Source organism: Paraburkholderia podalyriae (assembly GCF_014397785.1).
GTDB lineage: Bacteria > Pseudomonadota > Gammaproteobacteria > Burkholderiales > Burkholderiaceae > Paraburkholderia > Paraburkholderia podalyriae.
Genome location: NZ_VZQQ01000009.1, coordinates 1 through 115343, shown reverse-complemented (window position 1 = coordinate 115343; position 115343 = coordinate 1). Strand labels below are relative to the sequence as shown.

Below are 115343 nucleotides of genomic sequence, written 5' to 3'. Positions count from 1 at the left end.
TGCTGCTCGCCGCCCAGCACGTGGTGGACGGCAGCATGAGCGTCGGCGATCTGATTCTGGTGAACGCCTACCTGATCCAGATCTGCATGCCGTTGAACACGCTCGGCTTCGTGTTTCGCGAGACCAACGACGCCCTCGTCAACGTCGAGCGGATGTTCGTGATTCTGGCGGCGCGCGGCCGCGTCGGCGAGGATATCGACGCGCGCGACGCGCAGCCGCTGAAGGTCGGCGCGGGCCTGATCGAGTTCGAACATGTCGATTTCGGCTACGACACGGCGCGCCAGGTGCTGCGCGACGTCGAGTTTCGCGCGTACCCTGGCAAGACGCTAGCGGTGGTCGGCGGCAGCGGCTCGGGCAAGTCGACGCTCGTGAAGCTGCTGTTCCGGCTGTACCGGCCTGAGCGCGGCACGATCCGCATCGACGGGAAAGACATCAGCATGATCACGCAGCGCAGTCTGCGCGAGGCGATCGGCATCGTGCCGCAGGACACCGTGCTGTTCAATGAAACGATCGCCTACAACATTGCCTATGGACGTCCGTCGGCGACCCGCGCCGACGTCGTGCGCGCGGCGCGTGCCGCGCAGCTCGACGAGTTCATCGAGCGCTTGCCCGACCATTACGACACGCGCGTCGGCGAGCGCGGCGTGCGGCTGTCGGGCGGCGAGCGACAGCGCATCGCGATTGCGCGCGCGATTCTGAAGGACCCGCGCATCATCGTGTTCGACGAGGCGACGTCCGCGCTCGACACCCGCTCCGAGCGCGCGATCCAGACCGAACTGACGCGCCTCGCGCGGGGCCGCACGTCGATCGTGATCGCGCACCGGCTTTCGACGGTCGTCGACGCGGACTGGATTCTGGTGATGGAGCACGGCCAGGTGGTCGAGCAGGGCACGCATCGCGAGTTGCTCGCGCGCGAGGGCGTGTACGCGAAGATGTGGTCGCTGCAATGGCAGCAGGGCGAACTCGAACACGCGCAGCGGCGGCTGACCGCGCGATCGGTCAGCGTCAGCGCATTGACGGCGGGTGTCATCGATGCGCTGCACGACGAGATCGCCGAACGACGCGTGGTCGTCTACGCGGAACCGTCCGACAGCGAGCTGCGCGTGACCGGCGATCCGAGCGTGCTGCAGCCGCTGATCGCCGAACTGTGCCGCAACGAGATCGCGCAGGCGAGCCCGGGGCAGCGCATCGCGTTGCGCGCGCAGCGTCACGCCAATCACGTGTGGGTCAACGTGCTTGGCATGGGCGACAAGCCCGCCGAATTGTCGCAGGCGACGGCGCGGCAGATGGAAAGCGCGCTGGCGGCTGCCGGCGGCAGCTTTACGCTGACGCCACTGGATGGCCGGCTCGCCTATGTGGCGATGCTGCCGCTGCGGCCGGTCGCGGATGCGCAACAGGCGCTGGCGTCGTCGTCCGCCGCGCCGAATGCCGGCGACGCGGCTCCGCTCGACGGCCTTTTCGTCATCGCGATCGACGATCAGGAAGAAGCGCGCGACGCGCTCGAAGCGGTGCTGGGCACGAGCGGCGCGCGCGCGCGGCTATTCGCAGCGGGCGCCGAAGCGCTGCACTGGCTGCGCGCGACGGACACGGCGCAGTGGCCGCACGTGCTGCTCTGCGATCTGATGCTGGCCGACGAAGATGGCTACGACGTGCTGCGCCGGTTGCGCGAACTGGAAGGCCAGCGACCGTCACGAACGGGCAGGCCACTGCCCGCGATCGCGTTGACCGGCTACGCGGACGCACTCGACCAACCGCGCGCGCGCACCGCGGGCTTCGACGCGCATTTGCACAAGCCCGTGCCGCCCGCGGAACTGATCGCGGCAATCCGGCGGCTCGCGCATGCGCCGTCGCGCGCGGACACGGCGTTGCCGCGATAACGAAACGCGCGATTCCTGTGTCAGGTCGGCGCGTCGAACTTGCCCACCGTCGTCGTTGCGGACGCGTCGAAATTGCGCTCGGCCGCGCGCACGCGCTCGCGCATCGACAGGATCGACCGTGGGACCACCCGGCGTGCTCGCGCGGTCCACGCGAGCCCGGCCAGTAATTCGATGCCGTCGCGTATCAGCGTGCGTTCCCGCGCGAATACCCCGAGTGCGCGCAGCGTCGCGCTCAACGCTTCGCTCCACGGCAAACGCAGCCATGCCACCCACGCGGCGTTACGCGCGAGCAGGCGCCGCCGCAACGCGCTGTCGCGCACCGGCGACGGATGATGATGGAGCGTCAACTGCTCGCAATAGACGATCGCATGTCCCGACGCGAGCACGTCGAGCGAAACGAGTGCTTCCTCACCGCCGATGAAAAGACGCGGCTCATAGCCGCCGACCTCACGAAACAGCGCGGCGCGAAACACACACGCGCCCGCCATATAGCCGATCAAGGCGGGTCCGGGCAGACCGACGCGGCCGAGCGGGCTTGCGCGCATCAACGCACAGGTCGGGTCCGTCGTGTTGTCCGCGCCGACGGCGACACGCGCATTCAGCACGCCCACGCGCGGCCATGCATCGAGCAACTGGACCGCGTGTTCGAGCGAACCGGGGCCCCACCAGGTGTCGTCGTCGCAGAACGCGACATAGTCGGTCTCGACGCACGCGAGCGCGTGGTTGCGGCCCGCCGCGCCGAGATTGCCGTTGCATCGGACGATGCGAACGCTCGGGTAGCGCGCCTGGACGAGTGCGGCGGTGTTGTCGGTCGAGCCGTTGTCGGCGACGATGATCGGCGGCTTTTCGGGCAACGCGAGCAGACGTCCCAGCGTGGTGAGCAACCCGCTCGCACGGTTATACGTGAGGACGACGATCGAAATGCGAGGGTGGGCGGCTTCTGTTCGCATGGTGTGCAATCGCTTCAACGGTTGGACTGCGACGGCGCGACACGGCCGAGCTGCCAATAGCGTTCGGACGAAAAGAGACTTGCCTGTTCGTCGGGACCGAATGCGCGCAGTTGACTGCGATAGGTATCGAGTGCCGCGCGCTTCATGCGCTCCTGCTGTGGCGTGGCTGGCACGTCCAACGCATGCGGCGTGTCGGCGGCATACCCGCGTTTCGCGAGCTCGTACAGGCGCGCTTGCACGACGCCGGGCATGCGCCGGTAGGGCACGTCTTCATAGGCGATGAACGGCGTGGCTAAATGGCGCTGCATCAGTGCGAGACAGGCACTGGCGACGAGAACGTGATCCGAATGGAACAGGCCCAACGGCATCAGCACGAGCGTGGGCTTGGTGTCGGCAACGGTCTCGTTCAACGCGGTGATCAACGCGTCCACATCAGGCGACGCGCGGTATTGGGCGTCGCGAAACAACAAATGCACGGGCACCGCCGACAACAGTCCAAGCGCCTCGCGGTCTTCGGCCTGACGCGCGCGCATCGCTTCGAACGCGTCGGCGAAGCCGGACGCGCAGTCCCAATCGGTCGTCATGTTCTCGGCGGGCGGCGCGGTGAAGACCGTGCAAACGACTGTGCAGGGACGCGCGGCGATCAGAAGTCCACAGCTGAGGACCGCATCGTCGAGATGCGGTGAGATGACGAGCAGGCGCTGGTTCGATTCCATACCCGCGTTTAGCAAGCTGCGTTCCGCCGCCACGGCGCGCGAAGGGTCCGGCTCTGGCATGGCACTTGCTCGCTCGCTTTGCGGTTCAACTACCGCTTACCACGCGACCCATGAGCCCCCCTGTAAAACCGCCCGATCACGTCCACACGGTCGAGGTCCGCAAAGGTCAGGTAACCGAATCGATGTCCCGCGACGCGTTTCGCGAACGCTTCATGGCCCGCTTCTACGACCCGGCGTTTCGCGCGGAAGACGCATCGCTCGCGCGGCTCGAAGCGATTGCATGGGATGCCTATTCACAAGGCCGCAAAGCGCCGGTCACTGAAAAGGCCGGCCCGGGATTCGCCGACCCCGACTACGATCTGTCGGTCGAATGGCGCGCGGCGAGCGAGCGGGTCAAGGCGGCGCAGGCGCGGCAGCGCGATCCGGCGACGCGCTCGCGCGTGCTCGTGATCAACGCGTCGTCGCGCAACGACTACACGTGCCCCGGCGAAATGTCGAAGAGCTTCCGGCTGGCGAAGATCGCGCAGCATGCGCTCGAACGCCGGTCCTGCGACGTCGATTACCTCGACCTGTCGCGGCTGAACTCCGATCGCGATCTGCATATTCACCCGTGCAAAGGTTGTGTGTCGACCGCGATGCCGCTGTGCCACTGGCCGTGCAGCTGCTATCCGAATCATTCGCTCGGGCTCGTCAACGACTGGATGAACGACATCTATGAGCGCTTTGCCGCCTGTCACGGTGTGCTGATCGTGACGCCGGTCTATTGGTATCAGGTGTCCGCGCCGCTGAAGCTGATGATGGATCGCCTCGTCTGCGCCGACGGCGGCAATCCCGATCCCACCTCGACGCACGGTAAGAAACCGGACGAGGCGAAGCGTCTCGAACTCGCTGGCTGGGACTATCCGAAACATCTGGCGGGCAGAGCCTACGGCCTCGTCGTGCATGGCGACGTCGCCGGTATCGAGGACTCGCGCCGGGCGCTCGCCGACTGGCTCGACTGGATGGGCTTCGTCGAATCGGGCGCGAAGTCGCGGCTCGATCGGTTTATCGGCTATTACGAGCCTTATGCGACCAGCCATGAAGCGCTCGATCGCGACGAGGACGTGCAGCAGGAAGTGGCCAACGCGGCCGAAGCCGTCGCGACCTGCGTCGAGCAGATCCGTGGCGGGCGCAATGAACCGGATCACGGCCTCGGCACCCCGCGCGCCAAATGATCCGCAACTGATTGAACAAGGGCGAAACATGACGAACGACGAAGTGGCGAGCCCGCGCACGCAGCGGCGCCGCCTCGGAGGATGGCTGCCGGGCGACGAAGCGCATCTCGCGCGCTACCGGACCGCGCTGGCCGCGAAAGCGCGCGAACGTGCGCGCATGGCGCGGCGCACGCGCGCGGTGGAAGAACTCGCCGCGCTGATCGAAGGCGATCCGGTGCTGCGCATGGATATGACGCGGGCCATCGCGCAGGCACGCGAGGCCGGCTACGTGCTCGGCTATGCATCGATCGACGAACTGATGACGATCGTCGATTACCTGATGACCTACGCGCCGCCGTTCAGCGAATCCAATCTGATTCATTGTCCGCTGAACGCCGTGCTCGACTGGCTGATGTGCATGCCATCCGGCTATGCGCTGTTTCGCGATGCGGCGCTCAACGCGCAGTTCAAGCACGTGCTGAACTGCTGGTGCGCGTTCCTGGGCGGCCCGCATTCACGCGAGCATTTGAATACGTCGTCGCCCGACGGTTGGTTCAGCGCCGAAGCCGACAAACAGATCGGCCTCGCGCAATTCGTCTGCGATCCTGAACAACCGTATTGGGGCTTTACGTCGTGGAACGATTTCTTCATGCGACGCTTCCGTCCCGGCGTGCGGCCCGTCGACGAGCCGGAAAACGACAGGCTGCTCGTCAGCGCGTGCGAGGCGACGCCGTACAACGTGCAGCACGGCGTGAAGCTGCGCGACAGGTTCTGGATCAAGTCGCAGCCGTATTCGCTCGAAGACATGCTGAGCTCGCGCGAGCGTGAACTGGCGCGCCGCTTCGAGGGCGGCTCGGTGTATCAGGCGTTTCTGAGCGCGTTCAATTATCACCGCTGGCATGCGCCAGTGAGCGGCGTGATCTCGCACGCGTACGGCGTGGACGGCAGCTACTATTCGAACGCGGATAGCCAGGGCGAAGACCCGAGCGGGCTCAACGATTCGCAGGGCTACATCACGGCGCTCGCGGCGCGCGCGGTGATCGTGATCGAGTGCGACGATCCGGCGGTGGGGCAGGTGGCGTGCGTGTTCGTCGGCATGGCGGACGTGTCGTCGTGCATCATCGAGGCGCTGCCCGGGCAGCGCGTCAGAAAGGGCGATGAGCTGGGGTTTTTCCAGTATGGCGGGTCGACCTATTGCCTCGTATTCGAGCCGGGCGTGATAGACCGCTTCGTCGTGGAACCACCGTTCGACGACAAGTCGCCGCCGATCCACGTGAACGCGGCCGTGGCGAGGGTCGCGTCACGCAACGCGCCCCCGTCGCAAGATAACGGATAGACGCGTTGCACTCCGCCGGGCCGCGGATTCAACTGCGCAGCCGCGCGAAAACACTCAGCAGGTCTTCGAGAACCACCGGCTTTTTCAGGTGCGCGTCGAAGCCCGCGTCTTCGGCCGCGCTGATGTCCGATGGCTCGCCAAAGCCGCTGACCGCGATGCAGATCGCGGACTTCATCGCCGGCATGCCGCGCAGTTTGCCGATGAACTCCATACCGTCCATGCCCGGCATACCGATATCGGACAGGACGATATCGGGTGCGTGGCCGTTGATGATCGTCAGCGCTTCCTCGCCGCTAGTCGCGGTGCGCACTTCGGCGCCCTCGCTTTCCAGCAGCAGCTTGAAGGTCTCGACGGTCGCGGCGTCGTCGTCGACCATCAGGACCTGCATGCCTTTCAGCGACTCGGCGGTGACTTCCAGACCCGCGCTGGTGCGCGCGGTGAGCCGGTGGGTGGGCAGCGTCACCGTGAACGTCGCGCCGCGGCCGACGCCGTCCGACTCCGCGCGCACCGCGCCGCCGTGCAGGCTGACCAGATCGCGCACGAGCGCGAGGCCGATGCCGAGACCCCCGCGGCGCGCGGCGGGATCGCGGCTCTGCTGGAACATCTCGAAGATATGCGGCAGCAGCGACGGTTCGATGCCGGTGCCGGTATCGGCGACGCGCAACACGGCTTCGGCGTGATCGTTGAGCTGCAACGACACGTGGATCGAACCGCGCTGCGTGAACTTCAACGCATTGCTGATCAGATTCCAGACGATCTGCTCGATGCGCGTGAGGTCCGCGTGAACGATCACGGGCGCATCGGTCATCTCGACGCTGAGCGCGATGCCGCGCTGCGCGGCATCGTCCTGCACCGCGCTGCATACGCGCTGCACGATCTCGCGCATGTCGACCACGGTGCGCACGACCGACAGCTTGCCGGTGCGCACGCGCGAAATGTCGAGCAGATCGTCGATGATTTGCGCCTGGCCGATCACGGTGCGGCGGATCGTATCGGTCGCGCGCGACACGTTCAGGTTCTGCCGCGTTTCCGGCGCGCGCGCGATCAGCTCGGCGCTCGCCGAGATCAGGTTCAGCGGATGCTTGAGCTCGTGCGACACGACCGCGAGAAATTCGTCGCGGCGCCGCTGCGCGTCGCGCTGGCTTGCCGCGCGCAGCGACTCGACATGGGTGCCGCGTCCCGAGGTCGGTTCGTTCACATATTCGCCGAGATCGCGCGTGATCTTCGCAAAGCCGTTGATGCCCGGTTCGTCGAGACGGGACAGCACGCCGCTCGCGAAAAAGCGCGTGCCGTCCTTGCGCAGATGCCAGCACTCCTCTTCGGCACGGCCGTTCAGACGCGCTTCCGCGAACTCGCGTTGCGCGACGTTGGCGGCGCGATCCTCGTCGGTGTTCAGGATGTCGGCGAACTGGCCGATCATTTCGGCTTCGGAATAGCCGAAAATCCGTTCCGCGCCGGCGTTCCAGCTATTGATCACGCCGGTCTCGTCGAACGTGATGATCGCGTAGTCCTTGGTGCCCTCGGCGACGATGCGCATGCGCCGCTCGCCTTCGCGCAGCCGGTCTTCCGCCTGACGGCGATCGGTGATGTCGATGAACGACAGCACCGCGCCGTCGATGCGGTCTTCGGTCGTGCGGTAGGGCACGAAGCGCGCGAGATACCAGCGCCCGTCGCTGCTCTTCAGCTCGCGCTCGATCAGGCGCAGCGACTCGAACGCTTCGGCCGCGTCGTCGGCGAGGTTGTCGTATTCGAGCCGATGCGTGATGTCGAGCAACGAGCGCCCGATATCCGACGCAATGATGCTGAAGACGTCGGTTGCGCGCGGCGTATAGCGCTTGATGCAGATATTGCGGTCGACGAAGATCGTGCCGATGTCGTTCGCGGCGATCAGGTTGTGCAGATCGTCGTTGATCTTGCCGGTTTCCTCGACCTTCGACTTCAGCTCCGCGTTGACGGTGGTCAGCTCCTCGTTGATCGATTGCAGCTCTTCCTTGCTGGTCTCGAGTTCCTCTGTCGCCGAACGCAGTTCCTCGTTGATCGCCTGCAATTCCTCGTTCGATGCCTTCAATTCTTCCGTCGACGTTTCCGACTGCTCGATGGTCGACTGCAACTGCTCCTTGGTGCGTTGCAATTCGCGCTCGAGCTGGCCGATGATCGGGTCTTTCTGTGCATCGACCGACACCATTTCGGCGTTGCCCATGCTGTCCTCGACCTCGTCGAACAGCACCAGCACGAAGTCCGCGTTGGCTTCCGGATCGTGTACCGGCCGCGCGGTCATGTTGACGAAGTACGAACGGCCGTCGCGCTCGATGCGCACGCGGCGCGCTTCGACGCTGCGGTTCGTCTGCAAGGCCTGAAAGATCGCGGTACGCAGTTCGAGCCGCAGTTCCGGACGCACGACGGCCACGATGTTATGCGACGGTTCGCCGCCGGAATACTGCAGGAAACGCCCGGCGCGATCGGACAGATGAACGATTTCGGATTCGCGGCTCACCAGCACGCTGGGCGGCGCATATTGTTCGACGAGCCGCTGATGCAAGTCGCCGAACGAAAAGCGCCGGCGCCCCGGCGGCTGCACCGTGGTCACGACGGGGCGCGAGCCCGTGGTGCCGGAAATCGCGATCGGCACCGGCGTGTCGCCGCGCACCGCCACGTTGGCGCGATAGATGCGGTTGCGCTTGTCGACCACGGTGAACATCGAGCTCACGCTATCGGCCGACTCCGAACTGCCGAGGAACAGCACGCCGCCAGGCCGCAGCGCGAAGTGGAACAGCTTCAGGATTTCGATCTGCGCTTCGCGGTCGAGGTAGATCAGCAGGTTGCGGCAGCAGATCAGGTCGAGCCGCGAGAACGGCGGGTCGCTCAGCACATTATGGTGCGCGAACAGCATGTGTTCGCGTAGCTCCTTCTTGATGCGGAAATGCGTGGCATCTTTGGTGAAGAACTGGCGGATGCGCGCCGGCGTCAGGTCGGCGGAGATCGAGTCCGGGTACAGACCGGCGCGCGCGAATGAAATGGCGCGCTCGTCGATGTCGGTCGCGAATACCTGGAACGACACGTCGTCGGACGACTTCAGCGAGCGTTCCTGCAGCAGCATCGCCAGCGAATACGCTTCCTCGCCGGTCGCGCAGCCCACCGACCAGGCGCGGATACGGTCCTGTTCGCCGCAGGTTTCGAAGAGGGGCGGCAACACCTCGCGCTCGAGCACGTCGAACGCTTCCTTGTCACGGAAGAAATTGGTGACGCTGATCAGCATGTCCTGCAGCAGCGCCTGGGTTTCCTCGGGGTGCAGATGCAAATAGTCGCGATACGCCTGCAGGTCGGTAATGCCGTTGACTTGCAGCCGGCGTTCGATGCGGCGCAGCACCGTGGCCCGTTTGTAGTGCCGGAAGTCGTGCGCGGTGCGCGTGCGCAAAATCACCATGATTTCGCGCAACGCGCGCTCGGCCGACTCGTTGACCGTGACTTCCTCGGGCTCGTCCGGCTGTGCGGGCGGCAAATGGATTTCCCGCGCGGTGGACCACAGATCGAGCAGCCGTTGCGGCATCTCGGCCGCGCTCATCACGAAGTCGGCCATGCCGGTCGCCATCGCGCTGCGCGGCATGCTGTCGTATTCGGCCTCGTTCGGGTCCTGCACGAGCGTGATGCCACCCATTTCCTTGATCCGCGACAGCCCGACCGAGCCGTCGGAGCCCGCGCCCGACATCACGATGCCGATCGCGCGTTGGCGGTGCGCCTCCGCGAGCGTGCGGAAGAACAGATCGATGCCCGCGCGGCGTCCTTGCTCGGGCTGCTTCTGCGTGACGCGCAGATAGCCGTCGACCATGATCATCTCGAACGAGGGCGCGACCAGATAGACGTGGTCCGATTCGATCTGCGTCGGGCTCGTGACCTGCAGCACGGGCATGCTGGTGACTTTTTGCAGCAGCGAGGCCAGATTGCTTTCGTGATCCGGAGACAGATGAACGACCACCACGAAGGCCATCGACGTATGCGCGGGCAGCGCCTCGAAGAATTCCGTCAGCGCGTTAAGCCCCCCCGCCGATGCGCCGATACCGACGATCGGATAGAGTGCCTGGCTAGGCAGAGTCTGCCCTCGCTTTTTTGACATGGCTGCATGTCCCTTCTTGAAAAGAATAGTGTCCTGCGGTGGATTTTTATAGGGGAAACGAGTCCATTTCTTGCTAGCCCGCATCCCTATTATCCCGCATTGCACTCATTTTTCCATCAGCATGGACTGCAGCAGTTCGGCCGCGCGGCCCGCGCGCAGCGCGTTGTCCTGCTCGCGCTGTTGCGCGGCGGTATCTCCTGTCTTTGCGAAATGGTCGCTGCGCTCGCGACTGAACATTTCGCGCTCGCGCAGCGCGCGCAGCGCCTGGCGAAGCGAGTCCTCGGCTCCGACCGACAGGCCGTCGTCGAGCGACGCTGCCGAATACGCGTGACCGATATGGCAACGATAACGGATCACGCGCGATCCAGTGATGCGCCATAGCGTGCCGTTGCATTCGGGGCAGGTGAAAGTCGACGGCGTCGCGAGCTCCTTGATTGGATCGAACGGAGGGACGCCGTTCAGCCACGCGCTATGTTCGAGGACGATGCGATCAGTCGCCTCGCGCCGCACACGGTCGTTTTGCCCCGGCGCGCTAGCGTTGGCGCTGGTCAGTTTCACCAAACACCGCCCCATTTGATCGAGCGGCAGCACGTGATCGGCAAACGGCGACGCATGTCGCGGCATCTCACTCGCGAACGCGTCGACCGGGTCCTGCACGAGCGTCGCGCCGCCGCACGCCTGGATCGCTTCGAGGCCCGCGGCGCCGTCGTCGAGCAGGCCGGTCAGGATCACGCCAATCGCGCGCGGCCCGATCTGCGCGGCCGCGCTGCGAAAGAGGGGGTCGATCGCCGGACGTGCGAAATTTTCTTTCGCGCCGTGCACAAGCCGCAACTGCCCGTCGTCGACCACGAGATGCCGGTCCGGCGGCGCCACGTATATTCTGCCGGGCGCGTAACGTTCGCCGTCCTGGGCGTGCTTGGCGGGTAGCGGGCCGGCCTGGTTCAGAAGCGTGGGCAACATGCTGCCGTGCGCGCCGATGTGCAGCACGACGGCGATGCTGGCGGGTATATCGGCGGGAAGCTGCGAGGCGAGCGAACGCAGTGCATCGACCCCTCCCGAGGACGTGCCGATTACGATGAAGTCGCGCTGGGTCAAAGTGGTCTCCGGGGACGTGGGGAGAAACTTTGGTATCAATCAAAGAACCGAGCAAGTGACATGCCGACCCGTCGGCATGGCCACGGACGTCACCGCGCAAGCGGAGCCCCGGCTAGCGATCCGACAGTCGTGGGCTGGCTGCCCGTCGCCTGCGGCTGGCCGCTGGTGTCGCGCGCGAGCAGCGTGTCGTAGATCGTCAGATAGTCGTCGGTCATGCGCGCGGCCGTGAAGCGGCGCTCGAACTCGCGGCGGCATGCGCCCCGCTCGATATCCACGACGCGCCCAACCGCCTGTATCGCCTCATCCACGTTATCGACGATCAGGCCGCTTACGCCGTCCTCGAGCAATTCGGGCACCGCGCCGCGGCGAAACGCGATCACCGGCGTGCCGCACGCCATCGCCTCGATCATCACCATGCCGAACGGCTCGTCCCATTCGATCGGCAGCAGCAACGCGCGTGCGTTCGCGATCAATTGCCGGCGTGCGAGGCCGCCGACTTCGCCAAGGTATTCGGTGAACGCGGTCGAGCGGCGCAACAGCGGATCGATGCGCTCGCGGAAATAGTCGCGCTCGCCGGGATGCACCTTCGCGGCGATCTTCAACGGCAAGCCGCTGCGCCGGGCGATTTCGATCGCGAGATCGGGACGTTTCTCCGGCATCATGCGGCCGAGAAAGAGCAGGTAGGGACCGGCCATCGGTTGAAACGCGAACTCGTCGAGCGGCAGGCCGTGATGGACCGTGCCCTGCCAGTTCGCCCACGGCACCGGCTGGCGCTGACTCGCGGATATCGACACCACCGGCACGCGCGCGAATTCGCGAAACAGCGGGCCATGATCGTGCGGCAGCAGACGGCCGTGCAGCGTCGTCAGCGTGCGGCACGGCAGGCGCTCGGCCCACGCGAAATGCAGCGGCTCGCCGTGAAAATGAACGACGTCGAAATAGTCCGCGTCGCGAATCACCCGCGCGAGCTGCCTGAGATGATGCGTTTGCGTGTCCCATACCTGCGCATCGCGCCACAGACCGCGCGGACAGATCGGCACCAGCCGCGCGGCGGTGGTCGAATCGGCGCTCGCATAGAGCGTTACGTCATGGCCTCGCGCAACCAGTTCTTCGGTCAGATACGACACGACGCGTTCGGTCGCGCCGTATGCGAACGGCGGCACGCTTTCGTAAAGCGGAGCGATCTGGGCGATTCTCATCGGTCGTTGAAAGAGGAAAGGGGGTTGCGCGCAACGCGCCGCGCCGGACCACCAGCAGCAAGCGACGTACCGGCGCGCGACCGGCGGCGCGGTATGGGGTTTGCTCAACCGGGATGCCTGATCGATAGAAGGGACTGCCATGAACGACCGCGCAACGAAATCCGCTTCCGACGACACGAAGCCCTCCGCTCCACGCGACGCCGCGCGCACGCCCGACCCGCTCGCGCTGCTCGAAGCCGATCACCGCGCCGTGGAGAAACTGTTCGACGCCTTCGCCAAATCCCGCGGCGACGAGCGCGACACGCTCGAAGCCAAAGCCGCGCTGGCGCAGCGCGCGTGCGAAGAGCTGACGATGCACACGGTCATCGAGGAAGAGTTGCTGTACCCGGCCGCGCAACAGGCGCTGCCCGAGGACGACAAACTCGATGTCGATGAAGCCCTTGTCGAGCATTTTCTGGTGAAGACGCTGATCGCGAAGTTCGAGACGCTGAAGCCGGGCGACAAAGGCTTCGACGCGACGTTCAAGGTCATGTCCGAACTGGTGCGGCATCACGTCGAGGAAGAGGAAGGCGAACTCTTTCCGGCCTTGCGGCGCACCGGCTGCGATCTCAACGCGCTCGGTAACAAGATCGCGGCGCGCAAGCAAACGCTGCAAGGCAAGCTGGATCAGGCGGGCAGTCGCGCGGTCGGGGACAAGACCGGCACGGTTAAGCTGGAGCCTTAATGGCGCACGGCCATTGCGCACGGCTGTCGCGCTGATCTGTTTGAAGGGTCGCTGCGACAATCATGTCCATAAGTCGCCGGTTACGGACGAACGCACCCTATTACACGTCCATTAACATCGATTGCAGGAGGGCACAACAGGGCGGCCTGATTCAGGCAGGGAGAGACATGTCCAGGAGAAAGCTGAAACTGATCCAATACGCGCCGGCAGCGGTCCTCTCGCGCGACGACTTTTCTATTTTCGTCACCGCCCGACGCAGCGCCGACGGGCGATTCTATGCCGACCTGCTGGTGAGCCGTAAGGTGGATGGCCGCCGTCTGTTCCCGTTCGATGGCGCGCCCGAAGTCGGTCCGTTCAACAGCATCGAGGAAGCGCGGCTCGCCGCCGAGGAATACGGCGCGCGGATCGTCGCGGCCGACCTTGCCTGTCCCGAGGCGTGAGCCCGCGGTTTTCATAGCGCCCGGCGATCCGGCTGCGACGGCGACGACACGCCATCCGTCGCCTGTCAGGCCCGCGACTCCGCGCATCTAACCACACAAATGGCAGCACGCGCCGGCCGGAACAATGCTTGCTCGCCTGTCGCTCGCCGTCATCGGGGCACGGCGCGCGTTGCGCCGTACCGCGGCATCGCTCACCTTCACGGAGAAACCGTATGGACAAGGAACTCGAAGCCCGCATCCGCACGCGGGCATACCACATCTGGCAAAACGATCCGTCGCCCGAAGGCAGGGCCGCCGACCATTGGGAAGAAGCGCGCCGGCAGATCGAGGCGGAAGGCGCTGCCGCGCCGCAGGAGGCGACCGATCAGTCCGCGGATCGCGACCGCGGCTCGCGCATCGCGCCCGAACAGCAACTGCAGGAAATGCCGGGCGAGGACATCGAAGCGTCAAAGCAAGTCCAACACCAGCGCGCCGGATGACGCGCGCGCCGCGCTTTCACACCGACGCCGACGATGGCGTCGGTGCCACCGGCAGCGCGCGCTTGTGGCGCGTCGCCATGTAAAAGCGGCGAATCGTCGTCAATACTTCGTCGCTGACCGGCTTGCCTTCGAGGAAGTCGTCGATGTCCTGATAGCTGATGCCGTAACTGTCCTCGTCCGGCTTTTGCGGCGTCAGCGTTTCGAGGTCAGCGGTCGGCACCTTGTGGACGAGTTGCTCCGGCGCGCCGAGCGCGTGCCCGAGCGCGCGCACGCGGCGCTTCGTCAGACCCGCGAGCGGCAGGATATCCGCGCCGCCGTCGCCGTACTTCGTGAAGAAGCCCATCAGCGATTCGGCCGCGTGGTCGGTGCCGATCACCACGCCGACGCGCGCGCCCGCAATCGCGTATTGCGCGATCATGCGTTGGCGCGCCTTGATATTGCCGAGCACGAAGTCTTCCTGAAAGTCGTCGACGTACTGTACGTTGCCGCGTTTGAGCGAAGCCAGCATCGCGTCGGCCGGCTCCTTGATGTTGACTGTCAGCGTTTCGTCCGGACGGATGAACGCGAGCGCGGCCGCGGCGTCCTCTTCGTCGCGCTGGCTGCCGTACGGCAGACGCACCGCGACGAACCGTGCTTCGTAGCCGCCGTCGCGCAGGCGCTCGACGGCAAGCTGCGCGAGGCGTCCCGCGGTCGTCGAATCGACGCCGCCGCTGATACCGAGCACGTAGGTGCGCAAGCCTTGCGAGGCCAGGTAGTCGCCGAGGAACGCGACGCGCCGCTCGCGCTCTTGTGCCACGACGAAATTGCGCGCGACGCCGAGTTCGTCGATCACCGCCTGCTGCCAGGCGTTGGTGTCGAAGGAAGTATGGAGATTCATCGTGCGGTCTCTGAGTGGTCCCGCTCGATGCGCGGGAGTTGATTGAAGTAGTGCTCGATGCGCGATAGCGCATACAGCGCGGCTGCCGAACGCACGTCGTTGCGGTCGCCCGAAAAGCGCCGCGTGTCCGCGAACGTCAGGAACTCGCCGCCGCGCCGCCGGAACGACCACGCGAAGCATTGCGTGCCTGGGGGCGGACCGTCATCGGAGCCGCCATGGGCGCCGCCGTCGGCGAGCCCCGTGTTCGATACCGCGATGTCCGCGCAGCAGCCTTGCTGGCACAACGTACCTTCGGCCATTTCGCGCGCGACCGCTTCGCTGGTGAGCCCGGATTGCTCCATCGTGGTTTGCCGCACGCCGAGAAAGCCGGCCTTGCCCGACGGCGAGTAGCTGACGAAGCCGACGTCGAGACACGCGCCGCTGCCCGGCACACTCGCCAGATACGACGCGATCTGGCCGCCGGTGCACGATTCGGCGGTCGCGAGCTTCAGACCTCGCGAACTGAGGAACGACACGACCTGCATCGGAATGTTCATGTTTTCGCCCTTGTCGTGCGACGGATTCGGACCGGCGTTTCGTTCGTGCCAACGCTTTCGCGTCACAGGCAGCAAGTATCGGTCCGCATTCGCGCATCGCCACGAGTTGCTGCCGGCGGTATGCTCATTGCTGATACGTGGAAGAGCAGCGAACTCGCGCGGGTCCCGTCGCAATGGGGGGTGCGCGAACCGCCGCGCGTTCGCGAGGAGGCGGCGATGGACGATTTCGACGAAGCGCGCACATGGATGGTCGAGCGACAGATCGTGCAACGCGGCGTGCGCGACGATTACGTGATCGCGGCGATGCGGCGCGTGCCGCGCGAGGCATTCGTGCCGGCCGAGCTGCGCGAATTCGCGTATGACGATACGCCGCTGCCGATTGGCGGCGAGCAGTCGATCTCGCAGCCATACATCGTCGCGAAGATGCTCGCGGCCGCCGAATTGCAGCCCGGCGATCGCGTGCTCGACATCGGCACGGGCTCCGGCTATGCGGCCGCGCTCGCCGCGGAGATCGCGGGCCGGGTGGATTCGATCGAGCGCGACGCGAGCCTCGCCGAGAGCGCGCGCGAGCGCTTGCAGCGGCTCGGCTACGAGAACGTCGAGGTGCATGTCGGCGACGGCACCGCGGGTCTTGCCGCGCATGCGCCCTATAACGCGATCATCGCGGCGGCAGGCGGCCCGCATGTGCCGCAGGCGCTGCGCGCGCAGCTCGCGCTCGGCGGACGGCTGGTGATGCCGGTCGGCAGCAGTCTGAGCCGCCAGCGGCTCGTGAAGATCGTGCGGCGCGGCGAACACGACTATGACGAACATGCGTTCGCCGAAGTGCGCTTCGTGCCGCTCGTCGGCGACGATGGTTGGCCGGAGCCAGGCGGCGCGCCGCACGCGCAGTCGCGACCCGCGCCGACGCCGGCCGCGCCTAAGCCGGCCGCACCGAAGCTGGCCGCACTCGAAATCGCGATTCGCGACGCGGCCGAACCGTTGCCGGACATCGATTCCCCGGAATTCGCGACGTTTGTCGACCGCTTCGCCGGGCGGCGCGTCGTGCTGCTCGGCGAAGCCAGTCACGGCACGTCGGAGTTCTATCGCGCGCGTGCGGCGATCACCCGACGCCTGGTCGAGCGGCACGGCTTTTCGACGGTCGCGGTCGAGGCCGACTGGCCCGACGCGGCGATCATCGACCGGCATGTGCGCGATCGACCGATGCCCGCCGAGCGGTCTCGACCGTTTCGCCGCTTTCCGACCTGGATGTGGCGCAACACCGACTTCATGGCCTTCGTCGCGTGGCTGCGCTCGCACAATGCCGCGCACCGCGACAGCGAAACGCGCTTCTATGGGCTCGACATCTACAGCCTGTCCGAATCGATCGACGCGGTGCTGCGCTACCTCGACAGCGTCGATCCGGTCGCGGCGCGCATCGCTCGCGAACGCTATGGCTGCCTCAGTCCGTGGCAGAAAGACCCGGCCGTGTATGGACGCGCCGCGTTGAGCGGCGGCTACGCGCAGTGCGAAAAGCAGGTGGTCGCGCAGCTCGGCGACCTGCTGAAAAGCCGGCTCGACTACGCGCGGGAAGACGGCGAGCGCTTCCTGGACGCGGCGCAGAACGCGCGGCTCGTCGCAGTCGCCGAGCAGTACTATCGCGCGATGTATTACGGCGGGCCGCAAAGCTGGAATCTGCGCGACACGCACATGTTCGACACGCTGCGTCATGCGCTCGACAGCGGCGGGCCGCAAGCTCGTCTGGTCGTCTGGGCGCACAACTCGCACATCGGCGACGCGAGCGCCACGCAGATGGGCCGCGTGCAGGACGAGATCAATCTCGGCCAGCTGTGTCGCGCGCAGTTCGGCGACGCGGCGGCGCTGATCGGTTTCGGCACGCACAGCGGGACGGTCGCCGCGGCCAGCGACTGGGGTGGGCCGATGGAGGTGAAGACCGTGCTGCCGTCGCTCGAGGGCAGCGTCGAATTCAGCACGCATGGCACGGGCCTCGTGCGCTTCCTGCTCGATCTGCGGCCCGGGGTGCACGACGCGCTGCGCGAACGGCTGCGCGCGCCGCTGCTGGAGCGCTTCATCGGCGTCATCTATCGTCCGGAAACCGAGCGGTATAGCCACTACGCGGAAGCGTCGCTGGCCGAGCAGTTCGATGCGTACGTGTGGTTCGATCGCACGAGCGCGGTGAGCGCGCTGCCCGTTTGCGCCGACCAGAAGGACAGCGTGGCGGAGACTTTCCCCTTTGGCGTGTGAGGGCGCTCGGCCGCGCTGCTTGCGGCGAGGAACGCGCGATGAATGACGAACCGGTCTGGTTCCTGCTGATCGGCGCGCTCCTCACGTTCATGGCGGTGGCGCGCGGGCCGATCCGCCGCTTGCCGCTGACCGGCGCGATCATCTATCTGCTGGTCGGCTTGCTGATCGGGCCGGCCGTGTCCGGGCTCGTCGGCGTGGATCTGCTTGGCAATGCCGCGCTGCTCGCGACGTTGGCCGAAGTCGCGCTCGTCGTGTCGCTGTTTTCGATCGGCATGCATCTGCGCGTGCGGTTGCGCAATCCGCTTTGGTTGTTGCCGCTGCGGCTCGGCGGCCCCGCGATGCTCGTCACTATCGCGTTGATGTTCGGCTTCACCGCGCTGCTGACAGGACGGGCCGACGGCGCCGCGTTGTTCCTCGCGGCCGCGCTCGCGCCGACCGACCCGGTGCTCGCCAACGAGCTGCGCGTGACGCAAGCCGGCGACGACGAACCCGTGCGCTTCGCGTTGTCGGGCGAGGGCGGTCTCAACGATGGCGCCGCCTATCCGTTCGCGGTGCTGGGTCTGACGCTCGCCGGTGCGAGACTGTTCGGCTCCGGCAGCGGCGTGCATTTCGTCGGCTCAGTGGTGTGGGGCATCGTCAGTGCGCTTGTGATCGGCTGCGTATTCGCGATCGTGTTCGCACGGGTCATCTTCCTTCTGCGCACCCGGTACGGCGAAGCGATCGGTCTCGATGGGTTTCTCGCGCTAGGCCTGATGTCGACCTCATACGGTGCGGCGCTGTGGCTGCACGCGTATGCGTTCGTCGCGGTGTTCGTGGCGGGCGTCGCCGTACGTCACGAGGAATTGCGCGCGACGGGCGACAAGAACCCGTCGGAAGTGCTCGACGAGGTGCAGCACGGCGAACAGGCCGATGTCGCCAAGGACCCCGAAAAGGCGCACGCGGTCCTCGCCGAATCGATGATGGGCTTCACGCGTGAAATGGAGCGGCTCGCGGAGTTGTCGCTGATGCTGATCATCGGTTGCGTCGTGTCCGCGCATTGGCGCGCGATGCTCGAGCTGCGCGCCGTGTTACCCGCGGTGTTTCTGTTTTTCGTCGCGCGGCCACTGTCCGTCGTCGTCGCGATGATGGGTGCGCGCATCGACAACAGCCAGCGGTATCTGATGGCATGGATGGGGATTCGCGGTGTCGGCGCGTTTTACTACCTGATGTTAGGCCTCGAATACGCGCGCGGCGCGATGACGCCATTGCTGCCGGCCGTGCTCGATGCGATCGTGCTGTCGGTGCTGCTGCACGGCTCGACCGCGAACTATCTGTTGCGGCGGTATTTCGACCGGCGTCATTGAATCAAGCGATGTGCGCGACGGCGCGCGTCGGTGGTCGCGCGGCGCTGCGCTCGGCTCCTGTCTGCCCCTTGTATCGCAATGTATCCGCACAGCCCGCGGATACGCGCGCTTACCAAAACTGTCGATCCAGACACATGCGAGATACGTCGGCGCGTTCCAATACGTGCACCGCAAGTTCGAACCCGGATTTGCAGACGTGAATATCACTAGATCAACAGGAGTAGTCGACCATGACTCGCATCGAAAAAGTGCTGTACACCGGCAAAACCCATACGACCGGCGGCCGCGAAGGCGCCGCACGCAGCTCGGACGGTCGTCTCGACATCAAGCTGTCGTCGCCTGGCACCTCGGGCGTCGGAACGAACCCCGAGCAGTTGCTCGGCGCCGGCTGGTCGGCGTGTTTCATTGGCGCGCTCGGTTTGGCGGCGCGCTCGGTGCATGTGCCGTTGCCGGCCGATACGAGCGTCGATGCGGAAATCGATCTGGGCACCACCGATGGCGCTTACTTCCTTCAGGCGCGTTTGATCGTCAGTCTTCCCGGTGTCGAACGTGACGTGGCGCACGGGTTGATCGAGCGAGCGCATCTGACCTGCCCGTATTCGAAGGCGTTGCGCGGTAATGTGGATGTGCAGACGACGCTCGTTTGAGCGCCGCTGGAGGGTGGGTGGGGCCCGCGCCGAAGCATCGCGTGGCCCGCTACGCCGCAGGCGCAACCGACGCTCCCGCGATGTTGTGCCGCGCGAGCGATTGCGCGACAAAACCCGACCCCTTCATCTCTTCGACAAACGATCGCAGCGCGTGAGCCGCCGCTTCGCCGCGGTTTTTCGGCAGACCCATCGCCTGCCGGATCACCATGAAGCGCTCGTCCAATAGCCGCAGACCGGGCGTTTGCTTCGCATCGGCTTCGAGTTGCTGCTTCACGCCTGCCGCCACTTCCAGATGCTGCTCGATAAACGTCGGCACGACGCTCGGCGAGCTCGGCGCGCGCACGATTTGCGCGGATTTCAGCTCGCGCGTCAGAAACAGATCGTATGCACTGCCTTTGCCGACGACGACTCGGTTGTGCGCCTGATCCACATCCTGATTCGAGCGCACCGGCGAGTCGTCGCGCACCAGGTAGAAGCCTTCGATCAACACGTACGGCGCCGTGAACTCAATCGTCTCGCCGCGCGACGGATCGATCGCGAAGAAGCCGAAATCCGCGCGCTCGTCGCCGACGGCCTGCACCGATTTGCCGGCCGTATCGAAGACCACCAGCTCCAGTTCGACGCCCAGCTTCGCGGCGAACGCGCGCGCGAGATCGATCGATACGCCGAACGGCTCGCCGGAGTCGGCGTGACGATTGGCGAGGATTGGATTGCCGAGATTGATCGACGCGCGCAGCTTGCCGGTGGGCGTGAATGCGGCGACGACGGAGGGATCGATGGTCATAGAGGCTCTCGTGGCGATCGCGTTCGGGACGAAGCGCGGACTCAGCAGACTCTTCTGCAATGTCGGCGGGATGTCAAGACGCGTTTCGATGATCATGGTCGCGTCGATCGGTCGAATGGCCAGACGCCAAGGAATGACAAGAAGCGGCCCCGCGTCTGCGGGGCCGTGCTTGCGAGGCGAGGAACGCCACCTATCCATACCACGTCCCCCGGCCCTCTCACCCACCAACGCCACTTCAATCCCGCAACTTCACCGCCGTCATCCGCGGCATCAGCAGATGAATGATGCCCAACGCAACCAGATACGCGGACGCGCCGACAGTGAAGAGCGCCCAATACTGCCCGGTGCGCTGCAACGTCTCGCCGATCACACCGGAAAAGAAGAACGAGCCGACCATCCCCGCCACACCGCCGATGCCGACCACCGTACCGACCAGCCGCTTCGGAAATACGTCGCCGACCGTCGTGACGAGGTTCGCCGACCAGCCCTGGTGCGCCGCTGCCGCGAGACCCACGGCGAACACCGCGTACCACAGGCTCTGGAAATACGACAAGGTGGCGATCGGCACCACGCACAATGCACAGATGAGCATCGTGACCTTGCGCGCAAAATTCGGCTTGTTGGTACGTGCCATCAAACGCGACGACAGCCACCCGCCCGCGACGCTGCCGACCGACGCCATCGTATAGATAGCGATCAGCGGGAGGCCCATATGGCCGATGTCGATATGGCGCGATTCATTGAGCCACTTGGGCAGCCAGAACAGATAGAACCACCACACCGGATCGGTCAGCAGCTTGCCGAACACGAACGCCCACGTTTCACGATATTTGAGCACCGACAACCAGCTGACTTTCTGTTCGACGACTTCTTCGCGATCCGCATTGATGTAGTCGAGCTCTTCCTTCGTCACCGACGGATGCTGCGAAGGCTGCCGATAAACCAGCAGCCACACCGCCAGCCAGACGAAACCGGTCGCGCCGCCCGCGATGAACGTCGCGCGCCAGCCCCACATGAGCGCGGCGATCGGCACGAAGGCCGGTGCGACGATGCCCCCGATCGTCGCGCCCATGTTCCACAAGCCAGTCGCTAATGCGCGTTCCTTCTTCGGAAACCACGTGGCCGTAGTGCGGATCGCAACCGGAAAATTGGCCGCTTCGCTGAAGCCGAGCAAACCGCGCACGGCCGCAAAGCCAGGCACGGTCGATGCCACCGCGTGCAGCATCGCCGCGAGACTCCACATCGCCATTGCGCTGCCGTAGACCTTCTTCGTGCTGACGCGGTCCGCGATGCGGCCGAAGATCGCGAGACCCACCGCATAGGCGACCGTAAACACCATCACGGTCTGCGCGTACTGCACCTGGCTCCAGCCGATATCCTTTTGCAGCAGCGGCGCGAGCAGCCCGAGCATCTGGCGATCCATGTAGTTGATCGTCGTCGCGGCGAAGATCATCGCGCAGATGGTCCATCGGTATCGTCCGACGCCCGCACTTGCGGCGGCCGTCGTAGCTTCCATCGTTTTCATCGTGTCTCCCGAAGGTTTTTTGAAATGGTGGCGATATGGTCGTTCGATGCGGTCAATGCGCGGAGGCGGGCAATCCTTCGCGCCGGCTCATGCGGGTGAGGAACACGACCCCGGCGGCCACCACCGACATCACCGCGAGTCCAGTGAGGCCGCCCTCGATCGAGCCGGTCTTCTGTTCGAGCAAGCCGAAAGTCGCCGGCGCGACGAAGCCGCCGAGGTTGCCGATCGAGTTGATCAGCGCCAGCACGGCCGCGGAAATGCGCGCATCGAGGTATCCCTGCGGAATCGGCCAGAACAGCGCCGAGGCCGCCTTGAAGCCGATCGCCGCAAAGCAGATCGCGATGAACGAGAACACTGGGCCGCCCTGGCCGGCCGCATACATGCCGAGCGCGGCGATCAGCAGCACGCACGCGACCCACGCTTGCTGGAACTTGAAGCGCGCTGCGAGCATCGCGAACAGATACATCGCCACGATCGAGATCAGCCACGGAATCGAGTTGAACAGGCCGACCTGCAAATCGTTGAAATGGCCCATCTTGCGGATGATGCTGGGCAGCCAGAAGGTCGCGCCGTAGATGGTCAGCGACACCGCGAAGTAGATCAGGCAAAAGATCAGGATTTGCGGATCGCGCAGCAGCGCGCCCAGCGATGGCCTGACCGGATGTGCCGCGGTGCGCTGGCGTTGCTCTGCGTCGAGCGCATCGAGCACCGCGTCCTGCTCGGCGCGGGTGAGCCAGCCGGCGTCGCGCGGCTTCGAGTCGAGCCACAGCAAGACGAAGCCCGCCAGCACGACCGAGAACATGCCTTCTATCACGAACATCCACTGCCAGCCGCGCAGCCCCGCGCCTTCGATCAGCATCAGCCCGCCGGAGATCGGCCCGGACAGCACCGACGCGAGCGCCGAGCCGCTCAGGAAGATCGCCATCGCCTTGCCGCGCTCGCTGCTCGGCAGCCATTGCGTGAAGTAGTAGATGACGCCGGGAAAGAATCCCGCTTCGGCCGCGCCGAGCAGCAGCCGCATGACGTAGAACGACGTCTCGCCGCGCACGAACGCCATGCCGGCCGCGGCCAGCCCCCACGTGAGCATGATGCGCGCGAGCCACAACTTCGCGCCGAAGCGCTGCAGCAGGATGTTCGACGGCACTTCGAAGATCGCATAGCTGACGAAGAAGAGCCCCGCGCCGAGCCCGTACGCGGCCGCGCCGATGCCCAGATCGGCGCTCAGATGCTGGCGCACGAAGCCAATGTTCACGCGGTCGATGTAGTTGACGATGAACATCACGACGAACAGCGGCAGCACGCGCCACTTGATCTTGCGCACTGCGCTCGCGAGTACGCTGGCGTGCTCGGGCCGCGCCGTGTCGGCGGTGGGATGACTCATGGGGTTGTCTCCTTCGATGGCGACGCGCGTGGCGCGTCGCAGGGCTCGTCGGCGCGGATTAAAAGCGAGGATTGAAAGAGAGGATCAAAAGCGCGGATTCTTGCCGCTGAAGCCCGGCTCGTACTTGCGCATCTGTGTCAGGTCATCGCGATTGCGCACGCCGCACGACAGATACTGTGCATGCAGTTCGGCGAGCCGCTCGCGATCGAGCTCGACGCCTAGGCCCGGCATGGTGGGCACGCGCACCGAGCCGTTGTCGAACTTCACGCGGCCGCCCTTGATGACTTCTTCCTGCTGCCACGGGTAATGCGTGTCGCACGCATAGGTCAGGTTGGGGATGCTTGCCGCGACGTGCGTCATCGCCATCAGGCTAATGCCGAGGTGCGAGTTCGAGTGCATCGACATGCCGAGATCCCACAGCTTGCACATGCGCGCGAGCGTCTGCGTCGCGCGCAGGCCGCCCCAGTAGTGATGATCCGACAGTAACACCTTGACCGAACCCAGCTCGGCGCCGCGACGGAAATCTTCCATCGTCGTGATGACCATGTTGGTCGCTAGCGGCAGACGCGTGTGCCTGGCGAGTTCAGCCATTCCTTCAAGACCCGGGCACGGATCTTCGTAGTATTCGAGCAGCTCATCGAGTTCAGGGGCGGCCGCGATGCTCGTTTCGAGCGTCCAGTTGGCGTTCGGGTCGAGGCGCAGCGGCACGCCGGGGAACGCCTGATGCAGCGCGCGCATGCACGCGATTTCGTGTACCGGGTCGAATACGCCGCCCTTCAGCTTGATGCTCTGGAAGCCATACAGCTGGATCATCCGACGCGCCTGCGCGACGATCTGCGCGGGGCTCAGCCCTTCGCCCCAGGCATCGGGCGCATAGGGCTTGTCGATGTGCTCGGCGTATTTGAAGAACAGATAGGCGCTGTAGGGCACCGCGTCGCGCACTTTGCCGCCGAGCAGATCGACGATCGGCGCGCCGACGATCTGCCCTTGCAGGTCGAGCATCGCGACTTCGAGCGTGCTGATCACTTTCGGCGCGTTCTTTGCCGAGTGCGAGCCGGGCGCGAGTTCGAATTCGACCGCGCCCAGGCTCGCCTTGATCGCGGCCCGCACGCGCTCTTCCATGCGATTGAGGTCGAACGGCGACAGGCCGATCACCAGCGACTTCGCCTGCTCCAGCACGCGCAGCATCGGTTCGTCGCCATAAGTCTCGGAGAGGCCGACGCGGCCATCGCTCGTCTCCAGTTCGACGATGGCGCGCAGCGCCCAAGGTTCGTGGATCCCGGCGGCATTGAGCAGCGGGCCGTCGCGGAAGGCGATCGGAGTAATGCGCAGCTGCGTGATGGTGATATCGCGAGTCATGATGGCAATCGGCAAGGGAACAAGAGAATTTGATGAAGCGGATGGTAAAGCACTAATATATTAGTGCGTTAGTGGGGTAAATACCAAGCTGCACTTTTTGGGGAACCTGGCTCGCCGGCCCGCTGGAAGGGGCGGTCGTCGGCTATAGTGCTAGTGCATCAACGGACCGCCATGGCGGTCCCCGCCTGCTTCCATGCTTCAATTTCTGCCATGAAAAACCACGCTACCTCGCGGGCGGTGAGCCGGCTCGACCGCTCCCGCCACGCCGCGCCGCAAGTATTCGAACGACTGCGCGAAATGATCCTTTCGCTCGAACTGACACCGGGCACGGTGCTCTCGCGCACCGAGCTGGCGAGCCGCTACGGGCTGAGCCAGACGCCGGTGCGCGACGCGCTGATGAAGCTCGGGGAAGAAGGTCTCGTCGACATCTATCCGCAGCACGCGACGGTCGTTAGCCAGATCAACGTGACGTCCGCGCTACAGGCGCACTTCCTGCGTCGCTCGATCGAACTTGAAGTGGTGCGCACGCTCGCGGAGCAGCGCGACCCCGCGCTGATCGCCGAACTGCGCGCGACCATCGCGCGGCAAACGGAATTGCTCGACCTGAAGAACTACGAGCAGTTCTCGCTGCTCGATCAGGCGTTTCATCGACAGATGTACGAGGCGGCGGGCGTGCCCCAGCTCTGGGATCTGGTGCGTAGGCTGAGCGGCCATATCGACCGGCTGCGGCGCCTGCATCTGCCGGTAGAGGGCAAGACGATGGCGGTGGTGCGCGATCACACCGAGATCATCGATGCGATCGACAACGGCGATGTCGAAGCCGCGCAGGCGGCGCTACGCAAGCATCTGTCGGGGACGCTGAATCAGATCGATCAGATCAGGACGAGTCATCCGAATTTTTTGGCGGATGAGTGAAGGGCGCGAGAGTGACGACTTGCGCCCGCGTTTCACTTCAACCTTCGGTGATCGTTTCCCACGCGTCCGATCGGGCCGAGCGGAACACGGCATCGATCACTCGCATATTCGCGCGCGCATCTTCTAGCGGAATAGCCTGCGGGCCTCCACTCAAGATCGCCTGCGCGAAGGTGGTGGCTGCAACGCCATATTGATCGCATACCGGAAGCTCCAGCCAGCGATCGGTCGCGACACCATTGCTCGCGTTTTCACTCAGTAACAGGCGCGTCGGTTTATCGTTTGGTGCATTGAATGGAATCTCCACTTCGATCCGCCCCTTGGTACCGTGAAATTGCATCCGCTGGTAGGGATAGGTCTGAGTCGAGTAAAAGAAACTCGCCTGCACGCCATCGAAGTCCATCAACACGGAGCCGAGCCGGTCCACTTTGAATGCAGGGTCCTGCTCCACCAGCGCAACGACGCGCCGTGGTTCACGTCCGATAGCGAAGCGCGACGTTGTGATCGGATAACAGCCAATATCGAGCAGACCGCCACCGCCTAGCTCGCTCTGGTTGCGGATATTGTGTTCGTTCGTGTTGTGATAGGTGAAACCACCGGTCACTGCCCGCAATTCGCCAATCGAACCTTCGTCGATCAAGGAGCGCACCTTCAGCCATTGCGGATGCGTGCGGACCATGAAGGCTTCCTGGATGTATCGTCCGCTCTTGTTGCGCGCGGCGATCAGTCGTTCAACCTGTTGAGCGTTCAGACTGATCGGTTTTTCACATAGCACGTGCTTGCCCGCCTCAACGGATCTGATCGTCCATTCCACGTGCAGATGATTGGGCAGTGGAATATAGACCGCTTCGATTTCCGGGTCCGCGAGAAGCGCCTCGTAACTATCGTATGCGACAGCCAGACCATATTTGGCCGCAGCTTCCCGCGCCTTCTCCGTAGAGCGTGACGCGATGCCTTTTACTCGACACTTCGGCGCATTGTGCATTGGCACGACCACCTTGTCGTTGATTTTTGCGGCGCCCAAAATTCCCCAGACTATTTGATCTTTTGCCATGACGTCCCTTTCCGATTGCGTATCCGATGAGTCGAGCAGGTGAAGCGCCCGATCGCAACAGTTTAACCGTCGACTGCCGTGCGTAGCGTTGCTACGCCTCGGTCCGCCTGAGCAGATAGTCGAGGCCGCCCAGCCGATACCATCGGTATCCGAACGGCTCGAGCACGACCGAGTGGCAACCGTCATCGTCAGCCTCGCTGTGGTCGTCGGACAGAAGATTGATCAACGGCTCTCTACCCGGTTCGTTGGAGTTCAGGCGGAATTCGACGGTACCCACTTCGGCGCGGAAGTTATGCAGAAACAGCACGGAATTGTTACGCCAGTGATAGGCGAGTGCGAGGACATCGTTTCGCGAGGTGCGCAGCACTTCGAAGTCCCCCCAGCTGATTTCCGGCACTTCCCGGCGCATGCGAATCATCCGCTCGGTCCAGTTGAGAAACGAATCGGGATCGCGCCGCTGCTTCGCCACATTGACCCGCTCAAAGCCATAAGCACCGCCGGCTATCGCAGGAACCGGCGGGTTTGAATGGCTGGTGAAGCCGCCTTGCGACTCGGACGACCATTGCATCGGCGTGCGCGCACACTGGCGCTCGGGCCGGCGCAGGTCGTCGCCCATGCCGATCTCATCGCCGTACCGGAACACGGGCGTACCCGGCAAACTCAGCATCAGGCTATAGGCAAGTTCGAGACGGCGTCTGTCGCCCGACAGCATCGGCGCAAGTCTGCGGCGGATGCCGCGCCCATACAGCTGCATGTCGGGGTCGGGGGCGAACGCGGCGAACACTGCCGCGCGCTGTTCGGGCGTCAGGCGGCCCAGATCGAGTTCGTCGTGATTGCGCAGAAACACCCCCCATTGCGCACTCGGCGGCCGTGGTCTGGTCGCAAGGAGCGCGTCCTTCAGCGGCTTCGTGTCGCCCGTCGCGAGCGTGTAAAAGGTGTTCTGGTTGAGCCGGAAGTTAAACATCATCGGCAAGCGCTCGCCCTCGTCGCCGAAGTACTGAAGATCCGTTTTGGGCGGCACATTGGCTTCGGCCAGAATGATCGCGTCGCCCTCGCGCCACTGCAGAAACTCGCGAAAGGTTCGCAACATGTCATATTGCTCGACCGGTCGGCGCACCTTCGGTCCCTTCGTCGCGATGACGAAGGGCACCGCGTCCATGCGGAATCCGGAAACCCCAAGCTGGATCCAGAAGCCCATGATCTTCAGCAGTTCCGCCTGCACCTGCGGGTTGGACGTATTCAGGTCCGGTTGGAAATCGTAGAAGCGATGGAAGTACCAGCGTCTCGCCCGCTTGTCGAAACTCCAGGTCGACTTCTGCACGCCCGGAAACGCCACGCCGCGTTGCGCATCGGCGGGCTTGTCGTCCGACCAGACATACCAGTCGCGATATTTCGAAGTGGGATCGCTGCGTGCTTGCTGGAACCAGGGGTGCTGGTCGGACGTATGATTGACCACGAGGTCGATGATGACGCGCAAGCCCCGCTCGGCGCACGCGTGCGTGAATTCGGCAAAATCCCCGAGCGTGCCGTACTTCGGATCGACGTTGTAATAGTCGCAAACGTCGTAACCGTTATCGCGCCCGGGCGACGGGTGGAACGGCATCAGCCAGATCGTCGTCATGCCAAGCCCTTGCAGGTAATCGAGCCTGCGCATCAGACCCTGGAAGTCGCCGACGCCGTCGCCATTCGCGTCCATGAAGGTGCCTACCGACAGGCAATAAATGATCGCGTTCTTGTACCAGAGGTCATTGAGCATAGGGTCCGCGCGTGGCGCCAAAACAATCGATCGTGAAGAGGAATTGCAATGTCGGAGCTGGCGTGGTGGCAACGCGGCGTGATCTATCAGATCTATCCGCGTTCGTTTCAGGACAGTAACGGCGATGGCATCGGCGATCTGCGCGGCATCGGCACGCGCCTTGAATATGTCGCGGCGCTCGGCGCCGATGCGGTGTGGATCTCGCCGATCTGCCCGTCGCCCATGGCCGACTTTGGCTACGACGTTGCGGACTATTGCAACATCGATCCGATATTCGGCACTCTGGATGAGTTCAAGCAATTGATGGGCCACGCACATCGGCTCAGGCTCAAGGTACTGCTCGATTTCGTGCCCAATCATTCGTCGAACCGGCATCCGTGGTTCGAGCAAAGCCGCTCGTCACGGGACAATCCGAAACGGGACTGGTATCTGTGGCGCGATCCCGCGCCCGATGGCGGGCCGCCGAATAACTGGCTGAGCCGCATGGGCGGCTCGGCGTGGGAGTGGGACGAGGTGACGGGGCAGTATTACTATCACGCGTTTCTGCGGGAGCAGCCTGACCTGAACTGGAGAAGCCCCCAGCTACGCCGCGCGATGGATCACGTGCTGCGCTTCTGGCTCGATCTCGGCGTGGACGGCTTTCGCGTAGACGTGGTCTGGCTGCTAATCAAGGACGCGCAGTTTCGCGACAATCCGCCGAATCCCGCCTATCGGCCCGGCGAGCCGGACCATCATCGGCTATTGCAAAGTTACACCGAGGATCAGCCGGAAGTGCATGAAATCGTCCGCTCGATGCGAGCCACCCTGGACGAGTATGGCGAGCGCGTGCTGATCGGCGAAATCTACCTGACTGTCCCGCAACTGGTGAAGTATTACGGCGTGAACGGCGAAGGCGCGCACATGCCGTTCAATTTCCAGTTGCTCAACGCGAGATGGAACGCGAACGAAATCGCCGGCATGATCCGGGATTACGACATTGCGTTGCCCGAATACGCGTGGCCGAACTGGGTGCTGGGAAACCACGACAATCCGCGCGTTGCGTCGCGCGTCGGCGCGGCGCAGGCGCGTGTGGCCGCTGTTCTTCTGCTGACGCTCCGAGGGACGCCGACGCTTTACTACGGCGATGAAATCGGCATGACTGATGGCGATATCGCGCCGGACGAGGTTCAGGACCCGGCGGAACTCCGTCAACCGGGCATTTGCCAGGGGCGTGATCCCGAGCGCACGCCTATGCAATGGGATGGTTCGCTGCCGAATGCGGGCTTTACGGACGGCAAGCCGTGGCTGCCCATTGCGACGTCGACGAGCGTGCGCGAACAGGATGGCGACATGTCGAGCATGTTGTCGCTCTATCGGCGCCTGCTGGGCTTGCGCCGCAGCAACGCCGCGCTCGTGCGCGGCACGATCGAAAATGTCGTTGCTTACGGCGACGTGCTGACTTACGAGCGGCGATACGGCAATGAACGCCTTTTTATCGCGCTGAACATGGGCGTCGAAGAGGCTACTGTGCAATCGCGCCCGGGCCTGCTGTTGCTATCGACGGTGAGCACGCGCAGCGGCGAAAACTTTGTCCAGGGTGCCAATCTGCTTGCCGCCAGCGAGGCGGTCATCGTGGTCGTTTGAGCCACCATCGAACGTCGAAGCCGACTACGAAGCAGTCACAGGCGCAGCGCTAACGCTTTCCTCGATCGATGACACGGCACTGCGAATGCGTCTCGCGATGCGCGCGTCGAGCGCTGTGTACACGAGCATGCTCAGATCTGGCCGACCATCGACGGCGAACAGCGAATACTCCATTTCGATGGTCCCGAATGTTGGATGCAGCAGGCGCTTAACGTGCTGTCCTTCGCTGTGGCCGAATACCTGGTTTTCGCGCCACATGCGTTCGAAGTCGGGGCTGGCGCGGCACAGATCGTCAACCAGATCGCCCACTTCGGAAGCGAGCCCGGCGCGCGCAACGTCCGCACGGAACGTCCCCACGACGAAGCGCGCGACGCTCTCCCAATCGTGCTGTTTGGCACGGACGGCCGGGTCGCCGAACAGGAATCGCAGGATGTTGCGCTGGCCAGGCGGCAGCGCGCCATAGTCGGTGAGCACGACGGCCGCGGCGCGATTCCACGCGATGACGTCCCACGTCGCGGTCTTGATGATCGACGGGCTGGCATCGAGCGAATCGAGCACGCGCTGCAACCGCGGATCGACCCCGTGGGTGGAGCGATAGCGCACTTCCGGCGGTCGCCCGAGGCCCAACATGAACAGATGTTCGCGCTCGGTATTCGTCAGCATCAGCGCCGCGCAGATGCGCTCCAGCACCGCGGCGGAAGGTGCGCCGCCGCGACCCTGCTCGAGCCACGTGTACCAGGTCGAACTGATATTCGCGCGCTGGGCCACTTCTTCCCGGCGCAATCCGGGCGTACGCCGGCGGCCCGAGAAGCCGAAGCTAGCGGGATCGAGCCGCGTGCGGCGGCTGCGCAGAAAGTCCCCGAGGGTTTGGGCGGTGTTCACTGGAATGATTAACCTGTTAGTCGCTTTACCGGGATAAACTCACTACTTCAATAGAATAGTGAATGATCGCATAGTGCGTCGGTGACTCTCCTGGAGACTTGACTATGCGAATCTTTCTGACGGGCGCGACCGGGTTTATCGGCTCGGCTTTGGTGCCCGAACTTATCGAAGCCGGGCATCAGGTTATCGGCATGACCCGATCTGATTCGGGCGCGCAGGTGCTGAGCGCGGCGGGCGCGGACGTCCATCGCGGCACGCTCGAAGACACCGACAGCCTGCGCATCGGCGCCGCGAAGGCGGACGCCGTCATCCACCTCGCGTTCGATCACGATTTCTCGCACTTCGTGGAGAACTGCGAAAAGGACAAGCGTGCTATCGCAGCACTTGGCTCGGCGCTGGCCGGCTCGGACCGGCCGCTTCTCATCACGTCCGGCACGGGCGTCGGCAGCCGCGATCACGGGCAGCCGGCCACCGAGGACGTGTTCAATACCAGTCACCCGAACCCACGCATCGGCTCGGAGCTGGCCGGCAGCACACTGCTGGAGGCGGGCGTCAATTTATCGGTGATGCGCCTGCCGCAAGTGCATAACCCGTTCCGCCAAGGCCTCATCACGCCGCTAATCCAGATTGCGCGGGAGAAGGGCATGTGCGCCTATGTGGAGGAGGGACGTAACCGCTGGCCGGCAGGGCATCTGTCGGATGTCGTGCGGCTGTACCGGCTTGCGATCGAGAAGGGCGAACGCGGGGCGCGCTATCACGCGGTCGGTGAAGAAGGCGTTAGCGCTCGCGAGATTGCCGACGCGCTGGGGCGCGGCCTGAAGGTGCCGGTCGTGTCGATCGCGCGCGACGAAGCGCAGGCCTATTTCGGATGGATGGCGATGTTCGCCGCGCTCGACATGCCGGCATCGAGCGCGCTGACGCAGGCGCGTTTAGGCTGGCAACCGACAGGCCCGACGCTTCTCTCCGATCTGAACGAAGCGCGCTACGTTTAGCGAGTTCATAGATGTTTGAATACACCGATCGCCAGCCTGCGCAGTTCGTCGAACTGCGTGACGAGTTCGAGGCACAGAATGAAGGCCAGCATCGCCGAAGGCCCCGGGTAACGATCGATCCATCGCAGCACCGGAGTCGCGTAGCGCTTGCGGATCGCATCGCGCGTCATGACAACGGTAATCACGATTCCCACGGCGGCCCCCACCAGCAGATCGGTCGGGTAGTGAAAGCCGAGATAGGCGCGCGGAACGCAAATAAACAGCGCGGTATAGAGCATCGCCAGCACACCGATGCGCCGCCACACAAGGAAGATGCCGGTGGCGACCGCCATCCATAGCATCGCGTGATCGCTCGGGAAGGAACTCCAACCTGTCAGCACCGCGTCCTTGAGTTCGCCGCTGGCAAAGTGCAGATGTAGTTCAGTGCTGTAGACGGGGCGCTCTCTAAACGGCAACCAGTGAGTCAGCAGTCTTCCGGTGAAGAGCGCCACGAGGCCGCTGAGAATCGTCGCGACAACCATTTCTTGCCGCCATTCGCGGCACTCGTCTTGCTTGAACCACATCCACCACAGCACGGGAATGAGTACGAGGCCTTTGAAGGTGTACAGGTTTGTAACGGCTAGTATGGATTGGGTCGCGAAATGACCGAAGTGTATGTTGGACAGATATGTTTCGATGGACGAATCGAAGTTATTCATTGTTTTCTAAGAAGAAAATAGAACCGGTCGCAGACGAGGGCTAGCTTAATCCATTGGATGCGCGATATTTTCTGGTGCTTACTTTCACTGACAATTTTTACTGCGCAATTTCATCGCTAACTGACAGTGACTCGTTGTCCCGCGAGAGCGCGGCGAGGAATTGTAATTGGTATTTTCACGGAGACCGTCATGAAGCTGGTCGACTGGAACATTCAGTGGGGTTGTGGCGTCGACGGCCGCGTCGAGCTCGATCGGATCGTGCGGGAAGCACGCGCGTTGTGCGACTTCGACGTCCTGTGTCTGCAGGAAGTCACGCGAGGCTTCAACGAAGAACCGGCGGCCGGCGGACTGAAAGGCGCGCCATCGTCCGATCAGTTCGCCGAGCTTGCCGCTCTGCTGCCGGAGATGACCGTGCTCGATGCAATCGGCTCCGATCTGCCCTCTCTGGGCGCGAGCCGTCATCGGCGCCAGTTCGGCAATGCCATCGTGACGCGCTTACCGGTTCGTCAGGTGCTTCGCCATTCTCTGCCGTGGCCCGCCGACCCGGCCAAGCCGTCGATGCTGCGCGTCGCGCTCGAAGCGGTGCTCGAAGCCGACATCGGCCCGCTTCGTGTCATCAGCACACACCTCGAGTTCTATTCGGAGCAACAGCGGCTCGCACAAGTGACGAGACTGCGCGAACTGCATCAGGAAGCATGCGATCACGCGCGCTCTCCCGCGCGTGGTGAAAAGCCGGACAGCCCGTTTGCGGATACGGCGCGCCCGGTCAGCGCGATTCTCTGCGGAGACTTCAACAGCGCATTTGAAGACAGCGCCTATCGGCGGATGCTCGAACCGATCGGCGACGCTCCGGCGTTTATCGATGCGTGGGCCTGCGCGCACCCCGGTGACCCACGTGCCGCGACGGTCGGCCTGTACGACCACGAGCAATGGCCAGACGGACCGTTCGCGTGCGATTTCGTTTTCGTCACGCAAGAGCTGGGTACCCGCATTGCATCGTGCGATGTGGACCCGCGGAGCCGCTCGTCCGATCATCAGCCGATGTGGCTGGAACTGCGCTGAAAGGTCTCGGAATTACCGTTCCGTGATCGGCGCAGGAAAATCTGACCGCCGTCACTCCGTGCGAGTGCTTAAGCGTGTGTTAAGAGTTGCTCTGCGATGGTTACACCTATGTTCAAGCCATCAGAATAGTGAGCACCTCATATGAATAGCAACCAATCGCAAACTCGCACCAATATAGTCAGTAAAGTCCCGCAGGTCACGCTGGGCTTCTGGGTCATCAAGATCGCCGCCACGACGCTTGGCGAAACAGGCGGCGATTGGGTAACCATGTCGCTCAAACTGGGTTATCTGATCGGCTGCGCAATCTTTGCGGTTATTTTTATCGGGCTGGTCGCGGGCCAGATCAGGGCGGAGCGGTTCAATCCCGTGCTCTATTGGGCGACCATCGTCGCCACGACCACGCTCGGTACCACGATGGCCGATTTCTTCGATCGCTCCGTGGGAATCGGCTATCCGGGCGGTGTAGTCATTGTCTTCGCGCTTCTGCTTGCGAGCTTGGGCGTCTGGTACAAATCGGAAGGCACGGTGGCAGTGCAGAGCGTGACCACGCCCAAAGCCGAGTGGTTTTACTGGGTGACGATCCTCTTTTCCCAGACCCTGGGTACCGCGTTGGGCGATTGGGTGGCGGGATCGGACGAAGGTGGTCTGGGGCTTGGCTATGAGTATGGCGCTTTGATCTTCGGTGCGGGTCTGCTGATCGTCGGCGCATTTTATTACTGGTCGCGTCTGTCACGCACCGCGATTTTCTGGGCGGCGTTCATCCTGACGCGTCCGCTCGGTGCGACCTTGGGCGACTTGCTGGACAAACCCATTTCTCAAGGGGGGCTCGAGGTTAGCCGACTCTATGCGTCGTTGATTCTGGCTGCGTTCATGGGCTTCTGCGTGTTTTTGCTGCCGCAGCGCGCTGCCCGGCAAGCGATCCGGTAGGTGGCGTCAACGCGCGAACGCGAAGATCGATTTCCGCTTCGCGTTGCGCGCTTTCGCGGGCACGGGTGGGCTCACTGCGCACCCCCGGCGCGCATGGCCCGGTATTCCCGCTGCACGATCTCCATCAGCTCCGCCACCGAAGTCAGCGCGCTCGCTTGCTCGTAGGTCACGCGGCCTCGCTGCATCAGCATGATGCGATCCGCGATACCGAGCGTCTGCGCATAGTTGTGCATGATCATGATGATGGAGAGACCGCCTTTTTCCTTCAGGCGCATCAGAAGATCGATGATGAGCCCCGCCTCGCGCGCGCCCATCGCGGCGAGCGGCTCATCGAGCAACAGGATCTTCGCATTCGAATTCACGGCCCGCGCCACGGCGATGGCCTGGCGCTGGCCACCCGATAGACGCTCCACGGGCAAATCCACCGAAGGCACGTGCACGCCGATATCGTCGAGGCATTGCGCCGCGCGCTCGCGCATCCGCTTGTGGTCGAGCAGCCTGAACGGCCCGCGCCGCACGATTTCGCGGTTCAGGAACATGTTGTGATAAATGCTCAGCGAATTGGCGAGCGCGAGATCCTGATACACGCATTCGATGCCGAGCGAGCGCGCATGATCGACCGAGCGCAACAGCGTCTCCTCTGCGTCGATGTGGAGTGTGCCGCTCGTTTGCTGATGAAAGCCCGTGAGGATCTTGACAAGCGTGGACTTACCCGCGCCGTTGTCGCCGAGTATGCCGAGAATCTCGCCCTTGCCGAGGGTGAGCGACACGCCGTCGAGCGCGGTCACCGCGCCGAAGCGTTTGACGAGGTTGTCGCCGCGCAGCGCGAGCGGCGCGTTCGCCGCGTTGCCCGCGGGGGGCATGGCATTCGTGCCCGCGGAGGAGGTTTGGGATTGGTCCATCAGCGTCCACCCTTGCGGCGAATGCGTCCGACGTGGATGTTGAAGATCATCGCCGCCAGAATCGCGGCGCCGAGAATGATGTTGAACGTAAACGCGTTGATGCCGATCAGCGTAAAGCCGTCGTTGAGAATGCCGAGCACCGCCGCGCCGATCAGCCCACCCACGATGGTGCCCGAGCCGCCCGTGAGAGGCGTGCCGCCGATCACGGCGGCGGCCACGGCAAGGAACATGATCTGGTTGCCGCCCGCCTGCGGGTCGATGGAGGTGATGCGAAAGGCCTCAAGCATGCCGGTGAAGCCCGCCAGCACCGCGGCGAGGATGAAGTTGCCGAGGCGCAGCCGCCTCACATGGATGCCGGCCTCGCTCGCGCCGAGTGGATTCGCCCCTGCGGCCTGCGTATGCAGGCCCCAGCGCGTATGCCGCAACAGCACGTGCATCGCGAACGCGATCGCGAAAGTCCAGATGATCTCGCTGTAGCCCCACGCGCCCATGAACGCGGCGAAGGTGGGCGAGCCCGGCGTCGCGGCGGGCGTGCCGCGCGAGATGGTCAGCGTGATGCCGTTGATCAGAAAGAGCGTGCCGAGCGTCGTGACGAACGACGGCAGCCGCAGCCACACCGTCACCGCGCCGTTGACGAAGCCGACGAGCGCCGCGGCCACGAGCCCCGCGATCACGGCGAGCCACATGGGCGCGCCCGCGTCATTCGCAAACACCATCATGAATGGCGCGAACGCAAACACCATGCCCGCCGACAGGTCGATGTCGCCGCCGATCATCAACATGATTTCGCCGAACGCGATGATCGCCACCGGTGCGATGAACTGCGACAGGTTGACGAGGCTCGCGTTGGTGAACAGGAAATCGTGGTTCGCGAACTCGAAATAGGCGGCCAGCAGCACGGCCACGAGCAGGATGCGCAGCTCGGCCGCCCATTGCGATGCGAAGGAAACGCCCGCGCGCCGGGACGCGCGGACCGCTTTGCTGGTTTCGTTCGCGGTATTCATCAGGACTTGATTGCGCCGGTTCTCGGAACGATTTGCTCCTTGTCGGTCTTGCCTTCAAAGCGCGTCGAGGTATTCAGGTACGGCTCGACGTTATCCTTCGTCACGAATTTCAGGCCGGTGTTGATTTCGGCCGGGCCGACGAGGCCGCCGGAGCTGAGGAACACGAACGCCTGCATCACCGTATAGAAACCCTGGACGTAGGGCTGCTGATCGATGGTGAAGTCGAGGAAACCTTCGTGGATCAGCTGGATCGTGGTCGGCAGCAGGTCGAAGCCGCCGCCGTGCACGCCTTTGGACGGCAGGTTCGATTCCTTCATCACCTGCGCGACGCCTTGCGTGCTACCCGCATCCACGGCGAACATGCCCTTCAGGTCCTGGTGGCCCAGGTAGAACGACTTGATCTTCGACAATTCCTCGTTGACGGTTGCGCCCGTGGCCACGGTCTGGATGTCGATCTTCTTGCCGGACTTCTTGATGGCGTCGCTCGCACCGTCCAGACGCGGCTGGATGTTGAGCTGCCCCGGCGTGGCGATGAACAGCCCGACCATGCCGCTGTCGATCAGACTGACGATGCGCTCGCCCATCTGGTAGCCCGACAGATACAGGTCCTGGCCGATATACGCGAGGCGCGGATTCTTCTTGCCGCGCGGCGCGTCGGCGTTGTACGCGAACACCGGAATTCCGGCGTCGAGCGCGGCCAGGATGGGCTTGTCGAAAGCGCTCGGATCGACGATCGGCACCGCGATGGCGTCAGCCTTCGCGGCAATCGCCGAGTTCACGGCGCGGACCATTTCGCCCGCGTCCGAAGTGGCCGAGCCGGTCCACTGATAATCCATGTTGAGCAGCGAGCAGGCATCCTGAATGCCGTACTGCGTGGGCACGAAGAACGGGTTGGTGGTGACGTGATTGACGAACACGATCCTCCACTTCTTGTGCGACGGAAAAGCCGTCTGCGCTGCCTGCGCGGTGCCGATCAGACCGCCTGCGCCGCCTAGCGCGCCCATCAGCGAAAGCGCTGCGCCGAGTCCCGCGCCCTGCATCAGCCCCCGCCGCGCCGTGCTGAAACCGTTGCCGCTGTTTTGCTGATCGTCATCCCGTTGCTGTGCCATCTGATCCTCCGGTTCTTGTCTTCATTGGTCGATGTGGTCGACGTTGCGTCGATTGCGTGCAGATGCTGGACGGCACCGGGAGTTCGCGGGGCAGCGCGAGACTTTGGCGTGGGACGTGCAACCCCGATTCGGAAGCGCTCGATACGCGCCGTGCGGTACCGCAAAAATGTTAGTGCAGTGCGGTTGCGCCTCCTAATCCATGTATACCCGTAACTGTTCCGAAGATTGGGACGCCGGGTCCGGATGCGTGTTTACCACGAACGGCTGATCGCGCGGATGGGCGCGCGGCGCTCAAAGCTCCCCGCCCGCCAACACCGTCGCCACGTGCTCGCGCAACGTCGGCAGCACCGCGCCCTCGAACCAGGCATTGCGCTTGAACCACGCGATATTGCGCGGCGAAGGATGCGGCAGCGGCATCACATGCGGTCCAAACTCGGCCCACCTGACGAGCGTATCGGTCGAGGTAGTCCCGAATGCATCGCCCAGGCCAAAGCGCTGTGCATATTGTCCGACCAGCAGCGTCAATTTCACCGAACGCATATGCGCGAGCAATTCGCGATGCCAGCGGTTTGCGCACTCGGGCCGAGGCGGCAGGTCGCCGCTCCCGCCGCGACCCGGAAAACAGAAGCCGATCGGCACGATGGCGAATTTCGAAGCGTCGTAGAAGGTGGGGTCGTCGACGCCGAGCCAGGCGCGCAGACGCGCGCCGCTCGCATCGCTCCACGGCACCCCCGACGCATGCACGCGCGCGCCCGGCGCTTGCCCGATGATCAGAATGCGAGCCTGCGCGGACACCGCGAGCACGGGGCGGGGCGCGTGCGGCAGCATGGGTGCGCACAGCGTGCAGGAGCGGATGTCGTCGAGCAGCATGTCGAGCGACGCGCCGTTTTTCGACGTGCGTTTGGTGGTAACAGCCATAAAGCGGTTCGAGGTGACTGGCGCGCAGTCGTGTCGTGGGTCGGCTCAGTTCTGCGGCTGAGCCGGATAGATCAGCGTGCCGTCGGCTTGGGCCTCGGCGCCCGGCGTCATCGTGGCGGCGTTCGTGTGATGCGCGTCCATGATGTGCAGCACGGTTTCATCGTGCATCAGCAGATAGTCCGTAATGATACGCCGGTGGCAACGCCACCAGACCGCCTCCGAGCACATGATCGCGCAGCGCTGCCGATGACCGAGCGTCAGAAGTTGCGCCAGCCCGTCGCGAAACGCGTCCGTCATCGCATAGTCGGCATAGTTGCGAAAGGCCGGATGGGTCCAGTACGCGTTCGGCGATCGCGCATCGTCCTTGCGTTTGCCGCGGCGTCCACCCAGTGCGGCGAGATGCACGTAGTCGATATGTTCCCGCGCGAGCGAAGCGGGCAGCGTGTCGCGATTGAACTGCGGGTTGGTCCGCGAGCGCGGGATGCTGCGCACGTCGACGAGCAAGACGATCTGCTCGCCTTTCAGTAGACCGACGAATTCCTGCAACGGGCGCGTCGAGTGGCCGATCGTGAAAAAAGTGCGTTTCGTTTTCATGCGTGCATCATCGACGCTGATAGCGGCGGCGATCCCGACAGGTTGCAACGTGCGACGCAGTAACGTCGGCTGCGGCTCGTGTGTGTCGCACGTGTCATGCCTAGGCTTGCACCATGACCGGCGGCCGGACACAGCGACATCCCGCCGGAGCGGCAAGCCGCGCCAACAGGGCCGATCTCCGAGCGTTGACGTGACTGCGGCGTCGTTCCAGCGCCCGTGCGCCTACGCGAGACTCGAAGGCGCCGCCTTCAGCACGTCGACGTGCTTCGGAATCAGACCGAGATCGAGGAACGTATCGGCGATCTGTTGCTGCTCGCCGAGAATCGCGCGGGTAATCGGCTGCGTGCCGAACTGCTGACGCTGCACCGCCACGTCCACGACCTGCTTCGGCAGACCCCATAGCCGCGCGAGTTCGCTCGCGAGTTGATCCTTGTTCTGTTTGCCCCACTGATCCACCTTGTCGAGCTCTTCGATCACGATCCGGATCACGTCGGGATTATTCGCCGCATAGCGCTGCGACGAAAAATAGAACGCGCGATTGCCGACCACGCCACTTGCATCGGCAATCACGCGAGCGCCGAGCGATTGCTCCGCCGCGGCGAAGAACGGATCCCAGATGGCCCACGCGTCGATCGACGCCCGCTCGAACGCGGCGCGCGCATCGGCGGGCGCGAGAAAGACGAGCTTCACGTCGCCGTTTTGCAGGCCGTGCTGACGCAGCAACTTGACGAGAAAGTAGTGGACGTTGCTGCCTTTGTTCAGCGCGATCCGTTTGCCCTTCAGATCCGCGACCGAGTGGATCGTCGACGGCGACGGCACCAGCACGGCTTCCGACTGCGGCCGCTTGACGGTCGCCGCCACATAGGCCAAAGGCGCGCCGGCGGCCTGCGCGAAGATCGGCGGCGCTTCGCCGACGTCGCCGAAATCGATCGAGCCGACATTGAGCGCTTCGAGTTGCACCGGACCCGCGGCGAACTCGGCCCACGTCACCGATACGTTCAGCGGCGCGAGCCGTTTTTCGAGCGTACCGCGACCCTTCAGCAGATTCAGATAACCCTTTTGGTTGCCGATGCGCAGCGTGCGCGCACTGCCTTGCGCGAACGAAAGCGGTGCCGTCGCGACCGCTGCGGCGCCGAGCGAAAGTTTGAGGAAGGTGCGGCGGTCGTGGAGCGTGCTGGTAATGGACATGACGGGCGATACGATGAAGACGGCGGTGAAGAAGGCAGGATGTGCGGCGGCCGAAGCGCCGCCGCTTGCGTCGTGCGTTGTCGGTGCGTTATTCGTGCCCGGTGTCAGCGCTGGGGCGCGCCATCCCATGCCGGCAGCGTGGCGCCGTGATAGACGCTCAGGATCGCCGAAGCGACGTTGGCCTGCTGGTAGCTGTCCACGATCGCCTTCACCCACGGAGCGTTCGCGTCTTTCGCGTTGACCGCGATGAAGTTGCGATACGGGTTACCCGGCACTTTCTCCTGCGCGATGCGTTCCTGCGGAATCCTGATGCCCGCTTTGATCGCCCAGTCGGTATTGACGACGGCCGCGTCGAGGTCGCCGATCGCGCGGCCGACGATGCCCGCGTCGAGTTCCTTGATCTGGATGTGCTTCGGATTGTCCGCGATGTCGCGCGCGGTGGGCAGCAGACCGACGTCGAGGCGCAGCTTGATCAGTCCATTCGCCTGCAGCAGAAGCAGCGCGCGGCCTTCGTTGCTCGGATCGTTCGGCACGCCGATCGTCGCGTTCTGCGGCAGCGCCGCGACCGATTTCACGTTGCGCGAGTACAGACCGATCGGCTGCACGTAGGTATAGCCGACGGGCATGATCTGATAGTGGCGCGCCGCGATCTGCGCATCGAGATACGGCTTGTGCTGGAACGAGTTCGCATCGAGGTCGTGCTGCGCGAGCGCTTCGTTCGGCTGCGTGTAGTCGGAGAACGTCGTGACCTTGACGGTGATGCCCTGCCTGGCGGCATTGGCCGCGACCGCGCGCCACACGTCTTCGTCCTCGCCGGACATGATCCCGACTCGCACTGTCTGTCCCGCCGCGAGCGCCGGTTGCGCGCAGACGATGTCGCATGTAAGGAGAACGGACAACAGAGCGGCCCTGAGTGCTTTGGTCGTGGTCATGTTTTGACAGCTATCGGAGTGAAGGTCACGAGATCGTAGAGACGCACTCGTTAGCGCACAAATAATATCGAGCACTATCGTTATCGCGATTGAGCGCAAGCCACCGAACCCAGTGCAGCATTGCACTTCTGGGAATAAGCTCAGCGCGAATCGACGCCCGTCCTTGGGGCACCAATGCGTTGCCGCGGTCCGGTTCGCCGCGATTGAAGAATGTCCGCCCTGGCGAGGTTGGCGGACGCTCGATCTCGCGAAATCTGCGCGGGTGCGGATTTCGTTTTAGTTGCAGACGCTACAAGCGCATTAATCCTGCGGCAGCAACAGAGCCGAGAGCAGGCGGCGCAACTGTGCCAATTCGCTCGCTGTCAGCCTTTCAGTGAGAATGCGCTCGACCTGCTCGACTCGCGGACGCAAGGCCGCGAGTTGCTTCTTACCGGCACGGGTGAGAAACAGCACATAACTGCGCTTGTCGACAGGATCGTCGGCGCGCTCGATCAGGTCATTGCGCACCATGCGTGCAACAAGATCGGCTATCGTCGAACGATCCACATCGAGTTTGTCGCCGAGTTGCCGCTGACTGACGCCAGGCGTCTCATGCAAGACCTCGAGCGCTGCGTACTGCACGCTCGTGATCTCCGCGGAAACCTCGCTTAGCCACACTGCTGCATGGCGCTGTTGGGCACGGCGCACCAGGCTGCCAGTAAATTTGGGGGGCGCGCCGGCGTCTTCAGGTTTGATCGGCAATTTGGGAGTTTCGTGTTTTCGTTGTGGTTCAACGCGCGCGGAAGATGGGCCGGAAGAAGGCGTTCAACTCCGCGTACGCATTCAATGGAAGAACATGGGCCACGTATTGATCGGGACGTACCACGACGAGTGCGCCGTGTTGGCGATCGATGCCGCGCTCGTCGAAGATATCAGTCGTCGCGTCGCTCGTAAATGCCTTTTCGTAGTCGATCAGGCCGTGGCGACCCTTGCGCGGCAGCAGGAGGGCGGGGAGGTCCTGGAGACGGACTTCGCGATGCGGCTGTTGCAGCACCGCGCGCAGATCGAGAACGCTGTCCGCGTCGGCGTCCTTCGGCGTGACGAGCCGTAAAACCGAATCCGGCGACGTGTTCAGATGCTCGCACAGCGCATCTAGCGCACGGCGTGATGCGTCCGCGAAAGCGTACAGGCGCCAGCGGCCGTCCGCGCGCGCGGCGTGCCCGAGATGGAATGGTCTTGCATCCGCGAGGCGAACGACCGGCGACGAGTGAAACCGCGCGCCGATCGTAAAGCCTCTGGCGAGCGCCTGATGCGTCGCTTCACCGGTCAGCGTGGCCGGCCGGTAACGCGTTGCGACGCCAGCCGTGTAGCGGCCAGCGCGTACGAAATACGCCTGAAGCTCGGCGGGATCGACGCCGCCCGCCTCGGGGCGATCGGGGTCCTTCGGCGGAGCGGCCATCATCGCCGACCATTCCTTGTCGAAATCGATCAGTTCCTGCGCGATGGGCTGGCGCTCGTCCGAATACGTGCGCAACAGATCGGCGTCGCTACGCCCCTCGAGCACCGCGCCAAGTTTCCAGCCGAGATTGAAGCCGTCCTGCATCGACACGTTCATGCCCTGGCCCGCTTTGGCGCTATGCGTATGGCACGCATCGCCCGCAATGAACACGCGCGGTTCGCCTGAGGTGCCGTCGGCGGCAATGGCGTCGTCGAAGCGGTCGGTGAGGCGCTGGCCGACTTCATAGACCGAGAACCACGCCACTTCTTTCACGTCGAGCGTATACGGATGGAGGATTCGCTGCGCCGTCTCGATGATGCGATCGACCGTGATCTGTTTGATGCTGTCGCGGTTCTCCGCGGTGACATCGCCGAGGTCGACGTAGAAGCGAACGAGATATCCGCCTTCACGCGGAATGATGAGCAGGTTGCCCTTGCTCGCGGACTGAATCGCCGCTTTCAGCCGGATGTCCGGAAAGTCGCTGACGGCCAGCGCATCCATCACGCCCCACGCATGGTTCGCCGCATCACCGCGCAGCGTTTGTCCGATGGCGGTGCGTACACGGCTGCGCGCACCGTCGCAACCGACGACATAGCGCGCGCGCACGGTCACGTTCTGGTCGTGCCGGGCAGGATCGGTATGGCGCAGCGTGACCAGTAGCGGATATTCATCCGTATCGTCGCGCTGAAGGTCGACGAGTTCGAGGCCGTAGTCCGGTTCGATCCGTCGCGCGGAGCGGCGCATCGTGTCGAGCAGATATTCCTGAATGCGAGCCTGATTGACGATGACGTGCGGAAATTCCGAAAGACCCGTTTCGGTATCCTGAACTCGACCGGTACGACTGATCGCGCCGCGGTCATTCGCATCGGGTCGCCAGAATACCGTTTCGTTGACCCAATAGGCTTCTTGCAGCAGGCGATCACTGAGGCCGAACGCATTGAACATTTCGACGGTCCGGCACGCGACGCCATCGGCCTGTCCCATCTGCAACGGTCCGTCGCGACGCTCGACGATGCGCGTGCTAATCGACGGGAATTGCGACAGTTGCGCCGCCAGCACGAGTCCGGCCGGGCCGCTGCCGGCGATCAGCACGTCGACCGTCTCGGGCATCTGTGCAGCATGCGCATTGCCGATAGCTGGCTCGATCGTGGGATCGCCGACCCGGAAACCGTTGAGATGAAATTGCATGACGTCCTCCTCCGTTCAGTAGATATCTGCTGAACGCGAATATACTCCGTACCCCAACCATTTTGAAGTACTTCGCGGGAGGATGGATGTTTACCCTGGTTCGGAAGCGCTAGTGGATTGTCGGGAACGACGGTCGATGCGGGATCGACGCCGCGTCATGGTCCGAGACGCGGCGCAATCGCATGTCGTCGTTTCCTTCGCGAAGGTCTGATTCAATGGCCGTGCCAATGGCCCCCATGGCCACCCCAGTAGCCGCCAATGCCGATGCCGAGGTTCACCGACGGCGCAACGTAATACCCGGGAGCATAGCCATAGGCGGGCGCTGGCTCATAACCATAGCCATAGCTGGGCGGCGGGGCGACGACGCAGCCCGCGAGGCCGACTGCCACGATGATTGCAAAGAGTAGTCTCGTCATGATTGTTTTCCTCCAATCATCGAGGAGGCGCAAGATCCGGTCCAGGCGTCTTGCGCCACCACGTGGACAGTACCCATTCGTCGGCGGCGAAGTAAAGCGGCAGCTTCGCCGGATAGGCGAGGCTGTTACGGTACGCGATGCGATGAACCGCGGAATACCAGTGCGGAATCACGTAATAGCCGTTCATCAATACCCGGTCGAGCGCGTGAGTCGCATCGACGAGCTGCTCGCGCGTTTGGGCGCCCAGCACTTTGCGCAGGATCGCGTCGACGGCGGGCGACTTCACGCCGGCGACATTATCGGAGCCCGGCTCGTCCGCGTACTTGCTGCCGAAGCGCGACAGCTGCTCGGTGCCCGGCACCTGCACGTCGGGCAGGCGCACGGTCGTCATGTCGAAGTCGAACGCGTCGATGCGCTTTTGAATCAGCGCGAAATCGGCGGTACGAAAGATCATCGTGATGCCGAGCTTCTGCAGATTGCGTCCGAATACGGCGGCGACGGGCTCCATCGACACGCCGCCGCCCGCGTCGCCGAGCAGTTCGAAGACGAACGGCTGACCGTTCGCGTTGCGCAGCGCACCGTCGCGATAGGTCCAGCCTGCCTGCGCCAGCAGTTCGCGCGCCTTGATCAGATTGGCGCGCAGCGATCCCGGCGGGTCGGTGTCGGGCTGTTGCGGCATGTCGCCGAACACGGCCGGATCGAGCTCCTTGCGCAGCGGCTCCAGAATCGCCAGTTCGCCTTCGCTGGGTTGGCCCTTGGCCTGCAGGTCCGTATTGACGAAGAAGCTGTCCGTGCGTTTGTACTGATTGTAGAAAAGCTGCCGGTTGAGCCACTCGAAGTCGAACGCGAGATCGAGCGCCTCGCGCACGCGCACGTCCCGGAAGAGTGGTCGCCGCAGGTTGATGAAAAAGCCCTGCATGCCGGCGCCGTTGTGATGAGGAAACTCGCGCTTGATCAGCTCGCCGCTGTCGAAGCGCTTGCCGATATCGCGCCGCACCCAGCTTTGCGCGGTGTGTTCGACGAGTACGTCGTACTCACCCGCCTTGAATGCTTCGAGCTGCGCGACCGCGTCCGCGTACAGCTTGTAGTCGATGTGCGCGAAGTTGTGCGTGCCCACGCGTACGGGCAGCGACGCGCCCCAATAGTTCGGATTGCGCTTGTAGCTGATGGTTCGGCCATTGTCGTATCGGTCGATCAGATAATCGCCGCTGGCGATCGGCTTTTCGAACGCGAGCTGGTCGAAAGGAATGCGCGTCCCGTCCGGCCTGATGCCCCACTTGTGCGAAAACACCGGGATTCCGCCCGCGAGCAGGGGCATCTCGCGTGTCGCGACCTTGAAATCGAAACGGATCGTCAGCCGGTCGACCACCACCGCGCGCGCGATCTGCCCGAAGTACACCGCGAACTGCGGCAGCGCCTGCGGACTTTTCAGCGTATCGAACGAGAACTTGACGTCTGCTGCCGTGACCGGATCACCGTTCGAAAAACGCGCCTTCGGATTGATGTGGAAGGTTGTCGACAGGCCGTCTTTCGCCACGTCGATGTCGTCGGCGAGCAGACAATATGCGCTCGCTACTTCGTCGGCGCTGCCGGTCGTCAGGCTTTCGAACATCAGTCCCAATCCCGGTGCGGGATTGCCGCGCAGCGTAAACGGGTTGAATTTGTCGAAGCTCGTCAGCCGGTTCGGATTCGCGAGCACGAGCGTGCCGTCGCGGGGGGCGTCGGGGTTGACGTAGTCGAAGTGCTTGAAACCGGCTGGGTATTTGGGCTCGCCGTATTGGGCGATGGCGTAGAGCGCGCAAGCGGGATTGGCCCTCCACATGGCCGAGGCGCTCAGCACGAGCGCGACCAGCAAGCGCCGCCGGTTGGGCGAACGGATCGTCGTACGAGTCATAACTATGTCGCGGTATCCGCACGAGGGCATCCGCACCGCAGGCGATCGCGCTGTGCGCATCAGCCGCCCGCGCCCGTCACGCGCCACACCGTGTTGCCGACGTCGTCGGCAACCAGCAGGCCGCCGTCGCGATCTTGCGCGACGCCCACGGGTGCGCCATCCAACTCCTTCTGATCCGGCGATGCAAAACCCGTCACGACATCCTTCGGCGCGCCGACCGGCTTGCCGTTCTCGAACGTCACGTACGAGACCACGTAACCGCTCAACGGCGAGCGGTCCCAACTGCCGTGCTCGCCGATGAACGCGCCGCCGCGATACTGCGACGGCAGGTTGTTGCAGGTATAGAACGTCAGTCCTAGCGGTGCAACATGCGAGCCGATCGAGAAGTCAGGTGCAATCGCCTTCGCGACGAGGTCGGGACGCTGCGGTTGGGCGAGTGGATCGACGTGCTGGCCGTAGTAGCTATACGGCCAGACCTTCGATGACTGGCAGACCTACCGCGATGCGCTCGACGCGGTGCCGCGGCAGGCCGGTTATCCGCTGCACGTTGACTGGCCGCTACCGCCGTCCTGATCCAGATGCGCGGGTTCCTGGCTGCGGGTATCCCGTTCGCGCGGACTCAGGATTGTGTGGCCGAGTTCGTGGAAGTAGCCGTAGATATCATCGCGCACTGCCGCCCGCCAGCGCGCATCTTTCTTCGCCTCGGCTTCGGCATGCCGAAGCACTTCAGCGCGACTGAAGCCGAATTGCCGCTGCAGGTGCGCAGGTCTTCACCGACGAGAACGGACAGGGGCAGCCTGAACAATGCCGCGAGCGCACCGGAGTAATTCCACTTATGCTGTCGCCGGCTAATCATCGTCGCCAGCGCGTGTTTGAGTTGTAGCACGCTGATGTCCTTCGCGGTGTAGGCCCACATGAGTTCGGCGACCTGCGCCTGATTCCAGCCGGTCAGTTTCATCAGGTGCAGGATGTTCAGCCAGAGAGCCCACGCGGTGCGTCGTTATCGTCTCCATGTTTCATTGCAGTTATGCCCTGTCAAAAGAACAAACGTCCGCGCCGATAGCGGGCGTCACCTGTGCGCGGCATTAAGGGCGAATTGTTGTTATCGCACAGGAGTCGATACCGGCTTTAACCGGACTTGACCGATTTTCCACACCTGACTTTTCTTCGCAGCGAACCCTGACGCGGTGCACAGGCCTGTGTATCGCGTGCGATCTTCTCGATAGCGGCGAGCGCGGCAACGTTCCCGCCGCGTCGCGCGATCAGTTCGATGTGCATCAGCGCGCTATGCGCGGCGAGCGCATAGCGTTCGACTTCCCTGTCAGACTTCATTACCTTCATTGCCACCACCCTGCCACCACACCGCCGACCGACCGTCTGCCCAGCGCGAACCAGCACAGAATGGCGTGTTCCTCGAGTAGCCGGCGCAGTATCGCGCAATTCACCGTGACCTCGACCGCTTCCGGAGCGAAGGCATTGCTCACTGGAACCGGTCTGACCCGTAAGAGCCGTTGTGCGGCCTGCATATCCGTATCTCCATCAGTTAGCAGGTTGTGCGTCGGCGTGTAGGGTTTTATGCGCGGCGCATTACCTGATGGAACAGAACGTTGAGAGGGAATTTAAAAACTTTTTCTCCGGCGTGTCTATAACCCGACTATCGGTAAAAACTAACGGTCCTTATAAACGGAATCTATGGACGATATGACGGAACTCAGTCAGCGGATCGGGAAGCTCAGGATCGAGCGCGGTATCTCCCAGGTCAGGCTGGGCCGTGCGATAGGCGTGTCGACCACGGCAATCTTCAAGCTCGAATCGGGCGAAAGCCGGATGCTGCGCGCCGATCACCTGCTACGCATCGTCCTCGAACTCAACGCGAATCCCTATGCGCTGCTATTGGGTGAACATAGTCCCGAATTCCGGCAACTCGGCCTGAGCCATTCTCATACCGAGTCGGTCTCGCTGTCGGGACTGCGACCGGACCGGCGCCGTCTGCTCGCGTGGATCATCGAGACGTTCTTAGAGGAAGCCGAGGGGCAAAAGAAACACGCCGGTAGTTCCTGATCCGTTCGTAACGAACCGCCCCAGCCGAGTGCAGGGCCGTCTTTAGTCGGCCAATTTCGGTCATCCGACATCACTGGGACGATCGTTGACAATCGAACTGCGAAGGGCATTCAATAGCAGCATGTCAAGCGACTCAGCACGATGCCGAGAACATACGACACGATGGGTTTGCCCGCCGTCTGGACGTGGGCCTTGGCTGTTCGGTTACTGCGGCTTGTGCAACGCACGAAAAAACGGGCGTTCGAGTTTGCTGACTCGCGCGGTTTAGGCGGTGTTGCGGCTCGTGGGTTGCCATGACGACAAGTTAGATTGAATCCGAAGCACCATTTCACCAGATCCATTCATCAGAATGAGCACTATGTCGACGATCAAGTTCAATGATGCGATCCCGAATAGTTTTCTCGTCCTATGGACAGCTTGCATGCATCCATTTATCGCTCATCGTGTACGCACTCCGTCTCGTGAGCACATTGACCAACTGCATAAGTCACACCGCTCAGTGTCGCGGTATTACCGTGATGACCACTTGCCCCCTATACGCGGTGATAACGCGCACGCTAGTTGAGCCCCGCTGCGCAATCTCGGCCTCGACAACTGAGGGCGGCACCCCTCGCGGGTTAATCTTTTCGAGCGCACGTTTGAGGCATAGGTTCCACTCTGTCGATCCTTCTACGATTCCGATGCGGCGAAGCCGTTCACCCGCCCGAGTCCGCATTAGAGCTCTGATCTCTGCAGTATCAGGTGCCATGCGCTCAAGCGCGTGTTCGGTGTACCAACGATCATTAATCCGTATGCCACCACCTTCGGGCGGCAGGTCCCAGATTGGATCCGTTAAAAGGCGACGTGGACCTTTCGGTTCAACGACTGTTAAGCCGGCACGTGCCAAGCGTAACAGCCGCATTGCCACGATCGGTATGGCCAAATCTACAGCGGCGTTTATTCGAGAAATTTTTGTACCGGTGAATGCCTCTTCCCCGCTGAAAAGCTCATAGATTCGCTCCAAGATGAAGAGGGGAGGGACCACATCCCGAGTGAGTCGGTAAAGATTCAAGGCATAAGCAATCGTCGCCGGATGAGTGTAAATGTAGTGCGCAACAATGCGGCGCCGATTTTCGCGATTGCAGAACTGCGTTCGCTGAGCAAAGCTGTCCCCGAACAAGCGCCGCGCCCGCTCTAGATCCTCGCTCGTAAGCGTTATCGGATCGGCAATGCCTTGGCCGATGCGCAGTTCTCTGGGAACCGAATCGGAGGTGTACACGTCCAAATACGCCTGCTCTTCGTCTTCGAGCGGTGCCGCAGCCATTTGATCTCGATCTTGGCGTGACCACCAGGTCGCAAGATCGTTCGGCCGAGGATGGTCAGCAATCGCGTCAAGGACATTCGGCATATCAACGTTCTCGGCTGTTCGTGAGACTGACAAAACGATGGGCACTGCCAGAAGCCTTGTACTCGCGCATAGAGGAGATGCCTGCGGCACATTGGCTTAATTTTCACCTTGGGACGCCGTGTCCGCTAGCAATTAAAGACATTGAGGCCGTACGGTCCCTGATATCACAGCAGTGCCTGTTAGCCTTAGCGAGCGAACATGTTTAACCCCTGTTTCAGATTTTTAGGTCTGCACTTGCGATGGAGCGCCGATGCTCTCCCGCGAAGTAGCTGACTTGCCGTAAAAATCATAGGGCAAGGATCAAATATTGCAATGCGTAGCCTCGTCAACCTTCTGGGCTGGGGGGCGCGAGGGCAACCCACGGCGGCCGGCAAAGGCCTTGACAGAGAGCGTTGGATCGCCCATCAAGGGGGTAAAGGGCCGCTTTGGAGAAAATTGTGTGGCCGCACCGGGTCGATCCCGGCCTCTCGTTGCCACTGCGAAAAGCACGCCGCTCGCTCAACATACGCAATCACCGATCCAGGCACGACGCCGATAGCCACGTCGGTCCCGCCGATGCCCGGCCTTTCTGGCCTAAGATATTTCAAAGGAGCATCCGTGCGAGGGGCATCATGAAAGCACTTATCGTTGCTGCGACATTGGCGGCTGGCTGTTCCATCACCTACGCGCAGACTTACCCGCAGGGAGCGCTGGCTGACCAAAGCATGGGGGCCTATAGAGCGCAATTGGAAGCGCAGAAGCAACAGATCGAACTCCAGAACGAACAACTCCAATTACTGAAACAACAGCGCGACCTGGATTTGCTGAGGCAACAGCGCGAACTGAATTCGCTGAGACAACAGCGCCAATTTGACTTGCTCAGACAGAAGCGCTAGATCGCTGTGAGGCGCGGCACACGCCTCAAGATCCGGCTGAGGCGACTCCCGGCCATCAAGAGGCGTTCGTCCTTCCTACAGCCGGGACGTTCCAACGTCGGCTCCGCCGTTGAGACAGGCCACTCGACCGCGCGTCTTGGGCGCAAAATGGGACCTTGGAAAGCAACGGCTACAACGGTACGGCAACCGGTCAATGCAGTACCGCAGCAGACGTGTCCGTTCAATGGTTCGAACCGGAGGCGAAAGATGATCCCGAGCCGCAAAGCCGCCGCGCTGGTGTTACTCGCTGCATTGTCGCTGTGCATGTATGACGTACACGCGCAACACACTGACCAGCAAATCGCCGCCATCCTCATGGTCGCGAATCGAGCCGAAATCGAGGCGGGCAACCTCGCGCTAAGCCGAAGCCAGAGAAGAAGCATCCAGAATTTCGCTGGACAAATGATCGCAGAACACAGGGACTTGTATCAGTCAGCCGTCGAATTGACGCAGAGGCTGATGCTCTACCCCGAAAATAGTAGGATGAGCGAGGCGTTTCGGAACGAAGGGGATGACAACCTTGCCAGGTTGAATGCGGCCGATGAGTACGCGTTCGACGGAGACTACCTCTATCAAGAGATCGCATATCACCAGCAATTGGTTCATGCGGTGGACAACACGCTGCTTCCCGCCGCGAAAAACGCGGAACTGAAGGCGCTGCTCGTCAGAGCGCGGGTGATTTTCATCTTGCATCTCGACTATGCGATTCGACTGCAATCGGCACGGGTCTGGTAATCCCCAGGGGATCCGGGTGAACCAGCCTCGCTTGCGGGTGCACCTTCGTTGATGCCGACAATGCCGGCTTCGAGCTGATGTGCGACGCGCTCGATACTGCGCACGTCCCGATGCATTTCAGGCGGCGTCCGCTGATTAAGTAGCCCCCATAGGCACACTTTTTGCGCAACCGACACCAACGAATTTCACTGCGGAGCAAGTCACGCCGGCCCGGGTGAAGGCATTCGTCGACTTTGCGACGGAATACATGGCAACGGTGCTCAAGCCTCACAGCACGCAGTGACGAAGCGTCCCCTGGCTGCGGCGACGTGCAGATTCCGTCGGCGAGCGACCGAGGCGACCGAGGCGGCCGGTGCGCGCTCCTGGGCGAATGGCCGTTGTAGCTAAGGAAGCGCCGCTAGAATCCTCGCGACCAAACGGCCGGGTTGGGTCGCATTTTGCCGGTCGCGTTTCAGCGACGAGCGGTAGTCGATCGAGATCGACATCGGGCAGGGTTCGGCCATTAACTGCGCTCGCAGTTACATTTCCATCGAATGCCGTTGGCGATGAGCTAAGCTGACTTGATGGCGATCACCAACGCCGTCACGGTTCGGGGCCGCCGTCGCTAGTCACCGTGGTTGGCGTCCGGTTCTGAACACGTAAAACGACCCTCATTGGCCATTTTCAAGCGATGCATAAGAAGGGCAAAAGGCAATGGGCATTCGTCGCCGCTGCTCCAGTTGTCGCTTGCTGATTCGCTAGCCCGTCCATACGGCGAGCGTTCTGTCGACATCGATGTTTTAAAGGAGGATGGCAATGAAGTACGTCATTAGCTGGTTCGAACGCACGCAAGGGTCGCCTGTAGAGTACGAGAATGCCCAGAAGCGAATCCTTGATGTATTTAGTCAGTGGAAGGCGCCAGACAACTTCAAGATCGAGTTTTTCGTGGTGCGCGTGGGAGAGTGGGGTGGGCACATGTTGGTTGACTGCGACGATCCATTGGCGGTTCACAAAGTTTGCTCGACATTCCCTGCATTTGAATTTCGGGCGCACCCCGTAGTTGCCGTCGAGGACGCAGTCCGGGTCGAACTCGAAGCGATCGCCTGGCGAGACGGACTGAAAAGTAAGTGACATCCGGAGGGTTATGTTGCTTTCACGGCGAGTGAACCCGAGACACTGTGCTCTTTTGAGGTGGTCAGTGTCCTGGCATTGCCGCCGAGTCGCGGGCTTACCCCCGCTCGGTCGGACGGCCATCGGCCTGCACCCGCTGGCCGTTGTTGACCGTGAGCGTCCGCTTCAGGGAAAGATGAACGGCTGGAGCGGGTCGACTTGCGGCGGTGGTCGTCGGCCCGGATTGCTAGCACGATGCGGCTGTCTTGGCGTCGATGTAGGCGAGCTTGACCCATGCGAAAGCCTGCGGGCCTAGGAGGTCCTCGGAGCAGCCCGTGTAAGCGCAGAAGTGGTCGAAGTCATCCATCGCGGTGTGGCCGCGATCGTTCGGCTTGAGCGGCACTGCTTCGAGCAGGTTTTCCAGCAGCTGTACGGGTTTCTGATAACACATGGCGCGCTCCAGTGTCGTTGACCATACGGCCGAGCATGAACGATTCTCGCGCACGCCGTAAGCGCCGCCGTTGCCGGTTCTCCAGGATAGCCAGAATTCGCTGAAAGCCTTGGCTGGCGCGGCTTTGCGTCGATCCGCTCAAATTGCATATCGCGTGCTTTTGGACCACCCGTAGAAGGCATTCTCCTTCACCGACGTCAGATAGTCGGGCACCAGATCGGGGCCGAGCTCGTCGCGCTCGTTCGCGATGGCCCAGAGTCGGCCCGTCGTCGGTTCCCATTGCAGGCCGGTCGGATTGCGAATGCCCGCCGCGTAAATGCGGCTTGCGCCCGTCGCCGTATCGACTTCGAGTACGTCCGCGCGCCGGTACTCGACTTCGAGGCCGTTCTCGCCGACATTGCTGTTGGAGCCGGCGCCCACATACAGCTTCTTGCCGTCACGACTGGCGAGCAGGGCTTTGGTCCAGTGATGGTTGACCGTATCGGGGAGATCGGCGAGCTCGACGCCGCGCTCGCTGATGGTGGTTTCGCCCGTCTTGTATGGAAACTTCAGGATCGCATCGGTATCGGCGACATAGAGGGTGTCGCCGACGAGCTGCATGCCGAACGGGGAATGCAGATGGTCGATGAACACATACCGCTGCCATTCCCAGACGTGACCGAAATTGAGCAGGCGCGGAATGAGGGCAATGATCGGCCCACCGAGACGAGCCACGCGGCGCTCTTGCCCCAGAACACGTTACGCGTGCTCATGTAGGTCAGGTCGAAGATCAACGCGCCGACGAACATGCCATACGGGATGGGGTTCAACAGTCCGAAGATCGCGGGCGGGAGTTTCGACGGATGTCTGGCGGGATGTCTGATAGCGGACGGCGCGGTGGACATTGGCTTTTCCTTTCGCTGTGGGAGCTGGTGGCGTCGTCGCGCGCATCAGTTATGCCTGAACGTTTCGCTTGACCTTCGGTTCGCGAGGCTTGCGCGATTGGGCATGTCCGCTGCTGCAGCGTCACCAATGACCGACGCGAGGAGCAGAGATGAGTCGATTCATATTGGCGGTTCTACTGGTTACGTCGTTGATCTGCGGCGTAGCGAGTTGTCAGAAAGCGCACCAGGCCGGCAACGACAGCATGAGTGCGGGTGGTGCGAAGATGGGTGTTGCGGCGTCCGCGCCGGGAGACGGGGCTTCGGCGGGGGCGCGTCAGTTGTGAGGTGTTGGGTCCCAGGGGCTGCCGGCTAGCAGCGCGAAGTCCGCTATCTAGCGGACGCTAGAGCCAGCTCGGTGCCAGCTTGTCGGATCGCGATGGCGGCGTCCGCAGCGAATCCGTTGTCGGTGACGACGAGATCGACTGACTCGAGCGTCGCAGCTTTGTACAGTCCGACCGTGCCGTACTTCGAGCAGCCCGACACGAGCCATTTGCGCGAAGCTACGTCCATCGCCGCACGCTCCACGACGACTTTCGGCGCCGAAGGCGTGGTGGCGCCGCGCCGCAAATCGCAGGAACTCGCCGAGATAAACGCGACATCGAGCACGACATGCGAAAGCGTGGCGACCTTTCCCCAAGTGCGAGGGGGCGATCAATTCTGCAGCGCGTCCCACATTTCCTTGTCGCGCTGCGCGGTCCAGATGCGCGGATGGCTGATGCCGCTCGCTTCGTCGTAGGCCCGCGACACGTCGAACGGCAGGCAATGCTCGTAGATGAAGACGTTGCCGAACTTCGGGTCCATTGCCTTGCGCGTGAGCGCCATCGCGCCCTTCAGATCGAGCTTGTCCTTGAATGCGTCACGGCCCGCCTGCAACAGCGTGGTGACGAAGTCTTTCGTGTAGTCGAGGCCCTTGTTCACTTCCGCCGGCGACAGTAGCGCGGGCCCGCGACCCGGCACCATCTTCTCCGCGTTCAGGGCGCGCAATGCCTCGAGCGTCGCCGGCCATTGTTCGAGTTGCGCGTCGCCGCAATAGCAGGCCGCGTCATACTCGACCAGGTCGCCGGAGAACAGCACCTTCTGCGACGGCAGCCAGACGACCGTGTCACCCTTCGTGTGGCCGGAGCCGAGATGCGCGATGCGCACTTCGAGCTTGCCGAGAAAGAGCGTCATTTCCTTTTCGAAAACCAGCGTCGGCCACGTCAGACCGGGCACCGTTTCGACGCCTGCAAAAAGACGCGGGAAGCGTTCGATCTCCGACTTCATATCGGCTTCGCCGCGCTCGACGATCATTTCGTAGGTGCCGCGGCTGGCGATCACCTGCTGCGCGCCCTCCTTGAAGTACGCCGACGCACCCAGCACACGCACCGCGTGATAGTGCGACAACACGACGTATTTGATCGGCTTGTCGGTGACGCTGCGGATCTTCGCGATCAGGTCTTGCGCCATGGCCGGCGTGGCGGTGGTGTCGACGATCAGCACGCCGTCGTCGCCGACGATCACGCCCGAGTTGGGGTCGCCCTCGGCCGTGTACGCATACGCGTTTTCCGACAATTGGGTCCACGTGATCTTCTTTTCTTCCAGATCCGCCTGGGATGCGAAAGCCTTCGCCATGTCTGTCTCCGTCTCACGAGTCGTTGGGGGATGACTCATGGTCGTCGTCATGTTGTGATTTGTCAATGACAAAATAGCTTGTCATTCACTAAGCTAGGGTAAACTCCGTTGGTTGGTCGGCACGGTCCGATCGGATACCATCTAGGCCTTCCACGGGCGACACCGAACGAGCCGAATCTCCTTCGGGGGCAAGGTTGGACAACACGATGGCTGATACGACAATCGAAAAGAAACAGCGGGGCATTCAGAGCGTCGAAGTCGGCGGACGTCTGCTGCAGGCGCTCGCGCGACAGCGCGCACCGCTCGGGCTGACCGAACTGGCCGGCGACGCACAACTATCGTCGGCGCAGGCTCATACGTATCTCGTGAGCCTGACGCGGCTCGGCCTCGTCAAGCGCGACGCCCTTACCGGAAACTACGAGCCGGGGCCGCTGTCGTTGCGACTTGGCCTGATGCATATCGAACAGCAACCGGTCTATCGCATCGCGGTGCCGTATGCGGCCGCGCTCGCGGAGCGGATAGGTCTGAGCGTGGCGATCTGCGTGGCGGGCGTGCAGGGACCGACCATCGTGAGATACGAGCGCAGCGGTGCTGCGCTGCATGTGAATCTGCACATCGGCACGGTGATGTCGCTCGAAGCGACGTCGACGGGGCGCGTCTTCTGCGCGTTCTGCGCGCCAGAGCAGGTCGCGGAAATGGTGCAAAGCCAAGCTCAGTCGACGGACGCGGCGCCGGCCCGTGGCCGCGCTGCCAAAGGGCTGGCGAGCCCGAAGTGGCGCAAACGCCTTGATGAAATCCGCGCTCGCGGCATCGAGCGCGGAATCGATGCGCCGAGTCCGGGCATCAGCAGTCTCAGCGTGCCGGTGTTCGATGGCGATCAACGGATGCAACTCGCATTGACGGCGATCGGCTCATCGGCCGCGATCGACGTCGAGTGGGATGGTGCGGTCGCGCGTCAGTTGCTCGAAACTTCCCGACGTATCACCGAAGCGGTGATCACACCCGCCTGAGAACCATGCAGATCGAAACCCCGGGCGCGGCTGACGCGAACACGCCCCAACTCAACGACACGAAAGCTCAGCGCGGGATCAGCGCGCTCGACAACACCGGCGAACTGCTGCTTGCACTCGTTGCCGCCGGCCGTCCGCTGTCGCTGCGCGATCTGGCCGCCGCCGCCGATATGCCCGCCGCCAAGGCGTTTCCGCATCTGGTGAGTCTGATCAAGGTGGGCTTGCTGAGCCGCGACGACGCGGGTCTTTTCAGCGCGGGACCGCTCGGATTGGAACTCGGGCTGATCGCGTTGCAGCGCATGTCGCCGATTCGCGACGCCGAACCGGAGATCGTCACGCTCGCGGCGGAGTCCGGCATGAGTGTCGCGGTGGCGATCCTTGGACCTCTGGGGCCTACCGTGATCCGCTTCGAAGAATCGGCGACACCACAACACGTGAGCCTGCGGGTCGGCACCGTGATGTCGCTCGTCAACACGGCGATAGGACGCGTGTTCGCCGCGCATCTCGCGGACGACGTACTGGTCGGGCTGTTGTCGCAGGAATCAATCAGGCTCTCGGGCGCGCCGGTTGCGGAAGTGCTCCTGTCGCCGAAAAAAGGCCCGCCGTCGTTGGCCCCGACCTATCTGGCACGGCGGGAGAAGGTTCTGAACCAAGGCATCGATGACGCGCTCGATGCGCCGGTGCCGGGCATCGGCGCGTTGGCCGCGCCCGTGTTCGATCACACGGGGAGTGTCAGTCTGGTGGTTGCGGTGATCGGTACGTCGGGCAGCTTCGATGACAGCCTGCATGGCCCGACCGCGCAAAGGCTCCTCGCGACCACAAGACGGCTGTCGTGGCGGTTCGGCTGGATCGGGCGCTGAAGGAAGGCCAACCCGCCGGGTCAATCCGCTGGGTCAATCCGCGCGCGCCAGCGCGAGCGCTTCGAGCAGCACGTCGGCATCGCCGATGTGGTTTGCGAGCAGCAGCACCAGCTTCGCGTTCATGAAATGGCTTTGCTCGTCGGTCAGTCCGCTGTGCGCGTCGATGAGCTTTTGATAGAACGCATCGGGATCGGCCATGTTCGTTTCGATGTTCAGCTTGGTCATGATGGTTATCCGTTGCAGGTTGCGCGATCCACGGCCTTGGCGACCGATGCGGTGTCGAGTGCGCGCCAGCGCGCGCACACGTGCTGGTCCGGACGCAGCAGATAAAACGTGCCGGGCCGCGCATCGAAGCGATGCGTGACGATGCCTTCGCCGTCCTCGATCACCTTGACGTGCGGCATGTCGGGCAGAGCGGTCACGGCCGCGCCACGCGGCACGACGATCAGCGAATGGACGGGAACCGCGAGGCGCGCGAGCGCGCCAAGCTGTTCGGCGCATGTCGTCAGGTCGTCTCCGTGGCCGCAGAAATGCACCCCAGTGAAGCCACCATGGCCCGTCTGATTGAGGAACCAGGCATCTTCGCCATCGACCTCGACGGGCGCGTCGGTGCATGCGGCGCCCGGCACCATCGCGCCAATGAATGCGTCGGCGTCGGGCGTGTTCAGCGGTGAGTCGCGCAGAACCGCCGGCACCGACAGACGGCCGCTGTTGACCATGCGCCGCGCGAACGGGCACGTTTTCGCGAGCTTCAGCGTGGCGTCGCGGAACATCCGCGAGACCGCGCTTTTCGGCGTGATGAAGTCAGTGGCGCGCGATGAGTTCAGGATGTTTTCGTCCGCGGCATATTCGCGCTCCGACGCATAGGTATCGAGCAGAGCGGGCGGTGCGTCGCCATTGACGACGAGTCGCAACTTCCAGGCAAGATTGTCCGCATCCTGCACGCCGCTATTCGCGCCGCGCGCGCCGAACGGCGACACGCCATGCGCCGAATCGCCCGCGAACAGCACGCGGCCATGCCGGAAACTGTCCATTCGCAAACACGAAAACGTGTAGACGCTGACCCATTCGAGCTCGAATTCGGCGTCGTCGCCGAGCAGTGCTTTCACGCGCGGAATCACTTTTTCGGGCTGTTTTTCCGCGATTGGATCGGCGTCCCAGCCGAGCTGGAAATCGATGCGCCAGACGTTGTCGGGCTGCCTGTGCAGTAGAACCGATTGATTGCGATGAAAGGGCGGATCGAACCAGAACCAGCGTTCGGTGGGAAACGGCGCCTTCATCTTCACATCCGCGATCAGGAAGCGGTCCTTGAACGTGCGACCGTGGCTGTCGAGGCCGAGTGCCTTGCGCACCGCGCTGCGCGCGCCGTCTGCGGCGATCACATATTGCGCGCGCAGCGGATAAATGCCATCCGGCGTTTCGACCTGCAACTCGACATAGTCGTTTTGCTGGGTCAGACCGATGACGTTGCTTTTCCAGCGCATCTGCAGATTCGCGGTTTGTTTCGCGCGGTCCGCCAGATAGCCCTCGACGTAGTACTGCTGCAGATTGATGAATGCAGGGCGCGCGTGGCCTGTCTCGGGCAGCATGTTGAAGGTATAGATCAGCTCATCCTGCAGGAACACCTTGCCGACGTTCCAGCTCACGCCTTTGTCGACCATCCGCGCGCCGCAGCCGAGCCGGTCGAAAATTTCCAGCGTCCGTTTCGCGAAACAGATTGCGCGCGAACCGCTCGACAGCGTGTCGTCGTTGTCGAGCAGCACGGCGCGAACGCCCTGCTGGGCCAGATCGATGGCCGCGGTCAGCCCGACCGGACCCGCCCCGACTACGACCACCGGGTAGGTGAGCGGCGCACCGCCATCGTGCTCGGCGGCTCGCTCGTAGTCGAATCGCATCGTTTGGTAGTCGATCTGCATGGTGTCTCCGGGCTTTGCGAGGCATCTTAATTAATATATAGCAAGTAACGTTGCTCCTTGCTAATGTTTGCCATTCTATAAAGCTTTTTTGCACCGTCGAATCTGTATTTACCCTGGGGCCGGGCGTGTGCGCACGAGCAGCGACGCGGTTGCGACGGGTTCGATAAAAATGCGAAGCCATTCGCATATGCGAAGGCTCCGCTCGTAGGAAGGGCCGGGCACAAACCCGGTAGCGTTCATTACTCATTGGGCGGCATGCGCTGCGCCGGCCTGCGTCGTGGCTGGTTGTGCCGATTCAGCCACGGCGACGCGTGCGCGGTCGCGGGACTCACTTCTAACGAACGCTACGCTTATTTCAAATAGCTTTCATCGGGGTTTCCTAGGTAACCCGCTATCTGCAGAAAACAGATCAGTGGTGGCCGCGTCAGTCTTTCAGGATTCGACCACTTACGTGATACGTTAACCGCGATAAGCAGCTATCGAGGCCGCTCATGCTGATTCATTCGCTGTTACTTGCGGGGCTTCTTTGGTGGATCTTCGCGATTATTCCGTGGCATGCCGCGGTGATGGACCGGTATTGCCGATCAGTATTTGCGGTGGTGGACGCGGACCATGCGAGTTTCGACTTCAAACACTTCTCAAACCCTGCCCGCCGGTCCGCTACGATTTTCTATCTGGCGTGTGCAGCAGCGCGGCTCTTCGGGTTTCTGCCGTCGGTACATTCCACCACGCGGCAATCGACTGTCCGGCTTGCGATTCCGCTTGCTATATGCGCCGTCGCTACAGGCAGCATTGGCCTCGCGCAGGCTCAAACACAGCCGCCGTCGTTCGAGAGCTTCGCCGTCCCTGCCGGCAGTGCACCGCATGACGTTGCACCGGCGCATGACGGCAGGGTGTGGTACACCGCGCAGGCGCGCGGAGTGGTCGGGCGGCTGGACCCGCGCAGCGGCAAAATCGACACGATCGCGCTCGGCACCGGATCGGCGCCGCATGGCGTGATCGTCGGCCCCAATGGTGCGGCGTGGGTTACGGACGGCGGCCAGAACGCCATCGTGCGCATCGATCCGAAGACGCTCGCCGTCACGCGATTTCCGCTGCCCAAGGACAGGTCAGACGCGAATCTGAACACTGCGGTGTTCGACAAACAGGGGCATCTGTGGTTTACCGGGCAAAGTGGTATCTACGGCGAACTCGATCCACAGCGAGCACGCATGCGCGTCTTCGATGCACCACGCGGCGCCGGGCCCTATGGTATCTGCGTGACCCGCTCCGGGGATCTGTATTTCGCGTCACTGGCGGGGAACTATCTTGGTCGCATCGACCTTTCGACTGGTGCGGCCCAAGTCATTGAGCCACCAACGCCGAACCAGGGCGCGCGCCGCGTGTGGGCCGATTCCAGGGGGCGCGTCTGGGTCAGCGAATGGAACGCGGGAAAAGTCGGCGTTTTCGATCCCGCCACGCATCAATGGCGCGAATGGCGACTGCCCGGCAACGAGCCGCACGCGTACGCAATATTCGTCGACGACCAGGATATCGTCTGGCTCAGTGAATGGAGCGCTAACGCGCTAGTGCGCTTTGATCCGCGTGCCGAGCGGTTCGACGTGTTGCCGTTGCCGCGTGACCACGCGAACGTGCGTCAGATGATGGGCCGTCCGGGCGAGCTCTGGCTGTCCGAATCGGGCACCGATCACCTGCTGCTCTACCGCTCCCGTGCAGCCGACCCGAACGGGCAGTGACGACACGCCGCACCGCAACCAGAATTGCGCAGTGCGCTGCGCCCCGGTGCGCGGGCTGGCCACGACTATGGTCTAGAGCAGCTCGAGAGTTCGCGGATCGGCTTCTCCGCCGAAATACTTGCGCAAAGCTTCGACAAACACGTCGTTGTCGTTGGTGGCGCGCGCGAACAGGGTGACCGACGAGCGAAACTTGAGGTAATCCGGATACCCGAAAATCTCTTCGATGGAGCGGTCGCCGACAAGGTTGACCAGTTGCGTCGTTTCGCGCAGCCGTGGGCCGAGTATCGGGTGGCGCAGATAAGTTTGCGCCTCGGCCAGCGACGAAAGCGCGAATCGCTGAGCCATTGCGCTTGCGCCGAGCCCATGGATTTGGGGAAACACGAACCACATCCAGTGGCTTCGCTTACGTCCATGCTTCAGTTCATCGCATACCTGGGCGTATACCGGGTTTTGTGCATCGAGGAAGCGCTGAAAGTCATCGAGGTCGTTCATTTCGTACTCCGCTGCAGGCGTGGAAACCTGTCGTTGAATCACGATTCTCGCACCTGTTTTCCAGCTCGGGTACGCTGCGCGACCGTTATAAGCGGTGCCAATGTCAATGGCCACACCGAACTACAATAATTCAACCGGTCTGAACCCGCTCCATCCGAACTCGGGTCACACAGGTCATGGGGCGGCTATGCGCTGACTATCCGGGCTGCGTTGGCAGGCCGTTTAGCTGCGCTCCCGGCAGATCGGCAGTGCGCGATTGATCCACTCGCAGCAGGGCATGGGCGACGACAAGCACAGGAGGGACCATGCGGTCGGGACTGAAGACCGGCGTACGCCTGAGACGTTATGCAATCGCGGCGATGGCCGTCATCGCAGGTCTGATTGTCGTCGGCCGCATCACCGGGATCCTGGTCGACTGGCTGTGGTTCTCTTCGATCGGCTATGGTGGCGTTTTCTGGACCATGCTTTCCGCGAGAGCGATGCTGTTTGCCGCGGTGTTCGCAGTCTCTGCGTACGCGATATGGCTGTCCGGGATGTTGGCGCATCGTTACGCGAGGGACGTCGATATCTTGCGAGCGGAAGCAGCCGCACCGTGGCGCGCGACGGAAGTTGCCGGCGATCTGTCAGAACTGATCGCGCCGCGCGTTCCGTGGCGCGCCACCATTGCCTGCGCAGCGGTGGTCATTGGGCTGCTTATCGCCGCTAGCGAAGTCTCGAGCTGGGACATCGTGCTTCGCTTCATTTATCAGGTGCCTGTTGGCGAGCGCGATCCGCTCTTTGACAGAGATATCAGCTTTTATCTCTTCTCGCTCCCCGCGTACGTCGCACTCAAGAACTGGCTGCTGCAGCTGCTCTTCTGCAGCGCGATTGTGGCAGGCGCTGTCTACGGGTTGCGCGGGGACATCGCGCTGGAGCGGCCACCACGAATGCTCTCGGCCGCCGCCTTCACTCATGGTTCGGCACTGCTCGGTTTGTTCTTTGCGGTGAAGGCCTGGTCGTGGTGGCTCGACCGCTTTCTGCTGCTCTATGGCGACAACGGCGTCGTCGTCGGCGCCAGCTATACCGATGTCCACGTCGAGTTGCCGGTCCTGTGGATGCTCGTCGGCCTTGCCGCGGCCTCATCCGTCGCCCTTTGGATCAACATGCGCCGCCGGAGCTATGTGCAGCCTGCCGTACTCGCGCTGCTCGTGTTCGGCAGTTCGTTTGTGTTCGCTGTGATCTATCCATCGTTGTTTCAACGTTTCTATGTCAAACCGAGCGAGCTGAAACTGGAAACACCCTATATCGAGCGCACTATCGCGCTAACGCGACAGGCTTACGGCCTTGCGAAGATCGAGGTTAAACCGTTTGAGGCCGAGCAGGGACTGACGCTCGACTCGCTGCAGGCCAATCGGGCGACCATCGACAACATCCGGCTATGGGATGTGCAACCGCTGATGGATACCTATGCACAGTTGCAGGAGATCAGGACTTACTACAAATTTCTTTCGGTGGACATCGACCGCTATCAGCTTGACGCCGGATACAGGCAGGTGATGCTGTCGGCGCGTGAACTGGAACCGGCGATGCTCCCGCCCAACGCCCAAACCTGGGTGAACCTGCACCTTATCTTTACTCACGGCATCGGCGTCGTGATGTCGCCAGTCACCGAGAAATCCACCGAAGGCTTACCCTTCTTCTATCTGCACGATATTCCGCCCGTCTCCAACGGCGGCCCGGTCATTCGCGAACCGCGTCTCTATTTCAGTGAAGGGCGGCAAGACTATGTCATCGTGAACGGCAATTTAGCTGAATTCGACTATCCCCAACGGCCGGCCAATGCCTACACGAGGTATAGCGGGCGCGACGGCGTCACCCTCGGCGGTGTGGGGCGCCGCAGTCTCTTCGCCTGGCAGCTGGACGATCCGAACATCCTGCTGAGCGGCTATATCACGGACCAGAGCCGGATTCTGCTTCACCGCAACATTCAGGACCGCGTGCGTACGATCGCGCCGTTCCTTACCCTCGACCATGATCCCTATGTCGTCGCAAGCAATGGGCGCCTTTTCTGGATACAGGACGCCTACACCGTTAGCAAGTGGTTTCCTTACTCGCGGCCGGGTTTCGGCGACGGCGCGAATTACATCCGAAACGCGGTCAAGGTCGTGGTCGACGCATACAACGGCACGGTCGATTTTTACGTCAGTGATCCCGCCGATCCGCTGCTGCGCACATACGAGCGCATCTTCCCGGGGTTGTTCAAGTCTTTGAATCTGATGCCACCGGAGCTGCGGCAGCATATCCGCTACCCCGAAGACCTGTTCCTGATCCAGGCGCAGCTCTACCGCGCCTATCACATGGATGTGCCGGAGGTTTTCTACAACCGCGAGGATCTGTGGCAGTTTCCGCAGGAGCTGGTCGGAATGGATGGCGGAAGCGCCGCCAGCACGATGCCGCCGTACTACACGATCATGCGGCTCCCCGGCGACGCACGCGCCGAGTTCATCCTGATGCTGCCGATGGTGCCGAGCCAGCGGGAGAACATGATCGCCTGGCTGGCGGCGCGTTGCGATCCGCCCGGGTACGGCAAGCTCATCGTGTATATCTTTCCCAAGGACAAGCTGGTCTATGGGCCGTTTCAGATCGAAGCACGGATTCAGCAGAATACCGAAATCTCGCAGCAGATCTCGCTGTGGAACCAGATGGGCTCACGGGTCATTCGCGGTCATCTTGTGGTAGTGCCGATCGAGAACTCGATCCTCTACGTGTCTCCGCTCTATTTGCGCGCGGCGTCCGGTCAGTTGCCGGAGTTGAAGCGGGTGATTGCCGCCTATGGTGACGGGGTGGTGATGGAGGACAGCCTGGGTGAAGCGCTTGCGGCGCTTTTCAAGGAGACCGCGCAGGCGGCATCGCCGCACCAGGGCACAGTGGACGCTCGCGCGAGAGAGGCACTTGCCCACTATGACCGCGCCATCGAGCGACTAAAGGCGGGAGACTGGAGCGGCTTCGGCGCGGAACTGGATGCCCTCCGGCCGTTGCTCGAGGCACTCGGTGCCGGCCGTTCCGATGATCGGAAATGACCAGGGGAAATTAGCCGGGTCCGCGCTGCGTGGCGGGTGGCGTGGCTGCGTGAATCGCTCGAAGCCTGTGCGTCGATCAATGCGGCTCGCCGAGGCAAGCGTCGGCAACATCGACGATCGGCTCGTCGTCGGCGTGAGCTTGAGGAAACCGGTCAACGCACTTGATCTGAACGTAGGTCCACCACGTTCCCGGTGGATCGTGACCCAGCCACATCAAAGTGGCTGCAACCTTGGTGCGCAATCCCCATTGCCGCCAGTCAGCACCTGTTGGCGAAAAGTTTCCGTGAATGTCCTTGTACAGGTTGCGGTCCAACCCGTACTGCCTGAGATAGGGCGGATTGATGCGCTCCTCGGGCGTAGCCGGCTCGCCATGCGCGATGCCTGCTTGCGCTGTTGCCGTATCCCGGCGGAAATCGCTCACCGCATGGCCGATCACCGACAGCTCGAACAGCAATGCCCCGCCAACTGCCATGCAGGTCACGATGGTGCAGAGCAAGAGCGCCCAAAGTACCCGCCTTCTTGTCGTCGGTGTCTTCATCACTCGCGGCGTCCTTCCGGCATTGGATTCGCCGCCATGCCGGACGCTTAGGCCCTTCGTAGAATGTCAATCGCCTTTTCGGCATCGCCCAGCGAGTCGACCGCGAGATGCAGGTCGACAGCAACATGCCGCAAGACGCTTAATACCTTTGGAAGGCCGCCTCGGACCTCATTAGAAAAATCTACTTCACGAACGGCACGCGGGCAAGGCCTGTCGGACTACGCACCGGTCGGCAATCTGCGTCCAACTTGCTGCTATTGCGCATCTGTATCAAGATCAAGTCGCCTCATCACGAACAGGCGACTCTGATGACAGACGATCCCGATCCCGATTCCGATGCTGCTGCCGATCCCGACCAACTGAAAGGCCCGGGCGGCATGACCTTGCGGCAAATCCACGAACAGGTGCGGAGCTCCGCCCAGCGCGACCGTGAAGTGCAGACTCGGCGCAATTCACCCGCTCCGCCGCAAAGCCGGTGGCAGCGGTGGGTGCGCTATGTATGGGGCCGCAGCGGGCGGCGCTAACCGCAGTTTGGAGTGAATGACAATAGTGGCCGATCTCTGCCTCAAGTTGCACCGTGACATCCTCACCGCATTTGCCCGGCTACCCATTTGGGTGGTGTGCGCCCTCCGTCCTTCTGTCATTGTGAACACGTCGTCATAACGCTACCTGGACAGGTGAGCAAACGACGACGTGGGGCACAAGCAGGTCGCACGCATTTGGCAGGGGAATTGAAATGGAAACCACATCCTCAAGCGGAAATCCTTTGATGGATCTGTCGGACAATCTGGCAGACATTGTCGCGCGAGTCGGGCGGAGTGTCGTGGCAGTACATGGCCGACATCGCATGCCGTCGAGTGGGGTAATCTGGCGACGTGGCGTCGTCGTGACGGCTGCCCACACGATCAGGCGTGAGGACGGGATCGAAGTTACATTGACCGACGGCCGTACGGTCGCCGCAGTCCTCGCGGGCCTGGATCTGGGGTCCGACGTCGGCGTGCTGAAACTGGACGGCGCGGACCTGGACCCAATCGATTCCGGCGATGCCCACTCACTGAAGCCGGGTCATCTTGCGCTCGCCGTCGCACGTGCGGACGATTCCGGCATCAGCGCTGATTTTGGCGTGATCGGCAGCATAGGTGGTCCTTGGCGCACGTGGAAAGGCGGACAACTCGATGCGTTCGTGCGATTGGACGGCGGTCTGCGCCCAGGTTTCTCCGGGGCGGCCCTCTCGGATATGCGCGGGCAGGTCATGGGCATCTGCACCTCGGCACTGATGCGCGGCGCCGGTATGGTGATTCCGGGAATGACCGTGGAGCGTGTCACCGATGAACTGCTGGCTAAAGGGCACGTCTCACGCGGCTACCTTGGCGTCGGCACGCAGCAGGTCAGCCTGCTGGACGCCTGGGTCAATAAAATGAACCTGTCACTCAGCAGTGGTTTGCTGATCAATTCGCTTGCGCAGGGCGGTCCTGCGGAGCAGGCGGGCGTGCTGATAGGCGATGTACTGATCGAACTGGACGGCAAGCCTTGCCGCGACATTGGCGACGTGAGTGCCGCACTTGGCTCCGCAAACATTGGGCAGCAGTTGCAAATCGCCTTGATCCGAGGTGGCGAACGCCACGCGTGCTCGGTAACAGTGGGCGAACGACCTCGACGGAATTCGTGCAGGTAAAGTCCGGGAAGCGACGAAATGTCGGATGGACAGACCGTACAGACGGCGCCTTTACGGGTCGTGGTGATTGCGACATCGTGGCAAGAGCGCGCAAGCCTGCAAGCGCTCGTCGAGGCGAACCCAGCATTTGAGTTCCTGGGTAGCGCAGCCGACGCCGAAAAGCTCGTCGATTGCCTCGCCGGATCGGTGCCGGATGTGGTCGTCACCGACATCGCGCCGGAGGCGAGCGACGCGCTCAAGACGCTATTCGAACTCTCGCACGCGTCACCGTCGCTGGTCCTGTTGAGCGACGACCCAGACAGCGACTGGATCCTCGATGCGTTGCCCGCCGATGCAGCGGCGATCCTGCCGCGCAACGCGATGCCAGCCGAAATCGTCGTGTCCATCGAAGCCGTCGCCGCAGGCCTTTGTGTGGTGACGCGCGACGTCCTCGTACGGCTGCTGGCCGGAACGAGACCGCCGCGCCAGAAGGTATCCGGCGAACCGCTCGAAGCCTTGACGTTACGAGAGATCGAAGTGCTGGCGATGCTCGCGGACGGACTCGGGAACAAGGAGATTGCGCGGCAACTCGACATCTCGGACAACACAGTGAAATTTCACCTCTCCTCCATCTTTGGCAAACTCGGTGCGACCAACCGCACGGAAGCGGTGATGCTCGGCATGCGGCACGGATTCATCATGGTGTAGACAGATTCGACGACATGCCGCCAATCAACAGATGCGCCGCCGCTGTCGCGGCGCGAGCGATTGATTACGGCGTTGGTGACCGGCGGCAAGCGGGAGATCCAGCAGCCGGTGATTCGTCAGCGAGCAACCGCTGACAGGCGGGTTCATCCCGGCCTCGATCGACATGAAGACTATCGTGGACATACGAAGCGGCCAGGACGGATGTCGCGTTCCTGAACGCATCGGGGAAAATACTGATTCAACCCGGCTTGCCATCGGCTCGGGCGAGGAAAAGCCACGCTGCGCATCGAACGCAATAGAGAACCAGCGCGGCCGCCCAGCATAGACCGGATGCGTATATCCAGGCCATCGTGAACTGCGGCGCGAGCCAGCGGCCGAGTACCCGGACCAACGTTGCGAGAATGAAGAGGCCGTAGCACAGGGAGCGATGCCCGGTGATGTCTTGAGTCGATCTGTGTCGATCCTGATGGCCCGCTTCATGACTGCTCCAAACGGCAACTATGTGTTGATTCATCTTATACCCCGACCTTTTTCGTCGCATGCGACGAATGTTCGCGACAGGAAAACCGGCAAGATTGTCGTCGAAAAGTGCCAATTTCCGATCGAACGTTGATTCGCTCTGCCATTAGCGATACCTTTACATCTATTCTGGTCGTCGGGTTCTGGTCAGCGAAGGGAGAACCGTTTCGTGAAGAGAGCGTGGGCTTTCTCCTGCATCGTCGCATTGAGCGCGATCCTCGGCGGATGCGGCAAGCAGGCATCGCAAAACGCCACTGAGGCATCGGGCGCATCCGCAGGCCAGGCGCCGGTTCTGCCATCCCAGAGCGCGAGCGATGCAAGCGCCGCATCAGGCGCGCAAGGGGCGGGCGCGCTGGCCACCGTCACCAAGACCCAATTGCCGGGAGAGGCAGCCGAAACACTGCGGTTGATCAAAACGGGCGGCCCCTTCCCGTTCAGCGACGACGGCGTCTTGTTCCGTAACAGTGCGCTTTTGCTGCCGAAGCATCCGCGCGGCTACTACCACACCTACACCGTTCGCACGCCGGGCGCGACGGATCGCGGGCAGCGTCGGATCGTATGTGGTGGACCGCGCAGGCAGACCGGCGAGTGCTATTACACCGACGATTACTACGCCAGTTTCAAGCGCATTGCAGAATAGAGACGGAATTGACTGCATGAGCAGACGAAGTCCGCGGGCTGACAGCGGCGTCGCGAGTCATCTTTTCCCTAGCGGTGACGGCGCCTGTTTCGGCGAGTATTGCGGCAACACATAACGCATCGCTGAGCTGCATTCGGCAGAACAAGAACGCCCCGGGCTTCCTGTCAAGGAAACGCCGGGGCGTTGCGTTTGCAGAGACCGAGCCGCAACTGCGACGAGCCGGTGGTGGTTCGTCAATCAGAAAACCTGAAGGCAGCCATCAGAACTATGAGATTTTCCTGCCGCGGCGCTTCTGCGATAGTTGGTTTCAGCCGTTGTGCTGGATATCCGTACCGCGCGTCGCCGACCAGGGAGAATCTGCATGCATCGTTTTGTGATCGTGGGAGGTGGAGCGGGTGGAATCGAACTCGCAACGAGGCTAGGCGATCGTTATGGCGGTCGGCGAAGAAGCGGCGCACAACGTGCGTCGATTACGTTGATCGACCGCAACCCGACGCATATCTGGAAGCCCCTGTTGCACGAGGTCGCAGCGGGAAGTCTGGATCCGTTCGCACAGGAACTGGCGTATGCCGCGCAAGCCCAGTGGCACGGTTTCCAGTTCGTGCAAGGCGAACTTGTCGGACTGAATCGTGGCTCGAGACACGTTCTGCTCTCGCCCCTGCTCGATGACGACGGAACCGAACTGGTGCCGCCGCGCCGGATCGAGTACGACTCGTTGATTCTTGCCATCGGTAGTACAACGCACTATTTCGGGGTACCGGGCGCGGCGGAAAACTCGCTCGCGCTTGATACCGTCGCTCACGCGGAGCGCTTTCGCAAGCGCCTGATCGCAGCTTGCATTCGCGCCGAACAACAACGAGAAAGCGGGGAGGGCAGTGCTTGTGCAACGCCCGCCGAACGCACACCTCGTGTCCAGGTTGCGATTGTCGGAGGGGGCGCTACAGGCGTGGAATTGTCCGCCGAGTTGCGCAACACGGCGAAGGTACTCTCATCATACGGCCTGCATCGACTCGACCCCACACACGACGTCGGAATCATGCTGATTGAAGCAGGTCCTCGGATTCTGCCAGCGTTGAAAGAACGCGTATCGACCGCAGCAGCCGGCTTGCTTGGCAAACTCAACGTCAAGTTGATGGTCGACGAGCGGGTCGCGGAGATCACGCCCGGACTGATCCGCACGAAAAACGGCAAGACCATCCGTGCGGATCTCACAGTGTGGGCCGCGGGCATCAAGGCACCTGCGGTGCTTTCAACGCTCGATGGGCTCACCGTCAATCATCTGGGACAACTCAATGTGCGCCGCACGCTTCAGACCAGTGTCGACGACCATGTCTTCGCATTCGGCGATTGCGCGGCCTGTCCATGGTTGGGTTACGAGCGCAATGTTCCCCCGCGCGCTCAGGCGGCGCATCAGCAGGCATCTTTTTTAGTCAAGGCACTTGCGCGACGCATCGAGGGACAAAAGCTTCCGGAGTTTGCCTATCGCGATCTCGGCTCGCTGGTATCGCTCGGGCACGCGAATGCGGTGGGCAGTCTGATGGGCGGCCTTATCGGCGGCAGCATGCTCGTGGACGGACTGCTTGCTCGCTTCATGTACCTGTCGCTATATCGGATGCATGTTGCAGCGCTGCATGGCTATGCACGCATGATCGTCAATACGCTCGCGCATCGGCTCCGTCGAAGCACGGCGCCGCACGTCAAGCTGCACTGAGCAACAGGTCGTTGTAGGTGGCGGAAGTGTCTGGCCGCTGACACGCGTCGTCTGCATATGAAAGCGGCGGTTCAGGCCAAAGCCGCGACCGGTCCCTGCTGGCCATCGTTCTGCCGTTTCAGACGCTTGCTAGTCACCAATCGCCTCATACCACGCCAAAACGCGCCCATGGAGCCGGACGTTAGCCGACTGTAATGCCAGCGACTCTCCACGTTCATGGAGCGGCTCTAAGGTCTTACCGTTGTAACCAACGGTAAGGAGGCGGCAAATGGCGATATTCCACCTGTCACAACGATGCAATAAGACGTACTTACGACTTTCTATTTCCGGGCTTGCGGGGGTAGCTGCACTCGCGTTCGCTACATTGCCCACAGGCGTGTCTGCGGCAGGCGACGATCTCGCGTCCCGAACGCTGACGCCAATCAAGCACGTGATCATCATCGTCGGCGAAAATCGAACCTTCGACCACGTGTTCGGCACCTACCAACCCGCACGAGGCCAGTCAGTCTGGAACCTGCTGTCGCGGGGCATCGTCAATGCAGACGGTTCACCGGGCCCGAACTTCAGGAAGGCGCAGCAATATCAGGCGCAATTGAGCGCACCGGCCGGATTCTCGATCGCCCCACCGAATAAAACTCCATACGGGACGCTGCCCGCCCCCGAGACAGGCGGAGCGCCGACCGCGGCTAGCGACGCAAGCCCGCCACCGTTCGCGACTCACGATGCGGCCGCCCAGGCCGAAGGGACGGCACTCGAGGCGTCCGACATCGACCAGTTGTTGACCGGCGCGACAGGACTGCCGACGGATGTGAAGGATTCACGGGTGGCCAACTACAACGCGTTGCTGAGCGGTCCCTATCTGTTGCAGCCACCGCTCTACGAGGCGTACATGGGCGGTCCGGTGCACCGCTTCTATCAGGCGTGGCAGCAAGCGGACTGTGCGGTCGCGCATGCGAGTCGCGAGAATCCTAGCGGTTGCCTTGGCGATCTGTTCGCGTGGGTCGAGACGACCATCGGCGCGGGAAGCAACGGCAAGCCGCAACCGACGCCCTTTACCGATCAGACCACCGGCGAAGGCTCGAATGCGCTCGGCTTCTACAACGTGAACAACGGCGACATGCCGTACTTCACGCAGCTGGCCCGGCAATACTCGATGAGCGACAACTATCATCAACCGGTGATGGGGGGCACGGGGGCGAACAGCATCATGATCGGCGCGGCTGACGCGTACTACTACACCGACGGCAACGGCAACGCGGCAACGCCGCCCTCGGACCAGATCGAAAACCCCGATCCGTTGGCCGGCACCAACAATTGGTACACGCAGGACGGCTACTCGGGCGGCAGCTATAGCAATTGTTCGGACGCGAGCCAGCCCGGCGTCGGCCCGATCCGCCAGTACCTTGAATCGCTGCCCTATGATCCCAAGCCGAACTGTGCGTCGAAGCACTATTACCTGCTGAACAACTACAACCCGGGATATAACGGCGACGGCACAGTACTCGACAGGTCGAAGTCGCCGTATACGATCCCTCCGTCACCGGTGCGCACGATCGGGGATACGCTGCTTGATCGCAAAATCCCGTGGAAGTACTACGGGGAAGGCTGGCGCAGCTTCATCAAGGATCCGTCCAAAAGCGTCTATTGCAACATTTGCAATCCGTTCCTGTACGAGACGTCGATCATGACGAATCAGCAGGTCCGGGACACGCATCTGGCGGACCTGCCAGACCTGTATGCGGACATCGGCGCGGGCAATCTGCCGGCGGTATCGTTCGTGAAGCCAGGCGGACTGCTCGACGGGCATCCTACATCGTCGAAGTTCGGCCTTTACGAAGCGTTCGTCAGGAAACTGGTCGATGCGGTGAAAAGCGATCCGAAGCTATGGGCTACGACGGCGATCCTTATCACCACGGATGAGGGCGGCGGCTACTATGATTCCGGCTATGTCCAGCCCATCGACTACTTTGGCGACGGCTCGCGTATCCCGATGATCGCAGTGTCGAAGTATTCGGCCGGAGGACGCATTTCCCATAGCTACGCCGATCACGCTTCTCTGGTCAAGTTCATTGAGCGCAACTGGGGGCTTCCGCCGATTACCGGACGCAGTCGCGACAACCTGCCAAACCCGGTCCAGCGCGGCAAAAACCCATACGTGCCAGTTAATGCGCCCGCGATTGGCGATCTGTTTGACCTTTTTGATTTCAGGCGGGGCTCAGGCGATCACGATAACGGCCAGCGCGATGGTGATGGCGATGGCGACCGCAGCGGCGGTAAGGGGTGGTGGCCTTTCTGAGGCTGCGCGGCACCCGCTGTAGCACATAACGAAAAGAGCGATCGCCGCGCATTCCGGCGGCGATCCTTAGCGCTTTCAGGAGGACGGTCGTCGCCCTGGGCTCTTAGCCAGCGGGCGGCGCTGTTCTATTTTTTATTTTTCGCCTTCTTTTCTTTAATCCCGGTCTCTTCCCTGAGTGCGGCGGCCGCATGCACCAGGTCATCTGCCTGGTGGTCCGTCACTGCGTGTTCGAGTTGCTCGAGCGTTTTCTCAAGGGTAGACGTCAGCTCGCCCGATTGCTGTTCAATGCATTCCGCCTCGTTTGACATGCGCTTCCAGAGTTTCCTCGCGAAGCGTGGGTCGATCTGATCGCGCGCGAGCAGATCGATGGCGTGCGTCGCCAATTCTATGAGTCCAACTACCGTAGTGCTGGAAGTAGAGACGTCGAGCTCGGAGCGTTTGGTTTCCATTTGGTCAACCTCTGTGGGGATCGGCGGAATTCAACTCTAACGCAAGCTTTCATTGAAGTGGGGCGGTTCCTGACCTTCGGCCGGAGCAAGAAGCAGACCTCCAGACGCCAGTCGTCTGGAAGGGTGGCGAGGCAGCCAGGCGGCAAAGCGTCGGCACGCGACCGTTCCACCGCCAAAGCGGCCATTACTGCGTGCCAAAACGGAATGGTGACTGAGGGTCCGAATTAGGGCGACCGTGTCAGGCAGTAGGCGGCCAACCACAGCCCTTCGCCGTGCAATGAACAAACTTGACGGTTCGGCCGACGGCGATTCCGACTTCTGGATACCGCGATCGCGGGCAGCTCACCGGCAGCAAAATGCTGCCCATTCAAAGCCAACAGCGAACGCGTTCCGACAAAGGTCTGGTAGCATGCCTCACGCCGGCGCTCGAGTTCATTGGTGGATGTCTTTGATGCTAACGTCGCACAACGCGACGTGAGATTGCACGTGCAACTCAACGCTTTGAAAGAATTGATCGGGTCCTTAAAGGAGTGAAGATGGTAAGTTTCCTGACGCATGCCGCGTGTCTGTTGGTCGGCGTGGCGATTGGTGTCTTTGCATGCGCACTTTGCGTGGCACGCGCGAGGAGCTCGAAGGACGACAATTGATCTTTTTATAGTCACGCGGTGTCTTCGCGAGCCAGCGTGGCGTAAATCGCCGTCTTGCATCGCCCAAACCGCCAGGCGGGCGAACCGCTGTCAGAAAGGAAACCGAAGCGGGTGCCATAGTCGGCGCCCGCTTCGTTCATGAGTTACAGAATAAGGGATTACTTGATGGGTGTTAGGTAAGCACCCGACAGGAAGCGCTGCGAACGCGGAATAGTCGCGGTGTAGGCTTGAATCGCGGCTGCAAGCTGCGGACGGATCAGATTGCGCTTGTAGTCGTAGATCGAATAGCCGTCGCCTTCGCCATTGCTCGGATCGCCGTTACGCACGACATACCAGAACGCCTTTGTCACCGAACCCTTGTTCATCAGAATCTTCAACTTGTTGAATGCGGCCGTTTGTCCGGCGTCCGTACGGTCGGTGCCGTTGTTGGTTTCGGTCAGCCAGATTGGCTTGGCGCCGCTGCTGACGAGGTTCGACACCGTGATCATCAATGCCTGCATCATCATGTCGTAGTCGCCGGTGCTGAAGTACGGGTGAATGTCGACGACATCGATCGTGGTGTTCAACGGGCTGGAAGCACTATTCGCGTTGTTACCCATCGCCTTGATGTAGTCGGTCGCCTGAATCAACTGGCTGCCTGCTGGCGGTTGCCAGCCGTTGTTCGGGTACGCCGAGTTGTAGAAGTATGAGATGCCCTGAGTGTGCAGAACCGTTTTGTACCCCGACTGGCTCTTCGTGTTCAGAATCTGCCTGGCTGCCGAATAGAGCGTCTTGCTGCGATTCAGAATGTAGCCGGAAATACCGTTCGGATCGCCGTAAGACGGGTCGGAAGCGGAGAACGACCAGTTGGTCTCGTTGAACAACTCGATGTCAGCCGTGAATGGCAGAACAACGTCCATCAGCGAGCCGAAATACTTCTTGAATGTCGCGTCGCAAAAGTCGAATCGCGCTGACGATGCGGTCGGCGGATCCTGGGTGGCCGAGCATTGGTATGCGCTGGCAGGCGCGTACATGCCGACCAGGAAAAGGATCTTCATGCCGCGCGTGCGTGCGGCGTTCAGAAGAGACTTCAGGAAAGCGACTTTGTTTGGGTCCAGCGTGCCGCCATCGGCCAGCGTCATGAACTCCCACGAGACGCCGAGGCGAACCGTGCCGACGCCCAGTCCGGCAATCAGATCCAGGTCCTTCGAACATTCACCCAGCGCCTTCTGATCCGCACTCCAGAGATTGCAATTGACGTCCATTGCGAAGCGGTCCCTGCCACTGCCAGTTGGCGGCGGCTGGAGTGCGACGAGTTGCTTTAGCGAGGCGGTGGCAGAACCTGCCCCGGCGAGCGTCGGCATTGGTTGGGCGCACACCAGTGTCAGAGCGACGCATAGGGAGAAGAGTCTGAGTTTCATGGCTCGACTATAAACTTCTACCGACTCATGCTGGCACGGAAACGCTGAAGTTACGTGCGGCGATGAACATCGATTGCTAATGCAGTGGCATCGCTGGTCCAGACAAGTCAAACGTGTGTGTCAACCGTCGCTGGCATCACGATCACAAAATATCTGGCACGGCGAACATTGCGAATTGCGAACAAACTCGCATAACGCGATTTATCTGAACGCGTTTATTAAGAAGATTGCTGCAGCGCTCGCATTGAGGAAAGTATAAGGACGGTCGACTACTGCACAGGAAAATAAAAGCAGTTTTATTGAGGCTATAAGAGCAATGTGACCAAACCCACAGAGTGCAGCAAGTCGCGGACCTGATACCACCATCTCATGCAAGTTCCCTGCTACGCTTGGAAATGTCACAGATTCGCCAACCAAACGCGAACAAAGCCGTCGCGCGAGTCGTGCACATTATTGACCAGTATCGCGCGTCGACAAATGGCGACGCGTGGTCCTGCAGGCCGTTAGATATTCAGGGAAATGATCGCCATGTTTCGTCAATCCGCTCGGGCTCGCGCGGCGGTATGTGCGCGCGCGCCGATTCAGAATTCGAGGCGCCGTGCGTTGCTGCGCGGCGTATCAGCCGCAGCGTTAACCGGCGTGTCCTTCCCGGGGTTTGCACAGCACGCAAGCATAGGACTCGTTACGCCGCCCGTTCGTCTCGGTGACGTCTGGCTGGTTGATCAAAGCGGCCGGAAACAGCTGCTAAGCGATTTGTTGCATCGGAAAGTGACTGCGATGCAGACGATTTACACAGGATGCAGTTCAGTGTGTCCTTTGCAGGGTGCGTTGTTTAGCACCGTTCAGCAACGTATATCGCAGCTTCACACTCGCTATCCGGTTCAGTTGGTGTCGATCGGAATCGATCCGCTTTCCGACTCGCCAACCGCGCTGCATGCGTGGCTCAAGCGCTTTCAGGCCGGACCTGAGTGGCGGGCGGCCACACCGACTTTGCAGGACGTCGACCGGGTGCGCGTCGCACTTTCGGGGAGTACGCTGCCGCTCGGCAACATTGCCGATCATTCGACGCAGATCTACTGCTTCGACGCGGACGGGATGTTGCGCTGGCGCAGTGACGACTTGCCTCGCGCAGATCAGGTTTGCGATGTACTGGGCGCATTAGCGCGCGTATAGCTTATTGGATCGAGGCCATGTCAAAAAATAGATCGTTAAAGATTATTTGCCAATTGTTCGACAGGTTCGTGAGAGCGCTGCTGCTAATCTCAGTCATGTCGACACTTTCAGCATTTTCCACGGCTGCCGACGCGCAGACGTCGAGCACGCTTACGGTCAACGGTACGACCTTGTGCGCGGACGTCAACGCCGAGTCGACAACGCCTGGTGCGTTGGTTATCGAGTGGACGTGCAACGGCGGGTATAACCAGCATTGGACATTGACGCAGAACAACGGGCTCTATCAGTTCGTCAACGTCAACAGCAACCTTTGCCTCGATATCTACGGTCAAAGCACGGACGCGGGCACCGGGGCGGACCAGTGGACCTGCAATGGCCAGGCGAATCAAAGCTATCAACTGATACCGCAAAATGGCGGCTTCGCAATCGTCGCGTCGCAAAGTAATTTGTGTCTGGCTGTAGCGAGTCTAACGGCGCAAGGCTCGCAGATCACGCAGCAGCCTTGCAGCGGAACCGCTCTGCAGACGTGGCAAATCAGCGGCATGGCCGCGAATACATTGCCCGCGAAGTGGACCACGCCCTATAACCTTTCGATCGTGCCGGCCGCTGCGGCGAACCTGCCCAATGGCAACGTGGTCGTATGGTCCGCTGATCAAAAGCTGGACTTTACGTCGGGCGAAATAACTCCGGGCAACACGTACACCGCCGTTTTCAACCCGACGACCGGCACCAGCAATCAGGTGCTCGTGACGAACACCGGTCACGACATGTTCTGCCCGGGTATCGTCAATCTTCCGGATGGCCGTCTGTATGTCACTGGTGGATCCAGCAGCGACAAAACGAGCTTCTATACACCGTCGACCGGAACCTGGTCGTCAGGTCCTCTAATGAATATTCCGCGTGCTTACCATGGCAGCGTAACGTTGAGCAATGGCAACGCTTTCCTGGTGGGCGGGTCATGGAATGGAGGCCAGGGCGGCAAGACCGCGGAAACCTGGACGCCGAGCACGGGTTGGCAAGTCAACAGCGCGATTCTCGCCGACTATATCGTCACGAATGACGCGGGCGGCATTTTCCGCTCCGACAACCACGCGTGGCTGTTCGCGGTGGCGGATGGCCGTGTCTTCCACGCGGGTCCGAGCGTGGCCATGCACTGGTTCGATACGGCCGGCGCGGGCAACGTGACACCGGCCGGCAACCGGGGCAGTGATGCCGATGCGATGAACGGCAACGCCGTCATGTACGACATCGGCAAAATTCTGGCTGTGGGCGGCGCGCCGAGCTACGAGCAGTCCAACGCGACTTCGAACGCCACGCTGATCGACATTAGCAGCGGCACGGCCGTGACGCAAACGCTCGCGCCGATGAACTACCGCCGCGCTTTTAGCAACAGCGTGGTCTTGCCGAACGGTCAGGTGGTCGTCATAGGTGGACAGGCGTTCGCGCAACCGTTCTCGGACGACACCGGCGTGCTGGCGCCAGAGTTGTGGGATCCCACCACGAAGAGGTTCTCGGTACTCCCGCCGCAAGCCGTGCCGCGCAACTACCACAGCATCGCGCTGCTATTGTCCGACGGACGCGTACTGAGTGGCGGCAGCGGCCTGTGCGGCAGTTGCTCGACGAATCACACGAACCTCGAAATACTGACGCCACCGTATCTGCTCAATGCGGACGGCTCGGCGGCAACCCGGCCGACCCTCACGGCAGCGCCCGCAACGGCCCAGCTCGGTACAACGATCGCCGTAACAGGCGGCAGTGGCATCCAGGCTTTTGCGCTGATGCGCATGTCGTCATCCACCCACTCGGTTAACAACGAGCAGCGTCGTGTACCCGTGACTTTCACGGTAGGAACGGCGGGCGAATATCTGATCAATATTCCTTCAGATCCGGGTGTCGTCGTGCCGGGTTACTACATGCTGTTTGGTCTGAACGCGAAGGGTGTGCCGAGCGTGTCGCGCACGGTGCAGATCCAATGATGGCACTACGGTTACGCGGTACCGCAACGCGTGCGGCTCGCGCACTGGCACTCGCTGCGGCGTGCACCACGTATGTTGCGCACGCCGCGCCGCTTTGTCGGTCGAACGAACTTGGCTGCTCGATCTTTAACGGGCAGCATGCGCTCGCGGCGCAATTGCGCGGCGACGATCATAGGTTGCCCGGCTCGACCACCCGTTGCGCCAACTGCCACTCGCAAACCGGTGCGGCCGACGGATTCGCGCCACCCTTGACCGCCGCCAACCTGCTTCCCGCCAGGAGTCGAAGAGGCGGTCCGGCGAGTAGTTACGATCAAACATCCTTCTGCACGGCGCTGAGAGAAGGCATCGACCCAGCCGATGTGATGTTGCGCAAAGCCATGCCTCATTACCACATATCCGATACAGAGTGCTCGGCGTTGTGGCATTTCATTACGAAGCCGTAGCGGCGTTGCGTGCAGTTGCCGGAGTTTCCGCGTCTCTCGTGGCCGCACGCATCGGTTATAGACGTATGGCGCCCTGGCTTGTTCAGAAAAACATAAGCGCTCGGCTTAAGGCGCGAAAAACGTCTGATAAGAAATGAGTGTGACGTGGCAGTTAATTGTCATAAAAAGGTGTGTTCGTTACTGAGGAGAGTTAACGATAGTCAGTGCGTTCGAAGCGCTTATTTCGGTAATTTTAACGGCGTGTCGCGATCCAACTGCAAGATGGGTAAGTATGCGCGATCGATAACATTTTGACTCCGAGCGGAGTGTTACGATCATTGCGAATCCGAAACAACATTAAGGATCTGAGGCCGTAATAGATCCTTCTTTGCTACTGCCCATGCGCGTAGCACCGCATTTCGCCTTGGCGTCCTCGCCGGCGCTATCCCCAGAGGTGGCTGCATCTTTAAGGAGATAACATGTCTGATTCTGACGCCGCCGCGGATCCGAAACTGGACGACACGCATCTCGATGTCGATCTAAAGAAGGGGGCCTTTGATCATTCAAATACGGCGAACGCGGATTCTCTATTCGTCTGGTGGGACGACGTGATGAAGAGAACCATGGACGTCTGTGTTGCTTCCATCCTGCTTGTTCTGCTTTTACCAGTGCTAGTCATTATCGCGTTGGCCGTGATGCGCGACAAAGGAAACGCTGTTTATGGTCACCCTAGAATCGGCCGTGGCGGACGTACCTTCAAATGCCTGAAATTCCGCTCTATGGTGATGAATTCGGACAAGGTTCTTGCAGAATTGCTCGCAACCGATCCGCGGGCTCGCGCGGAATGGGAACGTGACTTCAAGCTGAAGAACGATATCCGTATTACGCCGGTGGGACGCATCTTGCGTAAGACGAGTCTCGATGAGTTGCCGCAGCTCTGGAACGTGCTGCGTGGTGAGATGAGCCTGGTTGGACCCCGCCCCGTGGTCCAGAAAGAACTGGTGCGATACGGACGCGATGTGCGCTACTACCTCGCGATGAGGCCGGGAATAACGGGCTTGTGGCAGGTGAGCGGGCGCAACGATGTCGATTATCCGACGCGGGTTGCGCTCGACGTCAAATATGCAATGAACCGCTCGCTGGCGTTCGACATTGGCATTCTCCTGAGGACCGTCAAAGTCGTCTTTGCGAAAGACGGAGCTTACTAGGCCGCGATCCAATTCGTCGCGCGCCGCGGGTAGCACGCTTTCGCCGATCACGCCGACGAATCGCCAATGGTCTCCGTCAAGGATGCACAGTTCATGAGAGAAATGCCATGAGAATAGTCCACGTGGTTGAATCGACCGCTACGGGAACGCTGATGGTAGTCAGCACACTTGCGACGCGGCTCGTCAAGGAAGGTCACGAGGTCTATGTGATTTATTCAAGACGGGAAGAAACGCCAAAGAATCTGCATTCGATGTTCCATCCGGGTGTGGTTCTCGAACATCTTCAGATGAAAGGTCCGTCGCTCACGAGCATATTGTCCGGGCTGCGTCGGCAACTCGCGCAATTGGATCCGGACGTCGTTCACATGCACTCGTCGTTTGCCGGTTTCCTCGGACGAGTTTCGACCTTATTCAGTCTTCCTTCCACCGCGTTTTTATATAGCCCGCATTGCATCTCTTTCGTCAGACGCGACGTTGGCAAAGTGAAGCGCCATTGCTTTGCCGCACTGGAGTGGCTTGCGAGTGTAAAAGCTTGCACGTATGTCGGTTGCTCAGAAAGTGAATGCTCCGCGATCCGACGTCACCTTTGGCGAGACGCCGTGCTGATCGAAAATGCGATAGACAAGGCCGTTGCCGAACAGGCGGACCATCATCTGGGAAGCGCAAGAAAAACCGACGCGGGGAACAAGCGCCGAATCGTAACGGTAGGCGGAATTCGCGTGCAAAAAAATCCCCAACTCTTCGCTGAGATTGCACGTTCATTGGATCGCGATGGGGTCGAGCTCGTATGGATTGGCGACGGCGACGCGGACCTGAAAGGAATGCTCATCGACGCGGGTGTACGGGTGACTGGATGGGTCGCGCGCTCGGAAGTGATCGAAGCGGTGGCGCAGGCGGACATCTATCTGTCGACGGCGTCATGGGAAGGCATGCCGATCTCCCTGATCGAAGCCATGACGCTCGGTACGCCGGTGGTGGCAACGGATTGCGCTGGCAACATCGACACCGTTCGTCATGAATCGACCGGTGTTCTTTATCGAACCGCCGCGCAGGCGTCGTCGCTGATTAAGAGAATAATGGCGGACGACGTGTTCCGGGAAGAACTTGCACGCGGCGCGCAACAGGAAGCGCGCGGCCGATTCAGCGAAGACCGCTTTTACAACGATATGGTGCAGTTGTATTCGGCCCTGCTGAAAGGCATACGTCAGGGGCGTCCGGCGCTGAGCGAATAGTTGGGGAGGGAGGGGGGCTAACGCGGAGCGAGCGGCTCGGGTACCTGTTCAGGAATATCAGGAATTGGTTTGCACGAGTGAACGCGCAAACCATTTTTCATTTTTGAATTCGCGCGAGGTAGCGATCCACCCCCGAAGCGGCGATCACATTCGTCCACCGCAGATGCAGTAGTGTGGAAGGATCATTCAGCGGCACCATGTCGCGGCGGAGATGTGAGATGCTGGAGAACACATTCGGGCCCGTCACCCTGCATTGAATGCCGAACTCGGCGACGGCGTTCAGGTTTGATGGCGAGTCATTGCAGATGATTCTTTTGCCAAGCGCCGCGTACTCCAGTAGTTTGGTTGGCGTTTGGACGTTATACGGACGCCTGTACGGAATGGTGGAAATGGCGACATCGCAATTGCGCACCACCGCGAGTGCGTCGCGCTGCGCGAGACGTCCCGTGAATACCACGCCTGGCGAGCGAAGATACGAGTCCGAGATCTCTTTCTCGACCGGCCCGATTAACACGAGAGTGTCCGACATTTGCTTTGCGGCCAGGAAATCGGCAATCAGGCCGTCAAAGCCGCGTTCCCGCGTTATCTCGCCCAGGTAACAATACGTGCCGGTGGGGAGCGATTGATTGCGGTTCGCGCTCGTCGCGAAGATCCAGTCCGGCACGCCCATTGGCAGGAAGACGGTATCCACGCAGTCGTCGAAGCCCATCATTGCGCGCATCGACTCGTTCTGGAAAATTCGCAGGTCGGGACGCGGGTGGAATTTCTTCTTGATGCTGTCCTTCAGCACGGGATAGCAACCGACTGACAGCGAGCGATAATCGTGAATCACGAATTTCGCGGTCGGGGTTCTCGGGTAGAAGCCCATGATGCACCAAAGAACGTGGTCCTCGGGATTCTTGATCCGCCGATACTCGCTCGGCGTGCCCGAAGAAACGTTGCATCCGTTCTCCGAAAAATATTTGGTGTAAGCATCTATCTCTGGGTAATTCGCCTTGCCAGGATGAAGAATGAATATCTGCATTTCTGTTCCGTGAGTCTAGTAGGGTCGCTGCGTCTGAACAGATTGCCGCCGTCGGGGCAAAAGCTCTGCCGGGAGAAAAATCCCGCTAATGAGCCGGTCAGGAGAGCCTCAGCTTCAGATCCTCTGGCAAAAATGATACGACGTTGGATTGCTCTATCACCTTGTCCCAGATCAGATTGGCGAAGTCCGAGCGGCGATTGGTTTTTGCACCGCGCATGGCTTCCTCATCGATTCCGTCGAAGATGTTTGCTGTGGTGATTACGCTATTGATGCCCATTTCCTCGCAGCATTGAATATTGGATGGCGAGTCGTTACATAAGATCTTCTTGCCTAGCGCGGCATACTCGAGCAGTTTGGTCGGCGTCTGATAGCAGTGCGGCCGGTGATAGGGGAAATAGCAAACGGCAACATCCGACTCGGCCACGTGCTTCAGCGCATCACGCTGCGGTAAAGGACCGGTAAAGATCAGATTTTCCGTCTTCGAGAATTTCTCGTGGATGTGTGGATCCGGCTTGCCGACGAGCAGCAGCGATTTGTTCCTGTCCGAGTATTTCTTGATGAACGCTTCAAGCACGCGATCGAAGCCACGCTCGACGCTCATTTCGCCGATATAGCAGAAGTCAGCTTTCTTCTCATCCTGACCGCTTTCTTCCTGAACTTCAAAAATCCAGTTCGGTACACCCATCGGTAAAATCACGCTGGGCATGCCGGCGCCAAAGCCCATGATCTGTTGCTGCCGTTTGTTCTGGAAGATTCGTAGGTTCGGCTGACAGTTGAAGTGCCGTTTCGCGAAGTCCTTCATCGCTGGCCAGCCGCCCACGGAAAGCGAACGGTAATCGTGGATGACGAAGTCGGACGCAAGGCGGTCCGGGTAGAAACCCATGATTGACCAAAGAATAACGTCGTCCTTCTTTTCGAGTTTTCGGAATTCGCTCGTCGATCCAATCAGAACATCCGCGCCGCGATTCTGAAAGTAATTCTTGTAGGCCGTGATTTCCGGATAATTGGCGTTGCCCGGATGCATGATGAAGATCTTGCGCATGTTGCCCCTTTGTCGCTATAGGGAGATGAAGACAATTAAGTTTGTTATGAAAAATTGCTTTGCAGGCAGTTGTCAGGAATGACCGACGATTCCTGATTCGCCAGGCGGTCCCGTCCCAGTCTCTCCCCAACCAATTTATCGTTGGCCGAACTCATCGACCAGACGTTGTCGTTACGATCGACCGCGATCTGTTCGATGCCGCGCGCCGAAGGACCGAGTCTTTCACACTACACGTTATTGCGGGCGCTGCGCTTGCGACGTCTGATTCAGTGGCCGCGACCTGCCACGAAGCCGCTCGCAGAAGCGCCGAACACGGCCCAGCCGAAGATAGCGTGGCGCCAGCGTGAAGCCGGTGAGTTGCGCGGCAAACCATGACACGGAAGAGTCGTCGTCGATGTCGAACGCCTTGAGCCGGAACGGATCGCTGCTTTGATCGTTCCATCCAACATCGGTCGTGCGTGCCGTCTTGTAGCCGGCTACCTTCAGCATCGCGACTTCGCGCGGACCGTAAATGCCGTAGGGATACGCAAAATGCTCGCACGGCTTGCCGACGAGGCGCTCAACCTCGATGCGGGAGCCGGCAAGTTCTTCAAAGCATTCGTCGTCGTCACAGCGGGTCAGCGTCGGGTGATAGCGCGTGTGGGACTGAAAATCGACATAAGGGCGCATCGTTTCGATCTGGGCGGCGCTCAGGCCACTCACGATGGCCGACTCGCTCAGCTGGTCCTGCTGAAAACCCCGCGCGGCCAATTCCGCGAGGCGCTCGTCGTTTTTCATGCGGATCAACCGCTTCACGTCGGCACGTTTGGCGACGGGATCCAGGAACCAGTGAGTCCGCTGTTGCGCCACGACGCTGCTACAGATATAGATGGTGGGGCGCACGCCGTACCTGACAAAAATGGGTAACAGGTCGGCATTGCCAACATGACCATCATCGAAAGTGATTGCGGCGCGCGGGCGGCCGTTGCCGCGCGAGTTTGCCTCCGAAAGCGGAACGAACTCCACCTTGTCTTTCAGATATTCAAGATGCGCTTCGAGCGTTGCGGGCGTAGGATCGTGATAAAGCAGTATCGCGACACGGTCGCGCCACAATAGCGCTCTAACCGCCGTCGGCACACCAGCGACAAGTAGAGCGCGTGTGAATATCTCACGCATCAAGGGTTTCATATGTCTGTCCAATTACTGGCGATTCAATTGCATTGTGCCGTTGTGGCGAGAAATGAGAATGTGCGGCAGCGTACAGTGGTGCTGTAAGCCATAAGTTAATCTGCGATTGCTGCTGGTATGAATAAATCTCTCTGGTTTCTGGCGTGATATGTCGGGCGCTGGAGAACGTAGAAGACCGCGCCAGAACAGGCGGAATTTTCCTTTAGACGGTAAGACGATTTGTCCCGAGCGCTCGGGTGGGTACGACGTGTGGGGATGTCTGCGCCGGTGCGTTGCACGCCAGGATCCCACACTCTGCATTGTGGTTAATTGTGGCCGTCCCGTGACAAGCATTGTTTTGGTACGCCGCGGTGTCTGCGCACCCATGCAGGTTCCGACTTTTTCGAATATCGATCCGTGGGGTTTTCGATGAATCACAATTCTCCGCTTGCGAATGCTGCTGCGCTACGAAATGACGATGTCAACCTGTCGCGGTATCTGGACGTGCTTGTCGCAAACCGTTGGCTTGTCGGAGGAATCGCCGGCAGTGTCCTCGCACTGGGTGTGGCTTACGCGTATATCGCGCGGCCCGTTTACCAAGCCGATATTCTTGTTCAGGTCGAAGACAGCCTACCAACCAACAATTCGAAAAGCCCTCTGGGTGACGTCTCCAGCATGTTCGACGTCAAAACAGAGGCAACGGCTGAGATGGAATTACTTCAGTCGAGAATGGTGGTGGGCAAAGCCGTTGATGATCTCGGCCTTGATATCAGCGCAAAGCCGAAACGCTTTCCGTTAATTGGCGACTGGGTGGGCCGGAAAGCCACGAGCCTTTCTCAGCCAGGCATATTCGGATATGCCGGATATGCGTGGGGCAAAGAATCGATCAAAGTGTCCAGCTTCAACGTTCCGGAAGCATTCGAAGGCGAGAAGTTCGTATTGACCGTATTGAACGGCGGCCGCTACCGGTTGGAGCAATCGGATCTCGACCAACCGATCGAGGGCGTCGTCGGCGGATCTCTGGACATGAAACTGCCTGATGGCGCGATCACGCTCAGGGTCGATTCGCTGAACGCGAAGCCGGGCACTGAATTCGTTCTGGTGAGGCAGTCGCGTGAAAAGACGATCGAAGATCTGCAGAACAAGCTCAACATTTCGCAGAAGGGAAAAGACAGCGGCATCATCGCGGCGTCGCTGACGGGTTCCGACCGGTTGCTCACGGCCGGCACGCTCGCCGAAATCGGCAAGGCGTATGTCGACCAGAACCTCGAGCGCAAGGCGGCAGAAGCGGAGAAGTCACTCTCGTTCCTGAGCGATCTGCTTCCGCAACTCAAGAGCGACCTGGAGCGCGCTGAAGGTCGCTACAACGACATGCGCAACCGCATGGGCGTCTTCAATCTGAGCGAGCAAGGCAAATCGTATCTCGATCAAAGCGTGGCGGCCGAGCGCAGCCTTCTCGAGCTGAAGCAAAAGCGGGCTGAAATGAGTGCGCTCTACGCACCGGATCATCCGAGCATTCAGGCAATCAACCAGCAGATCGGCATGCTGACCAGCAAGGTCGAAACGCTGTCGAAGCAGGAACAGGCGTTGCCGGACCTGGAGCAGAACGCCGTGCGTCTGACGCGAGAGGTGAATGTCGACAACGAACTATACGTCGGCATGTTGAATAACATGCAGCAACTCAAACTTGTGCGTGCCGGCAAGGTGGGAACGGTGCGGTTGGTCGATAGCCCGGTGGTCCCGAAAGATCCGATCAAGCCGAACAAGCTCCTGGTGATTATCTACGCCGCGCTGGGCGGTCTGATACTGGGCGTGGGCACCGCGTTCGCACGCGCAGCGCTGTATCGGGGCATTACCGATGCAGAGGAGATCGAAGAGCGAACGGGTCTCAACGTCTATGCGACCGTGCCGCTGTCGCAGGCGAGAGTCGCGCGAATCGGCAAGACGCCGAACCCGCCGGCCGGCGACAAGTTCTTGCTCGCGAGCGAGTTTCCGCGCGACGCATCGATCGAAAGCCTGCGCCGGCTGAGGACTGCGCTGCATTTTGCCATGCTCGAATCGGAATCCGGCAATAACCGCGTGCTTCTGACCGGCCCGACGGAGCAGGTTGGCAAGTCGTTTCTTTGCGCCAATCTGGCGGCGGTCGTATCGGCGGCCGGCAAGCGGGTGTTGTTGATCGACGCGGATTTCCGCAGGGGGCACCTCGAGCAGTACTTCGGTGTCGATTGCAAGCCCGGACTGGCCGATTACCTGTCGTCGTCGGATGGTGAATCTGAGTCAATCATCATGCGTGACGTCGTACCGGGCCTCGATTTTGTTCCGCGCGGCGCCACGCCGGAGAATCCCGCCGAGCTTCTGTTGAGCGAGCGCATGCAGCAATTCCTCGCGAACACAAGCGAATACGACATCGTGCTGATCGACACGCCGCCTGTTCTCGCCGTGTCCGACGCAACCGCGCTCGCGCATAGCTGCGGCACTGTGTTGCTGGTCACGCGCTTCGAGACGACTTCCATTGCCGAGGTGATAGAGGCAACCAAGGAGTTGAAGCAGGCGAATGCGCACGTGAAGGGTGTGATCTTCAACGGCATCAACACCGAAATGTATCGCTACAGTCTGGGCGCGCGTGCCGGGCTCTATCGGAACGCGTCTTATCTCGACGGATTGCCGGCCAGTGGGGACACGCAAAAAAGCTAGCCATGGCGACAGATGGAGGACCGCTCTCCTGAAGTGCGTTCAACAAACCAACCGGCTTTCGGCGTAGATAGACTGTGAATATCAAACACTCGTTCGTCAGTGTCGCTGGGGTCGTACTCAGCCAGGCGCTCAGTTTTGTTTCGGTACTTCTAATCGGGAAGTATTGTGGGCCAACGGATCTCGGTTACTTCAGCCAACTGATGGCCGGCGGTCTTTTCGTCGGCTCGGTGATCGGCTTGCGGCTCGAGGTGGCATGCTTGACGGCGGAAAAGGCGCTGGCTGTGCGCGCGATGACGAGCTCCAGCGCCGTCGCCATACTGATCGGTCTTGCGCTCGCGGTGGCCGCAATCATTTCGGGCCACCTCGAATACATTCCGGTAATCTGCCTCGCGTTCGGTGTATTCATGCAGCAGGCGCTGTGTGCCGCACTGACCAGCGAAAGGAAGTACGCGAAGATCGCCTCGATCCGATTCTTTCCGAATGCTGCGTTCGCTGGCTACTTCATCTGCCTGATGGCGCTGTCAAAAGGTGAGTGCACGGGCGCAAGCGTCTTCAATACCTATAGCTGGATCTTTCTAGCCTCCACTTTCGTGCCGGCCGTCATTTATCTTTACTCGGCGCGAAATCTGGTCCCGGCTGCCTTCATGAAGCTGTCCGCGCTTCAGATCCAGTACGCTAAATTTGGCGTGCCTACCACGACGCTGAATTCCTTCGTGATCTATGCGTCGGCCATTCTGATGCCGATGATCTTCGACCATCGCGACGCCGGCATCTTCGCGCTCGCGTACCGCGTCGGCTATTTTCCCGCGTCACTGTTGTCGCAGAGTCTTGGGGCCGTGTTCCGCCGCGATCTGATCGATTACTTCGACGGCGAACGAAAAGGCGGCGTGAATCCGACCCGCCAGTTTTTAACGTCGCTGACTTTTATCAGCCTCGCGCTGGTCGCCGCATGCTACGCGGGCTTGAGTCTCATTATTCATGTGAAGATGGGCGAGCAGTGGGAATCGTCAATGTCGGTGTACCTGCTCTTCGTTCCGTACTTCATCACCATGGCGATCTACGGTTCGATGGCGCAGGTGTTTATCGTCGTGAACCGGCAGAAGGTTGATCTGATGATTCAAATGGCCAATGCGGTCCTGATCTTCCTGATCTTTGCGACGGCGCATTTCTTCGGAGTCGGCTTCATCCACACGCTGCTGCTGCTCAGCGTGAGCGGAACAATCGTGGCAAGCGTGGGCACGTATCAGGCACTCAAGATCGGCAAGGGGACCGAAGCTTATACGGATCGGCAACCCGGTTGGGGAACGCCATGAACGTCACCGTCAGCCGTGCAATGCTTGCGGCCTTACCGGTCACGTGCACGTTCGGAGATAAAGCATGCGCATTGTAAAAATACCTGGCATTATCGGCAAGAGTGCGAGTCCGGGCGTGTCAGCGGCGGTGTGGTTCCTGTTGTTCATTGCGCTGTACGCCATTTCAGCGGCGCACGATTCATTGCTGCCCGAGCGCTTTCTGCACGATGAGGCCCAGATCTTCGACCGGATGAAGACCGTCACTTCGTTCAAGGCCTTTGGGGATTCGTTCGACAACCTCGCGTGGATCTTCAAGGGCTTTGGGCTGGAGAATTTTTCAATCTCCCTTGCCGGTTTTCTGGCATCGACACTCGGCATGTTTTTCGCCATCTGGCGCTCCAGTGTCAAGTCGTTGAAGCCCGCCGAGTTTGTCCTCGTTGCGTTCTGGCTTGTCAATCAGACCGTCTACATCGGCATTCCGTCGAAAGAGCTCATCATTTCTGTCGTAGTGATGCTGCTGCTGTTTTATAGCTCGTCTCGCGCGATTCTGGCTTTGTTCGTGGTGCTGGCAGGACTGGTCGCTGTTTACTTCCGCTCGTACTGGGCCATTACTTTGGTCGCGACCGTGTTTCTCTACCTCGCGCCGAAAAGCTTCAGAAAGCCTTTGGCGTTGGTCGTGATCGCACTCGTCATGTTCGTGATCGTCGCGGTCGTGTTTCAGAAGGTTTACGGCCAATCGTTGGACTTTGCGCGGCAGAGTGCCAACGAGTGGCGAGATCCGAATGAAGTGGGTTCAATCATCGTTCAGTTCATTCCGGGCAGCAGTATGTTCATCGGGGTGGCGAACGTCGCCATTACGCTTGCGACCTTCGTGTTGCCGTTGCGCCTGATCACGTCGGGTTCTCCGTTGCAGATGCTTGGCGGTCTTGGCGTGTTCTTTACCTTCTGGATTGTGTTCCTGCGCTTCCGCATGGCCACATCGCTATTTCCGGTAGGCCGCTTCGAGAAACTGTGCTTCTGTTTTGTGGTTAGTTTCATCGCAACGCAGGCTATCTTCGAACCGGACTATGGCTCATTCCTGCGGCACCTGTCTCCTGTGTCACCGATGATCATGTTCCTCGTTCTGCGCCTTGAATCGCTTCGGAAGGGCAACGAACCGGTTGCCGAACCGCGGAGTTGACGGTTTGTTGCGGGTCGGCTATTGCCGGCCGCGGCGGGCGACAGTCGTGAGCGGGACGCTCAACTGTCGGGATGGCTCGCGACAAAACTCGCGAACGCGTCATACGGAAGCGAAAGCGCCGTGCCGTTGATCACCAGACCGTAGGTTGCGTCACCGCTATCGAGCTCGTAATACATCGCCGATTGAATGTTCTTCGTCTTTCTCGCCTGGTAATAAGTGAGCAGGCGCGACGCGATGTAGTGGGCCCGGTACGCCCCGGTCTTCTCCGGCCCCGTGTTCCACTCTGAAATCACGAAGGGAACGCCGTATCGGGCCTTGCAGTAGGTGGGCAAATCGAAACCCGGGCCGGACCCGTCGGAGCCGATATCGAAGAGGTCGCCGTACACCTCGTAGTTGTGCCAGGTGGTCAAGTCCCACCGTACGGTCGGATGGCCGCTCGTGCCATCGGGCTGCTTGCCGTCCCATAGGGCGTCGGATGCGCCGATATCCGCGACGCAAAAATTGACGCCACATTGCGCATCCGCTTGCACCGACTTCACCCCCGCGATCATGCCGCGCATCGCGCCACGCATCAGCGGCCAGTTCGCATTGTTGAAGTCGACCACTTTCGTTCCTGCGGTGGTGGAATCGAGGATGATCCCGCTTGCGCGCGTCAGTTCGTTGCCGCATTCATACATGGTCACGCCGTGGGGTTGCAACGCGGCCGCCACAGCGACCGCGCAATTGAAACCCCGCGTGTACGCCGCCGATTCGCTCGTGAAGAGGTTGCCGTTGTTGTCGTAGATGCCGACATCGACTATCACGAAAAGCGTCAAGCCCTCTGACTGGAAAGCTTGTGCCAACGCCACGACCGCGGCGAGCTGCGACGGGTTGTCGGTACAGCTGAGCCGGTACGTCGAGCAGCCGAGCGTTTTGATGATCGACACAAGCTGTGTCGTCGAATAGAGATAATCGTAGTGCCCGTTGATACCGTGAAACGAGCCGGCTGGCGCCGCGGTCACGATGCGCGGATCGTTGCACGGCAACCATTGATCGGCATCGGCGCACACGTAGAACTGACCGCCGGTCGTCTGTGCCCAGAACTTGCCGCCGTACCACAGCAGAAGCGCCGCATTCGACATCGTGCCGACGGCACTCCGATCGCGGTACACGACGCCGTTCGCCACGGTCCATATGGCACCGACTTTATCGATCAGATACGACGCGGGCGGGATCGCGGCGCCGTCGGCGGAGGTGCCGCCCAAACGTGGGTCATCGCACGATTGCCATCCCGAGCCGTTCCATCCGTAAAACTGACCGCCCGTTCCTTCGTGATAGATCACACCCCCGTACCAGAGTATCAACGAGACGTTGTAGGTGTTGCCCGCTGCGACGCCGTTCCGGTAGACAGACCCGTCGACCAGCGTCCACGACGCGTTCTGATTGTCGATGACCACCGTCGCCGGCGGGATGGTCGTGTTCTGCGGCGAAACGTTCGAAGCGTTGCCGGCCGATCCCGAGTTCGGATCTGATGCAGAGCCGGAGCTTTCGCCCGAAGTCGAGCCGGATCCGTCGGTGGACACCGTTCCACTTGAGGGCGGCGGCGACGAGCCGTTCACCACGGTCGTCGCGCCGCCCGTCGAGGTCGTGATTCCAGAGCTCGTCGTACCCGTCGTGCTGGCGATGCCGACGCTGCCAGTGCCGGCAGGGGGCGCTGCCGCCGTGCCCGAAGGATTCGCGGCATTGCCCGGGGGAGAGCCGCCGGCATCCGCGGTACCACTACCACCGCCGCCGCACGCGCTCAATACGACGCTTCCGCTGAGCGCGGTGAGACAACCAAGAAATTGACGTCGTGCAATCATGACAATAGCGCGGGCTGCCGCGAGGCGGCCCACAAAGAATTTGCAGAGAAGTTGGGGAGCCCTGCGGATCGCGAGTGCGTCGCGTGAACCGTTCAGGACATTCGATGTGCGGCCGCGCGCGGTCTTTCGTTGCGACCGTTCACTGCGTCCGGCAAGTCATGCCTGTCTGTCGGCACAGGCGACGCGTGGGAGCAGGGTCGTGCGGAAATAAAACCGTTCTTCTCGCAATGGACGAACTGCGGAAAGATTTCACTCTGCGGGCGCGGGAGGGATTGGGAGTCGGACGATGCCTGTGCAGCGGCACGCCGCCTGGGTGCGATGGGGTCCAGCAAAGCGGGCGTTGCAAGGTCGCGGCGCAATCCGATGAATACCTCCCCGGAACCCGGGCTGTTCGAACGATTGACCGCCGGGCAGCTAACCGACAATTCGTAGGTATGCGAGGCGGGTCTCAACGCGGGGCGGCCTCCCGAACGACGAAACGGTATTCGTCACCACGTGCACTTTGTCGAGGCAGGCATGTCAAGCAACATTACGATTACGGACGAACTCGTAGCTGAAATCGCAAACCGGATGGCTGACGAGGGCCAGACGGTATCACCCGTAGCCATCTGGTCCGAAGTCCATACAGGCTCGGTGGTCGCGGTGGCAGCGGCATTGCGCAAATGGCGTGAAATGCGCGCCCCGCGGGTGCCACAGGTCGTCGAACGTCCTGCGTTGCCGGAAACCGTGACCCACACCATGCGCGATGCGCTCGACCGGCTGTGGACGTCAGCGCAGGACGAAGCTGAACGCTCAGTCGCGCGACGCCTCGCCTCGATGCGCCAGCGTGTCGAGGACGCCAGCAACGAGCGCGACGACGCGCTCGCGGAACTGCAGACCACCGTCCAGGAACTCGATGCGCTGCAGGTCCAACTGGATCAGATCACGAGCGCCTACGACGAGAAGGTCGATGCGGTGGCCGGGCTCGAAGAGGACATCGCACTCGCGGTGCAACGGACCGACGTCGCGGAGAAGCGCGCACAGGAACTTGCTGAGCGCGTTTCGCTCCTTGAAGCGGAACTGGAGCGCGCGGAACTGGCGTCGGAACGTGGAGCGGTTTCGCGCGAGCAGACCGACGCCGCGGGCGCGGACGAGGTGCCGAGCGAGTCGGCTGCATCAGTTGATGAAACGCCGGCCGGCGAAACGGAGCGCGCGGCGCTGGAGGCGGCGCATTCCGAAGCGGTCGCTCGTCTTCAGAGCGAGCTGGAAGCGATTCGCGCGGAGCTGCAGGCCGAGCAGGAAGCGCACGCGGCCCGACGGGACGAGGTCGCGGGCGCGCAGGCGGAACGGGATGCCGCCGCCCTCGAATTACAGAACATCCAGACGCAGATCGCCAGCCTGACCGATGAGCGCAATGCAGGCGCCTCCGAAATCGCGAGGCTGTCGGCCAGCTTGTCCGAAGCGCAGCAGCGTGCCGACACGGAGCAGCAGCGCGCGGCCGAACTGGCCGAAAGCGCCGCGGCGAGCGAGAACGTCGCGGGCATGGAGTCTGCGTCGCCGGTGGGTGCCGACTCGCAGCGGATCGAGGCGTTGAACGCGCAGATTGCGCGCGACGCGCAAGCCCATTCCGCCGCGATTGCCGAAGCGCGGGAAACCGTCAGGAAATGGGCCGATTACTCGAACGCACTGAAGCAGCAACTGGCTCAGGCGAATGAACAAATGATCGTGGTCCTCGCCCGCGGCGCAGGCGAAGCGTCGCTGAGCCGCCGGCTTGCCGCTGAACTCGGCCAGCTCAAGCCGGAGCATGAATTGCTGCGCAAGGAGATTCAGCAGCAAGTGGTCGTCGAAACGATCAACGCCCAGCTCGAGAAACAAGGCTATCGCTACGACGAGAAGACGGGTTTGGTGTCGAAGCTGGACACTGAAAGCTCGCCAGCGTGATGCCTGATATGCGGCCCGAAAGTGGTCAGACTCGCCAACGACATCGAGTTCGGACTGGCCGCCTACTTCGTGATCAAGTACCTGTGCATGGCGGTTTGAGGTCGGTCCGATAGTCAGCGTGAGGCGCGGGCAAGCGTAGAATTGCCGGCGCAGCGGCGATCCCGTTCGTCGCCGGACCGGAGACCGATGGCTGATGGAAATCAAGTGGATCGAAGACTTCATCGCACTCGCCCGCTATCAGAGCTTTTCGCGCGCCGCGGAGTTTCGCAACGTCACGCAGTCGGGCTTCAGCAGGCGCATTCAGTCGCTCGAACAATGGGTCGGCGCCGATCTCGTCGATCGCAGCGGTTTTCCGCCGACGTTGACCCCGGCAGGGCAGCTGTTTCGTGACGCGGCCGAAGACATCCTCGACAAGCTGTTCGACACGCGGGCCATCATTCGCACCGAACGGCGCATCGCGGGCACGAGCCTGCAGATCGCAGCGGGCCACACGATCGCGCTGAACTTCCTGCCCGCGTGGCTGCGCACGCTGTCGAAGCATGTCGGCGAAGTGCGTGCGCGTGTGATTCCGGCGAACGTGCACGATTCGATACTGATGCTGGTCAACGGCAACTGCGAGCTGATGTTCGCTTATCACCATCCGCAACTGCCGTTGCATCTCGATCCGGCCAGGTATGAATGCGTGACCGTGGGCGTCGACACGTTCATGCCGGTATGCAGGCCCAATCAGCGGCTTGCGCACGCGTACCGTCTGCCCGGCGTGATGGAACAGCCGATGCCGTTCATCGCCTATACGGAGACGAGCTACTTCGGGCGCTGCTTCGCGTTGCTGATGGAGCAGAGGAAAGCGTCGCCCGCCTTGCATCTTCACTATGAGTCCGACATGGCCGAGGTCGTGAAGAAACTCGTGTTGGAAGGCGAGGGCGTCGCGTGGCTGCCGAAGAGCTCGATCGCCGCCGAACTCGACACCGGCCAACTTGTCGCCGCCGGCCGCTCCGAATGGCAACTGGAGCTGGAGTTGCGGGTGTACCGCGACCTGACGAATCGCAGTGAACTACTCGATACGCTGTGGCGGCACCTTCGGGCCTCCAAGGGAGCCGCCGACTAGGCCCGCCAGGGTTATCCCGCCTTATGCGAAAATTGCATAGCCGTATGCAACACTAGCATTCACGTCTTTTCTGCCGTCTCTAGAATTCCGTCCAGACACAAATAATCTCAGGACGGAGACACATGAAGAATCGGCTTACCCTCTACATCCTCGCCGGCATGGTGCTCGGCGTGGCCGTCGGTTACGTCTGCCATCGCGCGGCGGCCGATGCCGCGCAGGCGAAAGAGATCGCCGGCTACTTTTCGATCATCACCGATATCTTCCTGCGGCTCGTGAAGATGATCATTGCGCCGCTCGTGTTTGCCACGCTCGTGTCAGGTCTCGCCGGCATGGAAGGCACCAGCGACGTGCGCCGGATCGGTCTGCGCTCGATCGCGTGGTTCCTGTGCGCGTCGCTGTTCTCGCTCGCGCTCGGTCTCGCGCTCGCGAATCTGCTGCAACCGGGCGCGGGTTTGCACATGACCCAGACGAGCGCTGACGTTGCCACCGGCCTCAACACGTCCAGCCTCAACTTCAAGGACTTCGTGACGCACGCGTTCCCCACCAGCATCGTCGATGCGATGGCGCGCAACGATATTCTCCAGATCCTCGTCTTCTCGGTGATGTTCGGGATCGTGCTCAGCGTGATCAAGTCGGACCCGCGCGTCGCGCCGCTGATCGCCGGCGTCGAAGGGCTCGTGCCCACCATGCTGAAACTGACCGATTACGTGATGCGTCTCGCGCCCGCGGGTGTGTTCGGCGCGCTGGCATCGGCGATCACGGTGCATGGCCTCGATGTACTGACGACGTACGGCAAGCTCGTCGCCAGCTTCTATACGGGGCTCGCGCTGCTGTGGACCGCGCTGATCCTCGCCGGATACGCGTTTCTCGGCAAGCCGATCTGGGCCTTGCTCAAGGCGATCCGCGAACCCGCGATGCTGGCGTTCTCCACCGCGAGCAGCGAGGCGGCGTATCCACGCCTGACCGAAAAGCTGGAGGAATTCGGCGTCGACAAGAAAGTGGTCGGCTTCACGTTGCCGCTCGGCTATGCGTTCAATCTCGACGGCTCGATGATGTATCAGGCGTTCGCCGCGATCTTCATCGCCCAGGCGTTCGGCATCGACATGCCGATCGGCACGCAGATCGTGATGCTGCTCGTGCTAATGGTGAGCAGCAAGGGTATGGCGGGTGTCGCGCGCGGATCGGTGGTCGTCGTCGCGGCCGTCGCGCCGATGTTTCATCTGCCGCCATCGGGCGTCGTGCTGGTGCTCGCGATCGACCAGATTCTCGACATGGGGCGCACCGCGACCAACGTGATCGGCAACAGCATCGCGACGGCAGCCATCGCGAAGTGGGAGGGCCAGCGCGTGGCGCGGCAGGAACGCCGCGCGGCGCTGGCGACGGCTTCGTTCGGCCAGTTCGAAGGCGAGACGAAATGAGCGGCATCGGCGCAACGGCTGCCACGAGCGCGCGCAAGTTCGGCGTGGTGGGCGGGCTTGGCCCGCTCGCGAGCGCGGACGTGTTCTTCAAACTGATCAAATCGACGCCAGCCACGCGCGACGCCGAGCACTTCGATGCAATCTTCGAGCAGCAGCCGTTCCGCAGCGCCGATGCCGACAGCGAGACGTTGACGCAGCGCAAGCTGTACATCTTCGATCTGGTCAGCAGTTTCGAGCAGCGCGGCGTGACGACGGTCGTGCTGCCATGCTTTCTGAGTCATACCTTCATCGACGAACTGAAAGCCAATTCGCCGCTGCAGATCGTCGACATGGTCGATGCGGTCCGCAGCCACGTGCGCCGAAGATTTCCTGCGGTGCGCCGCGTGGGCGTGCTCGCGTCGGCTCATACGCGGCGCAAGCGCCTGTTCGAGAAGTACTTCGCGGCGCCCGAGTTCGAAGTGATCCATCCGCGAACCAGCGACGGCATCGATTTCGTCACCGAAGCCGTCTATGGCGAGGATGGCGTGAAGAGCGGCAATCTGCGTGGCCGCCCTGTCGAGTTGCTGCGAGCGGCGTGCGAGGACCTGATCGCGCAGGGCGCCAGCATCATCGTGCCGGGGCTCACCGAGATCGCGCTCGTCGCGGATGAACTCGGTGCGTTGCGCGTGCCGCTCGTCGATTCGAACCTGGCTTACGCGCAGTACGTCGTCTCCGGTCAGTACCACACGCCCGAGACGATCTTCAAGGTCGGCGTGGTGGGCGGCGTGGGTCCGGCGGCCACCGTCGATTTCATTCACAAGATCGTGCGCGCGACGCCCGCGCGGCGCGATCAGGACCACATCAAGCTCCTCGTCGAGCAGAACCCGCAGATCCCGGATCGAACGGAGAATCTGATTGGCGATGGACCCGATCCGACCATCTCGCTCTACGCGACCTGCAAGAAACTCGAAACGGGCGGGGCGGATCTGATCGCGATCCCGTGCAATACGGCGCATGCTTTCGTCGAGCGGATCGAGCCTTATCTCGGCGTGCCGATCGTCAATATGCTGACGGTGACCGTGCGTTATCTGCGCGAGTCGTTTCCCGCGCTGCGCTCGGTCGGTGTGCTCGCGACGTCCGGCACGATCGCGAGCGGCGTCTACGAGCAGGCGCTCGAATCGCACGGCTTGAGGCAGGTTGTCCCGGCACCCGCGCTGCAGGCGCGCGTGATGGACGCGATCTACGGCAACGAAGGTGTGAAGGCCGGATTCACGACGGGGCGGTGCCAGCAAGACATCGCCGCGGCGATCGACGGGCTCATCGCCGCTGGCGCCGAAGTCATCGTTCTCGGCTGCACGGAACTGCCGCTGCTGCTTCGTGAGCCGTATGTGGTCGGCGCGAACGGCGCACGCGTGAGCGTCGTCGATCCGACCGATGTGCTCGCGAAGCAGTGTGTCGCCTGCGCAACCGCGCCGCCTCACTAACCCAACCGCATCAACCAGTCAGCGCGACGGATCTGCACACGACGTGTGCCGGATGACCCCGCTCGCCTGCCGATTTTAGAACCTGAGAGGTAATCATGCTTGCACCGACCGAACGTATCGAACACGACCTTCTTGGCGATCTCTCCGTGCCCGCGAGCGCCTATTACGGCGTGCACACGCTGCGCGCGATGCAGAACTTTCCTATCACGGGCATTCCGATCTCCGCGTATCCGAACCTCATCAATGCACTGGCGAGCGTGAAGCAAGCCGCGGCGCTCGCGAATTACGATCTCGGCCTTTTGAGCGCTGTGAAGATGCAGGCCATCGTGCATGCATGCGGGCAGGTGCGCTCAGGCGCCGCGCACGAGCATTTCGTCGTCGATGTCATTCAGGGCGGCGCGGGAACGTCGACCAACATGAACGCGAATGAAGTCATCGCCAATCTCGCGCTCGAACATCTCGGGCAACAGCGCGGCGAATACGCGGTTCTTCATCCGAACGAGGATGTGAATCTCGGCCAGAGCACCAACGACGTTTATCCGACCGCGCTGAAGATCGCCACGTACGCGGGAATCATGCAACTCGTCGACGCAATGGGCGTGTTGCGCGCGTCCTTCGAACGCAAGGCGGTGGAATTCGGCAACGACCTGAAGATGGGCCGCACGCAGCTTCAGGACGCCGTACCGATGACGCTAGGCCAGGAGTTCAGTACTTTCGCGGTGATGCTCGGCGAAGACGAAGAACGGCTGAAGGAAGCGGCCCAGCTTATCTGCGAGATCAATCTCGGCGCGACGGCGATCGGCACCGGCATCAACACGCATCCGGAATACGCGCAGCTTGCATGCAGACACCTGAGCGAAATTACAGGTATTGCATTGACCACGTCGCCCAATCTGATCGAAGCGACGCAGGATGTCGGCTCGTTCGTGCAGCTGTCTGGCGTATTGAAGCGCGTCGCCGTGAAGCTGTCGAAAACCTGCAACGATCTTCGCCTGCTGTCGAGCGGTCCCCGTGCGGGCCTTGGCGAAATCAACCTGCCGCCGGTGCAGGCGGGCTCGAGCATCATGCCGGGCAAGGTGAATCCGGTGATTCCGGAGGTCGTCAACCAGATCGCGTTCGAGGTCATCGGCAACGATGTGACCGTGAGCTTCGCCGCCGAAGCCGGGCAACTCCAGCTCAACGCGTTCGAGCCGATCATCGCGCACAGCCTGTTCAAGAGCGTCGCGCACCTGCGTGCGGGGTGCCTCACCCTCGCGTCGAAATGCGTCGACGGCATTACCGCGAATCGCGAGCGGCTGCGCGCGATCGTCGAGAACTCGATCGGCATCGTGACTGCGCTGAACCCGTACATCGGCTATATGCACTCGACTGAAGTCGCGAGAGAAGCACTTGCGTCGGGCAAAAGCGTCGCGCAGATCGTGGTCGACAAAGGGCTGTTGAGTCAGGCGCAGCTCGACGAGATCCTTCAGCCCGCCATGCTGACGCAACCGAGACAAATGACGTCGGCGGGTTGAGCGAAGGGCACGCGACTCTCTTAAACGATAGATGAGGTGAAAGATGAACATCAACACGATTGATCGAACAGCCATGCGACTGTGCGTTTCGGCGGCACTGCTGATCGCGGCGCTTGCCGCGGGTACTTGCGTACGGGCGGCCGACGCGCCATCGCAACAGGCAAGCGCCGCCACGGCCGCGCCGCGGGTTCTCCTGCTGGCCACCGGCGGCACGATCTCCGGAACCGCCGATCCCCGCTCGGCGATCGGCTACAACTCGGGCAACGTGAAGGGGCAGGAACTGGTGCGCGGCGTCCCGGGCATCGAGAAACTGGCAAGCATCAGCGCCGTGCAGATCTCGAACGTCGGCTCGCAGGACATGAACGACAAGATCTGGTTGCAGCTAGCGCGGCGGATCAACGAGGCGTTCGAGCGAAACGAGGCTGACGCCATCGTGATCACGCACGGCACCGATACGATCGAAGAAACGGCGTTCTTCCTGGCCAACGTGCTGCGCTCCGACAAGCCGGTGGTGCTGGTCGGCTCCATGCGGCCGGGCGGTTCCACGAGCGCCGACGGTCCCAACAATCTGTACGAGGCAGTCGAAGTGGCGGCGAGCGCGCAGTCGCGTGGCAGAGGCGTGATGGTCGTCATGAACGACCAGATTCACGCGCCGCGCTGGATCACGAAGACCAATACCACGGCAGTCCAGGCGTTCGCGTCGCCGAACTCGGGCGCGATCGGTTATGTCGATCCGGCAAGCGTGCGCTTCGTCACGCCGGCGGTGCAATCGACGCGCGCTGCGCTAAGCCTGCCCGCGAATGGGCAACTGCCGCGCGTCGATATCGTCTACGCTCACAGCAACATGGATGGCCGTCAGATCGATCATGCAATCGCCGACGGCGCGAAGGGCATCGTGGTAGCAGGCGAAGGCGATGGCGACATGTCGAAAGAAGCCCTCGCGGCGCTCGACCGCGCGGCGGCAAAAGGCATGGTGGTGGTTCGCTCGACGCGCCTGGTGTCGGGGTTCGTGAACCGCAACGTCGAGGTGGATGACGACAAGCGCGGATTCGTCGCGTCGCTCGATCTGAATCCGCAGAAGGCGCGGTTGCTGACGCAATTGCTGGTGGCCAACGGCGTGACCGACCCGGTCAAGGTACAGCAGGCGTTTGGCGCGACGTGGTGATCTGTCGGGCGCGGCGGCGGCCTGATGTACCGTGAGGCGCTCAGGAGTTTCGTTGCGCGCTCGCGTTGCCGCTGTGCTTGAGCGTCGGATCGAGCAACGAACCCTTAACGTCAAACGAAGACGCATGCCCGAGCTTCGCGTAGTCATTTTCGAGCCATGCGTGCGCCACTTCGCGTCCACGCTGGAAGAGCGTTTTGAGCAAGGCCCATGACGTGCTGCTCTTGGAGACAAAGCCGAACTTCGCGAGAAAATCGTCATCGCGAATCAGGTGAAACCTCACTGGCTTGAAGCGGCTTTTGCGTGCCGCTTCCTCGCCGACCGAGTCGAGTACACGATTGACCGCTTCGATCGCGTTGATCTCCAACACCACGGATGCATTGAAACCGATCTCGTTGAGCCGGTCGAGAATGCCGCGCGCGTCTTTGGGCGGCATGTCACGGCGCACGAACGGGTTCGCGAGAACGAGGATCAGGTCCTGGGCATGGCCGATCAGCGGCGCCAAAGGCGGGTTGCCCAGATAGCCCCCATCCCAGTACGGTATGCCGTTCACGCTGACGGTGCGAAATTCGCTCGGCAGGCAGGCGGAAGCGCGCAATACGTCAACGGAAATCTCGGGGCGTGTGAAGATTGCGCGCTGGTTGGTTCGTACATCGGTTGCGCAAATGAATAGTTGCGGGCCACCCCCCATTGTATTGAGCGCGGCGAGATCGTGTTCGGGCAGGGCGGAACGAATCACCGGTCCGAGCGAATCGCGGTAAAACGGATTGCCGTAAGGCGAAGCGACGAGTCCCACGGCCTCCAGCATGATGGGGACGGGGTTCCAGTCGATATTCCAGCCGCCGAATGGGCCGGGTTCGGAAAAGCCGAACAGCGCATTGCCCGCCAGCGCACCGGCGCGCGACACCGATTCCCAAAAAGCGCGCAGCATGTCGCGTGCTTTCGTCGCCCCGCCGGTTGCGAGACCCGCCGCGCACAGCGTCGCATTGATGCCGCCCGCGCTCGCGCCGCTGATTGCCGCGATGTCGAATGGCGTTGCCTGTGACGACGCTTCCAGCAGACGGTCGAGCACGCCCCACGTGAAGGCACCGTGCGAACCGCCGCCTTGCAGTGCAAACGCGACCTTGGGGACGTTCTGTCGCGCCGAATTCCGGGGTTCGTCCATCGTCATGGCTCCTGCGCGTTCTTTTTTGCGTTCCCGGCAATCTTACGCGCACGCGGCGAGAGTTGTGGGGCAAGCGTCGGGAATGGCTGCGGGTTTGTCTCGGTTGTCCGGAAAGACCCGGTAGAAATCCTCCTTGAACCCTGAGAGTCCGTTTCCTAAGCTATGAAACGTTTCAAGCTCAAGGCGGGCAGGCCGGCATGGACGACCGAAAAAAGAGTGCCAGTACTCTCAAGGACGTCGCAAATGCGGCGGGCGTCTCGGTCGGGACGGCTTCGAAGGTGCTTGCGGGCGTGGCCAACGTGAGCGAAGCGCGGCGGCGCCAGGTCTCGGAAGCGGCTCGCAAACTCGGTTACCGGCGCAACAGCATCGCTGCGGAACTGCGCAGCTGTCGCTCCATGTCGATTGGCTTCGTCGTACCCGACCTGACCAATTCGTTCTTCATCGAACTGGTCTGCGCGCTCGAAGACCACGCGCTGGAATGCGGTTACCGACTCATCCTGGCGCACGCGCAGGAAGATCCCGAACGCGAAGCGGAGCGTATCCGCTTCGTTCTCTCCCGGCAGGTGGCCGGCATGATCATTATTCCGTGCCACGGCTACGAGCACGCCATCAGCGAGTTGCGCGAATGCGACGTGCCGCTCGTGATGGCCGATCGTGTCGACAGCAGCTTTCCCGCCAATACCGTTACAACCGACAGCCATCGCGCGGCGATGGACGGGACTGGACATCTGGTTGCGCTCGGGCACCGGCGCATCACGTTCATCGTCAATGCGCTCGACCTGGTCAACAGCCGTGAGCGTGCGCAGGGCTACCTCGAGGCCATGCGACTCGCCGGGCTTGAAAACCATGCACGTGTGGTCGTATGCGGCATGAGCGAGACGGAAAGTCATGCAACGACGCTCGGGGTGCTCGCTGCAAGCGAGCGGCCGACCGCGCTCTTCACGGGCGCCAACGTGGCGACGCTTGGCGCGCTACGGGCGATCCGCGACGCGGGGTTACGGCTGCCGGACGACATCTCGCTGCTTTCGTTCGATGACGCCCCCTGGATGTCGGTGCTCCGTCCCGGCATCAGTTCGATTCATCAGCCGGTCGAGGCCATCGGCCGCGCGATCTGGAATCTGCTGCACAGGCAGTTGCAGGGCGAGAGCTCCGAGATCGTGCATTTGCGCATGCGCGCCGATCTTAGGGTTCGCGACAGCACGGGCGCCGTACGGTATGACGAGTGCCGCGAGGCCACGCCAGTATCCGCGGCACCGCCGCTATAACGTATTTTTTCGTGGCACCCGAGGCCGGTTCCACGGCGCCCGGTTCAGACAACAAAGGAGACAGGCTATGGACAGTCAACGACGCGTTCTTATCGGGAGTCTGGTCGCCGTGCCGCTTGCCGGTGCAGCGGGTCTTCTCGGGACACTGTTGAGTGTTCCCGCTTTCGGACAGCAGAAAAAATACCGTTTTGGCTTTTCTCAGGTGACGACGGTCGAGCCTTGGCGCGTTCAGTTCAACAAGGACATGAAAGCCGAGGCCGCGAAGCATCCCGAGATCGATCTGGTGATCGCCGATGCAGGCGACCGCACCGACAAGCAGAACGCCGACATGGAAAATTTCATTGCCCAGAAGGTGAATGTGATCTTCATCTCGCCCAAGGAGTCGGCGGGATTGACCGGGGTGGTGGAAAAGGCCTACAAGTCGGGCATTCCCGTGTTCGTGCTGGACCGTGAGGTGAACGGCGATGCCTATACGCAGTTCATCGGCGGCGACAACGTGCAAATCGGCCGTGAAGCCGGGACTTTCATCGTCACGTTGCTCGGCGGGCCGGGGCATGCGAAGGGCAACCTCGTCGAGGTGTGGGGCGGCTTCGGAGCGCAGCCGGCACACGACCGTCACGATGGCGCGTTCAGCGTAATCGGCAAGGAATCGGGGGTGAAGCTCGTGGGCGAGCGCGTCGACTGCGACTGGAAGCAGGACAAGGCGTACGAGTACATGAAGACGGTGCTGCGCGTGAATCCGGATATCAATGTGGTTTACGGCCACAACGATCCCATGGCGTACGGCGCCTATCTTGCGGCGAAGGACGCTGGGCGCGACAAGAGTATCAAGTTCGTCGGCATCGACGGATTGCCGCAGGAGGGCGCCACCTGGGTCGAACAAGGGCTTCTGGCAGGCACGTTCATGTATCCCACACCCGGGGCCGAAGGCATTCGCCAGGCGCTCAAGCTGCTCCACGGCGAAAAGATTCCGAAGCGGGTCACGTTGCCGACCCAGGGCATTATTGCCGGCAACGCCAAGGCGTATATTGCTAGCCACTCCTGAATGAATACCGTCCTTCCCGCACCGCTGATCGAGGCAGCGAGCCTGTCGATTTCGTTCAACGGCAGCGCCGTGTTGTCGAGCGTCGACTTCGATGTCGCGGCGGGGGAGATTCACGCTCTGGTCGGCGAGAACGGCGCAGGCAAGTCCAGCCTGATGAAGATGCTGGGCGGCCTCTATAGGCCGGACAGCGGCACGATCCGGGTGCGGGGCGTGCCGACGCGGCTGGCGAACGTAAATGACGCTATCGATGCCGGGATTGCGATCATCCATCAGGAACTGAATCTGGTCGATACGCTGTCGGCGGTCGATAACATTTTCCTCGGCAAGGAACTTCGTACGCGCCTCGGTTTTCCCGACCGGCGCGCGATGCGTGCGGCCGCGCGCGGCGTGCTCGATCAACTGGGTTTCCGTGCGGACCCCGAAACGCTCGTCGGAACTTTGCGGGTTGGCGAAAAGCAGTTGGTGGAAATCGCGAAGTCGCTGGTGGCCGATGCGAAAGTCCTGATCATGGACGAGCCGACTTCGGCGCTGTCCGACGCGGAGACGCACGCGCTTCTCACGCTCACGAGGCGGCTGCGCGAACGCGGCATGGGCATCGTGCTGATCAGTCATCGGCTGAGCGAAGTCTTTGCCGTGGCCGATCGCGTCACCGTGCTGCGCGACGGCCGGCGCATCTTGACGTTGCCGCTTGCGCAGATCGAATCGTCGACGGCTCTGGTTTCGATGATGATCGGGAAGGACTTCGTGCCCCCAGAGCGCGGCGCAGAGGAGGCGCCACACATGCGCGACACCAGCGTCGACGTGCGCAACCTCACGCTCCGGGGGGCAGCGCGGGCGTTGGTGCGCGATGTTTCGTTCTCGGTTCTCGAAGGCGAGGTGTTCGGACTCTCGGGCCTGCTTGGCGCAGGCAAGACCGAAGTGCTCGAAGCGATCTACGGGATTTCGGCGTATACGCGGGAGGGCAGCATTGTCGTTGCGGGACAGCATCGATCGTTCCGGTCTCCCGATGAAGCGGCCGCCGCCGGGCTCGCTTTCGTTACCGAAGACCGTAAAAAGGACGGACTCGTGCTCGATCAGTCGCTGGAAGCGAATTTCGTGCTGCCTTCGTTGCCGCGTGTACCCGGTTTTCCGTTCTACTGGCGTCGCCGGCTGCACGGCTGGGTTGCGGAGCAGGCTCGCGCATCGCGGGTCAAGCATCGCAGCCTGACACAGTCCGCCAACAGCCTGTCAGGCGGGAATCAGCAAAAACTCATCATCGGCAAATGGCTGATGACGAACCCGCGCATCCTGCTGCTCGACGAACCGACGCGCGGCGTGGACGTCGCCGCCAAAGCGGAAATTTACCGTCAGATTCTCGGCGCGGCGCGCGCGGGGGTAACCGTGCTGATTGCCAGCTCCGAGATCGATGAATTGACGCTGCTGTGCGACCGCATTCTCGTCCTATGCGAGGGGCGAGCGAAGGATATCCTCCGACGCAGTGACTTTTCCGGCGAAGTGCTGATCCGTCTCGCCTCGCCTTGAACCCATAGACCGCCGCCCCGATTGGAGGCTGACCATGCAGCATGTGCAGGACCGTGTCGCCGAGCCGGATGCAACCACGCGCAGGCGTCAACTGAGCGTGCTGATGACACATCTTAAGTATTACCTCGGGCTCATCGTGCTGCTCGTGGTCGGGGCGTTCACATCGCCGCACGCGAACGACGGCAGCAACATATTTCTTTCGAGTGCAAATATTTCCGACGTATTTCGTGAGGTCGCCAACGTCGGCGTGATGTCGATTGGCATGACGCTGGTGATCATCACCGCGGGCATCGATCTTTCGGTTGGCGCGATCATGGGTTTGGGCAGCGTGCTCACGGCCATGCTGCTCACGACGCAAGGATGGAGCAGGGCAACATACGCGTCGCTGGTGCTCGTCGCGATTGCCGTGTTCTCGATTGTCTGCGTCGTGCTGGGCGCATGGCGGACGCTATTGCGCTACCGTGGAGCGCGCACGGTGAACGGGGCTGTTGCGCTCGTGTGCGCGGCGCTTGCGTGCCTTTATATCGCGCTGCACGCGGCGCACCGCATGCCGTTGCTTGCGGTGCTCTGGATCGTGCCGCTCGCAGGCTTTACGGTGGGGAGCATCAACGGATGGATCATCACGCGCGGGCGCATGCAGCCGTTTATCGTCACGCTCGCGGCAATGGTCGGCGTACTGGGCGTTGCGCGGCTGATCGCGGGGCAGGATACCGCTGTCTATTCCATTTACAGCGGCACGAACGCGACGGGCGACATCGAGAATCTGCGTGCGTTGCTGTTCAATCTCGTTCCCGTGCCTGCGCTTTTCTTTCTTGTGATCGCGCTGATTTTCAGCTTTGTGATGAACCGGACCGTGTTCGGAAAATACCTGTACGCGATCGGCGGCAACGAGAAATGCGCCGTTGTCTCGGGGCTCGGCGTACAGCGTCACAAGATGATGGCGTACGCCATTTCGGGTCTGCTCTCGGCGCTGGTTGGCGTGCTGTATGCCGCGCAATACCGGCAGGGCAAGGCCGACGCCGGCATGGGCTGGGAACTGGACGCGATTGCCGCCGTTGTCATAGGCGGAACGAGCCTTGCGGGCGGCATTGGCCGCGTCTCGGGCACGGTGGCGGGCGTGCTGATCTTCGGCTTCCTTGGCAATATCCTGTTGCTCAACGATATCGACAGCAATACCCAACTCGTGCTCAAAGGCCTGATCATCGTGATCGCTGTGTTCCTTCAACAGACCGAATTTGGACACGGCAGCTGGCTCAAGCGGATCATGACTCGACGCGGCGAATAGCAACGGATTCAGGAAGGAGACCGGTGCGGCGTAGCCGGCGGCTTATCGTGAAGGCCGGTCGTGCGCGAACCGTCTGCAGTGACCGAAGTAGTCGACTTCATGCACCGCCATCAGTTCCACGATACTGTCCCATAGCCAGGTTGGGGCGGTGCGTGATTTCGTTCGACACTTTCTCAGCTCGGCAAGCCATGCCTCGCGCGTGCCGGCGTCCATCTGCCCCGCATGCGCCCGACCCACGACCAGCGCGAGGAAATGCGCGGCCTTCACGGCATCGTCTTCGGAGAGTCGCTCCGAGTCCAGCTTCAGATCCTGCCGCATCAGTTCACGAACAACGACGGTGCAACCATCCAGCCGGGCGGCAATCATCCGGTCGCCGAGCATTGGGGTGAGATGCCGCGCGCCCTCCACGACGCGCTTCGCGTTATCGCGCGGAATGCTTGCGCCGTCCCGTCGAGGCGCCGCGGCCGTGGCCGCTTCCTTGATGTCGACGACGTACGGTGGGCCGTCGGACGGACATGTGTCATCGACGTTCAGCAGTACGGCATAGCGGCGCCGTCCCAGCGAACTGCAGCCTTTCACCCAGTACGCGGCATCGAGTACTTCGATCTTCGGGGCAGCGCTCGTTTTGCCGGTCAGCGCCGCATGAATGCGGTGCGCAGACTCGCTCTCGAAGAGGGCGTGAATCGCCGCACGTTCCTCGTCGGATAGCGGCCAGAATCGCTTTCCGAGCGGTATTGCTGGCCGAGTGTTGTCGATAGTCTGCCGGGTCCATGCGACGCCACGACCGGTGCAGCGCCTGGTCCATGGCGATTTTCGCGACGTCGGGGCGTTGCGCTTTTTTTGTCGCGTCGCTGCGGCTGTCGTCGAACGCCTGTTCATAGCCATCGGCAAGCGCATCGATCATGCTGCTGGTGACAACGCCGGGCAGGTCCGAACTGCGTGCGGCCGTGGCGAGTGACAGTCCAAGCCGCAGCAGGTCGTGCAGGGGATTGCCGATCACACTTTGGTCAAGGTCGCGGATCTGGATTGCCACGTTGCCGGTCGCGTCGGCGACCGGACCCAGGTTGCCGAGGTGACAGTCGCCGCCGATCCACACGGCCGGTCCTTCGGGCAATCGGCCACGGGGCTGGCTGTCGAGCCAGTCATAGAAGCGCGAAGCACTGCCACGGACATAGGCATGCGCCGAGCGAGCCATTTTTTGTTTGCGACGTGCGCTGAGAAGCGGCTGCCTTTCGTCGGGGCAAGGCACACCTTTTTTTGCGGACTTCCGTGTCATGACGCCCCCACCTGAATCAATGGTGTGTCGTTAGGAGGCGGCGCTTCGTGGGATGGACGAACCCGTCGGCTGACCTCACAGTCGGGTTCCCGGTATGGTGATACCGGGGGCAGTTCCGGCCTGCAACCACCAACGTGCGTTGGCCTTGCAATCGCTGCACGCAAGGGACTCCGACGGTTGCTCGATCAGCAAGAACGAGGCCCGAAGTGTTATGGCGGCACCCGCTGCTGCGGGCCGTGCCTTAGCTGGCGATGTTCGTCGCCCGCGGGAATGTGCATTGCTGAATCGACATCGGTTAAGAACCGGCGGCGCGTTGGTTTGCGGGAGAAAGGTCATGTCGACTCAGTACTATGCGCCATATCGCGGCTGCGATGTCGAAGTCCACGTGTCGCTGTCCAGATCGCACGGACTCGCCGGCAAATATCGCCGCTTCCGGGTTTCGTGGACCGTGACGATGCCCGGCTTTCCAACACGCGAACTTGCGAATCTGCCAGAGCAGTTCGATTTTCTCACTGAGCACGAAGCGTTCAAGTATGGAGAAAATCGCGCGCACACGTTCATCGACTCCATGCTCTCGACGCCGTCGCAAAGACGGCGGCTCGGCGATAGGCGCGCGCGCGCCGAGGGACTTGCGAAAGACTGACTGCCACTCTGATTCGTTTATTCGAGGCACGGAGGAAACATCTCGTAAGGGTATCCACCATGTGTACGGTCCGAGTCCTTGTCTTTACTCTTCTAGACTTGTCATACAACCAGCGCGCTGCCGATTCGCGCGCACATACAACAATTTGTCTGGAGGGGACTCGATGTCCAAGCTTTCGTGCGATCTTGATAAAAATGCACCCGCAACGGGCGACTCCTTGCGCATTTCGCGCCGCGGATTCATCGGGCTGGGAAGCGCACTAGCGGGCAGCGCGCTGCTGCAGGCCTGCGGCGGGGGCAGTGGAGTTTCCGCTCCCGCGGCAAGTGCAAGCACCGGTTCTACGCCCGGGGCCGGAAGCACGCCGTCAACGGCTGCGGCCGACCCCATCTGGGGCCCCAACGGCTCAGCGACGAACATCATCAATGCGCTGCAGAAAATCACACAGAGCGCGTTCCCGGCCGTCGATTTCCAGGTCGAACAGTACGGTGCGCAACCGTGCGCGGTCATCGCCCAGGCCAGCCCCTTTACGGGCAGTTCATCGCCGGTGAGTACAGGCGCCGGCGCGACCAACGCATCGGGATCGTTCGATTCACGTCCCGCTTTCCTCGCGGCAATCGCGGCATGCAATGCAGCCGGTGGCGGCCGGGTCGTGATGCCGGCGGGCACATGGTATTGCGCGGGCCCCATCGTGCTGCAGAGCAACGTCAACTTCCATCTGAGTGCGAACTGCACGATCTATTTCAGCCCGAACCCCACCGATTATGCGAAGGACGGCCCCGTCAACTGCGGCGCTAACGGCAAGCTTTTCTACAGCCGCTGGCAGGCAAACGACTGCCTGAACTTCGGCTCGCCCGTGTACGCGCGAAATGCGAGCAATATCGCGCTGACCGGCGAAGGCCCGACATCGGTACTGAACGGTCAGGCAATGACACCGTTCGCCGGAAGCGGAAACACGAGCACCTGCTGGTGGACCTACAAGGGCACCAGTGGCGCGTACGGCTGCGCGGGGTCGTCCACGCCGTCTCAAGCCTATTTGAACCCGAACAACGTCGATTTGATGGTGGTCGCCCCCAACCTTTCGGCCGCCCTTTACGCGCTATTGACCAATCCGGCCACGCCGTGGCAGCAAGACCAGAACTACCTGCCGGCGCTCTCGGAAGCGGGCGTGCCGGTCGCGCAGCGGATCTTCGGTCTCGGCCACTATCTGCGGCCGTGTATGGTTGAGTTCATCGGTTGCACGAACGTGCTGATGGAAAGCTACCGAACCAACAATACGCCGTTCTGGCAGCATCATCCCACCGACTGCACGAACGTCGTGATCCGGGGCGTTACAGCCGACAGCATCGGACCGAACAACGACGGCTTCGATCCCGACGCCTGCAACACCGTGCTGTGCGACAGCGTAACGTTCAACACGGGCGACGACTGCATCGCGATCAAGTCGGGCAAGGATCTCGACACGGAATACGGACCCGCGCAGAACCATGTGATCCAGAACTGCATGATGAACAGCGGTCACGGCGGCATTACGCTCGGCAGCGAGATGGGTGGCGGCGTGCAGAACATCTACGCACGCAATCTGACCATGCTCAATCAGTTCTGGGCAACGAATTCGCTGAACATCGCTATCCGTATCAAGACGAATATGAACCGCGGGGGTTACGTCAAGAACTTCTACGTGAATGGCGTCACGCTCCCGCACGGCGTGAGCCTCACGGGCGGAGGCTACGGCAGCAAGATGCTGACAGGCAGTCCGATCAACAGCACCGTGCCCATCGGCGTTGCGACCGCAACGGCCGCCAACCCGTCCGCGTCTCAAGGCGGCCTGATCACCTTCGATTGCGATTACCAGCCGGCTGCCGATGCCATCCGCACACGCCCCGCGCTGGTGGACAATGTCAACATCACGAACGTCAATGCTTCGAACGTGACATTGGGTAGTGCGACCGGCTCCTGTTTTCAGGCCATCGTCGCACAAGGTCCAGTTGCGTTCGACTACAACGGTCCGGCGCCTGCGCCGACCGTACCGGCCATCACGGGAGTGACGATTTCCAACTGTGACTTCGGGACGCCTGCGGCGGCAGGTCCCGCGAGTGCCAGCACGCCGGGCCCGATCTACCTCTACAACGTGCACGACATTACGTTGCAGAACGTGATCATCGCTGGGCAGACGCTCAATCAGACGCTGTCGGATGCGCGTTAAACAGGACGCTACAGAGAGCGGCGGGCGCCGCTCTTGACCGTCTCCCCCAAATGATTTGGCAGTCGTTCGCATCCTCGAAAACTGGCGAATGCGGCAGATGGCAAGACCCACTGAGCGAGTAAGGCGGCTCTTTCAGTGAGTTGAATTTAGCGACGACCCTCTATTGCCATCTAATGCAATATTCTGTCTAATGAAATCAGAATAAAGACGTCCGATCCATTTGGGTCGCTGACACAGTCGACAGGGGTCCAATTCATGCACTCTCTGATGCCACTCAAGGCCCAGGTGCGCCGTCACGCCCGAACGCTCGCCGGGTATTTCCCAGCTCCATTTACACGCGACCAATCAAGCGGTGTCGACATCCTCGGTGTCATGACCCCCAGGCTGCTGAACGGCAACACGCTACTGAACCTCAACTATCGCGAAGTGGACCTCTTCACCGTCAACACCCGCGCGACGGGCACACTGTTCGTCGCGATAGGCGAAGACTTTGCGCGCGTCGCCACTTCGGTCAAAACGCAAACTGGCGAGCGAGCCGTGGGCACCGTACTGGACCGCTCGCATCCCGGCTATCGGATGCTGCGCCGCGGGCAGCCCTATACCGGTTATGCCACGCTATTCGGCAAGCAATACATGACATGCTACGAGCCGATCCGGGATAGTACCGGCGAGGTCATCGGCGCGATGTACGTCGGTCTTGACGTCAGTGAAGTGTGGAACTTGTCGATCGGCGCCAGACTCGCGCTGCTGACACTGGCCGCGAATACCGTACTCGTGTTGGGCTATGGCCGGCTGCTGCAGTCAGTGATCCCGGCCGACCGACCGAACCCGACGGCGGCGTTGCCCCCTCTCATGCAAACCGAGGTGATCGGCTTCGGGCTACTCGGCGCGCTGCTGGTCAGCGCGCTGGTCTTCGTGACAACCCGGCGCGGTCTCGGAGTGCAACTACTCGAAGCCAAAGCCGCCGCGGAAAAACTGGCGGCCGGCGACTTGACCGCCCAGGTGCACGTCAGCCGGCGCGACGAGTTGGGCCAGTTGATGCAGGCAATGAACGGCATCAGTGTCGGTCTCGCCTCGGTAGTCGGTAACGTGCGACGTGCCTCCGACATGATCGCGCTGGGCGCACGCGAAATTGCTGCCGGCAACGCGGAGCTTTCGTCGCGCACCGAGGCGCAGGCTGGCTCGCTCGAGGAAACCGCTTCGACGATGGAGCAATTGACCGCGATGGTCCGCGCCAATGCTGAGCGCGCTACGCACGCCAACCAACACATCGCCTCGGCTTCCGAGCTCGCGGTCAAAGGCGGCAACGTGGTGGGCCATGTGGTCACGACCATGTCGTTGATCCGCGGCAGTTCACACAAGATCGTCGACATCATTAGCATGATCGATGCAATTGCCTTTCAGACCAATATTCTGGCTTTGAACGCGGCCGTCGAGGCCGCACGCGCCGGCGACCAGGGACGCGGCTTTGCGGTAGTCGCCGCCGAGGTGCGCAGCCTGGCCCAGCGCAGCGCCATGGCCGCCAAGGAAATCAAGGCGCTGATCACTGATTCGGTCGGCAACGTCAATGCAGGCGGCGAACTGGTCGACCAGGCCGGTCGGGACATGACCGAAATCGTCACGGCCGTCGATAGTGTGGTTTCCCTGATGGGTGAGATGACTCACGCGAGCAACGAGCAGAGTACCGGCATCGGCGAAGTCAATCGCGCGATCGGGCAGATGGATGAAATGACCCAGCAAAACGTTGCGCTGGTAGAGCAGCTGGCGGCCGCGGCAGCCAGCATGCAAGAACAGGCGAGCACGCTGGAAGATGCCGTGCAGGTATTTCGCCTGGTAAGCGACGTAAGCGACGCGCCAAACTGACATTCCGCTGAGTGAGCACGAGTCGTCATTCGAACAGAATCATTCAAAGGGAGCTTCATCGCGGCACGCGTGCGCTGAGGCAGAGCATCCCGCGTGAGACGTTCTCACGACGCGGTATTTTGTATTTCCGTCGCGAGGCTTGCCGCGAAGGCCGGAATGTTCGCCGCTGGCTGCGCCGCGGCGAAGTAATATCCCTGAACGACCTCGCAGCCGGCCTCGGCAAGAAAAGCCAATTGCTCTGCTCGCTCGACGCCTTCCGCGACGACTTCGAAGCGCAGGTTGCGTGCAAGTGCGATGATCGCGCCGATAATGGTCTCATCCGCAAGACTGCTGCCAATGCCCTGGATGAACGACATATCGATCTTCAAACGGTCCGCGTGGAAGGTGCGCAGGTAAGACAGGCTCGAGTAACCGGCGCCGAAGTCGTCGATCGCGATGGACACACCCAGGTCGTGCAGAGCGCGCAGGGTGGGCAGGGCGCCCGGTGCAACCAACCCGCCTTCGGTAATCTCCAGTTCCAGCCGGTCCGCGGCCAATTGCGATGCGGCAAGAGCGCGACGCACGACGGTGCCGAAATCGCTCGAAGCAAGCTGGCTGGGCGACACGTTGACCGACATGCGCAGCCCCGGCAGCACTCCCTCCCAGCGCTTTGCCTGCGCACAGGCCGTTTGCAGCACCCATTCTCCAATTGATGCAATCAAACCAATGTCTTCGGCCAAGGGTATAAACGTCGTTGGGCTGACTGTCCCGAAGTCCGCGTCGTGCCAACGGATCAGCGCCTCGACTCCAGTCAGACGGCAGCTGCGTATGTTCACCTGCGGCTGGTACGCCAGCTCAAAGCTGTTCTGCTCGACGGCGTTGCGTAGCTTGTGCGATAGCGCGATGCGCTGAGCCGCTGCATTCGCGAGCGCAGGGGCAAATCGTTCGACGCCGTTGCGCCCGGCTGCCTTCACCCGATACATCGCAAGGTCGGCGTGTTTCAGCAAGGTTTCGCAGTCCGTGCCGTCTTGCGGATAGCAGCTGACGCCAATGCTCATCTGGACTCGGAGTTGCATGTCGTCGATTTGCACGGGCTCTTCCAGCGTTTGCGTCACGCGCGCCAACAGCGCGGAAAGTTCTACATCGTCGGTTGAACCCTTGAACATCATCACGAACTCGTCGCCGCCATAGCGGGTCACCACGCCATCCGATCCGACTGACGCCGATAGCCGCCGCGCAACTTCCTGCAACAGGCGATCGCCTGCGCCGTGGCCCAGGCTGTCGTTGATATCCTTGAAATGATCAAGATCGATGAAGAGCAGCGCAAATTCACGACTCTCGATAATCGCCGTGTCGATCAGCTCACGCAGCGTCACGCGGTTCGGCAAATCCGTCAGCGCATCGCGGCGCGCCTGCCTGACCAGAAGATCGCGTGACTCAATGAGCTCCGTGAGGTCGCTAACCACGCTGATGTGATGCGTAAGCTTTTCCGACTCGTCGCTTACCGGCGCAACGTACAGCTGATACCAGAACTCTGTGCCGTTCGCGCGCCGGCTTTTCGTCAGCGTGGTTGCATCGCGTTTGTGGGCAATAGCCGTGCTGATCTGTTCCCACAATTCCGATGTTTCCGGCCATGCGAAGTGAGGACCTGCGATGTGCCGGCGCGCATAGCCGGTTATCTTTTCGAATGCCGGGTTCGCGTATTCGACCACGTCGCCGTTCGGATCGGGTCGCGTGATGAGCACGCCGTTCCCGATTGCGTCGAGTGCACGGCTTCGCAGCAATAACGCGAGCTCGGCCTTCTTTCTCCCGGTTACGTCGACGGCCGTGATGAAGCACGCCCGACAGCGGGCATAGCTGAGGAAGTGGTACGACAGTTCAACGTAGACGGGCGTGCCGTCGCGGTGTCGATGCCGGCACACACCGGCCGAGCCGCTCGTGGTGGCGGTGGCCAGCAGGGCGTGCAGATCGTCCAGAAATGACGGCAAGTCGGCGGGCGTGTACAGAGAGGCCATGTCGATCGAACATAGCTCACGGCGCGTACGTCCGTATTGCGATGCGGCGGCGCGGTTCGCCGCGAGAATCGATAATGTGTCGACGTCAAAAATCAACATCGGAAGTGGATGATGATCAAAGTACTGACGGAACCGCCGCTCGCTTTCTGAAGCAATGACGTGTTCGCTGCCGTGCGAGACGGGCACGATGGTGAGCAAGCAGTGCATAGCACAACAGAAAACATGCGACCAGCGCCGTGATTGCAAGCACGGTCCGCTCTATCACCAGGTGGCGCGTCGCGCTGTCGGATGCAGCCCTTAGGGAAGCGGTCTGCGCGTCGCGGAGGGTCACCAATTGGGCGACGATGTTCGCCAGCATACGGTTCGCTTCGAGCAGCTCGGGGCTATCGACCGAGGCGCGGCCATCTGCCACGCGCGCACGCACCGCGATGTCGGCCAGAAGCCACGCCCAGCGAACCGTCTCACCGCGCAGATGCCGTACCGCCCGTTCGCTTCCCGGATCGCTTGCGTAACTTTGTTCGAGGCGGTCGAAGCAGGTAGCGGCCAAAACTACGCGCGGCACCGGCCACGCGAAAGATGCCACCCGTGCACTGTCGAGCCCCAACAGGAAGTCGGCGTTCGCCTGGATGTGCACCGCTTGCAGTGTCTCGATGTCATCGCGGGCGCGCAGAGCGTGAATGCGCTGCGCGTCGGACCGCTCGTGCCATATCAGCGTGTAACCCATGCCGAGAGCGAAGATGACGAGGCCCGTCAGCACCAGTACGACGGTGATGATCAGTTGCCGGTCCACGCCATGTCGCCGCCTCCAGCGGTCAATGGCACCGGCGATGCGTAAGCTCGAAATATATTGCATCGATTCAAATCAGCGCGCGCGTGAGTACGGAACATGGATACTCGACGGCGGCATGGCGGTGCATCAGCATCTTTTACCTGCGCGCGGTAACCGGGGGGTATTGTCTCCTTGATGGAATATCGGCAGAAACGCGAAGGACTTGAGGAATGAAATGAACGCGTCCCACCCCGTGACCGAGTGAGCAAATCAAGGTGGATCCTCACTGGCCAACGGCATCGATGTACCCACGTGGAAAATAGGAAGTTTCCCAAGGCAACCGGAGGATCCA

The 115343-nt window shown here is 61.8% G+C and carries 93 protein-coding genes and 6 pseudogenes (1 of these 99 running past the window's edge); 49 read left to right on the top strand and 50 right to left on the bottom strand.

What is annotated here, in order from left to right; genetic code table 11:
• On the top strand, positions 1-1877 hold the 3' portion of the coding sequence (locus tag F6X42_RS12980; RefSeq protein ID WP_187634601.1) for an ATP-binding cassette domain-containing protein. It extends 817 nt beyond the left edge of the window; the window shows 1877 of its 2694 coding nt (coding positions 818-2694); its start codon lies off the left edge, out of view; its stop codon occupies positions 1875-1877.
• A gap of 20 nt (positions 1878-1897) precedes the next feature.
• Here F6X42_RS12980 and F6X42_RS12975 read toward each other — a convergent pair whose 3' ends face one another.
• Together F6X42_RS12975 and F6X42_RS12970 are read right to left on the bottom strand one after the other, a co-directional pair.
• Positions 1898-2827, bottom strand: a complete 930-nt coding sequence (locus tag F6X42_RS12975; RefSeq protein ID WP_187634600.1) for a glycosyltransferase family 2 protein — start codon at positions 2825-2827, stop codon at positions 1898-1900.
• A 14-nt stretch (positions 2828-2841) separates the two neighbouring features.
• Positions 2842-3603, bottom strand: a complete 762-nt coding sequence (locus F6X42_RS12970; protein WP_246530075.1) for a PIG-L deacetylase family protein — start codon at positions 3601-3603, stop codon at positions 2842-2844.
• A 122-nt stretch (positions 3604-3725) separates the two neighbouring features.
• On the opposite strand from F6X42_RS12970, the gene F6X42_RS12965 reads away from it, so the two are divergent.
• Both F6X42_RS12965 and F6X42_RS12960 read left to right on the top strand, forming a co-directional pair.
• A complete protein-coding gene (locus tag F6X42_RS12965) occupies positions 3726-4757 on the top strand; it encodes a flavodoxin family protein (protein ID WP_187634727.1) in 1032 nt (343 codons plus the stop codon).
• A 28-nt stretch (positions 4758-4785) separates the two neighbouring features.
• A complete protein-coding gene (locus F6X42_RS12960) occupies positions 4786-6072 on the top strand; it encodes a phosphatidylserine decarboxylase family protein (RefSeq protein ID WP_187634599.1) in 1287 nt (428 codons plus the stop codon).
• 28 nt (positions 6073-6100) lie between these two features.
• Here the strand turns inward: F6X42_RS12960 and F6X42_RS12955 are convergent, their stop codons facing one another.
• The 3 genes from F6X42_RS12955 to F6X42_RS12945 all read right to left on the bottom strand — a co-directional run bounded on the left by F6X42_RS12955 (position 6101) and on the right by F6X42_RS12945 (position 12477).
• The gene (locus F6X42_RS12955; protein WP_187634598.1) at positions 6101-10183 is read right to left on the bottom strand and encodes a CheR family methyltransferase; all 4083 of its coding nucleotides are present in this window, start codon (positions 10181-10183) and stop codon (positions 6101-6103) included.
• Between the two features lie 105 nt (positions 10184-10288).
• A complete protein-coding gene (locus F6X42_RS12950) occupies positions 10289-11278 on the bottom strand; it encodes a chemotaxis protein CheB (RefSeq protein ID WP_187634597.1) in 990 nt (329 codons plus the stop codon).
• Between the two features lie 89 nt (positions 11279-11367).
• Positions 11368-12477, bottom strand: a complete 1110-nt coding sequence (locus F6X42_RS12945) for a glycosyltransferase family 4 protein (RefSeq protein WP_187634596.1) — start codon at positions 12475-12477, stop codon at positions 11368-11370.
• 139 nt (positions 12478-12616) lie between these two features.
• On the opposite strand from F6X42_RS12945, the gene F6X42_RS12940 reads away from it, so the two are divergent.
• The 3 genes from F6X42_RS12940 to F6X42_RS12930 all read left to right on the top strand — a co-directional run bounded on the left by F6X42_RS12940 (position 12617) and on the right by F6X42_RS12930 (position 14120).
• Complete coding sequence (locus F6X42_RS12940) at positions 12617-13201, top strand: hemerythrin domain-containing protein (RefSeq protein ID WP_187634595.1); 585 nt, start codon at positions 12617-12619, stop codon at positions 13199-13201.
• Positions 13202-13368: 167 nt separating this feature from the next.
• On the top strand, positions 13369-13641 hold the full coding sequence (locus F6X42_RS12935; RefSeq protein ID WP_187634594.1) for a DUF6723 family protein: 273 nt from the start codon (positions 13369-13371) through the stop codon (positions 13639-13641).
• Between the two features lie 212 nt (positions 13642-13853).
• Positions 13854-14120, top strand: coding sequence for a DUF2934 domain-containing protein (locus F6X42_RS12930; protein WP_187634593.1), 267 nt, complete (start codon positions 13854-13856; stop codon positions 14118-14120).
• Between the two features lie 16 nt (positions 14121-14136).
• Here F6X42_RS12930 and nadE read toward each other — a convergent pair whose 3' ends face one another.
• Positions 14137-14997 (bottom strand): NAD(+) synthase, encoded by an 861-nt coding sequence (gene nadE / locus F6X42_RS12925; protein WP_222945580.1) that lies wholly within the window; start codon positions 14995-14997, stop codon positions 14137-14139.
• Positions 14994-15533 carry a CinA family protein gene (locus F6X42_RS12920; RefSeq protein ID WP_187634592.1) on the bottom strand — a complete coding sequence of 180 codons (540 nt, stop codon included), beginning with the start codon at positions 15531-15533 and terminating at the stop codon, positions 14994-14996. Before F6X42_RS12920 ends, nadE begins: the two co-directional genes overlap by 4 nt.
• Before the next feature lie 216 nt (positions 15534-15749).
• On the opposite strand from F6X42_RS12920, the gene F6X42_RS12915 reads away from it, so the two are divergent.
• The 3 genes from F6X42_RS12915 to F6X42_RS12905 all read left to right on the top strand — a co-directional run bounded on the left by F6X42_RS12915 (position 15750) and on the right by F6X42_RS12905 (position 19764).
• A complete protein-coding gene (locus tag F6X42_RS12915) occupies positions 15750-17774 on the top strand; it encodes a protein-L-isoaspartate(D-aspartate) O-methyltransferase (protein WP_187634725.1) in 2025 nt (674 codons plus the stop codon).
• Positions 17775-17812: 38 nt separating this feature from the next.
• Positions 17813-19117 (top strand): cation:proton antiporter domain-containing protein, encoded by a 1305-nt coding sequence (locus tag F6X42_RS12910; RefSeq protein WP_187634591.1) that lies wholly within the window; start codon positions 17813-17815, stop codon positions 19115-19117.
• A gap of 230 nt (positions 19118-19347) precedes the next feature.
• Complete coding sequence (locus F6X42_RS12905) at positions 19348-19764, top strand: organic hydroperoxide resistance protein (protein ID WP_187634590.1); 417 nt, start codon at positions 19348-19350, stop codon at positions 19762-19764.
• A 49-nt stretch (positions 19765-19813) separates the two neighbouring features.
• Here the strand turns inward: F6X42_RS12905 and F6X42_RS12900 are convergent, their stop codons facing one another.
• The 4 genes from F6X42_RS12900 to F6X42_RS12885 all read right to left on the bottom strand — a co-directional run bounded on the left by F6X42_RS12900 (position 19814) and on the right by F6X42_RS12885 (position 24813).
• A complete protein-coding gene (locus F6X42_RS12900; RefSeq protein ID WP_187634724.1) occupies positions 19814-20548 on the bottom strand; it encodes an ABC transporter substrate-binding protein in 735 nt (244 codons plus the stop codon).
• Positions 20549-20783: 235 nt separating this feature from the next.
• Entirely contained in the window at positions 20784-22073 is a 1290-nt protein-coding gene (locus F6X42_RS12895) for an MFS transporter (RefSeq protein ID WP_187634589.1), read from the bottom strand.
• Between the two features lie 52 nt (positions 22074-22125).
• Positions 22126-23454 (bottom strand): MFS transporter, encoded by a 1329-nt coding sequence (locus tag F6X42_RS12890; protein WP_187634588.1) that lies wholly within the window; start codon positions 23452-23454, stop codon positions 22126-22128.
• Positions 23455-23538: 84 nt separating this feature from the next.
• Positions 23539-24813 (bottom strand): glucarate dehydratase family protein, encoded by a 1275-nt coding sequence (locus F6X42_RS12885; protein ID WP_187634587.1) that lies wholly within the window; start codon positions 24811-24813, stop codon positions 23539-23541.
• Positions 24814-25023: 210 nt separating this feature from the next.
• On the opposite strand from F6X42_RS12885, the gene F6X42_RS12880 reads away from it, so the two are divergent.
• Complete coding sequence (locus tag F6X42_RS12880) at positions 25024-25728, top strand: GntR family transcriptional regulator (protein WP_187634586.1); 705 nt, start codon at positions 25024-25026, stop codon at positions 25726-25728.
• 37 nt (positions 25729-25765) lie between these two features.
• Here the strand turns inward: F6X42_RS12880 and F6X42_RS12875 are convergent, their stop codons facing one another.
• Positions 25766-26779 carry a Gfo/Idh/MocA family protein gene (locus tag F6X42_RS12875; RefSeq protein ID WP_187634585.1) on the bottom strand — a complete coding sequence of 338 codons (1014 nt, stop codon included), beginning with the start codon at positions 26777-26779 and terminating at the stop codon, positions 25766-25768.
• Positions 26780-26870: 91 nt separating this feature from the next.
• Positions 26871-28535, bottom strand: a complete 1665-nt coding sequence (locus F6X42_RS12870) for an alpha-amylase family protein (RefSeq protein WP_187634584.1) — start codon at positions 28533-28535, stop codon at positions 26871-26873.
• A 48-nt stretch (positions 28536-28583) separates the two neighbouring features.
• Here F6X42_RS12870 and F6X42_RS12865 point away from each other — a divergent pair, with 48 nt between their 5' ends.
• Positions 28584-30158: an alpha-amylase family glycosyl hydrolase gene (locus F6X42_RS12865; protein ID WP_187634583.1), complete on the top strand. Its 1575-nt coding sequence runs from the start codon at positions 28584-28586 to the stop codon at positions 30156-30158.
• A 24-nt stretch (positions 30159-30182) separates the two neighbouring features.
• Here the strand turns inward: F6X42_RS12865 and F6X42_RS12860 are convergent, their stop codons facing one another.
• Positions 30183-31040, bottom strand: coding sequence for a helix-turn-helix transcriptional regulator (locus F6X42_RS12860; RefSeq protein ID WP_187634582.1), 858 nt, complete (start codon positions 31038-31040; stop codon positions 30183-30185).
• A 104-nt stretch (positions 31041-31144) separates the two neighbouring features.
• Between F6X42_RS12860 and F6X42_RS12855 the strand changes: the two genes are divergently transcribed.
• Positions 31145-32032, top strand: a complete 888-nt coding sequence (locus tag F6X42_RS12855; protein WP_187634581.1) for an SDR family oxidoreductase — start codon at positions 31145-31147, stop codon at positions 32030-32032.
• A 5-nt stretch (positions 32033-32037) separates the two neighbouring features.
• On the opposite strand, the gene F6X42_RS12850 is transcribed toward F6X42_RS12855, so the two are convergent.
• A complete protein-coding gene (locus F6X42_RS12850; RefSeq protein WP_187634580.1) occupies positions 32038-32730 on the bottom strand; it encodes a phosphatase PAP2 family protein in 693 nt (230 codons plus the stop codon).
• A 189-nt stretch (positions 32731-32919) separates the two neighbouring features.
• On the opposite strand from F6X42_RS12850, the gene F6X42_RS12845 reads away from it, so the two are divergent.
• Both F6X42_RS12845 and F6X42_RS12840 read left to right on the top strand, forming a co-directional pair.
• The gene (locus F6X42_RS12845) at positions 32920-33792 is read left to right on the top strand and encodes an endonuclease/exonuclease/phosphatase family protein (RefSeq protein ID WP_187634579.1); all 873 of its coding nucleotides are present in this window, start codon (positions 32920-32922) and stop codon (positions 33790-33792) included.
• Between the two features lie 141 nt (positions 33793-33933).
• Positions 33934-34719, top strand: a complete 786-nt coding sequence (locus F6X42_RS12840; RefSeq protein WP_187634578.1) for a COG4705 family protein — start codon at positions 33934-33936, stop codon at positions 34717-34719.
• A gap of 71 nt (positions 34720-34790) precedes the next feature.
• Here the strand turns inward: F6X42_RS12840 and F6X42_RS12835 are convergent, their stop codons facing one another.
• The 12 genes and pseudogenes from F6X42_RS12835 to F6X42_RS12780 all read right to left on the bottom strand — a co-directional run.
• Positions 34791-35621, bottom strand: coding sequence for an ATP-binding cassette domain-containing protein (locus F6X42_RS12835; RefSeq protein WP_376776364.1), 831 nt, complete (start codon positions 35619-35621; stop codon positions 34791-34793).
• Positions 35621-36625: an ABC transporter permease gene (locus F6X42_RS12830; RefSeq protein WP_187634577.1), complete on the bottom strand. Its 1005-nt coding sequence runs from the start codon at positions 36623-36625 to the stop codon at positions 35621-35623. The genes F6X42_RS12835 and F6X42_RS12830 overlap by 1 nt, the downstream gene beginning before the upstream one ends.
• Positions 36625-37734, bottom strand: coding sequence for a sugar ABC transporter substrate-binding protein (locus F6X42_RS12825; protein WP_187634576.1), 1110 nt, complete (start codon positions 37732-37734; stop codon positions 36625-36627). The genes F6X42_RS12830 and F6X42_RS12825 overlap by 1 nt, the downstream gene beginning before the upstream one ends.
• A 291-nt stretch (positions 37735-38025) precedes the next feature.
• Positions 38026-38652: a uracil-DNA glycosylase family protein gene (locus F6X42_RS12820; protein ID WP_187634575.1), complete on the bottom strand. Its 627-nt coding sequence runs from the start codon at positions 38650-38652 to the stop codon at positions 38026-38028.
• Between the two features lie 45 nt (positions 38653-38697).
• On the bottom strand, positions 38698-39246 hold the full coding sequence (locus F6X42_RS12815) for a DUF488 domain-containing protein (RefSeq protein ID WP_187634574.1): 549 nt from the start codon (positions 39244-39246) through the stop codon (positions 38698-38700).
• Positions 39247-39468: 222 nt separating this feature from the next.
• Positions 39469-40434, bottom strand: a complete 966-nt coding sequence (locus F6X42_RS12810) for a sulfonate ABC transporter substrate-binding protein (protein ID WP_187634573.1) — start codon at positions 40432-40434, stop codon at positions 39469-39471.
• A gap of 104 nt (positions 40435-40538) precedes the next feature.
• A complete protein-coding gene (locus F6X42_RS12805) occupies positions 40539-41366 on the bottom strand; it encodes a MetQ/NlpA family lipoprotein (protein ID WP_187634572.1) in 828 nt (275 codons plus the stop codon).
• Positions 41367-41666: 300 nt separating this feature from the next.
• Positions 41667-42107 carry a MarR family winged helix-turn-helix transcriptional regulator gene (locus F6X42_RS12800; protein ID WP_187634571.1) on the bottom strand — a complete coding sequence of 147 codons (441 nt, stop codon included), beginning with the start codon at positions 42105-42107 and terminating at the stop codon, positions 41667-41669.
• 28 nt (positions 42108-42135) lie between these two features.
• Positions 42136-44031 carry an FAD-binding monooxygenase gene (locus F6X42_RS12795; protein ID WP_187634570.1) on the bottom strand — a complete coding sequence of 632 codons (1896 nt, stop codon included), beginning with the start codon at positions 44029-44031 and terminating at the stop codon, positions 42136-42138.
• 212 nt (positions 44032-44243) lie between these two features.
• Complete coding sequence (locus tag F6X42_RS12790) at positions 44244-44447, bottom strand: hypothetical protein (RefSeq protein ID WP_187634569.1); 204 nt, start codon at positions 44445-44447, stop codon at positions 44244-44246.
• A gap of 16 nt (positions 44448-44463) precedes the next feature.
• Positions 44464-46269 carry an extracellular solute-binding protein gene (locus F6X42_RS12785; protein ID WP_246530089.1) on the bottom strand — a complete coding sequence of 602 codons (1806 nt, stop codon included), beginning with the start codon at positions 46267-46269 and terminating at the stop codon, positions 44464-44466.
• Between the two features lie 131 nt (positions 46270-46400).
• Positions 46401-46814, bottom strand: a pseudogene (locus tag F6X42_RS12780) (PQQ-dependent sugar dehydrogenase); the annotation flags it as partial.
• A 16-nt stretch (positions 46815-46830) separates the two neighbouring features.
• Here F6X42_RS12780 and F6X42_RS45875 point away from each other — a divergent pair.
• Positions 46831-46914 (top strand): annotated as a pseudogene (locus tag F6X42_RS45875) (hypothetical protein); the annotation flags it as partial.
• A 46-nt stretch (positions 46915-46960) separates the two neighbouring features.
• On the opposite strand, the gene F6X42_RS12770 reads toward F6X42_RS45875, so the two are convergent.
• Together F6X42_RS12770 and F6X42_RS12765 are read right to left on the bottom strand one after the other, a co-directional pair.
• Positions 46961-47299: a hypothetical protein gene (locus tag F6X42_RS12770; RefSeq protein ID WP_187634567.1), complete on the bottom strand. Its 339-nt coding sequence runs from the start codon at positions 47297-47299 to the stop codon at positions 46961-46963.
• Between the two features lie 170 nt (positions 47300-47469).
• Positions 47470-47682: a hypothetical protein gene (locus tag F6X42_RS12765; protein ID WP_187634566.1), complete on the bottom strand. Its 213-nt coding sequence runs from the start codon at positions 47680-47682 to the stop codon at positions 47470-47472.
• 360 nt (positions 47683-48042) lie between these two features.
• Here F6X42_RS12765 and F6X42_RS12760 point away from each other — a divergent pair, with 360 nt between their 5' ends.
• Positions 48043-48402: a helix-turn-helix domain-containing protein gene (locus F6X42_RS12760; RefSeq protein ID WP_187634565.1), complete on the top strand. Its 360-nt coding sequence runs from the start codon at positions 48043-48045 to the stop codon at positions 48400-48402.
• Between the two features lie 496 nt (positions 48403-48898).
• Here F6X42_RS12760 and F6X42_RS12755 read toward each other — a convergent pair whose 3' ends face one another.
• Positions 48899-49789 carry a hypothetical protein gene (locus F6X42_RS12755; RefSeq protein ID WP_187634564.1) on the bottom strand — a complete coding sequence of 297 codons (891 nt, stop codon included), beginning with the start codon at positions 49787-49789 and terminating at the stop codon, positions 48899-48901.
• A gap of 611 nt (positions 49790-50400) precedes the next feature.
• Here F6X42_RS12755 and F6X42_RS12750 point away from each other — a divergent pair.
• The 3 genes from F6X42_RS12750 to F6X42_RS12740 all read left to right on the top strand — a co-directional run bounded on the left by F6X42_RS12750 (position 50401) and on the right by F6X42_RS12740 (position 52548).
• Positions 50401-50664 (top strand): hypothetical protein, encoded by a 264-nt coding sequence (locus F6X42_RS12750; protein ID WP_187634563.1) that lies wholly within the window; start codon positions 50401-50403, stop codon positions 50662-50664.
• Between the two features lie 246 nt (positions 50665-50910).
• Positions 50911-51438 (top strand): DUF4142 domain-containing protein, encoded by a 528-nt coding sequence (locus F6X42_RS12745; protein WP_187634562.1) that lies wholly within the window; start codon positions 50911-50913, stop codon positions 51436-51438.
• A gap of 795 nt (positions 51439-52233) precedes the next feature.
• Positions 52234-52548, top strand: a complete 315-nt coding sequence (locus F6X42_RS12740; protein ID WP_018423621.1) for a DUF3303 domain-containing protein — start codon at positions 52234-52236, stop codon at positions 52546-52548.
• 226 nt (positions 52549-52774) lie between these two features.
• Here F6X42_RS12740 and F6X42_RS12735 read toward each other — a convergent pair whose 3' ends face one another.
• From F6X42_RS12735 to F6X42_RS12715, 4 genes and pseudogenes are all read right to left on the bottom strand, one after another.
• Positions 52775-52978, bottom strand: a complete 204-nt coding sequence (locus F6X42_RS12735) for a hypothetical protein (RefSeq protein ID WP_187634561.1) — start codon at positions 52976-52978, stop codon at positions 52775-52777.
• A 156-nt stretch (positions 52979-53134) separates the two neighbouring features.
• A pseudogene (locus tag F6X42_RS12730) lies at positions 53135-53623 on the bottom strand (PQQ-dependent sugar dehydrogenase); the annotation flags it as partial.
• Between the two features lie 605 nt (positions 53624-54228).
• Positions 54229-54510 (bottom strand): annotated as a pseudogene (locus tag F6X42_RS12720) (DeoR/GlpR family DNA-binding transcription regulator); the annotation flags it as partial.
• 42 nt (positions 54511-54552) lie between these two features.
• Positions 54553-55512, bottom strand: coding sequence for an MBL fold metallo-hydrolase (locus F6X42_RS12715; RefSeq protein ID WP_187634559.1), 960 nt, complete (start codon positions 55510-55512; stop codon positions 54553-54555).
• 206 nt (positions 55513-55718) lie between these two features.
• Here F6X42_RS12715 and F6X42_RS12710 point away from each other — a divergent pair, with 206 nt between their 5' ends.
• Both F6X42_RS12710 and F6X42_RS12705 read left to right on the top strand, forming a co-directional pair.
• Positions 55719-56522 (top strand): IclR family transcriptional regulator, encoded by an 804-nt coding sequence (locus tag F6X42_RS12710; RefSeq protein WP_187634558.1) that lies wholly within the window; start codon positions 55719-55721, stop codon positions 56520-56522.
• A gap of 5 nt (positions 56523-56527) precedes the next feature.
• Positions 56528-57382: an IclR family transcriptional regulator gene (locus F6X42_RS12705; protein ID WP_187634557.1), complete on the top strand. Its 855-nt coding sequence runs from the start codon at positions 56528-56530 to the stop codon at positions 57380-57382.
• Positions 57383-57415: 33 nt separating this feature from the next.
• Here the strand turns inward: F6X42_RS12705 and F6X42_RS12700 are convergent, their stop codons facing one another.
• Together F6X42_RS12700 and F6X42_RS12695 are read right to left on the bottom strand one after the other, a co-directional pair.
• Positions 57416-57607, bottom strand: a complete 192-nt coding sequence (locus F6X42_RS12700; protein WP_187634556.1) for a DUF2783 domain-containing protein — start codon at positions 57605-57607, stop codon at positions 57416-57418.
• 5 nt (positions 57608-57612) lie between these two features.
• The gene (locus F6X42_RS12695; RefSeq protein ID WP_187634555.1) at positions 57613-59298 is read right to left on the bottom strand and encodes an FAD-dependent oxidoreductase; all 1686 of its coding nucleotides are present in this window, start codon (positions 59296-59298) and stop codon (positions 57613-57615) included.
• 491 nt (positions 59299-59789) lie between these two features.
• Here F6X42_RS12695 and F6X42_RS12690 point away from each other — a divergent pair, with 491 nt between their 5' ends.
• A complete protein-coding gene (locus tag F6X42_RS12690) occupies positions 59790-61034 on the top strand; it encodes a Vgb family protein (RefSeq protein WP_246530073.1) in 1245 nt (414 codons plus the stop codon).
• 72 nt (positions 61035-61106) lie between these two features.
• On the opposite strand, the gene F6X42_RS12685 is transcribed toward F6X42_RS12690, so the two are convergent.
• On the bottom strand, positions 61107-61526 hold the full coding sequence (locus tag F6X42_RS12685) for a DUF1810 domain-containing protein (protein WP_187634554.1): 420 nt from the start codon (positions 61524-61526) through the stop codon (positions 61107-61109).
• A 305-nt stretch (positions 61527-61831) separates the two neighbouring features.
• Between F6X42_RS12685 and F6X42_RS12680 the strand changes: the two genes are divergently transcribed.
• Positions 61832-64585 (top strand): UPF0182 family membrane protein, encoded by a 2754-nt coding sequence (locus F6X42_RS12680; protein ID WP_187634553.1) that lies wholly within the window; start codon positions 61832-61834, stop codon positions 64583-64585.
• A gap of 76 nt (positions 64586-64661) precedes the next feature.
• Here F6X42_RS12680 and F6X42_RS12675 read toward each other — a convergent pair whose 3' ends face one another.
• The gene (locus tag F6X42_RS12675; protein WP_187634552.1) at positions 64662-65123 is read right to left on the bottom strand and encodes a hypothetical protein; all 462 of its coding nucleotides are present in this window, start codon (positions 65121-65123) and stop codon (positions 64662-64664) included.
• A gap of 308 nt (positions 65124-65431) precedes the next feature.
• Between F6X42_RS12675 and F6X42_RS12670 the strand changes: the two genes are divergently transcribed.
• From F6X42_RS12670 to F6X42_RS12660, 3 genes are all read left to right on the top strand, one after another.
• Positions 65432-65647 carry a hypothetical protein gene (locus F6X42_RS12670; protein ID WP_187634551.1) on the top strand — a complete coding sequence of 72 codons (216 nt, stop codon included), beginning with the start codon at positions 65432-65434 and terminating at the stop codon, positions 65645-65647.
• A 245-nt stretch (positions 65648-65892) separates the two neighbouring features.
• Positions 65893-66798 (top strand): S1C family serine protease, encoded by a 906-nt coding sequence (locus F6X42_RS12665; protein WP_187634721.1) that lies wholly within the window; start codon positions 65893-65895, stop codon positions 66796-66798.
• Between the two features lie 18 nt (positions 66799-66816).
• On the top strand, positions 66817-67485 hold the full coding sequence (locus tag F6X42_RS12660; protein WP_187634550.1) for a response regulator transcription factor: 669 nt from the start codon (positions 66817-66819) through the stop codon (positions 67483-67485).
• 24 nt (positions 67486-67509) lie between these two features.
• On the opposite strand, the gene F6X42_RS12655 is transcribed toward F6X42_RS12660, so the two are convergent.
• Together F6X42_RS12655 and F6X42_RS12650 are read right to left on the bottom strand one after the other, a co-directional pair.
• Complete coding sequence (locus F6X42_RS12655; RefSeq protein WP_187634549.1) at positions 67510-67650, bottom strand: hypothetical protein; 141 nt, start codon at positions 67648-67650, stop codon at positions 67510-67512.
• A 73-nt stretch (positions 67651-67723) separates the two neighbouring features.
• A complete protein-coding gene (locus F6X42_RS12650; RefSeq protein WP_246530087.1) occupies positions 67724-67999 on the bottom strand; it encodes an NnrS family protein in 276 nt (91 codons plus the stop codon).
• A gap of 174 nt (positions 68000-68173) precedes the next feature.
• Here F6X42_RS12650 and F6X42_RS12645 point away from each other — a divergent pair, with 174 nt between their 5' ends.
• From F6X42_RS12645 to F6X42_RS12635, 3 genes are all read left to right on the top strand, one after another.
• On the top strand, positions 68174-68644 hold the full coding sequence (locus F6X42_RS12645) for a ribonuclease (RefSeq protein ID WP_187634548.1): 471 nt from the start codon (positions 68174-68176) through the stop codon (positions 68642-68644).
• A 361-nt stretch (positions 68645-69005) separates the two neighbouring features.
• Complete coding sequence (locus F6X42_RS12640) at positions 69006-70355, top strand: NAD(P)/FAD-dependent oxidoreductase (RefSeq protein ID WP_187634547.1); 1350 nt, start codon at positions 69006-69008, stop codon at positions 70353-70355.
• A gap of 268 nt (positions 70356-70623) precedes the next feature.
• Positions 70624-72651 (top strand): alkaline phosphatase family protein, encoded by a 2028-nt coding sequence (locus F6X42_RS12635; RefSeq protein WP_246530071.1) that lies wholly within the window; start codon positions 70624-70626, stop codon positions 72649-72651.
• 125 nt (positions 72652-72776) lie between these two features.
• Here the strand turns inward: F6X42_RS12635 and F6X42_RS12630 are convergent, their stop codons facing one another.
• Positions 72777-73100, bottom strand: coding sequence for a hypothetical protein (locus F6X42_RS12630; RefSeq protein WP_187634546.1), 324 nt, complete (start codon positions 73098-73100; stop codon positions 72777-72779).
• An 805-nt stretch (positions 73101-73905) separates the two neighbouring features.
• The gene (locus tag F6X42_RS12625; RefSeq protein WP_187634545.1) at positions 73906-74991 is read right to left on the bottom strand and encodes a glycosyl hydrolase; all 1086 of its coding nucleotides are present in this window, start codon (positions 74989-74991) and stop codon (positions 73906-73908) included.
• A gap of 684 nt (positions 74992-75675) precedes the next feature.
• Between F6X42_RS12625 and F6X42_RS12620 the strand changes: the two genes are divergently transcribed.
• The 4 genes and pseudogenes from F6X42_RS12620 to F6X42_RS12605 all read left to right on the top strand — a co-directional run bounded on the left by F6X42_RS12620 (position 75676) and on the right by F6X42_RS12605 (position 81158).
• Positions 75676-76320: an SCO family protein gene (locus tag F6X42_RS12620; protein WP_187634544.1), complete on the top strand. Its 645-nt coding sequence runs from the start codon at positions 75676-75678 to the stop codon at positions 76318-76320.
• A 17-nt stretch (positions 76321-76337) separates the two neighbouring features.
• The gene (locus tag F6X42_RS12615; protein ID WP_187634543.1) at positions 76338-78296 is read left to right on the top strand and encodes an RICIN domain-containing protein; all 1959 of its coding nucleotides are present in this window, start codon (positions 76338-76340) and stop codon (positions 78294-78296) included.
• Positions 78297-79326: 1030 nt separating this feature from the next.
• Positions 79327-79926, top strand: a pseudogene (locus tag F6X42_RS12610) (sugar transferase); the annotation flags it as partial.
• Between the two features lie 107 nt (positions 79927-80033).
• Positions 80034-81158 (top strand): glycosyltransferase, encoded by a 1125-nt coding sequence (locus F6X42_RS12605; RefSeq protein ID WP_187634541.1) that lies wholly within the window; start codon positions 80034-80036, stop codon positions 81156-81158.
• A gap of 97 nt (positions 81159-81255) precedes the next feature.
• On the opposite strand, the gene F6X42_RS12600 is transcribed toward F6X42_RS12605, so the two are convergent.
• The 3 genes from F6X42_RS12600 to F6X42_RS12590 form a co-directional block, all read right to left on the bottom strand.
• Positions 81256-82182: a glycosyltransferase gene (locus F6X42_RS12600; protein WP_187634540.1), complete on the bottom strand. Its 927-nt coding sequence runs from the start codon at positions 82180-82182 to the stop codon at positions 81256-81258.
• 97 nt (positions 82183-82279) lie between these two features.
• Positions 82280-83224: a glycosyltransferase gene (locus tag F6X42_RS12595; RefSeq protein WP_187634539.1), complete on the bottom strand. Its 945-nt coding sequence runs from the start codon at positions 83222-83224 to the stop codon at positions 82280-82282.
• Between the two features lie 234 nt (positions 83225-83458).
• Positions 83459-84391: a polysaccharide deacetylase family protein gene (locus F6X42_RS12590; protein WP_187634538.1), complete on the bottom strand. Its 933-nt coding sequence runs from the start codon at positions 84389-84391 to the stop codon at positions 83459-83461.
• Between the two features lie 408 nt (positions 84392-84799).
• Between F6X42_RS12590 and F6X42_RS12585 the strand changes: the two genes are divergently transcribed.
• The 3 genes from F6X42_RS12585 to F6X42_RS12575 all read left to right on the top strand — a co-directional run bounded on the left by F6X42_RS12585 (position 84800) and on the right by F6X42_RS12575 (position 89536).
• Entirely contained in the window at positions 84800-87064 is a 2265-nt protein-coding gene (locus F6X42_RS12585) for a polysaccharide biosynthesis tyrosine autokinase (RefSeq protein ID WP_187634537.1), read from the top strand.
• Between the two features lie 74 nt (positions 87065-87138).
• A complete protein-coding gene (locus F6X42_RS12580; protein ID WP_187634536.1) occupies positions 87139-88377 on the top strand; it encodes a lipopolysaccharide biosynthesis protein in 1239 nt (412 codons plus the stop codon).
• 64 nt (positions 88378-88441) lie between these two features.
• Positions 88442-89536 carry a hypothetical protein gene (locus F6X42_RS12575; RefSeq protein WP_187634535.1) on the top strand — a complete coding sequence of 365 codons (1095 nt, stop codon included), beginning with the start codon at positions 88442-88444 and terminating at the stop codon, positions 89534-89536.
• Positions 89537-89595: 59 nt separating this feature from the next.
• Here F6X42_RS12575 and F6X42_RS12570 read toward each other — a convergent pair whose 3' ends face one another.
• A complete protein-coding gene (locus tag F6X42_RS12570; RefSeq protein ID WP_222945578.1) occupies positions 89596-91377 on the bottom strand; it encodes a hypothetical protein in 1782 nt (593 codons plus the stop codon).
• Positions 91378-91893: 516 nt separating this feature from the next.
• Between F6X42_RS12570 and F6X42_RS12560 the strand changes: the two genes are divergently transcribed.
• The 6 genes from F6X42_RS12560 (at position 91894) to F6X42_RS12535 (ending at position 99965) form a co-directional block, all read left to right on the top strand.
• Positions 91894-93297, top strand: coding sequence for a DNA-binding protein (locus F6X42_RS12560; RefSeq protein WP_187634532.1), 1404 nt, complete (start codon positions 91894-91896; stop codon positions 93295-93297).
• A gap of 193 nt (positions 93298-93490) precedes the next feature.
• Complete coding sequence (locus F6X42_RS12555; RefSeq protein ID WP_187634531.1) at positions 93491-94405, top strand: LysR substrate-binding domain-containing protein; 915 nt, start codon at positions 93491-93493, stop codon at positions 94403-94405.
• A 122-nt stretch (positions 94406-94527) separates the two neighbouring features.
• A complete protein-coding gene (locus F6X42_RS12550; RefSeq protein ID WP_187634530.1) occupies positions 94528-95823 on the top strand; it encodes a dicarboxylate/amino acid:cation symporter in 1296 nt (431 codons plus the stop codon).
• A complete protein-coding gene (cuyB, locus tag F6X42_RS12545; protein ID WP_187634529.1) occupies positions 95820-97286 on the top strand; it encodes a cysteate racemase in 1467 nt (488 codons plus the stop codon). The genes F6X42_RS12550 and cuyB overlap by 4 nt, the downstream gene beginning before the upstream one ends.
• Before the next feature lie 95 nt (positions 97287-97381).
• Positions 97382-98800, top strand: a complete 1419-nt coding sequence (aspA, locus tag F6X42_RS12540) for an aspartate ammonia-lyase (protein ID WP_187634528.1) — start codon at positions 97382-97384, stop codon at positions 98798-98800.
• A 43-nt stretch (positions 98801-98843) separates the two neighbouring features.
• A complete protein-coding gene (locus F6X42_RS12535; RefSeq protein WP_187634527.1) occupies positions 98844-99965 on the top strand; it encodes an asparaginase in 1122 nt (373 codons plus the stop codon).
• Between the two features lie 40 nt (positions 99966-100005).
• Here F6X42_RS12535 and F6X42_RS12530 read toward each other — a convergent pair whose 3' ends face one another.
• Complete coding sequence (locus tag F6X42_RS12530; protein ID WP_187634526.1) at positions 100006-101127, bottom strand: patatin-like phospholipase family protein; 1122 nt, start codon at positions 101125-101127, stop codon at positions 100006-100008.
• Positions 101128-101324: 197 nt separating this feature from the next.
• Here F6X42_RS12530 and F6X42_RS12525 point away from each other — a divergent pair, with 197 nt between their 5' ends.
• The 4 genes from F6X42_RS12525 (at position 101325) to F6X42_RS12510 (ending at position 106243) form a co-directional block, all read left to right on the top strand.
• Positions 101325-102392, top strand: a complete 1068-nt coding sequence (locus F6X42_RS12525) for a LacI family DNA-binding transcriptional regulator (protein WP_187634525.1) — start codon at positions 101325-101327, stop codon at positions 102390-102392.
• A 109-nt stretch (positions 102393-102501) separates the two neighbouring features.
• Positions 102502-103437: a substrate-binding domain-containing protein gene (locus F6X42_RS12520; RefSeq protein ID WP_312892648.1), complete on the top strand. Its 936-nt coding sequence runs from the start codon at positions 102502-102504 to the stop codon at positions 103435-103437.
• Positions 103438-104958 (top strand): sugar ABC transporter ATP-binding protein, encoded by a 1521-nt coding sequence (locus tag F6X42_RS12515; RefSeq protein ID WP_187634524.1) that lies wholly within the window; start codon positions 103438-103440, stop codon positions 104956-104958.
• A 34-nt stretch (positions 104959-104992) separates the two neighbouring features.
• Positions 104993-106243, top strand: a complete 1251-nt coding sequence (locus F6X42_RS12510) for an ABC transporter permease (protein ID WP_187634523.1) — start codon at positions 104993-104995, stop codon at positions 106241-106243.
• 42 nt (positions 106244-106285) lie between these two features.
• Here the strand turns inward: F6X42_RS12510 and F6X42_RS12505 are convergent.
• Positions 106286-107438 (bottom strand): annotated as a pseudogene (locus tag F6X42_RS12505) (DUF2252 family protein).
• Positions 107439-107853: 415 nt separating this feature from the next.
• Here F6X42_RS12505 and F6X42_RS12500 point away from each other — a divergent pair.
• The 3 genes from F6X42_RS12500 (at position 107854) to F6X42_RS12490 (ending at position 112228) form a co-directional block, all read left to right on the top strand.
• Positions 107854-108162, top strand: coding sequence for a hypothetical protein (locus F6X42_RS12500; protein ID WP_187634522.1), 309 nt, complete (start codon positions 107854-107856; stop codon positions 108160-108162).
• 163 nt (positions 108163-108325) lie between these two features.
• A complete protein-coding gene (locus F6X42_RS12495) occupies positions 108326-110365 on the top strand; it encodes a glycoside hydrolase family 28 protein (protein ID WP_187634521.1) in 2040 nt (679 codons plus the stop codon).
• 255 nt (positions 110366-110620) lie between these two features.
• Positions 110621-112228: a methyl-accepting chemotaxis protein gene (locus tag F6X42_RS12490; protein WP_187634520.1), complete on the top strand. Its 1608-nt coding sequence runs from the start codon at positions 110621-110623 to the stop codon at positions 112226-112228.
• 104 nt (positions 112229-112332) lie between these two features.
• On the opposite strand, the gene F6X42_RS12485 is transcribed toward F6X42_RS12490, so the two are convergent.
• Both F6X42_RS12485 and F6X42_RS45575 read right to left on the bottom strand, forming a co-directional pair.
• Complete coding sequence (locus F6X42_RS12485) at positions 112333-114321, bottom strand: putative bifunctional diguanylate cyclase/phosphodiesterase (RefSeq protein ID WP_312892664.1); 1989 nt, start codon at positions 114319-114321, stop codon at positions 112333-112335.
• 16 nt (positions 114322-114337) lie between these two features.
• Positions 114338-115012 (bottom strand): hypothetical protein, encoded by a 675-nt coding sequence (locus F6X42_RS45575; RefSeq protein ID WP_312892647.1) that lies wholly within the window; start codon positions 115010-115012, stop codon positions 114338-114340.
• Positions 115013-115343: the final 331 nt, after the last annotated feature.

Coding starts and splice junctions, on each gene's coding strand:
- F6X42_RS12975 (WP_187634600.1), bottom strand. CDS start 2,827: ATGCGAACAGAAGCCGCCCACCCTCGCATTTCGATCGTCGTCCTCACG.
- F6X42_RS12970 (WP_246530075.1), bottom strand. CDS start 3,603: ATGCCAGAGCCGGACCCTTCGCGCGCCGTGGCGGCGGAACGCAGCTTG.
- F6X42_RS12965 (WP_187634727.1), top strand. CDS start 3,726: ATGTCCCGCGACGCGTTTCGCGAACGCTTCATGGCCCGCTTCTACGAC.
- F6X42_RS12960 (WP_187634599.1), top strand. CDS start 4,786: ATGACGAACGACGAAGTGGCGAGCCCGCGCACGCAGCGGCGCCGCCTC.
- F6X42_RS12955 (WP_187634598.1), bottom strand. CDS start 10,183: ATGTCAAAAAAGCGAGGGCAGACTCTGCCTAGCCAGGCACTCTATCCG.
- F6X42_RS12945 (WP_187634596.1), bottom strand. CDS start 12,477: ATGAGAATCGCCCAGATCGCTCCGCTTTACGAAAGCGTGCCGCCGTTC.
- F6X42_RS12940 (WP_187634595.1), top strand. CDS start 12,617: ATGAACGACCGCGCAACGAAATCCGCTTCCGACGACACGAAGCCCTCC.
- F6X42_RS12935 (WP_187634594.1), top strand. CDS start 13,369: ATGTCCAGGAGAAAGCTGAAACTGATCCAATACGCGCCGGCAGCGGTC.
- F6X42_RS12930 (WP_187634593.1), top strand. CDS start 13,854: ATGGACAAGGAACTCGAAGCCCGCATCCGCACGCGGGCATACCACATC.
- nadE (WP_222945580.1), bottom strand. CDS start 14,997: ATGAATCTCCATACTTCCTTCGACACCAACGCCTGGCAGCAGGCGGTG.
- F6X42_RS12920 (WP_187634592.1), bottom strand. CDS start 15,533: ATGAACATTCCGATGCAGGTCGTGTCGTTCCTCAGTTCGCGAGGTCTG.
- F6X42_RS12915 (WP_187634725.1), top strand. CDS start 15,750: ATGGACGATTTCGACGAAGCGCGCACATGGATGGTCGAGCGACAGATC.
- F6X42_RS12910 (WP_187634591.1), top strand. CDS start 17,813: ATGAATGACGAACCGGTCTGGTTCCTGCTGATCGGCGCGCTCCTCACG.
- F6X42_RS12905 (WP_187634590.1), top strand. CDS start 19,348: ATGACTCGCATCGAAAAAGTGCTGTACACCGGCAAAACCCATACGACC.
- F6X42_RS12900 (WP_187634724.1), bottom strand. CDS start 20,548: ATGACCATCGATCCCTCCGTCGTCGCCGCATTCACGCCCACCGGCAAG.
- F6X42_RS12895 (WP_187634589.1), bottom strand. CDS start 22,073: ATGAAAACGATGGAAGCTACGACGGCCGCCGCAAGTGCGGGCGTCGGA.
- F6X42_RS12890 (WP_187634588.1), bottom strand. CDS start 23,454: ATGAGTCATCCCACCGCCGACACGGCGCGGCCCGAGCACGCCAGCGTA.
- F6X42_RS12885 (WP_187634587.1), bottom strand. CDS start 24,813: ATGACTCGCGATATCACCATCACGCAGCTGCGCATTACTCCGATCGCC.
- F6X42_RS12880 (WP_187634586.1), top strand. CDS start 25,024: ATGAAAAACCACGCTACCTCGCGGGCGGTGAGCCGGCTCGACCGCTCC.
- F6X42_RS12875 (WP_187634585.1), bottom strand. CDS start 26,779: ATGGCAAAAGATCAAATAGTCTGGGGAATTTTGGGCGCCGCAAAAATC.
- F6X42_RS12870 (WP_187634584.1), bottom strand. CDS start 28,535: ATGCTCAATGACCTCTGGTACAAGAACGCGATCATTTATTGCCTGTCG.
- F6X42_RS12865 (WP_187634583.1), top strand. CDS start 28,584: ATGTCGGAGCTGGCGTGGTGGCAACGCGGCGTGATCTATCAGATCTAT.
- F6X42_RS12855 (WP_187634581.1), top strand. CDS start 31,145: ATGCGAATCTTTCTGACGGGCGCGACCGGGTTTATCGGCTCGGCTTTG.
- F6X42_RS12850 (WP_187634580.1), bottom strand. CDS start 32,730: ATGAATAACTTCGATTCGTCCATCGAAACATATCTGTCCAACATACAC.
- F6X42_RS12845 (WP_187634579.1), top strand. CDS start 32,920: ATGAAGCTGGTCGACTGGAACATTCAGTGGGGTTGTGGCGTCGACGGC.
- F6X42_RS12840 (WP_187634578.1), top strand. CDS start 33,934: ATGAATAGCAACCAATCGCAAACTCGCACCAATATAGTCAGTAAAGTC.
- F6X42_RS12835 (WP_376776364.1), bottom strand. CDS start 35,621: ATGGACCAATCCCAAACCTCCTCCGCGGGCACGAATGCCATGCCCCCC.
- F6X42_RS12830 (WP_187634577.1), bottom strand. CDS start 36,625: ATGAATACCGCGAACGAAACCAGCAAAGCGGTCCGCGCGTCCCGGCGC.
- F6X42_RS12825 (WP_187634576.1), bottom strand. CDS start 37,734: ATGGCACAGCAACGGGATGACGATCAGCAAAACAGCGGCAACGGTTTC.
- F6X42_RS12820 (WP_187634575.1), bottom strand. CDS start 38,652: ATGGCTGTTACCACCAAACGCACGTCGAAAAACGGCGCGTCGCTCGAC.
- F6X42_RS12815 (WP_187634574.1), bottom strand. CDS start 39,246: ATGAAAACGAAACGCACTTTTTTCACGATCGGCCACTCGACGCGCCCG.
- F6X42_RS12810 (WP_187634573.1), bottom strand. CDS start 40,434: ATGTCCATTACCAGCACGCTCCACGACCGCCGCACCTTCCTCAAACTT.
- F6X42_RS12805 (WP_187634572.1), bottom strand. CDS start 41,366: ATGACCACGACCAAAGCACTCAGGGCCGCTCTGTTGTCCGTTCTCCTT.
- F6X42_RS12795 (WP_187634570.1), bottom strand. CDS start 44,031: ATGCAATTTCATCTCAACGGTTTCCGGGTCGGCGATCCCACGATCGAG.
- F6X42_RS12790 (WP_187634569.1), bottom strand. CDS start 44,447: ATGACGAGACTACTCTTTGCAATCATCGTGGCAGTCGGCCTCGCGGGC.
- F6X42_RS12785 (WP_246530089.1), bottom strand. CDS start 46,269: ATGTGGAGGGCCAATCCCGCTTGCGCGCTCTACGCCATCGCCCAATAC.
- F6X42_RS12770 (WP_187634567.1), bottom strand. CDS start 47,299: ATGAAACTGACCGGCTGGAATCAGGCGCAGGTCGCCGAACTCATGTGG.
- F6X42_RS12765 (WP_187634566.1), bottom strand. CDS start 47,682: ATGAAGGTAATGAAGTCTGACAGGGAAGTCGAACGCTATGCGCTCGCC.
- F6X42_RS12760 (WP_187634565.1), top strand. CDS start 48,043: ATGACGGAACTCAGTCAGCGGATCGGGAAGCTCAGGATCGAGCGCGGT.
- F6X42_RS12755 (WP_187634564.1), bottom strand. CDS start 49,789: ATGCCGAATGTCCTTGACGCGATTGCTGACCATCCTCGGCCGAACGAT.
- F6X42_RS12750 (WP_187634563.1), top strand. CDS start 50,401: ATGAAAGCACTTATCGTTGCTGCGACATTGGCGGCTGGCTGTTCCATC.
- F6X42_RS12745 (WP_187634562.1), top strand. CDS start 50,911: ATGATCCCGAGCCGCAAAGCCGCCGCGCTGGTGTTACTCGCTGCATTG.
- F6X42_RS12740 (WP_018423621.1), top strand. CDS start 52,234: ATGAAGTACGTCATTAGCTGGTTCGAACGCACGCAAGGGTCGCCTGTA.
- F6X42_RS12735 (WP_187634561.1), bottom strand. CDS start 52,978: ATGTGTTATCAGAAACCCGTACAGCTGCTGGAAAACCTGCTCGAAGCA.
- F6X42_RS12715 (WP_187634559.1), bottom strand. CDS start 55,512: ATGGCGAAGGCTTTCGCATCCCAGGCGGATCTGGAAGAAAAGAAGATC.
- F6X42_RS12710 (WP_187634558.1), top strand. CDS start 55,719: ATGGCTGATACGACAATCGAAAAGAAACAGCGGGGCATTCAGAGCGTC.
- F6X42_RS12705 (WP_187634557.1), top strand. CDS start 56,528: ATGCAGATCGAAACCCCGGGCGCGGCTGACGCGAACACGCCCCAACTC.
- F6X42_RS12700 (WP_187634556.1), bottom strand. CDS start 57,607: ATGACCAAGCTGAACATCGAAACGAACATGGCCGATCCCGATGCGTTC.
- F6X42_RS12695 (WP_187634555.1), bottom strand. CDS start 59,298: ATGCAGATCGACTACCAAACGATGCGATTCGACTACGAGCGAGCCGCC.
- F6X42_RS12690 (WP_246530073.1), top strand. CDS start 59,790: ATGCTGATTCATTCGCTGTTACTTGCGGGGCTTCTTTGGTGGATCTTC.
- F6X42_RS12685 (WP_187634554.1), bottom strand. CDS start 61,526: ATGAACGACCTCGATGACTTTCAGCGCTTCCTCGATGCACAAAACCCG.
- F6X42_RS12680 (WP_187634553.1), top strand. CDS start 61,832: ATGCGGTCGGGACTGAAGACCGGCGTACGCCTGAGACGTTATGCAATC.
- F6X42_RS12675 (WP_187634552.1), bottom strand. CDS start 65,123: ATGAAGACACCGACGACAAGAAGGCGGGTACTTTGGGCGCTCTTGCTC.
- F6X42_RS12670 (WP_187634551.1), top strand. CDS start 65,432: ATGACAGACGATCCCGATCCCGATTCCGATGCTGCTGCCGATCCCGAC.
- F6X42_RS12665 (WP_187634721.1), top strand. CDS start 65,893: ATGGATCTGTCGGACAATCTGGCAGACATTGTCGCGCGAGTCGGGCGG.
- F6X42_RS12660 (WP_187634550.1), top strand. CDS start 66,817: ATGTCGGATGGACAGACCGTACAGACGGCGCCTTTACGGGTCGTGGTG.
- F6X42_RS12655 (WP_187634549.1), bottom strand. CDS start 67,650: ATGTCGATCGAGGCCGGGATGAACCCGCCTGTCAGCGGTTGCTCGCTG.
- F6X42_RS12650 (WP_246530087.1), bottom strand. CDS start 67,999: ATGAATCAACACATAGTTGCCGTTTGGAGCAGTCATGAAGCGGGCCAT.
- F6X42_RS12640 (WP_187634547.1), top strand. CDS start 69,006: ATGCATCGTTTTGTGATCGTGGGAGGTGGAGCGGGTGGAATCGAACTC.
- F6X42_RS12635 (WP_246530071.1), top strand. CDS start 70,624: ATGGCGATATTCCACCTGTCACAACGATGCAATAAGACGTACTTACGA.
- F6X42_RS12630 (WP_187634546.1), bottom strand. CDS start 73,100: ATGGAAACCAAACGCTCCGAGCTCGACGTCTCTACTTCCAGCACTACG.
- F6X42_RS12625 (WP_187634545.1), bottom strand. CDS start 74,991: ATGGACGTCAATTGCAATCTCTGGAGTGCGGATCAGAAGGCGCTGGGT.
- F6X42_RS12620 (WP_187634544.1), top strand. CDS start 75,676: ATGTTTCGTCAATCCGCTCGGGCTCGCGCGGCGGTATGTGCGCGCGCG.
- F6X42_RS12615 (WP_187634543.1), top strand. CDS start 76,338: ATGTCAAAAAATAGATCGTTAAAGATTATTTGCCAATTGTTCGACAGG.
- F6X42_RS12605 (WP_187634541.1), top strand. CDS start 80,034: ATGAGAATAGTCCACGTGGTTGAATCGACCGCTACGGGAACGCTGATG.
- F6X42_RS12600 (WP_187634540.1), bottom strand. CDS start 82,182: ATGCAGATATTCATTCTTCATCCTGGCAAGGCGAATTACCCAGAGATA.
- F6X42_RS12595 (WP_187634539.1), bottom strand. CDS start 83,224: ATGCGCAAGATCTTCATCATGCATCCGGGCAACGCCAATTATCCGGAA.
- F6X42_RS12590 (WP_187634538.1), bottom strand. CDS start 84,391: ATGAAACCCTTGATGCGTGAGATATTCACACGCGCTCTACTTGTCGCT.
- F6X42_RS12585 (WP_187634537.1), top strand. CDS start 84,800: ATGAATCACAATTCTCCGCTTGCGAATGCTGCTGCGCTACGAAATGAC.
- F6X42_RS12575 (WP_187634535.1), top strand. CDS start 88,442: ATGCGCATTGTAAAAATACCTGGCATTATCGGCAAGAGTGCGAGTCCG.
- F6X42_RS12570 (WP_222945578.1), bottom strand. CDS start 91,377: ATGATTGCACGACGTCAATTTCTTGGTTGTCTCACCGCGCTCAGCGGA.
- F6X42_RS12560 (WP_187634532.1), top strand. CDS start 91,894: ATGTCAAGCAACATTACGATTACGGACGAACTCGTAGCTGAAATCGCA.
- F6X42_RS12555 (WP_187634531.1), top strand. CDS start 93,491: ATGGAAATCAAGTGGATCGAAGACTTCATCGCACTCGCCCGCTATCAG.
- F6X42_RS12550 (WP_187634530.1), top strand. CDS start 94,528: ATGAAGAATCGGCTTACCCTCTACATCCTCGCCGGCATGGTGCTCGGC.
- cuyB (WP_187634529.1), top strand. CDS start 95,820: ATGAGCGGCATCGGCGCAACGGCTGCCACGAGCGCGCGCAAGTTCGGC.
- aspA (WP_187634528.1), top strand. CDS start 97,382: ATGCTTGCACCGACCGAACGTATCGAACACGACCTTCTTGGCGATCTC.
- F6X42_RS12535 (WP_187634527.1), top strand. CDS start 98,844: ATGAACATCAACACGATTGATCGAACAGCCATGCGACTGTGCGTTTCG.
- F6X42_RS12530 (WP_187634526.1), bottom strand. CDS start 101,127: ATGGACGAACCCCGGAATTCGGCGCGACAGAACGTCCCCAAGGTCGCG.
- F6X42_RS12525 (WP_187634525.1), top strand. CDS start 101,325: ATGGACGACCGAAAAAAGAGTGCCAGTACTCTCAAGGACGTCGCAAAT.
- F6X42_RS12515 (WP_187634524.1), top strand. CDS start 103,438: ATGAATACCGTCCTTCCCGCACCGCTGATCGAGGCAGCGAGCCTGTCG.
- F6X42_RS12510 (WP_187634523.1), top strand. CDS start 104,993: ATGCAGCATGTGCAGGACCGTGTCGCCGAGCCGGATGCAACCACGCGC.
- F6X42_RS12500 (WP_187634522.1), top strand. CDS start 107,854: ATGTCGACTCAGTACTATGCGCCATATCGCGGCTGCGATGTCGAAGTC.
- F6X42_RS12495 (WP_187634521.1), top strand. CDS start 108,326: ATGTCCAAGCTTTCGTGCGATCTTGATAAAAATGCACCCGCAACGGGC.
- F6X42_RS12490 (WP_187634520.1), top strand. CDS start 110,621: ATGCACTCTCTGATGCCACTCAAGGCCCAGGTGCGCCGTCACGCCCGA.
- F6X42_RS12485 (WP_312892664.1), bottom strand. CDS start 114,321: ATGTTGATTTTTGACGTCGACACATTATCGATTCTCGCGGCGAACCGC.